Origin of the sequence: Stappia indica, assembly GCF_009789575.1 — a bacterium.
GTDB classification, from domain to species: Bacteria; Pseudomonadota; Alphaproteobacteria; order Rhizobiales; family Stappiaceae; genus Stappia; species Stappia indica_A.
On record NZ_CP046908.1, the window covers coordinates 1,521,280 to 1,633,809 of the forward strand.

Consider the following 112,530-nt stretch of genomic DNA (forward strand, 5'->3'; position numbering starts at 1 on the left):
CGGCGAACAGCGCCTTGCCCTGCCGCCGTTCGCCCTGGTTGACGTCATGGGCGATGTCGTCGGTGACCAGCTCCAGCATCGCGGCCGTGTCGCCGGCGTTGAAGGCAGCGTAATAGTCCTGGAGGAGCTTCAGGGTCGCAGCGTGCGGCATGTCTGGTTCCGGTGTTTTCGGGGGAGAGGAATGGAGACGATCTCGTCCCATTCTGGCCTCCCCGTCCCGGCCTTGGCAAGCCGCGCCCGCCGCTCTTGCTCACACTGTCCCCGCCGTACTCACGCACCCGGAACGGCGTCCTCCGCATATTGCGCCAGGAACGCCGCGCTCGGCGGGATCGGCTTGATCATGTCGATCAGCACGCCATTGGGGTCACGCGTGATGAAATGCCGCTGGCCGAAATCCTCGTCGCGGATGTCCAGCAGGATCGGCAGGCCTGCCGCCTTCAGCCGCTCGTATTCGGCATCGACATCCTCCACCTCGAAGTTGAGCAGCAACCCGCAGACCCTCTGCCCGCGCGCCGCCGCCGGGATCGTCTCATGGCTGCCGTCCAGCACGGCAAGGTTCACGGACGGATCGCTTTCCGACTGCAGATGCACGTACCAGTCGGCGCTGAAGGCGCGGCGAAAGCCGAAATGCGTCTCGTAGAACCGCGCCGTTGCCTCCACCTCGTCCGTCATCAGCACCGGGTAATAGCTCGTCACCTTCATGGCCTGTCCTTCCGTGGTTTGCTTGGGGCGGCTCCCACCGCCCCTGCGGCCCGGCCGTCTCGTCTGTCGTTCGGCGACAGCAGCAAACCCTTGCCTGCCGGCGCCGCCCCATGTCACATACATGCAGCCTGTATCCATATACATACAGACAGACTGTATGTAAAGAGACGAACCGATGACCGACACGACGACCAACAAACCCGACCGGAGGCGCGGCAAGGGCCGGGGCAATTCCGAGCGCTCCGCCGAAATGCGCGGCGAGCTGATCGCCGCCGGCCGGCGCCTCTTTGCGCAGAAGGGCTTCGCCGACACCTCGACGCCGGAGATCGTTGCCGCCGCCGGCGTGACGCGCGGCGCGCTCTATCACCATTTCGCCGACAAGACCGCGCTCTTCGCCGCCGTCCTCGAGGCGGAAAGCCGGGCGGTCGCGCAGGAGATCGAAGCGGGCTCGGCCGAGGCGCCGTCCGCGCGCGAGGCACTGCTTTCCGGCGCGCGCGCCTATTTCGCGGCGATGCGCGCGCCCGGCCGCTGCCGCATCCTGCTGGTCGACGGCCCGGCCGCGCTCGGCCCCGGTGAGGCCTCGCGGCTCGATGCCCTCCATGCCGGCCGCACCCTGCGCGAGGGGCTGGCGGAAGCCCTTGGGCAGGGCGACTTGCGCCCCCTGCCCCTCGATGCGCTGACTGGCGTGCTTTCCGCCGCCTTCGACCGCGCCGCGCTCGACATCGCCTCGGGCGCCGAGGAGGCCGGCTTCCTCGCCGTCTTCGCGGCGCTCATTGACGGGTTGCTGTCCCCAGCCTCCGCAAGGTGACCGGTGAGGCCGGCGAGAAGCGCCAAACACAAACAAAAGGGCCCGGCATTGCCGCCGGGCCCTTTGAAACACGCGTTCGATAGCGCCTCGGCGCGCCTTTAGCTGTCGAGGAACGAGCGCAGCTTGCGCGAGCGCGAGGGGTGCTTCAGCTTGCGCAGCGCCTTCGCCTCGATCTGGCGGATACGCTCGCGCGTCACCGAGAACTGCTGGCCGACTTCTTCCAGCGTGTGGTCGGTGTTCATGCCGATGCCGAAGCGCATGCGCAGCACGCGCTCCTCACGCGGGGTGAGCGAGGCCAGAACCCGCGTCGTCGTCTCGCGCAGGTTCGACTGGATCGCCGCGTCGATCGGCAGCACCGCGTTCTTGTCCTCGATGAAGTCGCCCAGGTGGCTGTCTTCCTCGTCGCCGATCGGCGTCTCGAGGGAGATCGGCTCCTTGGCGATCTTCAGCACCTTGCGGACCTTCTCCAGCGGCATCTGCAGCTTTTCGGCCAGCTCCTCCGGGGTCGGCTCGCGGCCGATCTCGTGCAGCATCTGGCGCGAGGTGCGCACGATCTTGTTGATCGTCTCGATCATGTGCACCGGGATGCGGATCGTGCGGGCCTGGTCGGCGATCGAACGGGTGATCGCCTGCCGGATCCACCAGGTCGCATAGGTGGAGAACTTGTAGCCGCGCCGGTACTCGAACTTGTCCACCGCCTTCATCAGGCCGATATTGCCCTCCTGGATCAGGTCCAGGAACTGCAGGCCGCGGTTCGTGTACTTCTTGGCGATGGAGATGACGAGGCGCAGGTTGGCCTCCACCATCTCTTTCTTGGCGATGCGTGCTTCGCGCTCGCCCTTCTGCACCATCGAGACGATGCGGCGGAACTCGGCCGTCTCCAGGCCGGTCTCCGAGGCAAGGCTCTGGATCTCCTGGCGCAGCTCGCGGATCGTTTCCTTCTCCTGGGCGACGAAGTTCTTCCAGCCCTTGGAGGCAAGGTTCGCGACCTTGCGGATCCAGTTCGGGTCGAGCTCGTTGCCCTGGTACTGCTTCAGGAAGTCGCCGCGGTCGACGCCGTGGCTGTCGGCCAGGCGCAGCAACCGGCCCTCGTAGCCCATCAGCCGCTTGTTGATGTCGTAGAGCTGCAGGACCAGCGCGTCGATGCGCTGCTGGTTCAGCGACAGGCTCTTCACATCGACGACGATGTCTTCCTTGAGCTTCTTGTAGCGGCGCTCCTGCGACGGCGACAGGGTCTTGTTGGCGAGCTTGTTCTCGACCAGCTGGTCCTGCAGGCGGCGCAGCTTCTTGTAGTCGTCGGCGATGCGATCGAAGGTCTCCAGAACCTTCGGCTTCAGCTCGGCCTCCATCGCGGAGAGCGAGATGTTCGCCTCGAACTCGTCGTCCTCCTCGCCGTCGCCCTCGCCTTCAGTCTCGCCGGAAGCCTCGCCGTCGCCCGCCGGGCGGGCCGAGCCCTCGCCGCGGGCCGTCGTCTCGTCGCGGGTCGCACCGGCAGCGCCGGTGCCGGCATTGGCCGTTCCGCCCTCGGAGGCGCCCTCCTCCTCGCTCTCCTCGGCGTCGTCGCCGCGGAAATCGGGGCCGGCATAGGTCGCCTCGAGATCGATGATGTCGCGCAGCAGGACCTTGCCTTCGTTGAGCTCGTCCCGCCAGATGATGATGGCCTGGAAGGTCAGCGGGCTCTCGCAAAGCCCGGCGATCATCGCCTCGCGGCCGGCCTCGATGCGCTTGGCGATGGCGATTTCGCCCTCGCGCGACAGAAGCTCGACCGAGCCCATCTCGCGCAGATACATGCGCACGGGGTCGTCGGTGCGGTCCGTCGGCTCCTTGGCCGTGGTCTTGGCGACCGTGGTCGGCCCGGCCTCGACGATCTCGCCGCCCTGGTCGTCCGCCTGGGCCTCCTCGGCCTCTTCTTCCTCGATGACGTTGATGCCCATGTCGGACAGCATCGCCATCGTGTCCTCGATCTGCTCGGACGTGACCTCCTCGGACGGGAGCACTTCGTTGAGCTCCTCATAGGTCACGTAGCCGCGCTTCTTGGCGAGCTTGATCATCCGCTTTACAGCGGCATCGGAAAGATCCAGAAGCGGACCGTCGGAGGTCTCCGTTGCGGGTTCCTGGGTCTCTTCCGCCTGGGTCGATTTGGCTGCCATGGTTGTCTCCGGCCCCGCCGGCCCCGCGGGCCTGGCGCTGTCGTTCGTGTCACGCTGGTTGCCCGCCTGGCGGGCCCGGTTCCGCTTTCCGCGCCTTATTGCGCCCGGAAAGCCGGAGGACCGGCTGATTCATTTCGCGGCGGAATACCGGATCCCTTGCCGGCCACGGCCTTTCGGCCATGCAGATCCCCTCCCCGCGACGCGCCGCCACGCCAGCCGGGACAGAATGTCAGTCTTAGTCGCTGTCCGTTAAGTGCCACTTAACCCTGCAACCCGGTTCGACAAGACTCGACACCGGAAACAGCCGGCATGCACAAGGCTCCGGCCATCCGGTTCCGCACGGGATATCGGCAGGCAAGGTGATTTCGTGCCGCCATGTCGGCTCCTGTCATGGCTTGCGACCCCGTGTCTCCTGGACCGGGTCTGCATGACGGGCCTGTCGCGGCTCTGGATGCTGCCTGAATTGCTTATGTAGCGCAAAGGTCCGGATTCGCAAGAGTGATTCGTTGGCCGTCAACCAAAGAGGCGGCGCGATCCACAGCCGCGCGCCCCTCGCCCTTCAGCCGCCGGCGCCGGCAACCGCACCTTGCGCTATCGCTGCGCGTGCACGCGCCGCGGCCCCCGCCGGGGTGGAGGCGACCGGCCGCGCCGAGCGGAAGACCTTGCCCCGTTCGGCGATCTCCTGCTCGATGCGGGCGCATTCCTCGCGCCGGCGGGCAAGGTCCTGCGAATGGGCGCGGATGCGCTCCCAGTCCGCCTCGTCCAGCCCGTCGCCGAGCGCGGCGAGCTCCGCCTCCAGGTCCTGCTCCAGCGCGCGCAACTCCAGCACGTCGAGCGTGTGGCAGAACAGGTCGTCGATGAAATCCGCCGGCGGTTCGTGCCGCAGGATCGGCAGGCGCTGCAAGAGGTCGTGGAAGCGGGCGACCATGCGCTGGCCCCCGCCTGCGCCCCCACTCGCGCCCCCACTCGCGCCACTCGCCGCCTCCTCCGGCCCGTCCAGCGCCTCGGACAGGATCTGGAAGAAACGCGTATCCAGCGTCTCGAAGAAGCCGCTCACCGGCACGTCCTGCAGCTCGGTGGCGATGCGGCACAGCTCGTCGCGGAAGCGCGCATGCAGCACGTCGCCGAACTGCGCCTGCGCCAGCCGCTCCACATGCCGCTCCAGCAGCTCGGGATATTTCAGGCACAGCCCGCACAGCATCCGCTCGTGGCCGAACATCGAGCTGCCCGGCAGGTCGGAGCCGCGCGCCGGGCCGGACGGTGCCTGCCCGAAAGCCTGCCCGCCGCCTTGTCCGAAATTCTGGCCGCCCTGCCTGCCGCCCTGGCCGCCGCCTTGCCCGAAACTCTGGCCGCGTGCGGCCCGTGCCTGCTGGTAGAACAGGTTGGACAGCCGCAGCCGGATGTCGAGCTGGTAGCCGCGGCGCACCCGCTCGTCGGCGATGGTGCGCACCAGCTCCTCGAGGCTCTTTTCCAGCGCCGCCCGCCGCTCCGGCGTGTCGATGCGCGCGGCCTCCACCTCCCGCGACCACAAGACGTCGATCAGCGGCTGCGAGCCCGCCAGCGCCTTGGTGAAGGCGGCAAGTCCCCCGTCCGCGATCAGGTCGTCCGGATCCTTGCCGTCGGGCAGGAAGACGAAGCCGAAGGAATGGCCGCTGCGCAGGCCCGGCAGGATGCGGTCGACCGCCCGGTGCGCGGCCGAGGTGCCGGCGGCATCGCCGTCGAAACAGATCACCGGCTCCGCCGCCAGCCGCCACAGTCGGCCGACCTGCTCCTCGGTGAACGCGGTGCCGAGCGCGGCGACCACATTGCCCATGCCCGCCTGGGCGATGGCGATGGCGTCCATATAGCCTTCCACCACCACCGCCTGGCCGCTGCGATGGGCGGGCTCGCGCGCCCGGTGGAAGTTGAAGACCATCGCGCCCTTGTGGAAGAGCGGCGTCTCGGGCGAGTTGAGATATTTCGGCTGGCCGTCGGGGTCGAGCGTGCGCCCGCCGAAGGCGATCACCCGGCCGCGCTCGTCCTGGATCGGGATCATCAGCCGGTTGCGGAAGCGGTCGTAGGTCGGCCGCCCGTCGTCCGGGCGGATCACCAGCCCGGCCTCCACCATCGAGGCCTCGTCGACACCCTTGCCGACAAGGTGGCGCTTCAAGGCGTCGCGCCCGTTCGGGGCAAAGCCGATGCGGAATTCGCGCACCGTGTCCGGGCGCAGCCGCCGGCGGGAAATATACTCGCGCGCCTGCTCGCCGCCGCTCATCGCCAGCGCGTCCTGGAAGAAGCGCGCGGCCATCTCGCAGATTTCCGCAAGGCTCGCGCGCTCGGCCGCGCGGGCCGCCGCCTGCGGATCGGGGGCCGGCAGCGCAACGCCCGCCTGCTCGGCCAGCCGCTCCACCGCCTCGGGAAACGACAGGCCCTCCGTCTCGGTCAGGAAGCGGAAATGGTCGCCCGAGGCGCCGCAGCCGAAGCACTTGTAGCGGTTGCGCCGGTCGTCGACATGGAAGCTCGGGGACTTTTCCTGGTGGAACGGGCAGCAGGCCCAGAAGTCGCCGCGCGCCGGCTGCGACTTGCGCCGGTCCCAGCTCACCCGCCGCGCGACCACCTCCGACAAAGGCACTCGGGCACGAATCTCATCGAGGAGACCGGGTGAAAAACGCATGGGCTTGCAGGCCTTCGAGACAGGAAAAGGTGCCGGCACGCGGCCCCTTGCGGGGCGGCGAAAACCGGCTTCGATATCAAGGTAGGACAGACCGGGAAAAAATTCCACCGGCGCGGCGCTTGCCCCGCCTATTCGCTGCGCAGCAGGTCCTTCACCACGCAGCTGGCGCGCACGAAATCCATCTGGCCCGGATAGCGCTCCTTGAGCGCGCTCATGCAGCGGCCCATGTCGCGCAGGCCCCGCGCATTGATGTCGCGCACCACGTCCTCGCAGGCGTCCTGCATCGCCCGCTCGTCGAACTGGCGCGGCAGGAACTCGTGGATGACGGCCATTTCCTCGCGCTCCTGGGCGGCAAGGTCCAGCTGGCCGGCTTCCTCGAAATCGCGCACGGAGCTTTCGCGCTGGCGCAGCATCTTGTTGAGAATCTCGCGGATCTCCGCATCCGGGACGACGTCGTGACCCAGTTCGCGGGAGCGCGCGTCGCGGTCCTTGATCGCCGCCAGCATCAGCCGCAGCGTCGCCGCCCGGCGCTTGTCGTCGCTCTCAACGGCGTCTTGCAACGCCGCATCGATACGTTCACGCATGATCTGCCCTGCCGTTTGCCCGGGACGGAAGCGCGGAAACTTTCCTCAAAGCTTCGGCTCCACTGCCGGACACCTCGTTCATCATGTTGATTTACAAGGATTATTTTTGTAAAGTCTGTCGGTTGACCCCCACGCGCGCATCCCCTAGAGTGCCGCGCGACACGCACCGTTGACAGCCGAGCCCCGCTCCGTCAAGGCGCGTTCAGCGAAATCATGTCATCGAACCGATCGAGAAAGCAAGATATGACGACCGCCGACGTCTGGTCCGCGCCGCCGACCACGGCCGTTCTCGTCCTGGCCGACGGAACAGTGATCGAGGGCAACGGCTTTGGTGCCACTGGCCAGGCCTGTGCCGAAGTCTGCTTCAACACTGCCCTCACCGGCTATGAGGAGATCCTCACCGATCCGTCCTATGCCGGGCAGATCGTCACTTTCACCTTCCCGCATATCGGGAATGTGGGGACGAACGAGGAGGATGTCGAGACCGTCAACATGGCCTCGTCCTCCGGCGTGCGCGGCGCCATCGTCCGCGCCGACGTGACCGATCCTGCCAACTACCGCGCTTCCCGGCATTTCGATGCCTGGTTGAAGGCGCGCGGCATCATCGGCCTGTCGGGCATCGACACCCGCGCCCTCACCGCCCTGATCCGCGAGACCGGCGCCGCCAATGCGGTGATCGCCCACGATCCGGACGGCAATTTCGACATCGAGGCGCTGAAGCTTGCCGCCCGCAACTGGCCGGGCCTCGTCGGCATGGACCTGGCCAAGGACGTCACCTCCTCGCAGAGCTATGGCTGGACGCAGACCCCCTGGGTCTGGGACCAGGGCTACGGGGAGCGCGAGGACGGCGAGTTCAACGTCGTCGCCCTCGACTACGGCATCAAGCGCAACATCCTGCGCCTTCTGACCGATGCCGGCTGCAAGGTGACGGTGCTTCCCGCCGATGCGAGCGCTGAGGACGTCCTCTCGCGCAAGCCCGACGGCATCTTCCTGTCCAACGGCCCCGGCGACCCCGCCGCGACCGGCGAGTATGCCGTGCCGGTGATCCGCGATCTGGTCGACAGCGGCCTGCCGGTCTTCGGCATCTGCCTTGGCCACCAGATGCTGGCGCTCGCCCTTGGCGGCGAGACCGAGAAGATGCACCAGGGCCATCACGGCGCCAATCATCCGGTCTTCGACCGCACCACCGGCAAGGTCGAGATCACCTCGATGAACCATGGCTTCGCGGTCAACGCCAAGAGCCTGCCGGAGGCGGTCGAGGAGACCCATGTCTCGCTGTTCGACGGCTCCAATTGCGGGCTGCGGCTCAAGGACAAGCCGGTCTTCTCGGTGCAGTACCACCCGGAAGCCTCGCCCGGCCCGCGCGACAGCCACTACCTGTTCCGCCGCTTCACCAACCTGATGCGCGCCCGCGCCGGCACCCCGGCGCTCCCGGAAAAGGACGCCGCCGCCTGATCGGCGCATCGCGGTCCCTCATGTGACGCACCGAACGCCGCCCGCCTCGCGGGCGGCGTTTTCTTTTGCCGGGAAGACGCAGAAGAGAGGAAGAAACGCTCTCACATCCTCTCAGCCGTCACCCCGGCCGCGCGCAAGCGCAGAGCCGGGGCCTATTCATTCCCAGAGCGGCAGCGAAAAAACGCCCGCGCGAACCCCACGCTCAGCGTGTCATCCCGGTTTCGGCGCAGCCGAAGACCGGGATCCAGTAACCCCGAACGGTGCAACCCGAGCCCCGGCGGTGCCGCGAGAGCCCCTCGCCGAAGCTGTGGTGCCGCCGTCACGCCACCATCCGCCCGGCGGATACTGGATACCTGCCTTCGCAGGTATGACAGCCGTGGGGGTGGCCGCGCCCATCCGCCTTACGCCCGCTGAGGGTGCCAATGGTTCCCGGCTCTCCGGCTTCGCCTGCGGCCGGGATGACGTCCGAGGGGGAGGAAAGGCCTCACATCCTTTCTGTCGTCACGCCGGGCAAGGCGCAGCCGCGACCCGGTGCCCATTGGCTGCCAGAGCGGCAGCGAAACACGCCGGCCATGCCCCACGCACTCTTCTCCCCCCTTGAGGGGGAGATGTCGGCGCAGCCGACAGAGGGGGGTGAGCAGCGCCCGCGACGGGGTGCCCTCCCCGCGTCCTCCCGGACGGCGCGTAGCGCCGAGCCGGAACCGGGGAGCGGCCCATCGGCGCATACGACCGACCGTCCCCACACCCGCTGCGGCTCGCCGGTCCCGGATCGTCGGCCTCCGGCCTCGTCCGGAATGACGAAGGGAGAGGTTGGAGCGAAGACCCACACGCCCGGCGGATACTGGATACCTGCCTTCGCAGGTATGACAGCCGTGGGAGTGGCCGCGCCCATCCGCCTTACGCCCGCTGAGGGTGCCAATGGATCCCGGCTCTCCGGCTTCGCCTGCGGCCGGGATGACCTCGGAGAGGGAGGAGCGGCCGGGATGACACGTCCGACCGCAACACCCGCCCCAAACGAAAAACGCCGCCCGGCATCCCGGGCGGCGTTGGCATTCTTGCTCGGCCGGGGCTCTGTGCCCGCCCGCTCAAGCCTGAGGATTGGCCTCGATCAGCGCGTCCAGCGCGGCGACCACTTCGGCGGTTTCCTTCGCCTGCTCCTTGAGCTGGGCCAGCTGTTCGCTCAGCAGCTCATCCTGGCGAGCGCACATCTCGCGCAGCGAGCGCAGCTGCGACATGCGGCTCGTCTTGCCCTCGAGCAGGGCAATCACGTCCCTGATCTCGACCAGGGTCAGGCCGATCCGCTTTGCCTGCAGGATCACCTTCATCCGGCCGATCTCGCGGGCGCCGTAGAACCGGCGCGCGCCCTTTCGCTCCGGGCGCAGCAGCGCCTTTTCCTCGTAGAAACGCAGCGCACGCAGAGTGACCCCGAAAGTCTCGGCCATCTCGGCGATGGAGAGCCGCGCCTCGTTCTTGCCGTCGATCTGGATCGGTCCCGCAAGGTCCGGTCCGAACGCAGAAGTTCTGGAGAGTTCCGTCATTTCACTATCCGTAATTCCCGATCGAAAGGCGCGGCCCGGAACGCGCACAAGCGGAACTATGCCATCGGCTTCACGTTTCGGCCTTCTCTTCCGGTGCCATTTTTTTATCCCTGCACTCGTTTCGGAAAAAAAATTCCAGAAAAACCGCCTCCCGCAAAGAAGCGGGCAGGATGCCGCCCGGCGCCTTTGCGTCGGGAAGTGCGTTATCTCTCTTCGACACCTTGCGGATGAATGAAATTTTCTTTGGAAAAACACAGCCTACGCAAAGTCAGTCGAGCCTCTGCGGCCAGATGAACCCGATGGCATACAAAATACAAGAACGGCATCTTCGGAAGAAAGATTGTCTAACACTAAAGTATATACGTGGTTAGACGGCCGGAAGCCCGCCGGCAGCGCGCAAGGCGGCAAAGTTGCTGGACGCAACCATCTCGGGATGAGGAATATCGCGAAGCTCACACTTTGAGTTCGCCGCCGTTGCGGCATTCGCTCGGCGGACGCCCGAACCAGCGCCGCGCCGCCCGCGAGAAATTGCCCACCGCGGAAAAGCCGAGCCGGAAGGCGATCTCCGAGATCGGCAGGTCGGTCTGCACCAGATAGTCGGCCGCCATGCGCCGGCGCACCCCGTCATGCAGGGCGTGGAACGTCGTCTCGCGCTCGGCCAGCTTGCGCTGCAGCGCCCGCACGCTGATCGCCATGCCGCGGGCCACCTCGGAAATCGTCAGCATCGGATCGGCGACCCGCTCGGCGATCGCATCGTTGACCATCGCCACGAAGTCCTCCGCCCGGCGCCGGTCGTCGAGGCGGCGGCGGTTGAGCTCGCACAGGGCGGCGAACAGGTCGTCGTCGCGCAACGGGTTGGTTCCCCCCTGCGGATCGATGCGGAAATGCAGGCTGTTGCGCGGCGCACCGAAGCGCACCGGCACGCCGTAGAACATGTCGTGCAGCGTCAGGCTGAGCGGGCGCGCCCGCGCAAGCCGCACCTCCAGCGGCTGCACGCTGCCGCCGCTGATCCGCATCAAGCGGCTGAACACCTTGCTCGTCACCCGGTCGTGCAGCTGGTCGCGGCAGACGAGCTCGGGCGAGAAGCCGAAGGCCAGCTCCGCCGTGTCGCCGTCGAACTCGGCGCGCACCTCGGCAACGTCGGCGACGATCCGCATGAAGCGCGCGCTCACCTCCAGCGCGGTGCGGAAGTTCGGCGCGTGACGGATCGCCAGCGACACCGTGTCCTCCGGCCCCGGCCCCAGCGAGCGGGTCCAGCCGAGGCCGAACGTGTCGTCGTCCGCCAGCCGGCTCGCGGCCTCCAGCGCGCTGGAATGGGCGCGCAGGCTGATATGGCCGCCGAGCGATGCGCTCACCGTCTCCGCGTCCAGCCCGCTTTCGCGCAGCACCGCATCGAACGGCACGCCGCGCAGCCGGCAATAGTCGGCCAGTCCGATCTGGGCGCGGGAGTGAATGAGAAGCGTATCCGCCGGCGCGGCCGCATCGAATCTCATCAGCATTGCAGACACGATCCGTCCAAGGGGCCCGGCGGACTGCGCCGGAAGGGCAGGATCCGGAAGCGAATCCGCCGCGCACATTATAAGAAAGCCTCGGCATTATGTAAGTTCGCGTCGGCCGCGACCCAAACACGGTAAACGCACCGATTGCCGTTTGACTTTTGCGCGCGCGCGTTGGATCAAGTCGGGCGCAAAGGTTGCGCTTCCGGTGCGGCGGTTCACGCCCGAAACACCAGAGCCGGCGCCGAAGCGGACGCCAACGCGAACGTCAGACCAGACCCGAACGCAAGACCAAAACGCAAGACCCGACGAGACGGCCCATGGCGCCCCCTGCAACGACCGCCACGATGACGCCCGAGCTGTTCCGCAAGTGGCGAAAGTCGCTCGGCCTGAAGCAGAAGGATGCCGCCGAGGTGCTCGGCCTCAAGAAGCGGATGATCCAGTATTACGAGAAGGGCGACCGCAACGGCCGTCCCGTCGAGATCCCCAAGGCCGTGCGCCTCGCCTGCTATGCGCTGAGCGCCGGCATTGCCGATTTCGACGGCGTGACGCCGGTTCCGGGCCCCGTGCCGGCGCCGGTCCCGGCCTCCGGCACCGCGCCCGTCCCGCCCCCGTCCGATCCGGCCGCCGGCGCATGACCGCATTCCCCTGCAGCGCAGCCCGAAACATGGCGAGGATGGGGTTTCACCTTTCGCGCTTTTTGCCTATAAGGCGCGCTCAGCCGTAGATTTCACCCAGTAAGACGCCGACGACCGGTTCCCGCCCGTGCGGAAGGATCCGGCGAAGGCCAGCCGCGAGCCCAGTATGCCCAGACGCACAGACATCTCCTCGATCCTGATCATCGGCGCCGGGCCGATCATCATCGGCCAGGCCTGCGAGTTCGATTACTCCGGAACCCAGGCCTGCAAGGCGCTGCGAGAGGAAGGCTATCGGGTCATCCTGGTGAATTCGAATCCGGCGACGATCATGACCGATCCGGACCTGGCCGATGCCACCTACATCGAGCCGATCACCCCCGAGATCGTCGCGATGATCATCGAGAAGGAGCGCCCGGACGCGCTGCTGCCGACCATGGGCGGCCAGACGGCGCTGAACTGCGCCCTGTCGCTGAAGAAGATGGGCGTGCTGGAGAAATACGGCGTCGAGATGATCGGCGCCACCGCCGAGGCCATCGACAAGGCCGAGGACCGCGAGCTGTTCCGCCTGGCGATGGACAAGATCGGCCTGGAGACGCCGCGCTCGCGTCTCGCCCATTCGCTCGGCGAGGCGCTCGACGCGCTCGACGACATCGGCCTGCCGGCGATCATCCGCCCCTCCTTCACGCTGGGCGGCACGGGCGGCGGCATCGCCTACAACCGCGAGGAATATCTCGACATCATCGAGCGCGGCCTCGACGCCTCCCCGACCACCGAGGTCTTGGTCGAGGAATCGGTGATCGGCTGGAAAGAATACGAGATGGAGGTGGTCCGCGACCGCGCGGACAACTGCATCATCATCTGCTCCATCGAGAACATCGACCCGATGGGCGTGCATACCGGTGATTCCATCACCGTCGCGCCGGCGCTGACGCTGACCGACAAGGAATACCAGATCATGCGCGACGCCAGCCTCGCGGTGCTGCGCGAGATCGGCGTCGAGACCGGCGGTTCCAACGTCCAGTTCGCGGTCAATCCGGAGAACGGCCGCCTCATCGTCATCGAGATGAACCCGCGCGTGTCGCGCTCCTCCGCGCTCGCCTCCAAGGCGACCGGCTTCCCGATCGCCAAGGTCGCGGCGAAGCTGGCCATCGGCTACACGCTGGACGAGCTGGAGAACGACATCACCGGCGGCGCCACCCCGGCCTCGTTCGAGCCGTCGATCGACTATGTCGTCACCAAGATCCCGCGCTTCGCCTTCGAGAAGTTCCCCGGCGCCGAGCCGACCCTGACCACCGCCATGAAGTCGGTCGGCGAGGTCATGGCCATCGGCCGCACCTTCGCCGAGAGCCTGCAGAAGGCGCTGCGCGGCCTCGAGACCGGCCTCACCGGCCTCGACGAGGTCGAGATCCCCGGCCTTGGCCAGAACGACGACAAGAACGCCATCCGCGCCGCGCTCGCCTCGCCGACGCCGGACCGCCTGCTCAAGTGCGCCCAGGCCTTCCGCCTCGGCACCGACATCGAGCAGGTCTACCGCTCCTGCCACATCGATCCGTGGTTCCTGCGCCAGCTCAAGGCCATCGTCGACACCGAGGAGAAGGTGCGCGCCCACGGCCTGCCGGACAACGCGGTCGCCATGCGCGGTCTCAAGGCGATGGGCTTCTCGGACGCCCGCCTCGCCTCGCTCGCCGGTCTCGACGAGGCCGACGTCAAGGCGCTGCGCGGCAAGCTCGACGTGCACCCGGTCTACAAGCGCATCGACACGTGCGCTGCCGAATTCGCCTCGCCGACCGCCTACATGTACTCCACCTACGAGACGCCGTTTGCCGGCAAGCTCGCCGACGAGGCGCGCCCGAGCGACAAGAAGAAGGTGGTGATCCTCGGCGGCGGTCCGAACCGGATCGGCCAGGGCATCGAGTTCGACTACTGCTGCTGCCATGCCGCCTTCGCGCTGCAGGATGCCGGCTTCGAGACCATCATGGTCAACTGCAACCCGGAGACCGTCTCCACCGACTACGACACCTCGGACCGGCTCTATTTCGAGCCGCTGACCGCCGAGGACGTGCTGGAGATCATCCGCACCGAGCAGACCAACGGCACGCTGCACGGCGTCATCGTCCAGTTCGGCGGCCAGACGCCGCTGAAGCTCGCCCAGGCGCTGGTCGAGGCCGACGTGCCGATCCTCGGCACCGCGCCGGACATGATCGACCTTGCCGAGGACCGCGACCGCTTCCAGAAGCTGCTGCACCGCCAGGGCCTGAAGCAGCCGCAGAACGGCATCGCCTACTCCGTCGAGCAGAGCCGGCTGATCGTCGCCGAGCTCGGCCTGCCGCTGGTCGTGCGCCCGTCCTATGTGCTCGGCGGCCGCGCCATGCAGATCATCCGCGACGAGGAGGCGCTCAACGCCTACTTGCTCGGCACCCTGCCCGAGCTGGTGCCGGCCGACGTGCGAGCCAAGTACCCGAACGACAAGACCGGCCAGATCAACACGGTGCTCGGCAAGAACCCGCTGCTGTTCGACCGCTATCTCGACGGCGCCATCGAGGTCGATGTCGACGCGCTGGCCGACGGCAAGGACGTCTTCGTCTGCGGCATCATGGAGCATATCGAGGAGGCCGGCATCCATTCGGGCGACAGCGCCTGCTCGCTGCCGCCCTATTCGCTCTCCGACGAGATGGTGGCCGAGCTCACCCGCCAAACCGAGGTTCTCGCCAAGGCGCTGGCCGTCGGCGGCCTGATGAACGTCCAGTACGCCATCAGGGAAGGCGAGATCTTCGTGCTGGAGGTCAACCCGCGCGCCTCGCGCACCGTGCCCTTCGTCGCCAAGACCGTCGGCGTGCCGATCGCCAAGATCGCCGCGCGGGTGATGGCCGGCGAGCCGCTCGCCTCCTTCGGCCTCAAGAGCGAGAAGCTCGATCATGTCGCGGTGAAGGAGGCGGTGTTCCCCTTCGCCCGCTTCCCCGGCGTCGACACGGTGCTCGGCCCGGAGATGCGCTCCACCGGCGAGGTGATGGGCCTCAACGGCACGTTCGAGGTGGCCTTCGCCAAGTCGCAGCTGGGCTCGGGCACGCGCGTGCCGACCAGCGGCACCGTCTTCGTTTCGGTGCGCGACCAGGACAAGGAGCGGGTGCTCGATCCGATCCGCCGCCTGGCGAAGATCGGCTTCCGGATCATCGCCACGCACGGCACCCAGGCCTTCCTGGAGAAGCAGGGAATTTCCTGCGACAAGGTCAACAAGGTGCTTGAAGGCCGGCCGCACATCGTTGATGCTATCAAGAATGGAGAGGTCCAGCTCGTCTTCAACACGACCGAAGGCGCCCAGGCTCTCTCCGACAGCAGGTCGCTGCGCCGCGCGGCCCTGTTGCACAAGGTTCCGTATTACACGACCTTGGCTGGTGCCATCGCGGCCGCAAAGGGGATCGAGGCCTACGCTTCGGGCAACCTTGAAGTGGTTCCGTTGCAGGCCTACTTCACCAAGGCCTGAGAATTGTGAGCGTTCCGGCCGGGCCCTGCCCTGCCGGACGTCATTTTTTTTGACGCGCGACGCCCTTTGGCGGCGCGAAGAAGAAGGGTCGAAGACCTATGGAAAAGGTTCCGATGACAGGCGCTGGTTACGCCATGCTCGAGAAGGAGCTGAAGCAGCGTACGTCGGAAGAGCGGCCGCGCATCATCCAGGCGATCGCCGAGGCGCGCGCCCATGGCGACCTGTCGGAAAATGCCGAGTATCACGCCGCCAAGGAACAGCAGAGCCTGAACGAAGGTCGCATCAGCGAGCTTGAGGACAAGCTCGGCCGCGCCGAGGTGATCGACGTCAGCAAGCTGTCGGGCGACACCGTCAAGTTCGGCGCCACGGTGACCCTCATCGACGAGGACACCGAGGAAGAGAAGAAGTACATGATCGTCGGCGATGTCGAGGCCGACGTGAAGCTCGGCCGCATCTCGATCTCCTCGCCCATCGCCCGCGCGCTGATCGGCAAGGCCGTCGGCGACAGCGTCGAGGTGACCGCTCCCGGCGGCGCCCGCGCCTACGAGATCATCAACGTCACCTTCGGCTGATCTCCTTCCGATCGTCGCTCCGACGCTCGCCCTTCCCGATCGCATTCCTGATCGCTCATCCCACGGCTTCGCCGGGTCGCCGCCCTGCGAAGCCGTTTTGCCGTCCGGGCGCGGTGCGGACTGTCGGGCGGCTCGCCTGGCGCTTGCGATGGCCGGGCCGGCAACCGGCGAGCCACGACGCCGCCCCCCTCGCAAAAAGCGCCTCCGCAGTCGCCCTCGGCTCTCCGGCACGACCTCTCCTTTCGTCATTCCGGGCAAGGCGCGGCCGCGACCCGGAACCGGCGAGCCATGGCGCCTGCCGCTCTTGCCGAGAGGGTGGCTCGGCCCCTCCTCTCCCTCGGTGGTCGTCCCGGGCAAGGCGAAGCCGCGACCCGGGATCCATTGGCACCCTGAGCAGCAGCGACGACACGCCAACGCACGCGCCGCCAACCGCGTGTCGTCCCGGTTTCGGCAAAGCCGAAGACCGGGAACCAGTACCCCCGAACGGTTCGGCTCAGGCCTCAGCGCCGCCGCCAGAAGACCGGAGGCTGCTGCCTTTGCAACCCGCGCACGCCCCGGCGGATACTGGACGCCTGCCTGCGCAGGCGTGACAGCCGAGGGGGTGGCGACACTGTCCTGCCTCGAGCCCGCCTCATGGCCCACGCCTCTCCCGGCACGCCCCCTCCTTTCGTCATTCCGGGCAAGGCGCAGCCGCGACCCGGAACCGGCGAGCCCAGACGCCGGCTTCTTCGCGGAAGCGCCACCGCAGCCGCCTCCGGTCCCGTTGTCCTCTACCCTCGAAGAACCGCATGGGGGGATAGATCCGGGACCCGCACCGTTGCAGCCGGCCCCCGGTGGAGCGAACCGAGCCGAAAAAGAAAGCGCCTTCGCCGCCCGCTCCCGCCCCTGCGGACGGCTGGCCTCACAGCCGGCGGCCAGTCCGGGAACCGGTGGCGCCACAGGCGCGTCGATTGTCCGACACGTCGACCCAATCGGCCTGTTCGGGGCCGCCGTCTCAATTTTCGCGGATTTCGAGAGCGATTTTTGCAAAATCCTTATCGAAATTTGCGACGCCAGATCAGGCCTATTAATTCAATTATTTCAATGTGATAAGATCATTAAATCACACGCCTGCGCGAAATTTTCGAGACTCTCTTCTCAATCTCTACGCGCCGCTTATCCCCGCCGCAAAAATCGCCTATCCCCGTTTTCAGGACCCTCCAACGGGCTGCCTCCCAGAGCCGTTTCCGAGCACTTGTCCCCGCTTGCCCCCGGCCTGTGCCGCCCCGCCGCATCTCCTCGCACCGCCCCCTCCTTTCGTCATTCCGGGCAAGGCGCAGCCGCGACCCGGAACCGGCGAGCCACGGCGCGTGCGCCCCTGCCGAGCCCACCCACCCACGCCGCGGCTCCCCGATCAGCGCTGTGTGGGACGAAGGTGGCTAACTATAAAACTTCTTGCAGGCACCATGGGAGCTCAGTTGAGCAGGGCGGTAAGCCTTCATTTCTCCCAGATGAGAGACCGAATCAGCCTCAAGGCGCTCCAGGACCGATGGATGAACAGGAATGTTTTCGGCAACAACACGCAATTGAAACGGCCACTTCTTCACGAAGGGGCCAAATTTGAACATGTACTCTTCAGCGTGCTGCATCCCAAGAGGATCAGGAAAAACATACAGCATGTCATCATTTATAAAAATACCTGGAACGCAATCTCTTAGTTCCTGCAACATCCAGTCAAGAGCTATGTCGCTAAGCCGAGATTCAGATTCAGGGTAACTGCCTCCGATATCACTATGGCAACCTGCGAACCATACTTGCTTCAACCAAACAGGATTTCTGCCTTCAGTTTTCTTCTCTTCAGCAGGCATCGCCCATTTAACGCGAGGAAAATTCCGCCTACTTTCGTCGATCGCGAGCGCATGACGCGCGAAGCAGACATCAGAATCAAGCCATCTATCATAATTTTCGAGATTCCATTTTGCGTAGTGCCCATTTTTGAAGATTTTCCACCAATCAAGAGGATTGCTAATTCGCAACTCTCTCTCAGGAGAAGGAGAAAAATACTTCCATTGGGAAAATTTCAGCCTTCCATAAGCAAATAAAATAAAAAGAATTAAACCAAGCCCAACTCCCCACCAGAGCCAATGCCAGCCGGTAAACATCATCGCGAAGACAGCAACAACGAGAGCAGAAGCGAGCGCCCACAGCACCACTCCAACCTGCCCATTCCCCAATGCCGCTACTGTGTCGAACACACCGATGAAATGCGGCTGGACATTACCTTGTACATCTACATCCGACTGCGGAACAAAACTACCGTATTTTTGCCGAAACCTACGCCCTAACTCCTCGCGATTACTATAAAATGGCTCCTCACCACGTGGCTTTCCGCTTCCATAATTGTAAACATATCTGACAGCATCGGAGGCAATCTTCCGAAGTCTCGGCCCATGTCGAGGAACCGCAGTCCCATCGGGCATTTTAGTTGGGACACCACAGAGGTTCATCACGTTAGCGACAACACGCACCGTGTACGCCCCGCGAGAGAAACCAATTAAAATAATCTTATCGCCTGGCTCGTAGTATGAAATTATCTTTTCATAACAATCTATTACATTCTCATCTATACCTAACCCCAGCGCCGAAGCTAAAATATTTCTAATGGACGAAATAGAGATACTTCCAATACTCCCAGACCCGATACCTGGATCGTAGAAACACACTTGCTTTTGCGGGCTGATAGGCGACGCAGGCCCCGGACGCATAGCGCGATACATTTTATAGACATTTGACAGATTCTGATCTGGAGAAACACCGCCTACCTGACCGGTGCCGTCTGAAAAAATTACTATATTCTTCGACATAATGCACCATCCAATAAAATACCTACGCGAAATCGAAGTATTCAAACAAATCCTGAACCTCATCATCGCGACGGCGACTAAGCCCTTCCCCGCGATGCGCACAAGGATGCTTTACTCGGCTAAGCCCAGGAGCAGCTTCGAAGGTAGCAGAACCTCCGTTCGCCATAGACACTCTAATAATTTCTGCGCCGCACTCCCGGCACCGTTGGCGCGTTTTCTTCTTTTCATCAGGGGCAGATGCCCAGTACGCATTCACATACGACATTCGCCCGTTTCTCGAGCGTCTCGAGTAACCACTCCGTTTCAACAAACCACGTGCCATCGGGCCAGCCTCAGGAATGTTGTTACTCTACGTTAACCCCTATAGAATGAGAACAAAAGAAGAAAATCCTCAATCCTTCACCGGCACCACGGGTTCGTTCTTGGTCTGGCGGATGGTGAGGGCCGTGCGCACGCTGTCGACATTGGGCGTGGCGGTGAGTTCGCGGATGATGAAGTTCTGGAAGGACTGCAGGTCCGGCACCACGCATTTCAGGAGGAAATCTACCTCGCCGGACAGCATGTAGCTCTCCCGTACCTCGGGCCAGCTCTTGACCTTGTCCTCGAAGGCGTTGAGGTCGCTTTCGGTCTGCGAATGCAGCCCGACCATGGCGAAGGCGGTGACTTCGTAGCCGAGCTGCTTTTCGTCCAGCAGCGTGCGGTAGCCGGTGATAAGTCCGGCCTCCTCGAGCGCGCGCACGCGGCGCAGGCAGGGCGGCGCGGAAATGCCGACGCGGCGCGCCAGCTCCACATTGGTGATGCGGCCATCCGCCTGCAGCTCTTTCAGAATGTGCCAATCAATCGCGTCGAGGCGAATTTTCACGCTGGTCTCCTTCACAAATCGCTGGCACAGACATGTCGTCGCCCATTCGCCGAATGCAGCGGCCGTGCAAGCCGCGCCGCCCGAGATCCGGCAGGCGGGAGGACCGGCCGGACGGGCAAGGGACGCGGTGCCAGGCGCACAATGGGGCCGACAGATCGTGCCTCCTGTTCATCCGGGCACTTATGATTCTTTGCCGAAACCTGCAATACTATATCAACACAGGTCATGACGAAGAAATATCCGGAAAGCGAAACCTCACAGGAACCGGCGACCGCCTGGGTGCTGACCGACGGCAAGGCCGGCGACGAGACCCAGTGCCTTGCCGTCGCCGAAGCGCTGGGGCTGGCGGCCGAGTGCCGGCGCGTGGCGCCGCGCGCGCCCTGGTCCTGGATCATGCCCCGCCTCGGCCTGATCGACCCGCGCGAGGCGCCCTCGCGCCCCGGCAGCCCCACCGCCCCGCCCTTTCCCGATCTCGTCATCGCTTCGGGCCGGCGCGCGGTCTCCTATCTTGCCCGCATCAAGCGCGAAAGCTTTGGGCGCACCTTCACCGTGTTCCTGAAGGATCCGCGCACCGGCGCGGGGGCGGCGGACCTGATCTGGGTGCCCGAACACGACACTTTGCGTGGCGACAACGTGATCGCGACGCCGAGCGGCCCGCACCGGTTCTCGCAAGACCGCCTTGCCGCCGCGCGCGCCGCGCCCCGTCCCGAGATCGCCGCCCTGCCCCGTCCGCGCGTTGCCGTGCTGGTCGGCGGCGACAGCCGCAACCACCGTTTCTCCGACGGCGACATGGCGGAGCTTGCGCAGGGGCTGGCGCGGATCGCCGCGGAAGGCGCCGCGCTGATGGTCACCGCCTCCCGCCGCACGCCGCCGGCGCTGGCGCGCGCGTTGCGCAAGCTCGCGGCAAGCGGGCCGCACATCATGTGGGACGGAAGCGGGGACAACCCGATGCTCGACTATCTCGCCAATGCCGATGCGGTGGTGGTGACGGCGGACAGCGCCAACATGGTCGGCGAGGCTCTGGCGAGCGGGCGGGCAGTGCATGTTTTCCACCCCAGCGGCGGACACCGCAAATTCGATGCGTTTCTGGGGGCAGTTTCGGCAAGGAACGCCGTGCACCCCTTTCCCGGACCGCTTAAAGTGACTACCTGTGAGCCGATCGATTCAACCCCGGTGATCGCCGAGGCGATCCGGCAGCGCCTTGCGGCGCATCGCGCCAGGCTCGCGCAAGCGGCGACCGGCGAACGGACATGACAGGCAAGGACGACGAGGCGATGGCCGAACAGCACCACAAACTCCTGATCATCGGCTCCGGCCCGGCCGGCTATACCGCAGCCGTCTATGCGGCGCGCGCCATGCTGGAGCCGGTGCTGATCACCGGCATCCAGCCGGGCGGCCAGCTGACCATCACCACCGAGGTGGAGAACTATCCGGGCTTCGCCGACCCGATCCAGGGTCCCTGGCTGATGGAAGAGATGCGCAAGCAGGCGGAAAACGTCGGCACGACAATCGTTTACGACACGATCCTGTCGGCCGACCTGTCGGTGCGCCCGTTCCGCCTGACCGGGGACAGCGGCACCACCTACACCTGCGATGCGCTGGTGATCGCCACCGGTGCCCAGGCCAAGTGGCTGGGCATTGCGACCGAGCAGGAGTTCATGGGCGCGGGCGTCTCGGCCTGCGCCACCTGCGACGGCTTCTTCTATCGCGGCAAGGAAGTGATCGTGGTCGGCGGCGGCAACACCGCCGTCGAGGAGGCGCTGTATCTCGCCAACCTCGCCTCCAAGGTGACCGTGGTGCACAGGCGCGATTCCTTCCGCGCCGAGAAGATCCTGCAGGACCGGCTTGCCCGCAACGACAAGATCGAGGTGATCTGGGACAGCGTCGTCGACGAGGTGCTGGGCGGCGGCATGCCGAAGACGGTGACCGGCGCGCGCATCCGCAATGTCCATACGGGCGAGACCCGCGACATTTCCGCCGACGGCTTCTTCGTCGCCATCGGCCATGCGCCGGCGACGGAGCTGTTCAAGGAGCAGCTGAAGATGAAGCCGTCCGGCTACATCTGGACCGCGCCGGACAGCTCGGCAACCTCGATTCCCGGCGTTTTCGCCGCCGGCGACGTCACCGACGAGATCTACCGCCAGGCGGTGACCGCGGCCGGCATGGGCTGCATGGCGGCGCTCGAGAGCGAGCGATACCTCGCCGAACTGGACATTGCGGAAGTGCAGGCCGCCGAATAGGCTGTCTTCCGGGAGGCTTCGGCCGAAATCGCTGGAACTGACGCGAACAGACAGAGGGTGTCGTGCCGCTTGACTGGGACAAGCTGAGGATTTTCCACGCGGCCGCGCAGGCCGGCAGCTTCACGCATGCCGGCGACATGCTCAACATGAGCCAGTCGGCGGTCAGCCGGCAGGTCAGCGCGCTGGAGCACGACCTGAAGGTCCCGCTGTTCCACCGGCATGCGCGCGGGCTGCTGCTGACCGAGCAGGGCGAGGTGCTCTATCGCACCGCGCGCGAGGTGTTCATGAAGCTTGAGGCCGCGCAGGCCCGGCTGACCGACAGCCGCGAGAAGCCGACCGGCGCCCTGCGGATCACCACCACCGTCGGCCTCGGCTCGACCTGGCTGACCGAGCGGCTCAACGAGTTCATCGACCTCTACCCGGAGATGGACCTCAGGCTGATCTTCGACGACGACGAGCTCGATCTCGGCATGCGCGAGGCGGACGTGGCTATCCGTCTGCGCCAGCCGACGCAGCCGGACCTGATCCAGCGCAAGCTGTTCACGGTGCACTTCCACGTCTATGCCGCGCCGGGCTACATCCAGCGCTTCGGCGCCCCGAAGTCCGTCGCCGCCCTCGACGGCCACCGGATCGTCACCTTCGGCGAGCATGCCCCGCCCTATCTGCGGGACATGAACTGGCTGGAAACTGCGGGTTTGCCGCCGGGCGAGCAGCGTCGTTCGGTGCTGCGCGTCAACAATGTGGTGGCCATCAAGCGCGCCGTCCAGCGCGGCATCGGCATCGCAATGCTGCCCGACTACATCAACGAAGACAGCTCGGGCCTGGTGCAGTTGCTCCCGGAAGCGGAGGTGCCGAGCTTCGACACCTATTTCGTCTACCCTTCCGAGCTGAAGAACACCGCGCGCATCGCCGTGTTCCGCGACTTCCTGCTGGCCAAGGCCGAGCGCTGGACCTACTGACGGCAGGCCGCCGAGCCCTGCCTCTTGTTGCACTGCAAATTTCGAAACAAGCCGCAGCGTGACGGCGGGCGCCCTTGCGCGGCGTGCCGAGGGAGCAGGCAGGAGCTGCGCAGCCTGCCTCGCCCGGCGGCACCGCACACGTGCGACAGGCTGCCGCAGTGACGTGAAATCAGGCACTTCGCCCACCAACAAAGCAAGGATCCCGGCCAAACTGCCCAGCCGTGCAGGCCTCGATGCAGCGCCTTGCGAAATACGCATAGCAGACCTGCAAGAGTGCTTCTTGCATAGGCGCGTTGTGCACTGCATATAAGCAACAGGCTGTTGGTCTGCTTCGTCGCTACCTCCTCCCAGCGACGTGTGATGCGACCAGCTGTTCCCCTCTGGAAGGTGATTTCGCCACGCATGTGGCAAAATCGAATAACTGCCGGGCCCTATGGCCCGGCATTTTTTTTGCCCGTATCACAGACAGCCGCTTGTTATGCTGAAGATCGGGCCTGCCGCTTTCGACCGCCCTCCCATTATGCCATCGGCCCCAGGCGGTGGATTAGATTCCCGGCATGATGGCGCTTTGCCCTGGATGCTGTGCAAAGCAAAAGGCCCGGCGCAATGCACCGGGCCTCGATGTCGTTCGGCGGGAGACGCCGATCACATGTAGAGGTTCTCGCCTTCGAGCCCCTTGTAGAGGCCGGCGACCTGCTCGGCATAGCCGTTGAAAAGCTGGGTCGGCACCTGCTCGCCGGTCGGCAGAAGCTGTTCGCGCGCCTGGCTCCAGCGCGGATGCGAGACCTCCGGATTGACGTTGGCCCAGAAGCCGTATTCCGCCGACTGGATCTCTTCCCAGAAGCTCACCGGGCGCTCCTCCACGAAGGAGAAGCGGACGATCGACTTGATCGACTTGAAGCCGTACTTCCACGGCACGGCAAGACGCAGCGGCGCGCCGTATTGCTTGGCAAGCGGCTTGCCGTAAACACCGGTGACCATGAAGGCGAGCTCGTTGGTCGCCTCAGCCAGGGTCAGCCCCTCGACATAGGGCCACGGATACCAGGATGCCCGCTGGCCGCTGGCCGTGTCGGGATCCATGAAGGTCTCCATGCGCAGATACTTCGCCTCCGGCTTCGGCGAGGCAAGGCGCACCAGCTCGGCAAGCGGGAAGCCGGTCCACGGCACCGCCATCGCCCACGCCTCGACGCAGCGGAAGCGATAGAGCCGCTCCTCCAGCGAGACCTTCTTCATCAGGTCGTCGAAATCGAGCACCTGCGGATTGTCGCAGAGCCCGTCGATCTTCACCTCCCACGGGCGGATCTTCAGCGCCTGCGCGGCGGAAGCGATCTGCTTGTGCGAGCCGAACTCGTAGAAATTGTTGTAGACGGAGGTGACGCCTTCCGGCGTGATCTCGCGGTCGAGCGTATAGGCCTCGTTGCGCGTCGCCGGATAGAGCCCCGCGTTGGGATCCTCCTCGGCGAAGGCGGCACGCGGAAGCCCCGCGCCACCGGCAATCGAAGCGCCGGCGATGCCGAGCCCTGCAAGAACCGAGCGGCGGTTGAAGAAGACAGCCTCGGGCGTCGCCTCGCGCTCGGGCAGGTCCCAGCTGCGTTTGCGGATGATGTTCATCGTGATGCGTCCTCTTCCAGTCCCTTCAGGACGCCTCTGCGGACGCCCGATGCCTCTTGACCTAGCGCGCACGCCCCATCGCGGCAAATCAAGTGCGGTTGAACACCCGTGCCGGGCCCGTGAGCCATGCCCTCGCCCGCCGGCTCACGGCAGCTCGCGCAGCCGGTGGCCGGAGGACTCCTGCCCGGCCGAAGCCGGCAGGAAGGCGAAGATCGGCACGGAGACCAGCGCCAGTACCGCCGTCACCGCAAAGGCGATGTGGAAGTTGACGAGGCCCAGCGTGTCGCCGGTGACCCAGCCCGTCGCCTCCAGCACGAAGCCGGCCAGCGCCACGCCCAGCGCCAGCGAGACCTGTTGGAACACCGAGCTGAGCGCGGTCGCCTGGCTGGCCTCGTTGTCGCCGATGCTGGTGAACATCAGCCCGTTCGACGAGGTGAAAAGGAAGGAGCGGGTGAGACCGGCACCGTAGAGCACCAGCACGAAGATCCAGACCGGCGTGCCGGGCACGAAGCCGACCATGGCGAAGGTGAGCAGCGCCCCGCCCAGCGAGGCGATCACCAGCGCCATCCGGAAGCCGACGGCCGCGAGCGCCCGCTTGACGATGAACTTCATCGAGATGGCGCCGAACGCGCCGGTGAAGGTGATGAGGCCGGACTGGAAGGCGTTGTAGCCGAAGCCCGTCTGCAGCATCAGCGGCATCAGGAACGGCATCGAGCCGGACGAGATGCGGAAGATGTTGGTGCCCAGCAACGTCAGGCCGAAGGCCCGGTTGCGCAGCAGGGCCGGATCGAGGATCGGGTTCGCCCGCCGCTTTGCATGGACGAGATAGGCAAGAAGCGCGCCGAAACCGACAAGCGTCGTCACCAGCCCGACAGCCGGCGGCAGGGCCGGCAGGCTGATCACCGACAGGCCGAAGACGATGCCGGCCGCCGCAGTGCCCGTCAGCAGGAAGCCGGTCCAGTCGAGTCTGGAGGTCTCGCGCCTCGGGATCTCGGGCAGGTAGATGCCGCAAAGCCAGATGCCGGCGAGCCCGATCGGCACGTTGATGATGAAGATCCAGTGCCAGGACAGATAGGTGGTCAGGAACCCGCCGAGCGGCGGCCCTGCCATCGGCCCGATCAGGCCGGGAATGGTCATCAGGGTCATCGCATGGACCAGGTCCTTCTTCTGGAAGGTCCTGACGAGAATGAGACGGCCGACCGGCACCATCATCGAGCCGCCCATGCCCTGCAGGAAGCGCGAGAGCACGAAGGTGAGCAGCGAGTTGGAAAAGGCACAGGCGACCGAGCCGATGACGAAGACGACGATGGCCCATCTGAAGATGCGCTTGGCGCCGAACTTGTCCGCCATCCAGCCGCTGACGGGGATGAAGATGCCCAGCGCCACTAGGTAGGAGGTCAGCGCCAGCTTCAGCGCGATCGGGCTGGTGCCAAGGTCCTCCGCAATCACCGGCAGCGAGGTGGCGATGACGGTGGAATCCATCATCTCCATGAAGAACGCAAAGGCGATGATGAGCGGAATGCTGTTCATGATGTCCGGGGGCACGGCGCGGCAGGAGAGAGAAGCGGACCGCGCCTCTTTTCAATAGCCCGAAAGCGATTGTCTGCAAATGCATGAAACGGCAAAAGAGATTGGGCTGGACCACGGCCCAGCCCCATCTTGCCATGGCAGGCTTGCGCGATCCGCGCGATCAGGGCGCGCCGGAAATCCGGTAGATCGCGCCCTCTCCCTCGTCGGTCGAGAACCACAGCGCCCCGTCCGGCCCGTTGCGCAGGGTGCGGATGCGCCCGTACTCGCCGGCGATCAGCTGCTCTTCGGAGACGACCTTGCCGCCCGCGACCTCCAGCCGCGAGATCAACTGGTCCTTGAGCGCCCCGACGAACAGGTCGCCGCGCCACTGCGGCACCGCATCGCCGGTGTAGAAGGCCATGCCCGACGGCGCGATGGACGGATCCCAGTAATGCACCGGCTGCTCGTAGCCCTCCGCCTTGGTGCCGACGCCGATGCTGAGGCCCGAATAGTGCCGGCCGTAGGAGATCACCGGCCAGCCGTAGTTCTTGCCGGCTTGCGGGATGTTGATCTCGTCGCCGCCGCGCGCACCGTGCTCCACGGTCCACAAGACGCCAGTCTCCGGCTCGATGGCCGCGCCCTGGATGTTGCGATGGCCGGTCGACCAGATCTCGGGCAGCGCCTGCCCGCCATCCGCAAACGGATTGTCCGACGGGATAGAGCCGTCGGCAGCGATCCTGAGCACCGAACCCGCATGGTCCTGCGGATCCTGCGCCCGGTCCTCTTCGCCGCGATCTCCCAGCGTGACGAAAAGCGTACCGTCGGGCGCCGGGACGATGCGGGAGCCGAAATGCCGTCCGCCGGACGTCTTGCGGTTCATGCTCGCAAGGACCTTCACGTCCTCCAGCCGCGCAGCACCGTCGGCGACCACCAGCCGGGCGCGCGCGGCGGCCGTGCCTGCCCCGCCCTGCCCCGGCTCGGAAAACGTGAAATAGACCGTGCCGGTGTCGCCGTAGTCCGGGGCGACGACGAGATCGAGCAAGCCGCCCTGCCCGGAGGCACGAACCTCCGGCACGCCGGCGACCTCGATGCGGCTGTCGCCATCCGGCGAGACGAGCAGCATCCGCCCGTCGACCTCGTTCACCAGCAGCGAGCCGTCGGGAAGGAAGTCGAAGCCCCAGGGATAGGAAAGATCACCGACGACCTGTTCGACCGAGAAACGGACATCGCCGGCCGTGTGGACGGACTGGGCGGAAACGCTGACGCAGGCGGCGGCAAGAACTGCGCTGCCCGCAAGGACGGTGGTGGCCAATCGCAAAGACATTCTCCCTCGGCATGATCCCGAACCCCGTTACGGATAGCTAGGGTGCGGACAAGCGAAGACAATCAGTCCTTGCGATGGAACGGCACGGGGCGCACCGCAAGCGCCCCGTGCACGCGTCGTCTTACGCGGCCTGACGGCCGTGCCGTGCAAGCACCAGGTCGGCGGCCTTGCCCGTCAGCTCCGCCAGATGGTCGAAGCGGCTGGAATAGGTCGCGACGCCCGCAGTCGCCGAGCGCAGTTCGACGATGAGCCCGGACAGCTCGGTCGCCGGTATCAGGGCCTGCACCTCGTCCCAGCCGCTCCAGCCGGATCTTGCATCGAAGCCGAGAAGCTGCCCGCGCCGGGCCGAGACGATGGCGTTGATCCGCGCCGTCGCCTCGCTCGGGCAGGCGATGGTGACCTGATGGACAGGCTCCAGCAGCACCGGCCGGCAGTCCGGCAACCCCTCGCGCATCGCCTGGATCGCCGCCATGCGGAATGCCTGATCCGAGGAATCGACGCTGTGATAGGACCCGTCGGTGAGCGTCACCGCGATGTCGACGGTCGGAAAGCCGAGCGTACCGGTCTTCAGGGCCTCCTCGACGCCCGCACGCACCGACGGGATGTATTGCTTGGGAATGACGCCGCCGGTGATCGTGTCATTGAAGACGAAGCCCTCGCCGCGCCCGAGCGGACGGATGTCGATGGCAACGTCGCCGAACTGGCCGTGGCCGCCCGACTGCTTCTTGTGGCGGGCGCGTACCGAGGCCCCCGCGCGGATCGTCTCGCGATAGGGGATCGCGGGGTCGCCGGTTTCCACCGCAAGGCCGTATTTGCCGGTCAGCCGCTCCAGCGCGACGCGCAGATGCATCTCGCCCTGGCCGTCGAGACGGGTCTCGCCCGTGTCCTGGGCCTGGGTGACGACCAGCGCCGGATCCTCCTCGCAGAGTTTCGCAAGGGCCGCGGAGAGCTTCACCTCGTCGCGGCGCTCGCGCGGCGAGATCGCGAGGCCGAGCACCGGCTGCGGCATCTCCAGCGGCGCCAGCTGCGGCGCCGGGGCCGATCCGCCCAATGTGTCGCCGGTGTTGACGCCGTCGAGCTTGCCGAGCCCTACCGTATCACCGGCCTCGGCCTGCGGGCGCTTCGACGCCTGCTGTCCGTTCACCCGGTAGAAGCCGGAAATGCGCACCTGTTCGCCGTCGGGCCGGGTCAGCGTGTCGGCGTCTGAAAGCCGGCCGCAGAGGAGCCGCCCGACCGACAGCTTGCCGGCATGCAGCGTGTGCACCGTCTTGAGGATCTGCACCACGGGTCCGTCCGTCTCCTCGAGACCGAGGCGCGCACGGGTGGCGGCGACGCCCGGCGCGTCGTGACGCAGCGCCTTGAGCAGCCGGCCGACGCCGTTGCCATGCTCGGCCGAGCCGAACAGCACCGGGCAGATCAGTCCCTCGCGCATTTCCCCGCCGATATCGGCGAAGATCCGTTCGCGCTCAGGGGCGATGTCCTCCAGCAGCGATTCCATCAACACGTCGTCATGGTCGGCCAGCGTCTCCAGCATGGAGAAGCGCGCCTCGACCTCGCGTGCCATCGCCTCGTTCGGAATGTTGATGACCTGGCTCTCGGCGAGCTCGCGGTAGACATAGGCCCGCTCCAGCGCGAGATCGATGAAACCGGTGGCGATGCCCTCGTTCCAGATCGGGATCTGGCGCAGCACCAGCGGCACGGCCGAGGCCGGCTGCAGCATGGCCAGCACGTCGCGCAGCCGCGAGGACGTACGGTCGATCTTGTTGAGGAAGAGCAGGCGCGGGATGCCGCGATCCTCCAGCTGCTTGAGGATCACCTGCAGCGCCGGAACCTTCTTCTCGTCGGCTTCCGCGACGACGACGGCCAGGTCGATGCCGGGCATGACACCGACCATGTCGCCGAGAAAGTCGACAGCCCCCGGACAGTCGAGAAAGGTGAACCGCTCGCCCAGATGTTCCGCCTCGGCCACGTTGACCTCGACGCTCATGGCATGGGCGCGTGCTTCCGGCGCACCGTCGCCCACCGTGTTGCCGGCTCCCACCGTTCCCTGTCTTGCTATGGCCCCTGTGCGGGCGAGCACCGCTTCCAGCAGCGTGGTCTTGCCGCTGCCGAACGGCCCGAAGATCCCGATGCACCGGGGCCCCGTTTCCCTGCCGCCGGCTGCACCGCCATTCACCCTGTCTGCGCCCATGTCGCGTCTCCTTCTCCCGTCGGCCCCGCAGGGCCGCGTGTTGTCAGGAGGAGCCGGGCGCGGCTGACCTAGTGTGGTGAACTTGAAATACGCCTCACTTTGGCAGCACACCCAGAGCGTATTTCAAATTCGAAAACCACACTGGAAACATAAACTTGCCAGTCACTTCTTTGAATCCGAAGTTCGTTCAGAGCATGCCGCCGAATGCGACGAACTTCAGATTCGGGTGACTGGCGGCACCGCGCACCGGCGCCGCCGCCCGCCAACAGCGGGCGGACGCTCATCGTCGCGCCGATACCGCAGCGAACGCAAGGGAAACATGTGCCGCACTGCGGCACGGACGGGCCGACGGGCCGCGAAACGAAACCGGCCGGCGACATTGCTGCCGCCGGCCGGAGGAAAGGCTCGAAAGCGCCTTGCGCGACTTACTTCAGATTGCCGCAGAAGCGCTGGATACGGGTGCAGGCCTCCTCCAGCGCCTCGGTCGAGGTCGCGTAGGAGATGCGGAAGTTGGGGCCGAGGCCGAAGGCCGATCCCTGGACGACGGCAACGCCCTCGCTCTCGAGCAGTTCGGTGACGAAGTCCTCGTCGGTCTCGATCACCTTGCCGGACGGTGCGGTCTTGCCGAGCGTGCCAGCGCAGGACGGGAAGACGTAGAACGCGCCTTCCGGCATCGGGCAGGTCAAGCCCTTGGCCTGGTTCAGCATCGACACGACGAGATCGCGGCGGGCCTTGAACACCTCGTTGTTGGCCGGGATGAAGTCCTGCGGACCGTTCAGCGCCTCGACCGCCGCCCACTGGGCGATGGAGCTCGGGTTGGACGTCGACTGGGACTGCACCTTGGCCATCGCCTTGATCAGCTCGACCGGGCCGCCGGCATAGCCGATGCGCCAGCCGGTCATGGCATAGGCCTTGGAGACGCCGTTCACCGTCAGCGTGCGGTCGTAGAGCTTCGGCTCGACCTGCGCCGGGGTGGTGAACTCGAAGCCGTCATAGACGAGGTGCTCGTACATGTCGTCCGACATCACCCACACCTGCGGGTGGCGCAGCAGCACGTCGGTCAGCGCCTTCAGCTCCTCGCGCGTATAGGCGGCGCCCGACGGGTTCGACGGCGAGTTGAAGATGAACCACTTGGTCTTCGGCGTGATCGCCGCTTCCAGCGCCTCGGCGGTGATCTTGAAGGTCGACTTGTCGGCCTCGACGATCACCGGCTCGCCGCCGGCCAGCAGCACCATGTCCGGATAGCTGACCCAGTAAGGGGTCGGCACGATGACCTCGTCGCCCGGATTGATGGTGGCGATCAGCGCGTTGTACAGCACCTGCTTGCCGCCCGTTCCGACGGTGATCTGCGACGGCTCGTAGGTCAGGCCGTTCTCGCGCTGGAACTTGGCGCAGATCGCCGCCTTGAGCTCGGGGATGCCGTCGACGGCCGTGTATTTCGTCTTGCCCTCGGTGATCGCGGCAATCGCGGCGGCCTTGATGTTCTCCGGCGTGTCGAAATCGGGCTCGCCCGCGCCCAGACCGATGACGTCGCGCCCGGCGGCCTTGAGTTCGCGAGCCTTGTTGGTCACGGCGATGGTAGCGGACGGTTTGACGCGCGAAAGTGCGTCGGCGATGAAGCCCATGTTGCTCTCCCGATGAGGCAGGTGCCCGATGAGGCAGGTGGTTGAAGGCGCGCGGGAGACTACTTCCCGCGCTCCTGCCATGCAAGGGAGGATGGCCGCAATCTCGCGGATTTCCGCGGAAGCCGGCTCATCGCCGGCTCCCCGCTTCAGCCGGCCAGCATGCCGCCGCCGCAATGGGCGCCGTGCACGCGGATATCCGCCTCGCCCAGATGCAGGCCCAGCGTCGTCAGCGTGCCGTGGACGATCGCATCCAGCGGCTCGGCGATGGTGCCGAGCAGATCGCCCACCGCCGTGAGCAGCGGCCCGGGCAGGATGAGGCCCAGCGTCAGGACCTGCACTTCCAGATCGAGATTGCCGACCAGCGTGCTGACCAGCGACCCGGCGATGGAACTGGTGCCGACCCGCTTGACGGTGCCGCGCTCCACATCGAGGCCGGTGAAGCTCACCTGCGTGTCCGACAGGTTGCCGATGTTCACCTGGGCGCGCCCGTTCACCCGGATCAGCGCGGCATCGATGATCTTTGCCCGCGACAGCTGCGGCGTGCGCGAGAAGTCGTTGAAGTCCGCATCGCGCATATGGCCGATCCAGGCTTCCGCGATGCCCGGCCGGGCGGCCACGGTCACCCGGGACGGCCCGCTCGACGTGCAGGCCATGGAGGCGAGCTGCGCCTGCGCATGGGCAAGGTCGATCATCAGCGGCAGGTTGACGCTGAGGTTCTTCAACAGCCCCTGCCCGCCGACGGACGCGAGCAGCCGAAGCCGCGCCTGCGCCGTCCGCACGCGGGTCGAGTTGGGTCCGATGGCGATCATCGCCGTGTGCTGCGGCATCTCTCCGATGGCAAGGTCGAGCTTGAGGGAGAGCAGGCCCGGCACCTCGGCGCCGAGATCGACCTGCACCTGCCGCTTGCCGTTGGCGAGGATCGCCGAGGACGACAGGATCTGCATGGCCGAGACCCGCGCATCGAAGCCGGGCGCCGGATCGCCGATGGCCACGCTCGAGAACGGCCCGAGATCGACCAGCGAGGACAGCGGCACCTTTGCCCCGAGGCCGCCGCCGAGCAGCAGCCGCCTCAGCGCAAGGTTGGCGGCGGCATCGCCGTTCTCGCCCGTCACCTTGGCCATCGCCGCGACGATGTCCCCGGCGGTCACCGAGGCATCCACAACGTCCTGGAACGTGCCCGCCTTGAGATTGATCTCGGAGGCGACCGCATCTATCACCTGCGCCACCTGCACATCGGCCGAGGCCAGGCCCTGATAATCCATGACCGTCAGCTCGACCCGGGTTCCCAGCATGTTGCCAAGCAGCTGGTTCGCAACCCCGTCGCGCAAGGCGAGCAGGCGCGTTCCCACGGAAAAGGCGGCAAGCTCGGCATTGGCCGCCATGGACCGCACGCCAAGGGTCGCCGACTGGGCACTGAACACCTTGGCGAAGTAGAGCCGTCCGGCCTTTTCCAGCGACACCTGCACCGCGTTGTAGGGCGTGGCGTTGGCGGCAAAGCGCCGGGTGTGGTCGACCTGCGGATCCGCCGTATAGCGGCCGCGCACGACGGTGTAGCGGGCATCGACGTCATTGGCGGCGAGGGTCGCGGCAACCGCAGCCTCAGCCCGCGGAATGTCCGATGCGCCGGCGACGGCGGCGATATCGGCGACGCCCTGCAAGGTGCGCCGCTCCAGGTAGAGGGAGGCCATGTCGATGGCAATGGCCAGCAACCCCATCATCACGAAGAAGAAGAAGCCGGTCATGATGGCGATCGAGCCGTCGCGATTGCGCGAAAACCCGCTAATGCCGCGCCAGCGCGACGGCCGCCGACGGGCTTTCGCACGTGACAGGGAGGACGAGCAGGACGGAGGGGGGAAAGACATGGTCGGTCTCCTGCTCAATAGCCGCCGCGCTTGATCACGGCGACACGCCGGATCGTCTGGCTCGGCAGCGGAAGAATGGGCCCCAGCGTCCAGATCGGCAGGCGGCTGGCGTCGTAGACCACCGCCACCTTGAACTGGGTGACGTCGCCTGCGATCGGGCCTGCATCGACCGTGACACTGCCGGCATCGATCAACGCGTACTGGCCGGCGTTGCGCTGTACGTGCTCGGTGACGATGCGCACCCGCTCCTGATCGGACAGGCCGGCAATCGAGGCTCGCGCCGCATCGGCAGCAAGCTGGGCGACACTGTGGGTCGCCCCGAAATAGATGCCGTACGCGATGATCCCGAGCATCACCAGAATGAACACGGGAAGCACCAGGGCGAACTCGACCGCCGACGCGCCCGATCTTGCACGCAGAAAGTGTTTCAGAACCGCAAGCATCTCTGCCTCCATTCGCTCAGAATGGTGGTGCTGCACGTTATCGGCCTGCAAACTGTCGTTGCCGCGATGAATAATGACCGCCGCACAACGCACATTCCGAGGACTTCAAATCGATCCTCAGCAGATACTGGATTCACAGGTCGCAACAAATGTGCCTGAAGCACCGTACATATAAGTATAGTACCGAATGCCCTCTAAAATTGTGTAAACGTTTCTGTGCGTTAATAATTTCACCGTGCAACAATTTAGCAATTCCGAATGACCACAAGAGAACAGGCCAATTCTCCCGCAGAGGAAAGCAAGGCTATCCATCTGATGCAACTGACGGTTTTACGCCTCGCATCCAGAAAATCGAGGTGATTTCTCGCCTTGCAGGCGAAAATGAAATTGCTGTCCAATCCGGTGAACGCGGCTCGAAACAGAGCAGCGATCACGTTCGCGGCCGGCTCCGTGCGCCGGGCAACAACCCGACGCGCGACCACAGGCCACGGCACCCGGCAGCCCGCCCACACAGGGCACCACGAAGGGCACCACGATATGGCTTGAGGCTAACAAGCGAGGAGGACGGCAGAGCCGAGCGCTCATGTCGTCATGTCGCAGCCAGAATGACCCAGGCCACGACGCAAAACACGCGCCGGGCTGGGCCGCGGCGCGTGTGAGAGGACGTTCGGATTTGAAGGCAGAGCCCGCTGTCGCGGATGGGCTCCTAGGTCGTGGACTCATAATTGTGCCGGAAACGGCGTCTGGCCCGGCAATGATATGCCAGGAGGAGCGTGATGGCCGGGGCAGCCCCCCCGGCCGAGCGGTCCGACGCCGCAGATCGCAGCTCGCCCGACGCCCTTCGGGTATGCCGGTACCCGCCGGCAACAGCGTCGCAAGACCTTGAAAACCGGACGGTTTCCTGCGGACTTGCTCCTTGTATCCAGACAGGCTCGCGCAGACCGTTTCTCGCCAGAATTATGAGTTCACGACCTAGTGCTTGCTTTCGATCAGGAGATAGTGCGTCGGGCCGCTCTCGATCAGCGTCACCCGCATGCGCTTGCTCCGCGTCACGCCGTCGAAGCCGCTCACGGTCGCCTGCAGCGGGGTGTTGCCGCCCTTGCGCGCATGTTCGATCAGGCTGACGAAGGTCTTGGGATGCAGCATCGTCTCGGTGATCGGAGCCGATTCCATCAGCTGCTCGGTCACCGCGAAGGTCTTGCGCGCCGCGGTGTTGGCCGAGACCAGCATGCGCGTGCGCACATCGATCACGAGCATCGGCGCATGCACGCAGTTGAAGATCTGCTGGAAGTCGACCCCGCGCTCCTTGACCTTCGACGCGGAAAACACCACGCCACCGAGCCCTGCCGACACCCGGAACGGGATCACGTCGAAGGTCAGCGTGAAGGAATCGCCGCTGGCCAGGAAGAAGCGCTTGCTGCCGTCCATCGGCGCTCGACGCGCCAGTGCGGTCAGCACCACCGAGGCAAGCGTCTTGCCCACGCGATTTGGGATATGCGCGATATTGCGGCCGATGCACAGCGACGTGTCGCCGATCTCGAACAGCTTGTTGAAGGCATCGTTGGCGTAGCGCAGGTAGCCGAAACTGTCGACGACCAGCACCGACTTCTCGCTGTCCTCCACCAGATGGCGAATGAGCGGCGCGACACCGCGCACCGCCGTGCCGTTCGCCTCGTCCTCGACCTCCGCGCCGGACACGGCGATGACGAAGGTTCGCCCGCCCTCGACCTGGTAGCGCATCGCCACCAGCGACAGGCCGGCGCCCAGATCGTCGCCGCCAAGCTCGATCGGGCCGGCCGTGCCGGTCTTCACCGCCTGCTGGATGAGCCCCAGGATCTGCTTCTGGTCGTTCTGCGCCATATGGCGCAACGCCGTCGAGAGCGAGGCCTCGTTCAGCCCCGAGCGATGCTCGAAGTCGAGCGAGCGCGGCTCCAGCCAGATGACGCGCTTCGCCTGGATATCGACCGTGAAGAAGGACAGGCCGGCAACCGACATTGCCGGCGCCCCGCTGCCCGCACCTGCCGTAACGGTCGCAGCCTCGCCATCCGCCTCGGTCGCGGTCACAGCCGCCGGCCGGGCAGTCTTCTCCATTGCATCCATCTGGCTTTTCCGGTTGCTGTCGAGCGGGCCGGAATCGGCACGCGCATGACCTTGATCTGTCTTGAAACCGATCCTGTCAAAAAAGCTCCTGATATTCGGTAAAGGGGCCGCGCCAAATTTACAGGATCTGTTAACCGGACCGCCACGGTTCTGCCGCGAAATGACACCGGAAGCGCCCGATTGGCGGCTTTGGGAAGTCCAACTCGCCGGTCACTTTCTCCCCATCAGGCAAGTCCGATTGGACGGAGAAAAGTCATGCGTTCCACATCCCGATCGTCCCGCACCCGTTCCGGCTCCCGTTTCGGCAAGACGTTCAGCGCCCTTGCCATCGCCATCCTCGGAGCTTTGCCCGCCCTGCTGATCGCCTCCAGCGCCCGCGCCTCCGGCAGTCTCGTTGTCGAGGACTGGACGATGGGCGCCCTGCTCGCCGCCTTCGGCAGCATGCTGGTGCTGGTGACCGTGCTCGGCAAGCGCCTGTCGCACGGTCTTCTGGCCAGCATCCGCACCCGTTCGCACGACCACAGGAATTCGTGATGCGTACCCTTTCCCTCGGCACAGCCACGGGCCGCAGCGCCCGTGCCTCCACCCGCAGCCGGAGCGATGAGGAGCGGGCCGCGATGCTGCTCGCCACTGCGGTCGGCGTCGGTCTGCTCTTCGCCGCCTCCCTGACCCTGTTCGGCGGGCCGCTGACCCATTCGCTCAAGGATCTCGCTCCGCCCCAGGCCGCCGCTGGTCAGGACCGCTGACCGGCGCGGGGCGCCTTGCCCTGCCTCGCTGATTGTCGCTCCCGGCCCGGCCCCGCATGTCGCCACTGGCAAAGCGTTCCGCCAACGCGTAGGCTCGGTTCGGCATGCCGCCCGCAGCCTTGGCGGGGATAACCCGCCGGCACGTGGCACACCCTTGCGATGGATCAAGGTGCCGACTGCGGCCTTGCGGCAAGTGTCTGGACAGGGACGGACTTTCGGCACGCGACTGCACGGCGCAATCCCCGCGCCAGCCAGGCCGACACCGCCCCGCGCAAGACGGGAGCTGAATGCAAGCCATGGCGGTCAATCTGACACTTTCTCCGGCAACAATGCGCATGCTGGTCCAGAAGGCCCGCGCAGCCTCGGCCTCGGATCTCGACGGCGGCTACGAAGACGGCCGCGACCGGGAAATCGAGTTCGACGCGGACACGCTCCAGGACAGCCATGCCCACGACGGGCTCGCCGAAGAAGAGACCGACGACCTGTCGGCCGAGGAACTGGCCGAACTGATCGCGGATCTTAACGTCGATGAAGCTGCCGAACTCGTCGCCACCGTATGGATCGGCCGCGGCGACTACGAGCCCGACGATTTCGACCAGGCGGTCGACGATGCCCGCGACAGGGCGTTCCGCTCCACGGCCAAGTATCTGATCGGTATGCCGCTTTTCGCCGATCACCTGGAAGCCGGCCTCGACGCGCTGGATCTTTGACGGACGTAGCGTCACCCACAGGCACAGGCGAATTCTCTGGATATCCCTCTTTCTGCGCCCCAACGGGATTTACACATTGTTAACCATGACGGTTAACTCTTCGTTGGCGAGAGAAGAGGTCGGAGACACCGCATGAGCTTCACGGACCGTATGCAGGCAGACGAGAAGGCCGGCCTTCAGGCCGATACGCTGAGCGTACAAAAACCCTCGCCCTGGCCGATCGCCCTTCGCGTCACCAGCGCCGCTCTCCTCGTCACCCTGGTCTTCTGCTACGCCTTCCCCAACGGCTGATTTCCGCCGCTCGATCAAGCCGCTTGCGGCCGCTTCGCCTTTCCGGTAGCGCAAGCTGATGAGCCGCACCCTCGCCAATACGCTTCTGCTTCTGACTGCCCTGATCTGGGGCTCCGCGTTCGTGGCGCAGGCCACGGCGATGCAGCATGTCGGCCCCCTCACCTTCACCGGCATCCGCTTCCTGATGGCGGCGCTTGCGGTCCTTCCCTTCGCCATCGCCGAAACGCGCCTGCGCCGCGACCGGCCGCTCGACCTGCGGACCGCCGGCGCCTTCACCGCGCTCGGACTGGTGTTCTTCGCGGCGATCTCGCTGCAGCAGATCGGCCTGCTCACCACCACCGTGACCAATGCCGGCTTTCTCACCGGCATCTATGTGGTGTTGACGCCGCTGGTCGCGCTGCTGGCCTTTCGCGAAAAGCCGCATCCGGTCGTTTGGCCCGCCTCGCTGGTCACGCTTAGCGGCATCTACCTGCTCGGCGGCGGCGCCTTGTCCGCGCTGACCACGGGCGATGTGCTGATGCTCGTCTGCGCGGTCTTCTGCGCGCTGCATGTCGGCATGATCGGCAGCGTCGTGCGCCACTGCGCCCGCCCTCTGCTTCTTTCGGTCTGGCAGTTCGCGGTGGTGGGAACGGCGGCGATCATTCCCGGCCTGCTGCTCGAGCCGGTCAGCATCGACGCGGTGCTGGCAGCCGGTCCCGAACTGCTCTACACCGGTCTCGTCTCCGGAGGCCTCGCCTTCACGCTGCAGGCCATCGGCCAGCGCTGGACACGGGCGGCGGACGCCGCGATCCTGCTGTCCTCCGAGGCACTGTTCGCCGCTCTGTTCGGCGCGCTGTTGCTGGGCGAGCGGCTCGGCCCGGCAGGCCTTGTCGGCTGCGTGCTGATCTTCGCCTCGATCCTCGCCGTCCAGCTGGTGCCGATGCTGGTGCGGCGCCCGCGCGAGATCGTGGCCGCCCCTGCCATCGTGCCGCCCGTCCCGGCCGAGACCGAGCCGGCCAGCCCGGCCTGACCGCACGGGAGACGAGACAATCGTGACAAAGACCGCTTCCGCACCCGCCCTTCCCTATTCCGGCAGGATCGATGCGCTCGACGTGGCGCGCGGGCTCGCGCTCGCCACCATGGCCGTCTACCACTTTTCCTGGGACCTGAAATGGTTCGGCGCGGTCGACTGGCCCGTCGATTCCGGCCTCGGCTGGCGGATCTTCGCCATGGCCATCGCGGCGAGCTTTCTCTTTCTCGTCGGCGTCGGGCAGGTCCTCGCCCATCGCAGCGCCTTGCGGCTGGACCGCGCCCTGCTGCGGGCGGGCAAGATCGCCCTTGCCGCCGCGGCCATCAGCCTTGCCACCTATTTCGCACTCGCCGAGCAATATGTCCGCTTCGGCATCCTGCATGCGATCGCGGCCGGTTCGCTGCTGGCGCTGCCGGCGCTGCGCGCGCCTCTCTGGCTGGTGGGCGGGCTGGCGCTGGCCGCGCTCGCCCTGCCGAGCGTCGTATCGCTCAGCTTTCCCGGCGATGCCTGGCTCGTGTGGACGGGCCTCATCGCCGATCCGCCGCTTTCGGTCGATTACGTGCCGCTGCTGCCCTGGATGGCGGCGATCCTGGCGGGCATCGTCGCAGGCAGGCTGGCGCTCGCCTCCGGGCTCTTTGCGCACCTCGCGGCCTGGACGGCACAGGGACCGGCGACACGCCTTGCCGCACTTGCCGGCCGCCACTCGCTGCTCGTCTATCTCGTCCACCAGCCGATCCTGTTCGGCCTGGTCTGGACGGCAGCGACCCTCGGCCTGACGCCGGACCGCACGGCGGAGACCTTCGTCGAACAATGCGTGCAAAGCTGCACCATCACCGGGGAGGAGGCCGCCTGCCGCGCTACCTGCAGCTGCACGGTGGAGGCCCTTCGCGCCGACGGCACATGGCAGGCCCTGCTCGCCCGCCCCGAGGACCCCGGCCTCAACGACCTGCTGGCCGAGCGCTATCGCATGTGCCGCTTGCAGGCGAACTGAAGCCGCTTTCACCGGAACGTGACACAGGTCACTTCGCCGACCGCCTCAACCCGGCATTCTCGTGCTACACTTATGAGGCGATTGGGGAATATCGCGAGTGACGACGGCGATGGCACATACCGGCCGGCTGACCAGCCGGACCGGCAAGAGCCGGGACGACCGGATGGGAGCCCTTGAATGATCCGGCAGGAATGGACCGTCGGCCTGATGACCGGCACGGTGCTGGACGGCAATATCGACGTGGCGCTGCTGCGCAGCGACGGCGAGACCATTGCCGAGTTCGGCCCCTGGACGCTTGCCCCCTACCCTTCCGACCTTCGCCCGCTGCTGGTCGAGACCCTCGCCCAAGCAGCCGACTGGGGCTTTTCCGGCGACGAGCCGGAGATCTTCGCCAGGGCCGAAGCCCGCATCACCGAAGCCCAGTCCGAGGCCGTCGCGACCTTCCTGGAGGATGTCGGCCTGCCGCGCTCGGATGTCGCCGCCGTCGGCTTCCACGGCCAGACGGTGCTGCACCGCGCGCCCGCGCCGCAGCGGGCCGGCCGGACGCGCCAGCTCGGCGACGGCGCGGCGATGGCCCGCCGGCTCGGCATCACCGTCGTCAACGATTTCCGCAGCGCCGACATGGCCGCCGGCGGCCAGGGCGCACCGCTCGCCGGCATCTATCACGCTGCGCTGCTGAAGCGCGCGGATGCCGGTCCGGAGACCGCGGTGCTGAACCTCGGCGGCGTTGCCAACATCACCTGGGTCGATGCCTCCGGCGTGCCGCACGCCTTCGACACCGGGCCGGCCAATGCCCCGCTCAACGACTGGATTGGCCGCAAGGGGCGCGGCAGCATGGACCGGGACGGCCGCCTCGCCGCCGCCGGCGCGGTCGACGAGGCTCGCCTCGCCCGCCTGCTCGAGCACCCCTATCTCGTCGCGCCCTACCCCAAGTCGCTCGACCGCAACGACTTCACCTCCGCCATGGCCGACGGCCTGTCGGATGAGGACGGCGCGGCGACGCTGACCGCCTTCACCGCCGGCGCCGTCGCCAAGGCGCTCGACCGGCTGCCCGCCCGCCCGCAGCGGCTGGTGCTGTGCGGCGGCGGCCGCCACAATCCGGTCATGCGCAACGAGATCGCGGCGCGCGCCGGGGTCGAGGTGCTGATGTCGGAGGATTTCGGTTGGCGGGGCGATGCGGTCGAGGCCGAGTGTTTCGCGCTGCTCGCCACCCGCACCTTGCGCGCCCTGCCGATCAGCTTTCCCACCACGACCGGCGTCGCGAGAGCCCAGGGCGGCGGGGTGATCCACGCAGCAACGGCGCAGGCAAAGGCAGGCAGCCCATGACGCTGCGCCTTCCCGAAAGCCTGCGACGGCGCCAGCCCGACGATCCGCTCGGCGAGATCTTCCGCGAAGAGGCCGAGGCCGAGCGCATCGCGACGCTCGTGCGCCTCAACAAGGCTCTCGCAAGCTCGCTTCAGCGCCTGCAGGCGAGTGCGCGCCGGTTCCACGAGGCGGGCCCCGAGACACGCGAGGAGGCCCGCAGGCGCTGGCGCCGCCGCCATGCGGAAGCCTGCGAGGCGCTGTGGAACGTGCTGATCCAGCGCGAGATATGCGGCCTGCGCCTGCATGACGCCTTCCTGCGCGAATTCGAAGTGCCCCGCTCGGTCCATCTGCTGATGGGGCCGGTGGCGACCGCCATCGACCCTCCGGATCCGCTGCCACCTGCCGAAGCCGCCCTTACCGCAAACGACCGGATGCAGCCCCCCGCATGATCCCCTCTTTCCCCCTCGCCAAGCTCAGGTCGTGGACCCGGCGCAACACCTCGAGAAATGTTCGCCTGCGCGAAAGCAGGGGCATGCAACAAGCCTTCCCACGGATCGGCTCGCCGGTATATGGACAGGGTATCTCACACGCTCAGCGCCGGACAGCCGTGGCAACCATGACCAGACTTCTTGCCCGCAGCCGGAAAACGGCTGTCAACGCGGCGCTCGCCACCCTGCTGCTCGCCTTCATGCCCGCGCCGGACGGGCCGGACGGCTTTCCCGCGCTGACCAGCGAGGCGAAGGCGGCGACCACCGTGCCGCCCGGCAACCGTCATGCCTCGCAGCCGCGCATCCCCTTCGCCTCGGCCCGCCGCACCGCGGCCGGGAACTCCGGCTACGACGCCAAGTTCGACCGCATCGTCGGTGTCCTGCGCCGCGACAGCCGCCTGATCCGCGACATCAAGCGTGTCGCCGGGCTCTACGGCATCGACCCGGTTCACATGCTGGGCGCCATCGTCGGCGAGCACACCTATAACTACGACAGCCTCGACAGCGCTCAGTCCTACTATGTCAAGGCGCTGAGCTATGCGGGCATCCGCATGGAATTCTCGCTCGGCGGGGAGCATGTCGAGGACTTCGTCAAGCGCCCGCAGTTCGAGCGCTGCAATGCCGGGCGCAAGGACACCAACACGCTCTGGAACTGCTATCAGCGGGTGTGGAACAGCACCTTCCGCGGCAAGCGCGTCGACGGCACCCGCTATCCCGAAAAGACCTTCAACGAGGCGTTTTTCCAGCCGCTTTTCGCCGGCCAGAGCTTCGGGCTGGGACAGTTGTCGCCGCTGACCGTGCTGATGATGAGCGACAAGGTCGCCAGGACCAGCGGACTGGACAAGCTTTCGCCCGGCAACGAGCAGGAAATCTATCGCGCGGCGATGGATCCGGGCCGCTCGCTCCACTACATGGCCGCGATCCTGCGGGATGCCATCGACGCCTACAAGGTGGTGGCGAATGTCGACATCTCGAAGAATCCGGGCCTGACCGCAACGCTCTACAATCTCGGCGATCCCTGGGCGCGTGCGTCCGATTTCCGGCGCCGGCGGGCGGCGGGGACGCAGACCTGGCCGGTCGAAAACTACTATGGCTGGCTGGTCAACGACAAGATCGAGGTGTTGCGCGGCCTGCTGTAACCAGGCCGCGCCGAACGCCGGGCAGCGTCCTCGATCTGCGGGGCGGGCCGCCGCCGGTCACGCCCGGCGGCAGAGCACTCTCACCTCAGATACGGATTGGTCCGCCGCTCATGGCCGATGGTCGAGGCCGGGCCGTGGCCGGGCAGGAAAGTGACGTCGTCGCCGAGCGGCAGCATCTTGTCGCGGATCGACGCGATCAGCGTTTCGTGGTTGCCGCCCGGCAGGTCGGTGCGCCCGACCGAGCCCGCGAACAGCACGTCGCCCGAGATGGCGAAGCGCAATTCCGGATCGAAGAACACCAGATGGCCCGGCGCATGGCCGGGGCAGTGCAGGATCTGGAAACTGCGGCCGGCCATGGTGAGGTCGTCGCCTTCCGACAGCCAGGTATCCGGTTCGACCGAGCGCACGTCGCCGACGCCGAATTCGCGCGCCTGCTGCTCCACCCGCTCCAGCAGCGGCCGGTCGGCCTCATGCGGGCCGAGCACCGGCACGGACAGGCGTTCGGCCAGCTCGGCTGCTCCGCCCACGTGGTCGATATGGCCGTGGGTCAGGACGATCTTCTCGACCTTGACCCCATGCTCCTCCAGCGCACCCAGAATGCGGTCGACATCGCCGCCCGGATCGATCACCGCACCGGCCTTGGTTTCGCGGTCGAAGATGACGGAGCAGTTTTGCTGGAAAGCGGTGACCGGGATGACGATGATCTGGATGGGGGGCTCCTGGCCCTGCTGTTCCGACATGACGGCTCCCGTCGACTGAATGGGATGGATGGGCCGGCGGCTGGGCTGCGGCGGCCTGGGTTGCGGTCGCTGCGACGCCTGCCCCCCTCTGCAGAGGGCCGTCGCAGGCACAGGCGCTCAGGTAACCCGCCGGCGGTCGGTCTGGCAACCACCGGGCGCGGAAATGACCGGCTGCGGGCACGGCACCTGTCATTTCGATCAGGGCAAATGCCGCGCTGCCCCTCCCCGCTTTCGGAAAAACCCGCCAGAGACACGGCCTGCAAGGGTTTTCCTTGCCCGGATGGCTTCCAAGACCGTATGATATACGCGCGGTTGGCAAGGCTGGGAGCGGTGCGCGGGTGTCGAAAGCGTGAGTTCGGGCGGTTCGGCAAGACACAAGTCATCGAAATTGGTCACGCTGCACGGTCGCAACTGGCTTCCTCTGGGTAAGTCGTGCGACGGAGTGTGGCTGACAGCCGCATGTGGAACCCGACGTGGCAAGGACTGAGAAGGCAGCCCTGCGTCGGACGATGAAGATCTGCGAGTCTGCCGGAGCAGCAGGCTCTTACAAGGTGATGTGAACATGGAAGACTGGCGTTCGGACAATCGTCGGCAGGGAAAGCGGCGCGGCGGTTCGAAGGACTATGGTGGGGACGCGGACGAATTCGGCGCTGGTTTCGACCACGGCAAGCGCAACAAGCCCGAACGGGGCGGACGGCGCGACAGTTTCGGCGAAGCCGGCTGGACCGCCCCGGAGCCGGGCTTCGTTCCGGAAGAGCCCTTTGCGTCCGGTGATCGCTTCGGTGGCGGTGGCGACCGCGGCCCGCGCGGCGGCGGCGACCGTTTCGGCGGTCCCCCGCGTGAAGGCGGCGGCGACCGTTTCGGCGGCGGTGATCGTGGTCCGCGTGGCGGCGGTGACCGCTTCGGCGGCGGCGGCGATCGTGGTCCGCGCCCCGGTGGTGGCGACCGCTTCGGCGGCGGCGGCGATCGTGGCCCGCGCCCCGGTGGTGGCGACCGCTTCGGCGGTGGCGGCGATCGCTTCGGCGGCGGTGGCGACCGTGGCCCGCGCGGCGGCGGCGACCGCTTCGGCGCTCCGCGTGAGGGCGGTGACCGCTTCGGCGGCCCGCGCGAGGGCGGAGACCGCGGCCCGCGTCGCGGACCTCCGGTGGAGCGTGGCCCCCGTCAGACGGGTGTCGTGAAGTTCTTCAAGTCCGACAAGGGCTTCGGCTTCATCATGCCGGACAACGGCGATGCCGACGTCTTCGTGCACATCTCGGCGGTCGAGCGCTCCGGCCTCACCAGCCTGGACAGCGGCCAGCGCGTCTCGTTCGAGACCGAGCCGGACCGGCACGGCAAGGGCCCGAAGGCCGTCGAACTGAAGATCGAGGAAGGCGGCGACGAGGAGGCATAAGCCGCCTTGCAAGTCCGCTCCTCGCCGGGTTGCCGCGCCTTTGGGCCTGCGGCACCCCTGCGAACAGAGATGACGGCGGCCAGCGATGGCCGCCGTCTTTCGTTTCTCCCCGCGGCACTGTCGCCCGGCCCGTTCGCGGGAACGGCCGGTACCGGTCCCCTCTTCAGCCGCGTTCACAGCCGAGCCTCAGCGACACCGGAAGACTTGCAAGGCGGGCGGCAAGCAGCCATAGACCGGACATGATCGACATTCGCCCCTTCACCCCCGCCGATATCGACGGAGCGCTCGCCGCCAACGAGGCCAGCCTGCCGGCCGTCAACAGTCTCACGCCGGACGAACTGCGCGCGCTCGCCGCCCAGAGCCGCCATACGCTGGTTGCCGTGGGGCCTGACGGCGTCATCGGACTGATGGTCTGCCTCGACGAGACCGCCGACTACGACAGCCGCAACTTCGCCTGGCTGAAGGAAAATCTCGGCAGCTTTTCCTATGTGGACCGGATCGCCCTAGCGCCCGCCGCGCGCGGGTCCGGGACCGGAGAGCGGCTCTACCGCGAGCTGCTCGCCCTGCTCGCCGCCGATCCGGACAGGGTTGGCCTGCCGCTGGCCTGCGAGGTCAATACGCGGCCGGCCAATCCGGGCTCCCTGCGCTTCCACCAGCGGCTCGGCTTCGCGGAGATCGGCGCCAACGACCACGGCGACAAGGCGGTCGTCTACCTGGCCCGGGCGGTGATGCCTGCGGAACAGCAAGGAGTTTCAGCGTGAACTATCGGCACGCCTTTCATGCAGGCAATATCGGCGACGTGCTCAAGCACGCGGTCCTGGCCCGCATCCTCACCTATCTCAAGACCAAGGACACGCCGTTCCGGGTCATCGACACCCATGCCGGCCTCGGCCTCTACGACCTGACCAAGGGCGATGCCCAGCGCACCGGCGAGTGGAAGCAGGGCATCGCCCGCGTGCTGGAGACCCCGCAGCCGCCCAAGGTGGCCGAGCTGCTGGCCCCCTGGCTCGACGTGGTGCGCGAGGTCAATGGCGGAAGCGGCAAGCTGACGCTCTATCCCGGCTCGCCGCTGCTCGCCCGCAAGCTGATGCGCGACCAGGACCGGCTGACCGCGACCGAGCTGCACCCGCTCGACGCGGCCAAGCTCGCCGAACTCTTTGCCGGCGATTACCACACCAAGGTGATCGAGCTCGACGGCTGGCATGCGATCAAGAGTTTCGTCCCGCCGAAGGAAACGCGCGCCCTCGTCGTCGTCGATCCCCCCTTCGAGGAGCAGAACGAGTTCGAGCACCTCGCCTCCGGCCTCTACAAGGCCTGGCGCCGCTTCGGCACGGGCGTCTACATGGCCTGGTATCCGATCAAGGACCGCAAGCTGGTCAAGCGCTTCTACGACGCCATGTCGGTGTCCGGCATCCCCCGGATCTCCGTCGCCGAGCACTTCGCCGGCCGCCCGGGCGCCGACAAGCCGATGGCCGGCAGCGGCCTGATCATGATCAACGCCCCGTGGGTGCTGCGCAGCGAGTTGCAGACGCTGCTGCCCTGGCTGACCGAAACCCTGCAGCAGGGGCGCGGCGCCGAGTGGAAGGTCTTCGACCTGACCGGAGAATAAGCGCGGGGCGTGCGCATGAAGCCTCCCGGTCATGCGCACGCTTGACCGGGACAGCCCGCTGACGCATCGTCCACGGGTCCAGATCTGGCCGCCGAGGAGACCCCCGCATGACCGATTTTGCCCGCCCGCTTCTGCGCAGCCTGTCCGGCGCCGTTCTGGCCGTCGCGCTGGCCCTGCCGGCGGCCGCCGGCGAGCGGCCCTATTTCTCCTGGAACGGCGAGCCGCGCGTGCCCGACTGCGAGGCCATGTCCGTGCAGGGCGCTGTCATGGGCCATATCGCCGGCGCCGACCCGGTCTATAGCGGAGGCGTCAAGATCCGCGAGATGCACCGCATCACCGAGACCGCCTACAAGGTGAACCAGCCGAGCCCCTATGCCCGCCGCTACTGCGAGGCGCGGGCGCAGATGAGCGACGGCCGCGAGCGGCGCGTCTATTACGCGATCATGGAGCATAGCGGCTTCGTCGGCGTCTCCTGGAACCTCCAGGCCTGCGTCGCCGGCGTCGACCCCTGGCGGGTCTATGACGCGAACTGCCGGACGGTTCGCCCCTACTGAGCAGCCCTCAACACGGCAGGACCGGCATGATGCGGCAGACCGCCCGTTCGCTGCTCCGGCAGTGCATGGCCTGCGTGAGGACGGCAGTGCTTGCGATAGCGGCGTTTGCCCTCCCCGGCGCCGCGCCTGGCAGGGCGGGCGAGGCGGGCCGCTTCGACTACTACGTGCTGTCGCTGTCCTGGTCCCCGTCCTATTGCGCCCGCGCCGGACGCTCTGCCGATCCGATGCAGTGCCGCGCCGTGCGTCCCTTCCGCTTCGTCCTGCACGGGCTGTGGCCGCAATACGAGCGCGGCTATCCGGAGTTCTGCGGGACCGCCCAGGGCCGCGACCTCTCCCGCCGCACCGTCGACGGCATGCTCGACATCATGCCGAGCCGGGGGCTCGTCCGGCATCAGTGGCGCAAGCATGGCAGCTGCAGCGGGCTGAGCCCGGAGGCCTATTTCGATCTCTCCCGCAAGGCGCTGCAGAAGCTGCGGATCCCGGCTGCCTTCGATAGCCTGGAGGCCGGCGGCCGTGTTGCGCCGGACGCGGTGGAGACCGCCTTCCGCCTCGCCAATCCGGGCCTGCGCGACAATGCCATCGCCGTCACCTGCGAGGCCGGACGGCTGAGCGAGGTGCGTGTATGCTTCACGCGAGACCTCCAGTTCCGCTCCTGCCGCTGGGTCGACCGGCGCGGCTGCACGCAAAGGCAGATCAATGTCCCCGCACCCGGCCGCTGAACGACGCAAGCCGCCCGCCCGCCTTTCCGCCCTGGCAACGGCCGCCGCCGTCTGTATGCTGGCAGTGCTTTCCTCCGCTCCCGCCGGCGCCGAGCCCTTCGGCGACTGGCAGCTGGACTGCGCAACGCGCGAGGCCTGCCGGCTGGCGACGCAAGGGCGCGAGGAACTGACCGGCGAGCCGCTCTTCGCCCTCGCCCTGTCGCCGAGCGGCGAGGCACTGGCGCTGGAACTTGCCGTCGGTGGCCCGCGCCCGGACGACAACCGCGCCATGCAATGGGAGGTCGACGGCAACCTCGTCCATGTGCTGCGGCCCGGCGAGTTCGCTCTCCATGGCGACGCCCGCCGTTTCTTCGTCACCGATGCCGGGGCCGGGCGCAAGCTGCTGGACGCGCTGCGCGGCGGCACTCGCCTGCGCATCTCCTACCTCGATGCCGTCGCCGAGGCGCATGACGCGGTCTTCTCGCTGGACGGGTTGACGGCCGGGCTGGAGGCGATGGCCGGACAGCTGAAACTGCCCGCCGCGCCGAAAGTCGCCGCACCCGCGCTTCCCGTTGTTGCCGCCCCCTCTCGCAGCGAGGCGGTCGCCGCGCTCGGCATTCCCTACGCGGTGCTGGAGCGCCATGCCCGCAGCAGCGACTGCGAGGCAACCGACAGCGATGCCTTTCGCAACGTCGGCATTCCCATCGGCGCATTGGGGCAGACCGCGGTGCTCTACGCCATTCCCTGCACGGTGTCGGGCAAGACGGTGACCTATCGCCTCTACATGCGCGACACCGGCGAGATCGGCGGCATCGAGACGCTGTATTTCGCCCTGCATGATCCGCGCTTCGGCTGGACCGGCACCGACCTGCTGTCGAATGTCCGCTTCGACCACGCCGCCGGTGTGCTGGCGGCCGAATATGTCGGCCCGGGCGACCGCGTGTGCGGCTATCGTGCCAGCTGGATCTGGCAGGACCATGCCTTCAGGATGGAACAGTTCGAGGGTCCGGACGATTGCCGCGACGCCTCCAGGCCGGGGAGCTGGGCGCGCCAGCATCCCCGCTGACGCGAAAACGCCTCAGCGGCGCAGCATCCCGTCGATCTTCTGACGCACGATGTGGGGCGATGCCTTCAACGGGTCCGTCACCATGGCCAGCATCGGTGTCTGGTCGGAGATCAGCTCGTTGACCGCCTGATGGTAGCGGCTGAGCGGCAGGTCGACGATGTCCGGACGATAGGGGGCGAGCGAGGGGCCGGAAACCGCGTAGATCGCGGCCGACAGGCAAAGCGCCTTGCAAAACGCTCCGAACGGAGAGTGAAGCGCGAGCCGCATGTCGGATCCTTGGCGAGTGGCGGGCAAGGGACGAAAAGGGCCGTACAGCCCCGGTTGTCGCCACGCTAGGAACCCGCCTTTAACGAGACCTTACCGCCGCCCCGACAATTCGTATCAACAACGCGCTGAAACCTCTGTTGTTTTTCAACCCGTGGACAGACAACGCAAAACCGCGTTAACCAGAGATCGTTGCCGGCAAGAAAGTTCGCTCGGCAACACCGCACCCCTCCGCCCTGCCGCAGGCGCGTCCTGCGACCGGGCTTCCCGCTCCGCAGCACCGTTCCCGCGCCACAGCAACACCGGAGGCTCCCCCGTGCTCGTGCTTCGCTCTTCCCCGCCCTCTCCCTTCGGCCGCAAGATCAAGATCGCAGCGGCAAGCCTCGGCCTGAAGGACCGTCTCAAGGTCGAGATGACCGACACGCTCGATCCGCAGGATTCGATCCGCGGCCAGAACCCGCTCGGCAAGATCCCCGCCTTGGTGCTGGAAGGCGGCAAGGTGCTGTTCGACAGCCGGGTGATCCTGGAATATCTCGACCATCTCGCCGGCGGCGGGCGGATCATTCCGAACGGCGAGACCCGCTTCGACGTGCTGTGCCTCGCAGCTCTTGCCGACGGGCTGATGGATGCCGCCCTGCTGCAGGTCTACGAGGCGCGCTTCCGGCCCGAGGAACGCCGCCATGCCGACTGGCTGGCCTATCAGGGCGAGAAGGTCACCCGTGCGCTCGCCGTTCTGGAGGCGGCCCCGCCGGCAGCGGTGCCGGCCGGCGGCATCCCCGATGTCGGCCAGATCGGCGTTGCCTGCGCGCTGGGGTATCTCGACCTGCGCTTTGCCGGCAGCTGGCGTACCGACCATCCCAAGCTCGTCGCCTGGCTCGATGCCTTCGAGGCAGCCGTACCTTCCTTCGCCGAGACGCGCATCGCAGCCTGACGCAGTGCCTCAGGCGAGAACAGGATATCCGAGCGCGGCCGCCCGTCGGTCGCGCTCGGCGATGATGCGGTAATCCTCCGCAGCGAAGGCCGCAAAGCCGTGCAACGACAGCGCCGTGCGCAGGTCCTGCGGCGCGGCCGCAATTGCCGCCGCCACTGCCCGACGCAACAGCGGCACGCGGCCGCGATTGGCCAGCGCCGTGATCATCGGCAGGCCCGGCGTCGGCGGCGTGGACAGCAGCACCCGCACCCTGGATGCCGAGGGCTCATGGGCCTGCGCCAGCCGGTAGCTCATCGCATCGAGCGTTGCCGCATCCGCCTCTCCTGCGGCCACGGCCTTGAGTGCGGCCCGGTGAGATCCACTCTCCGTCACCGACGAGAAGACGGCTCTCCCCCCGGCGACGGGCGCGAGCAGGTGGCGCAGCGCGCCCTCCCCCGATTGCGAGCCGGGATGGTTGTAGGCAAACCGGCGCCCACGGAGGTCATCGAGCGACGCCGCCGTGTCCCCCTCGCGCACCACGACGACCGAACAGTAATGGCCGGGCGGGCAATCGGGCAGGCCGTAGTCGGGCGACCCGAGCACGCAAACGCTGTCCATGAGATGGCGCACCAGGGGCAAGCCGCAGGTCTGGCCGAGCAGCAGGGAGGGATCGCGCCAGCCGTCCATCAGCGCGCGGCCGCGCTCCAGGCGCGCAGGCGCATCGAACCCGAGATCCGCCAGCGCCTCGCGCAGGAGCGACCACAATCGGTCGGTCTGCGCGCGGACCTCCGGCCAATCGTACATCGGCAGGAAGGCGAAGGGGGCGGAACTGTCGGGGAATGGGATGCGGGGCAAAGGGAACCTCTCTGGCGCGGTTCCTCCAAGGCTAGAAAGCCTTCACGCGCCTGGCAAGGCGCGTAAAACCGTCCGGCATCGACCGGACGGCCCTTCAAATGCGACAAGGGGAGCCGCGATGCGGCTCCCCCTGGCGTCAGTTCTATCCGGGAGGGGATCAGAACTTGTAGCTGAGACCGAACCGGACCTGGTTGCTGTCCAGCTTGTTCTTGTAGGTCTGGCCACCGAGACCGAAGTTCGTGTCGCCGTAGTCCTGATACTGGTACTCCAGGCGAGCCGTCACGTTCTGGGTGACAGCACCCTCGACACCGGCACCCGCCGTCCAGCCGATACGGGCCACGCTCTCGGACGCGCCGTTGGCCGAGGCATCGACGTCGGCGATCGCAAGACCACCGGTACCGTAGACCAGGAAGCGGTCGAAGGCCCAACCGGCGCGTGCGCGCACCGTGCTGTTCCAGCTGCTCGAGGTCTTGTAGTTGACGCCGGCGACGGTGCGGGAGTTCTCGATGTCGCTGAGGCTGAAGTCGGCTTCAGCGCCCAGCAGGAAGTTCGGCGTGACCATGTAGTTGTAGCCGGCATGGACACCGCCGGTGACGCCATTGTCATTGTTGTTGAACCGGCCGGTTACCGCGTTGGAGACACGATAATCGGACCAGTTCCAACCGAGATGCCCACCGAAATAGAACCCCGACCAGTCGAACCGCTCGGCCGGAACCGGATCCGAGTAGGTGTAGGGCTGTTCGGGCTGCGGAAGGTCGGCCGCGAGAGCCGGGGCACTCGCCGCAAATGCGGCGGCCGCAGCAAGGCCGGCAGCAGCTAGACGCTTCATGTGAATACTCCAGTTACCACGTGGAACAAGCGGACATGCGGGATTGCATCCCAGACACGCCCGGCCCCCCAGACAGTGACCTATGACGGACGAATGTGGCACCGCCCCAGACGAAATGGGGAGATCCCGTGGCAACAAACGATTTTTCGGTGACATGGTAACCGGTTGGTTACCATGGTGCATGGGCAGTTTCGACAGGGGTCACTGCGACCGGACGCGGAACAACGTCCCGAAGACCGGGCTTTTCATCTCCGGGCAAATGCATATATAGGGCAGGTCTTCAGCCGGTGGCGCGGGCACCGGAGCTGTGCTCCGCGCAAGGCCCATCGCCTTCGCTGGCCGCACGCTCGACAATCCGTCCACCTATCAGCCGGGTGCCACAGCTTCATGCTCATCGACTATGTCAGCCTCGTGGGAGGCCTCGTCGTCCTGATCGTCGCCGGTGACGTTCTGGTTCGCGGGTCGGTAAGCATCGCCGAGCGGCTTGGCATTCCAACCCTCGTCATCGGACTGACCATCGTCGCCTTCGGCACCAGCGCACCCGAGCTTGTGATCTCCCTGGGCGCAGCGCTCGATGGCCTGTCCGGCATCGCCATCGGCAATGTGGTCGGCTCCAACATCGCCAACGTGCTTGCGGTTCTCGGCCTGCCGGCGCTGTTCGCCGCAACGTCCTGCAACGAGAACGGCGCGGTCAGGAACTCGGTGTTCATGGTGGCGATCACCGCCATCTTCATCGGCATGGCGTTCCACAGCCCGCTTTCGCGCTTCGATGGCACGATCCTGCTGATGCTGCTGGCGCTGTTCCTGTGGGAATCGGTGCGCGCCACCCGCAAGCATCGCGCCCAGAATGGCGGCGCTGCAGCGGTCGCCGACGGGGATGGCGACGAGGAGCTTCCTTTCGACGAAGTCGAGGGTGTGCCGGAGAATGTCGGCCTCGCCATCCTGTTCATCGTGCTCGGCCTGATCGGCCTGCCGCTGGGCGCGCATTTCACCATCGAGGGCGCCTCGGCGCTGGCCCGCAACTGGGGCGTTTCCGACGCGGTGATCGGCCTCACCGTGGTCGCTCTCGGGACGTCGCTGCCGGAGCTCATGACCTCGCTGATGGCCGCCATTCGCGGTCACGCGGCCGTCGCGCTCGGCAATGTCATCGGCTCCAACATCTTCAATCTGGTCGCCATCATGGGCATCACCTCGATGGTCGTGCCCCTGCAGGTGCCGCCGGAGGTCCTGCGCCTCGACCTGTGGGCCATGCTCGCCTGCGCATTGCTGGTGCTCGCCTTCGCCGCGTTCAAGGTGACCATTCGCTGGCCGTCCGGTATCATTCTTTGCGCGTTGTACGCCCTGTACATTTTCGTCGTGTTCCAGACGGGCAAGGTCGCCTGATCGGGCTGTCCCGAATTCGCGTAAGACCCGCTGACATCTCGTCCATTTCGACAACCAGCGAGTCGCCATGTCCGTTTCCCAGATGCCTGCCAGCAACGCGCAGTCCCCCGTGGCCCTGGTGACGGGCGCCGCCCTGCGCATCGGCCGGTCCATTGCCGAGGATCTCGCGGCCAATGGCTTCCAGGTGGCGATCCACGCCCACCGCTCGCTGTCGGAGGCAGAAGCGCTGGCAACCGACATCGCCGCGGGCGGCGGCCGTGCCTGCATCGTCGCCGGCGACCTGACCCAGCCCGAGACGCCGGGGCGGATCATGGCGGCCGCACGCACGCAGCTCGGCCCCGTCCGCCTGCTTGTCAACAGCGCCTCGATCTTCGAGAAGGACGAGATCGGCGAGCTGGAGCTGGAGCGCTACGAGAAGCACATGGCGATCCACACCCGTGCGCCGATCTTCCTGACCCAGGAAATGGCGAACGCCCTGCCGGAGGGGATGACCGGGCTGGTGGTCAACATCATCGACCAGCGCGTGTGGAAGCTGACGCCGCAGTTCTTCTCCTACACCCTGTCCAAGGCCGCGCTGTGGGCGGCGACGCAGACACTGGCGCAAGGGCTCGCCCCGCGCATCCGCGTCAACGGCATCGGTCCGGGCCCGACCCTTGCCAACACGCGTCAGCAGGCCTCCGATTTCGCCCGCCAGGCGGAGGCGGTGCTCCTTCGGCGCGGACCTGCGCTGGAGGAGTTCGGCCGCACCATCCGCTATCTGTGGGAGACGCCGTCGATCACCGGCCAGATGATCGCCCTCGATGGCGGCCAGCATCTTGCCTGGGAGACCCCGGACGTCGTAGGCATCGCGGAATGAACGGACGCAACAACGACCTTCCTCCCGACGACGACCTGCCCGACGACCTCGACGCCGACGAGGCCGCCGAGACCGGGGATGCGGGCGCGGGCGAAAGCGCCGGGGACGGCGACGGGCGGGTGCCCATGCCCGTCTTCGAGGCGGAGCCCTCGCCGCTCGGGCCGGACGCACGCGGCGTCGACGTCATCGCGCATGCCGTGCGAAGGCTGCCCCTGGGGCCGGGCGTCTACCGCATGCTCGACGAGGACGGCACGGTTCTCTATGTCGGCAAGGCGCGCTCGCTGAAGAAGCGGGTGACCAGCTACACGCGCCTGCAGGGCCAGTCCAACCGCATCATGCGGATGATCATGGCCACCGCCTCGATGGAGTTCGTGACCACGGGCACGGAAACCGAGGCGCTGCTGCTCGAGGCCAACCTGATCAAGCGCCTGCGTCCGCGCTTCAACGTGCTGCTGCGCGACGACAAGTCGTTTCCCTACATCCTCGTCACCGGCGACCACGAGGCCCCTGCCCTCGTCAAGCATCGCGGCGCCCGCCGGCGCAAGGGCAGCTACTTCGGCCCCTTCGCCTCCGCCGGCGCGGTCAACCGGACGATCACTGCGCTGCAGAAGGCGTTCCTGATCCGCAACTGCACCGACAGCTACTACGCCAACCGCAGCCGCCCCTGCCTGCTCTACCAGATCAAGCGTTGCGCGGGCCCGTGCACCGGCGAAATCGACCAGGAGGACTATGCCGGCCTCGTCGCGGAGGCGAAGTCCTTCCTGTCGGGCCGCAGCCAGATGGTGAAGAAGGATCTCGCGCACCAGATGGAGGCGGCCTCCGAAACGCTCGATTTCGAGCGCGCGGCGGTCTATCGCGACCGCCTCGCGGCCCTCTCCCACATCCAGTCGCACCAGGGCATCAACCCGCAGAGCGTGGAGGAGGCGGACGTCTTCGCCATCCACGAGGAAGGCGGGCAGTACTGCATCCAGGTGTTCTTCTTCCGCACCGGCCAGAACTGGGGCAACCATGCCCTGTTCCCGCGCGCCGACAGCTCGCTCGGCGTTGCCGAGGTGCTGGAGAGTTTCCTCGCCCAGTTCTACGACGACAAGCCGGTGCCGCGGCTGGTGTTGCTGTCGCACGAGATCGAGGAGCGGGCGCTGCTCGCCGCCGCCCTGACGGAGCGCGCCGGCCACAAGGTCGAGGTGGCGGTGCCGCAGCGCGGCGAGAAGCGGGAGCTCGTGGAGCACGCCCACAAGAACGCGCGCGAGGCGCTCGGCCGCCGGCTGGCGGAGACCAGCAGCCATGCCCGCCTGCTCAAGGGCGTCGGCGAGGCTTTCGGCCTGGGCGCAACGCCGCGCCGCATCGAGGTCTACGACAACTCCCACATCATGGGCACCAACGCGGTCGGCGGCATGATCGTCGCCGGCCCGGAAGGCTTCGCCAAGGGCCAGTACCGCAAGTTCAACATCCGCTCGGAGGAGCTGGTTCCGGGCGACGACTACGGCATGATGCGCGAGGTGCTGACGCGGCGCTTCTCGCGCCTGCTCAAGGAGCATGCCGACGAGCGCAAGGCGGCAACGCCTGCCCCCGAAACGGCGAACCCGGACGAGGAGACGGCCGAGGACACCAGCGCAATTCCGGCCTGGCCGGATCTCGTCTTCATCGACGGCGGCCTCGGACAGCTCAACGCGGCGCGCGAGACGCTGACTGCGCTCGGCATCGAGGACGTACCGCTGGTCGGCATCGCCAAGGGGCCGGACCGCGACGCCGGGCGCGAGAAATTCTTCGTCCCCGGCAAGCCGTCCTTCATGCTGCCGGAGCGCGACCCGGTGCTCTACTTCGTGCAGCGCCTGCGCGACGAGGCCCACCGTTTTGCCATCGGCACGCACCGGGCGCGGCGCAAGAAGGACATCGCCCGCAGCCCGCTCGACGAGATCGCCGGCATCGGCCCTGCCCGCAAGCGCGCGCTGCTGCGCCACTTCGGCACGGCGAAGGCCGTCTCCAAGGCCGGCATCGACGACCTGATGGCGGTCGACGGCGTGTCGGAAACGGTCGCGCGCACGATCTACGACCACTTCCACGAATAACGCGCGCGCCGCCCTAATCTGTGCAAAACCGCCCGGAAAGGTCGGGCGTCAGTCGGCAAGCCGCCATGATGCGGAAGGCCCCGTGGCCGATTCCCTTGTGACCACCAGCCTTGTTCGGACCCATGGCGAAGCTCTATTTCAGCTATTCCTCGATGAATGCCGGCAAGTCGACCATCCTGTTGCAGGCGGCCTACAACTACCGCGAACGCGGCATGGCGACCTTGCTGCTGACGGCGGCGATCGACGACCGCGCCGGACGCGGGCGCATCGCCTCGCGCATCGGTCTTGCGGCGGAAGCGGACCTTTTCGAGGCCTCGACGGATCTTGCCGCCCATATCGCGGACCGCCGCGCGACGGCCCCTGTCGACTGCGTCTTCGTCGACGAGGCCCAGTTCCTCACCGAAGAACAGGTCTGGCAGCTTGCCCGCGTTGCCGACGACATGGGCATCCCGGTGATGTGCTACGGGTTGCGCACCGACTTCCAGGGACGCCTGTTCCCCGGCAGCGCGGCCCTGCTGGCGCTTGCCGACACCTTGCGCGAGGTCAAGACGATCTGCTGGTGCGGGCGCAAGGCAACCATGGTCGCCCGGCTCGACGGCTCCGGACGGATCGTCGAACAGGGCGAGCAGGTGGTCATCGGCGGCGAGGACCGCTATGTCTCCCTGTGCCGGCGCCACTGGTCGCGCCGGCAGCTGTCGCATGACGGCAGACGCGAGGCTGAAGCGGATGGAGGCGCAGCCGACGCTTGAGCCGGCTGCGCGGCGGACACACAGGGAAGGACGGGCAATGGTTTTCGGCAAGATCTTCGGCGGGTTGTTCGGCGGCGGCGGCGACAAGGCCCCGGCGGCCTCGCGCCACCAGACGCAGGAATACAAGGGCTACCTCATCACCCCGGCGCCGACCGCGCGCGACGGCCAGTGGCAGGTGGCCGGCTCCATTTCCCGCACCTTCGACGACGGCACCACCCGCACCCACGACTTCATCCGCGCCGACCTGATGCCGAGCGAGGAACAGGCCGCGGAGTTCGCCGCGCGCAAGGCCCGCCAGATCATCGAAGAACAGGGCGACCGGGTCTTCGACTGAACCGCTCTCACCGCGCCTGCGAGCGGATATCCTCCAGCCGCTGGATCTGCCGGCCTTGCAGGTCGAAATTCTCCGGCGACAGCCAGGCCTCGAACGCCGCGCGCAAGTGCGGCCACTCGCTGTCGAGGATCGAGAACCACGCCGTGTCGCGGTTGCGCCCCTTGTAGACCATCGCCTGGCGGAACGTGCCCTCGTAGGAAAAGCCGAGCCGTCCGGCGGCCCGCCGCGAGGGGCCGTTCAACGCATCGCATTTCCACTCGTAGCGGCGATAGCCGAGCTCGTCGAACACCCGCCGCATCATCAGATACATCGCCTCGGTGGACTGCACGCTGCCCTGCATCAGCGGCGAGAAGTTGATGTGCCCGACCTCAATCACGCCGTTGCCCGGATCGATCCGCAGGTAGCTGGCAATGCCAAGTTCGCGCCCGCTCGCCGCGTCCACCACCACATGGAACAGCGGATCCTCGCCCCGATAGGTCGCCTCCGCGAAGTTCAGGAACTCGGCCTCGGTCTCGACAGGGCCGTAGCCGAGATAGGTCCAGTTGCGGCCTTCCCGGTCTTCCCGATAGGCGGCGAAAAGCCCGGCGGCATGGCGCGGCTCGTACGGCTCGAGGCGGCAGGTCCTGCCCTGCATGACATCACGCGGCGGCCGGGGGCGCGCCCTCCAGCCTGCGACATCCGGCCCGATGGCCTGCCCGAATCCGTTCCGCCTCTCGATCATTTCCCACCCTCGCCGACTGCCGGGACTGCCTGTAACTGTCCCCAGATATACCCGTCTTCGGGCAGGAGGGGAGCACCGGCCGGCCGCAGTTTCAGGGCACCGGTGGCGCGCCCGCAACGGCCTGCGGCACGGAGGCCCGATTGACGCGATGGGGCCCGCATGCTTCAAGGGCGATACCTATCCCCGCCACTCATGCAGTGCGAGACCCTGAAGCGACATGTCTCAATCCCATGTCTGGAGCCTTCCCAACATCCTGACCTACGGGCGCATCCTTGCGGTTCCCGCGGTCATGATCTGCTTCTATTTCCCCGGCCACGGCCCGCGCTGGGTCGCACTCGGCATCTTCATCGTCGCCGCCATCACCGACTTCTTCGACGGCTATCTTGCCCGCGCCTGGCAGCAGCAGTCGCGTCTCGGCCAGATGCTCGACCCCATCGCCGACAAGCTGCTGGTGGCCGTCTGCCTGTTGCTGCTGGCCGGACGGGGCGATATCGGCGGCTGGTCGATGATTGCCGCGGCGATCATCCTGTGCCGCGAGATCCTGGTCTCGGGCCTGCGCGAGTTCCTTGCCGACCTTCGCGTCAGCGTGCCGGTAACCAAGCTCGCCAAGTGGAAGACCACCGTGCAGCTCGTTGCCATGGCCTTCCTGCTGGCCGGACCGGCCGGCGAGACCGTGCTTCCCGGCACGCAGATCCTCGGGCTGATCTCCCTTTGGATCGCGGCCCTGCTGACGCTATATACCGGCTACGACTATTTCCGGGCCGGCATCGGCCACCTGGTGCGGGACTGACCGACCTGGGGTCGGGACCGCCGCAAGGACGGAGCACGAGAATGCAGCTGCGCTATTTCGCCTGGGTCCGCGAGCGGATCGGCCAGGACGCCGAGACCGTGGATCTGCCGGGCAGCATCACCACGGTCGCCGACCTGCTCGACTGGCTGGCCTCCCGCGACGAGGGCTATGCCAGCGCCTTCGCCGACCGCGAGATCATCCGCGTTGCCCTCGACCAGGAGCATGCCGAGCATGACGCGCCGCTGGCCGGCGTGCGCGAGGCGGCCTTCTTCCCGCCGATGACCGGCGGCTGAACCTGCCATGGCCGACATGCCGAAACCCGCCCCAGCCAGCCTGCCGCCGGTCGAGGTCCGCATCCAGAGCGGCGATTTCGACGTCGCGGCCGAGATCGAGCAGCTTCGGCGGGCCAACCCGAACATCGGCGCCGTCGTCACCTTCACGGGCCTGTGCCGCGACGAGGGCGGCCGCCTTGTCGCGCTCGAACTGGAGCACTATCCCGGCATGGCCGAGGCGGAGATCACCCGCATCGCCCGCCAGGCCTGCGAGCGCTGGCCGCTCGACGGGCTGACCGCAATCCACCGGCATGGCCGGATCGCGCCGGGCGGCAATATCGTGCTGGTGGTCGCCGCATCGCGCCACCGCCGCGCGGCCTTCGAGGCGGCCGAGTTCCTGATGGACTATCTCAAGACCCGTGCGCCCTTCTGGAAGAAGGAGCACCTCAAGGACGGCAGCAGCGGCAACTGGGTGGACGCCCGCGACAGCGACACGCGCGACGCAGACCGCTGGAAGGCTTGACCTGCCGCCGATAAGGGAGGAAGTCTTGCCTATTCGTGGCAGACATGCTTCCCCCTCCCCAAACAGGCGCGCCCCCGGATTGACCGGGGGTCTGCGACCGGACCGCTCATGAACACCACAGCTACGCCCGTCGAGGTGATCGACGGCCCGCGCCATGGCCTCGGCTTCACGGAATTCGTTGCGATCGTTGCCGCGCTGATGGCGCTGAATGCCCTCGCCATCGACGTGATGCTGCCCGCGCTCGGCGATATCGGCCGGGCCTTCGCCATCTCCGATCCCAACGAACGCCAGAAGATCGTCATCGTCTACCTGATCGGCTTCGGCTCGGCGCAGCTCGTCTGCGGCCCCCTGTCGGACCGCTTCGGCCGGCGCCCCGTCCTGCTCGGCGGACTGACCCTTTATGCCCTTGCCGGGCTTCTCAGCGTCTTCGCCCCGACCATGGAGCAGATGCTGCTTGCCCGCCTGCTGCAGGGCATCGGCTGCGCCGCCCCGCGCGTGGTGGCGCTGTCGGCCGTGCGCGACTGCTATTCCGGTGCCCGCATGGGCAAGGTGATGTCGCTCGTCATGATGGTCTTCATGACCGTGCCGGTCATCGCACCGTCCATCGGCCAGCTGATCCTCTTCGTCGCGCCCTGGCGCGCCATCTTCCTGATGCTCACCTTCGGCGGCTTCGCCATGCTCGGCTGGTGCCTGCTGCGCCTGCGCGAGACGCTTCCCGTGGAGGAACGCCGGTCGCTGTCCGTCAGCACCGTGCTCGGCGCCTACCGCACCACGCTCGCCACCCGCACCACCTTCGGCTACATGCTGGCAACGACGCTGATCTTCGGCGCGCTGTTCTCCTTCATCGCCTCGGCGCAGCAGATCTATGTGGACCTGTTCGGCCTCGGCGCGGCCTTCCCGCTGGTCTTTGCCGTAATGGGCCTGGCGCTCGCCGCCTCGTCCTTCCTCAGCGCCTCGCTGGTCGAGCGCATCGGCCTGCGCCCGCTCTCGCACTGGGCGCTGGTCGCCTACGCGCTGCTCAACATCGTCCAGGTGATCGCCGCGCTGACCTTCGGCTCGAACCTTTTCGTCTTCACCGGGCTGCTGGTGCTCGGCGTCTTCTCCTTCGGGCTGATCGGCCCGAGTTTCAACGCCATCGCCATGGAGCCGCTCGGCCACATCGCCGGCGCGGCCTCCGCCATGCTCGGCTTCGTCACCACCAGCGGCGGCGCAGCGCTCGGCTTCCTCGTCTCCAGCCGCTTCGACGGATCGGTGCTGCCGCTGACTGTCGGCTTCGCCTGCTTCGCCCTGTCCGGCCTTGCCGTCGTCGCCTGGACCGAGCGCGGACGGATGTTCACCGTCTAGCCGGACCGGTTCTCAGCGAAAAAAGCAAAAGGGCGGCCAACCGGCCGCCCTTCGCATATTCGTCCGCAGAACCGCCGGGAGATCAGCCGGCAGCGGCGACCTTGGCCGCAGCCTTCGGCTGCACCTCGACGTGATAGTCTTCCATCAACGTCTTGGTGATCGCGTCGACCGTGAACGTGTACGGTCCGACCTCGGAGACCGGGGTCACTTCCGCCGCCGTGCCGGTGAGGAAGCAGGCCTCGAAGCCCTCCATCTCGTCCGGCAGGATCGCCCGCTCGATCACCTCGAAGCCACGCCGCTTGGCCAGGTCGATGACCGTGCGGCGGGTGATGCCGTCGAGGAAGCAATCCGGCGTCGGCGTATGGATCTTGCCGTCCTTCACGAAGAAGACGTTGGCACCCGTCGCCTCGGCGATCTGTCCGCGCCAGTCGAGCATCAGGGCGTCGGCATAGCCCTTGCGCTCGGCATCGTGCTTGGAGATCGTGCAGATCATGTAGAGGCCGGCCGCCTTGGAGCGCGAGGGAGCCGTCATCGGGTCCGGCCGGCGATAGGCCGCCATGTCGAGACGAATGCCCTTCAGCCGCTCTTCCGGCTTGAAGTAGCTCGGCCACTCCCAGGCGGCGATCGCCAGGTGAATGGTGTTGGACTGGGCCGACACGCCCATCATCTCGCTGCCGCGCCAGGCCACCGGACGGACGTAGGCGTCGACCAGATTGCCCTTGGCCAGCAGCTCGCGCGTCGCCTGGTTGATGGTCTCGGCACTGTAGGGGATCTCGAAGCCGAGGATGCGGGCCGACTCGTGCAGGCGCTCGGTATGCTCGTCGAGCTTGAACACCTCGCCGCCATAGGCGCGCTCGCCCTCGAAGACGCTGCTGGCATAGTGCAGGCCGTGGCTCAGTACGTGGAGCTTGGCATCGGCCCACGGCACGAATGCGCCATCATACCAGATGTGGCCTTCGCGTTGGTCAAAGGGCAGCTGCGCCATATGAACTACTCCCGAAACAGGCAACGGGCTCAATCCCGTTTGCGTTTGAATGAGATACCGGTCCGGCCGGCACCGTCACGACTGAAATGTGGTTCCGTCTCGCGGCTTTGCGCGGCCCGTCAACTGTTTGTATGGTGACGGGCCTCTCGGCGCCTGAACACGCACGACACCGGAGTCGCACGCCTAGCCCGGAAAGCCGCGTTCTGCAACGCCGACGGACAACATCTACCATGCTTGAAGGGCGATGACGTACGATCGTTTCGCTGCAGACTGGATACGTGTAACAATCGGTCGGAAATAAGTCAATATGGCTGACGTAAATTTCTCGCAAGGCGCGAAACAGGGCCAGCCGGCCACCTCGACGGAGATCCCCATCGACCTCATCGAGTTGCTGTTCTTCGCTTATCGCGACTTCACCGCGGATCCGGATGCGGCGCTCGCCGAGTTCGGTTTCGGGCGGGCCCATCACCGCGTGCTGCATTTCGTCAGCCGCAATCCGGGCCTGCGCGTCACCGACCTGCTGGCGATCCTCAAGATCACCAAGCAGAGCCTCGCCCGGGTGCTGAAGCAGCTGGTGGAGGAAGGCTATATCCTGCAGGAGCCCGGGCCGCAGGACCGCCGCGAGCGGCTGCTCTTTGCCACGGCCGAGGGCGAGCAGCTGGCGGCCCGTCTCACCGACCTCCAGTCCCGCCGCATCCGCCGGGCGCTCGGCGACATGCCGCCGGAGAGCCACGATATCGCCCGGCAGTTCCTGTATCATATGATCGATCCGGACCAGCGCGGCGACGTTGCCCGCCTGATTGACCGGCCGGCCCAGACGAGAGTGATCCCGTGACGACCGACAGCATCGAGAGCCAGGCCGCGAGCGCAGCGCCGGCAGCCAGTCTGCAGGACGATGCCCCTCACCTGCTGCTGGTGGACGACGACACCCGCATCCGTACGCTGCTGAAGCGCTTCCTGGCCGAGCACGGCTTCCGCATCACGGTCGCGGCCTCCGCCGCCGAGGCGCGCCGGCGTCTCAACGGGCTGGCCTTCGACCTCCTGGTGGTCGACGTGATGATGCCGGGCGAGAGCGGGCTGGAACTCGCCGCCGACCTGCATGCCCGCTCCGACGTGCCGATCCTGATGCTGACGGCCCGTTCCGACGCCGCCGACCGGATCGCCGGTCTGGAGGCCGGCGCCGACGACTATCTGGTCAAGCCGTTCGAGCCGCGCGAGCTGCTGCTGCGCATTCGCGCGATCCTGCGCCGACGCTCCACGCCCGAGGTCAACGAGCCGACCGATATCCGCTTCGGCCCCTATGTCTTCGACGCCGCGCGCCGCGAGCTGCGCCGCGGCGAGGAGGTGATCCGTCTTACCGACCGGGAAAAGGAGATCCTGGCGCTCTTCACCGAAAAGCCCAACGAGACCGTCCCCCGCAACGAGATCGTCGGCGACGACAGCGGGCTCGGCGAACGCACGGTCGACGTGCAGATCAACCGGCTGCGGCGCAAGATCGAGACGGACCCCGGCAACCCGCTCTATCTGCAGACCGTGCGCGGCATCGGCTACCGGCTCGTATGCGACTGAGCACTCCGTTTCGCAGCGCCCTCGCCCGCCTTCGCGCCCTCCCGATGCCAGCTAGCCTGCGCCGGCTGGGCGGGCTGTTGGCCGCGCCTTACCGGGCCCTTGCAGGCGCGCTGTACCGGCGCATGCCGAAAGGCCTTTTCACCCGCACGCTGCTGATCATCATCACCCCGCTGGTAGTCATGCAGGCCGTGCTCGCCTTCGTCTTCATGGAGCGGCACTACAATCTCGTCACGCAGCGGCTGTCGGACGCGGTCGTGCGCGACATCTCGATGATCGTGCGCCTGACCGAGGGAAGCCGCAGCGAAGAGGAATTCCAGAAGATCACCGAAATGGCACGCAGCGACCTCGGCCTTGCCATCACCCTGCTGCCGCTCGAGCCGCTGCCGCCACCGCGTCCCAAGCCCTTTTTCGATATCCTCGACCGCTATCTGTCGCAGCAGGTCGCCGCCCGGATCGGCAAGCCCTTCTGGATCGACACCGTCGGCCGCTCCAGCTTCGTGGAGCTGCGCATCAAGCTGGAAAACAACGTGCTGCGGGTCATCGCGCGCCGCAGCCAGACCTATGCGTCCAACTCGCATCTCTTCATCGTCTGGATGGTGTCGACCTCGCTCGTGCTGGTCATCCTCGCGATGCTGTTCCTGCGCAACCAGACCCGGCCGGTGGAGCGGCTGGCGAATGCCGCGGAGAGCTTCGGCAAGGGCCGGCCGATCGAGGACTTCCGCCCCAGCGGCGCGCGCGAGGTGCGCCGGGCCGCCCAGGCCTTCATCGAGATGCGCCGGCGCATCGAACGCCAGATCGAGCAGCGCACGGCGATGCTTGCGGGCGTCAGCCACGACCTCAGGACCATCCTGACGCGGTTTCGCCTGCAGCTCGCGCTCTTCCCCGACAGCGAGGAGGTGCGCGCCCTGCAGCGCGATGTCGACGAGATGAAGACGATGCTGGAGGACTATCTCGCCTTCGCCCGCGGCGAGGGCGACGAGCAGGCGCAGCCCACCGATATCGCCCTGCTGTTCGAGGAGCTGGAGGCGGAAGCCGAGATTCTCGGCGCCTCGGTGACCTCTCACCTGGACGGCCCGCCGGAGGTCACGCTGCGGCCCAGCGCCTTCAAGCGGGCCCTGACCAACCTCGTCACCAACGCGGCCCGCCACGGCAACCGGCTGGCCATCGAAGGGCGCAACGCGGACGGCTGGCTGACCATCACCATCGACGACGACGGGCCCGGCGTCCCCCCTGAGGAGCGGGAAAATGTCTTCCGCCCGTTCTATCAGCTCGATCAGGCGCGCAACCGCGACAGCGGCGGCAGCGGCCTTGGCCTTGCCATCGCCCGCGACGTCGTGCGCGCCCATGGCGGCGACATCATGCTCGGCGACAGCGACACGCTGGGCGGCCTGCGTGCCCGCGTCCGCATCCCGGTATAGGAAGACGGACGCGGGAGGACCTCAGAACAGGCGGCCGCCGAGCGGCACGTCCTGGTCCGGCGCCAGCAGCACGACCTCGCCATCGGCATCGGGCACGCCGAGCGTCAGCACTTCCGACATCATCGGCCCGATCTGGCGCGGCGGGAAGTTGACGACCGCCATCACCTGGCGGCCGACCAGCTCTTCCGGCGTGTAGTGGCGGGTGATCTGGGCACTGGATTTCTTGAAGCCGATCTCGGCGCCGAAATCGATCACCAGCTTGATCGCCGGCTTGCGGGCCTGCGGAAAGGGCGCTGCCTCGACAATACGGCCGACGCGGATGTCGACCTTGAGGAACTCGTCAAAGGAAATGGCCGGCGAAGCGGCCGCATGGTCTTTCGTCATGATGGATGGTGTCCTGGACGACGGTAGGCGGGAACGTGAAAGCCCGCGCGGGCCTTTCGGCCGGCGCGGAGGTGCGGCGCTCCCGCCACTTTAGTCGTCAGGCAGCGGTCGGGGAAGCCCCGGCTTCCTCCGGCCCGTCGGCCTGGGGCGGACTGTCGTCCTGCCGCGTGCCGCGCTCGCGGGCGCGCGCCAGGAACGGCTTCAGGAAACGGCCGACACGGTCGAGCCGGCCCATCCACACCTCGCCCTCGTCGAGCTGGCGGGCCAGCGCCGACATGGTCCGGGCAAGACCGGGATCCTCGTCGTCGAGCCAGACGTCCACGACACGGGCGAAGGCCACCACCAGCGCCTGCGACATCACCGCAGCGCGCGGCCCTCCCGCCGGAATGCCGGCTGCCGTCAGCATCCAGCGCTGCGAGGTGACAGCCTCGCGGTTGAGCTTGAGCGCCAGCTGCGGATCGCGCTGCACCGCCTTGCGCAGGGCGCGGATCGCTTCCCGGTGGGGAGACAGCGCGTCGAGACGCGTCATCAGCACGTCGAACAGCCGCTCGCGCGCCGGCTCATCGTCCATGTCGGGATCGATGGAATCGAGCACTTTCTGGTCGATGTCGGACAGGAATGCCCGCAGACACGCCGTCTTGCCGGGAAACTCTGCGCGCAGCACCGACAGCTTGACGCCCGCCTCGCGCGCGACATCCGCCATCTCGAAGCCGTGCCAGCCCTTTTCGCCGAGAAGCGAGAGGAAGCTTGCGACGATCTTCTGCCTGGTTTTCGCGGTGGCCATGGTCACCTCCGGATCGCATGTGACCGAATTTCAGCCGCCGCTGCGACAGGCCGGTCACGAACACCTGAGAAAGATGTAGGGAACCCGAGGCGATTTTTCGAGCCTTGGTGCAAGAAAGCGGGTGCGGCGCCACATCCGATGCCTCGATCCAGGCGCCGCAACGCGTTCCGTCAGCCGGCCAGTTCCTGCGAGCGCTTGCGCGCGGCCGCCACGGCCTTGTCCATCACCGGCTGGATGCCGGTTTCCGGCTCCATCAGCACGGCGAGCGCAGCAGCGGTCGTCCCGTTCGGCGAGGTGACGTTCTGGCGCAGCTCCGCCGCCGGCAGGTCCGAGCGATACAGCAGCTCGCCCGCGCCGCACACGGTCTGGCGGGCGATGCGCATCGCCAGGTCTTCCGGCAGGCCCGCCTTGACGCCGGCAGCCGCCAGCGCCTCGGTCAGGTAGAAGACATAGGCAGGGCCCGACCCGCTGACGGCGGTGACCGCATCGATCTGCTCTTCCTGCTCGACCCAGTCGGACGCGCCGATGGCCGCGAGCAACCGATCGACGGTCGCCCGCTGCTCGCCGTCCGTCCGGTCGTTGGCGTAGCCGACGCTCATGCCGCGCCCGACCTGGGACGGGGTGTTCGGCATGACGCGAACGATGGCCACGTCGCCGAACGCCTTGCGGAACGCCGCAACCGGGGTTCCGGCCGCGACCGAGATCACCAGCGTGCGGTCGTCGACGGCAGGCGCCAGGCTCGGCAGCACGCTTTCCATGATCTGCGGCTTCAGGGCCACCAGCAGCACGCCAGCCTTCAGCCCGTCGGTGACGGCCTCCGCATGGCCGATGCCGGACTTCGCCACCATGTCGAGCAGCTCGGTCGACGGCTTGGGATCGACGACGAGAACGGCTTCAGGGTCGGTTCCGGCGGCGAGCCAGCCCGACAGCATGGCGCCTCCCATCTTGCCGGCTCCGACAAGGACGAGCGGACGCTCCTTCGAAAAACTCATGCTTCCCCCGCGGTTTCGAACAAGGCGGTGTCGATTGCCTCGGAGGCGCTTTTACCCGCCCAGACCACGAACTGGAAGGCCTGGTAGTAGCGCTCGCAGGAGTCGAGCGCGTTGGTGAGCAGTCCCTCGATCTGCTTGGAGGTCGCCTCGGCACCGCCGGCGAGCAGCAGCGACTGGCGGAAAATCACCACGCCCTCGCGGTTCCAAAGGTCGAAATGCCCCATCCACAGCTGCTCGTTGACGAGCGCCAGCAGGCGCACGACCTCGGTGCGGCGCGGATCCGGCACCTTCAGGTCGAAGGCGCAGGCCAGGTGCAGCGCCTCCAGGTCCTCCATCCAGGAGAAGGAGACGTGATAGTCGCACCAGTGGCCGGCAACGGAAATCGTGATCTCTTCGTCGCAGGAGCGCTCGAAGGACCAGTCGTTGATGGCGGCGATATGCTCGATCGTGTCGACGGGGTTGGCGGGCCGTTCGAAGTCGATGTCGATGAGGCTCATGGGAGGTTCCTCTCGGCTTGCGGGCCATGCGCGGCGCTGCCGAAGCGCGTGGCCACCGTGTCGGTCCGCAGGATGCTGGCCTGCCGCAAGCGAATGTCCGCGAGCCGCGATGACGTTTCATGCCCCTCGGCATCGCCGTCCCGCGAATCTCCGCCTGACTTCAGTATATAGGGAGAACTTATTTCAAGGATATGTTCACTTTTCTTTACGCTTTTGAAGCTGTGGACGGCGAGGCGCCGCAGCGTCTTTTCCCCGCACCCGGCGAAAGACGCCGGGTGTCGATCCTGTACCGATTCGCGGAGCCGCTCGCGGCCTCAGTCTTCCGCCGCTTTCCCCTTGGCCGGGCGCGGCTTTGCCGCCGGCGTCTCCAGCGCGGCGATCCGCGCCTCGAGTTCGTCGATCCGGTCGAGCGCCCGCGCCGCCATGTCCTTCACGACATCGTGTTCTTCGCGCTTGACCAGGTCCATGTCGGCGAGAAACCGCTCGGCCTGCGCCCGGAAGGCGGTCTCCACCTCGCGCCGCGCGCCCTGGGCGACACCGGCCATATCCGTCATCAGCTTGGCGAAATCGTCGAGAACCCGGTTCGGTCCCTGTGTCATGGCCAGTCCTTCCCTGCTGCCGGCCCGTCGGGCCGCGTCGTACTTTCTCCTAGGTAGTGCGCTTTTGTGCGCGACGAAACACCCCAGTCATCCGAACCTGAAGTTCGCCACATCTTGCAGCATGCACCGCACGAACTTCAGGTTCAAAGCGGATGACCGGCAAGCGTATGTTTCCAGAGTGGTTTTCGAATTTGAAATGCGTCTGTTCGGGCAGCAACCCGGAGCGCATTTCAAATTCGCCACACTGGTGAGGAGAAATCGCCGCAGCCTTGACGCACGCTGCCCGGAGCGGCAACGTCGCGCCGCATGTCCTGCCGGTCCGCCGGCGAGCCGGAGCCCCCATGCCGATCCTTGCCCTGCCCTTCCCTGCCATCGATCCCGTGCTGATCGAACTCGGCCCCTTCGCGATCCGCTGGTACGCGCTGGCCTATATCGCCGGGCTGCTGCTCGGCTGGCGCTACATGCGCGGCCTCGTCTCCCGCGACGATCTGTGGGGCAGGACGCCGCGTCCCTCGCTGGTCGATGTCGACGATTTTATCGTCTACGCGACCATCGGCACGATCCTCGGCGGGCGCCTCGGCTACGTGCTGTTCTACGCGCCGGCCTATTACCTGCAGAACCCGATGGACATCCTGCAGGTCTGGACGGGCGGCATGTCCTTCCACGGCGGCTTCCTCGGCGTCGTTCTCGCCATGGTCGTCTTCGCCTGGCGGCGCGGCATTCCGCTGTGGACGCTGTTCGATCTGGCCGGCGCCGTCGCGCCCATCGGCCTGTTCTTCGGGCGCCTCGCCAACTTCATCAATGGCGAGCTGTGGGGCCGAGTGACCGACGTGCCGTGGGCCTTCGTCTTTCCCGGCGCCGGACCCGAACCCCGTCATCCGAGCCAGCTCTACGAGGCCGCGCTCGAGGGCCTGCTGCTGCTCGTCGTCGCCCGCATCGTGCTGTTGCGCGGCGGCTTCCGCCGCCCCGGCCTCGTCGCCGGCACCTTCGCGCTCGGCTACGGCCTGTCGCGCTCCTTCGTCGAATTCTTCCGGGTTCCGGATGCGCATATCGGCTATCTCGGCCCGGGCCTCACCATGGGCATCCTGCTGTCGCTGCCGATGATCGCGGTCGGCCTGTGGGCCATCGCGCGGGCGCTGCGCAAGCCGCCCGCGGACGACAGCACCGCGCCGGACCGGACCGCGTGACGTCCTCCGAGCCGCAGACAACGCCGCTCGGCGCGCGCATCCGTACGCTGATCGAGGCCGGCGGCCCCATGTCGGTCTTCGACTTCATGGGCCTGTGCCTCGCTGATCCCGAGCACGGCTACTACATGCAGGCCGAGCCCTTCGGCGCGGATGGCGACTTCATCACCGCGCCGGAAGTCAGCCAGTTCTTCGGCGAGCTGGTCGGCGCCTGGCTCGTCCAGGCCCATGCCGCCCTCGGTAGCCCTCAGCGCGTTCATCTGGTCGAACTCGGCCCCGGCCGCGGCACCTTGATGGCCGACATGCTGCGCGTCGCCGCCCTGCGCCCGGCCTTTCGCGAGGCGGCCGCCGTCCATCTGGTGGAGACCAGCCGCCGGCTGCGCGCCATCCAGCGCACCACGCTGGGCGAGGCCGCAGCGCACGCGCACTGGCACGAGCGCATCGCCGACCTGCCCGAAGACGCGCCGCTGCTCGTCGTCGCCAACGAGTTCTTCGACGCCCTGCCCATCCGCCAATATGTCAGGACGGCCCAGGGCTGGCGCGAGCGGGCCGTCGGACTGGGTGCGTCCGGCGCCCTCCAGTTCGTCGCCGGCACCGGCAGCCTCGACCCCGGCTCCCTGCCGGCCGATCTTGCCGGCGCTGCCGAGGGCGCGATCCTCGAGACCCAGCCGCTCGCCAATGCGCTGATGGAAGAGCTTGCCGGCCGCATCGCCCGGCAGGGCGGCGCCCTGCTCGCCATCGACTACGGCTATGCCCGCACCGCCACCGGCGAGACGCTGCAGGCCCTTCGCGCCCATCGCCATGTCGAGGTGCTCGCCGAGCCGGGCCGGGCCGACCTCACCGCCCATGTGAATTTCGAGGCGCTGGCCCGTGCCGCCCGCACCGGCGGGCTGCGCCCGCGCGCCCTGATGACGCAAGGCGACTTCCTGCTCCGCCTCGGCCTGCTGGAGCGCGCCGGCCAGGTCGGCGCGGGCCGCTCGCCGCAAGAGCAGGAGCGCATCCGCGGCGAGGTCGAGCGGCTGGCAGCGCCACAGGAAATGGGCGAGCTTTTCAAGGTGCTTGCCGTTGCACCCCATGAGGTCGTTCTGCCGCTTTTCGATGGCGTTTGACACCGGCTCCGCTTCAAACCACCATCCCGGCAAACATCGCCCCGCCACGAAACAGGTCCTCACGCCCCATGCTCACCTCCCCGGACCTTGCCGGACTTCCCGGTGTCTCGCACGGCTTCTTCACCCGGCAGGGCGGCGTCTCCAGCGGCATCTACGCCTCGCTTAACATCGGCCTCGGCTCGCGCGACGAGCGCGCCGCCGTCCTGGAAAACCGCACCCGCGTCGCCAGCCTGATGGGCGTGGCTCCAGGGGCCCTGCTGTCGCCCGACCAGCACCATTCTCCGGATGCGATCGTGGTCGATGCCCCGTGGGAGCCGGATGCCCAGCCGCGCGGCGATGCGCTGGTGACCGACCGACCCGGCATCGCCCTCGCCATCTCCACCGCCGATTGCGGCCCGGTGCTCTTCGCCGATCCGCAAGCCCGTGTCATCGGCGCCGCCCATGCCGGCTGGCGCGGCGCCTTCACGGGCGTCCTGGAGGCAACGCTTGCCGCGATGCAGCAGCTCGGCGCGCGCAACGAGCGGGTCGTCGCCGTGCTCGGCCCGACGATCTCCAGGGCGAATTACGAAGTCGGCGAAGAATTCGTCACCCGCTTTCTCGAGGCGGACACCGCAAACCAACGCTTCTTCTCTCCGTCAGAAAACGCCGGCCACGCGATGTTCGACCTGCCCGCCTATATCCTGGCGCGGCTGCAGGCGGCAGGTGTGGCGATCGCCGCCAATCTCGACCGCTGCACCTATGCGCAGGAGGAGCTGTTCTTCTCCTACCGCCGCGCCACCCATCGCGGCGAGCCGGATTACGGCCGCCTCGTCTCCGCCATCGCCTTGTCGGGAAGCTGATCCATGTCGCTCGCCTTCACGCGGGAGGAATACGCCTCCCGGCTCGACGCCCTTCGCGCCCGCATGACTGACACCGGCCACGACGCCATGCTGCTCTTCGCCCAGGAGAGCATGTTCTGGCTGACCGGCTACGACACGTTCGGCTTCTGCTTCTTCCAGTCGATGGTGGTCACCCGCGACGGCGCCATCGTCCTGCTCACCCGTTCGGCCGACCTGCGCCAGGCGCAGATCACCTCCATCCTGGAGGACATCCGCGTGTGGGAGGACCGCGACGGCGCCTCGCCGGTGCTGCAGCTGCGCGACCTGCTTGCAGAACTGGGCCTCGGCGGCGCCCGCATCGGCGTCGAATACGACACCCACGGCATGACCGGGCGCATCGCCATCGACATCGCGACGCTGATGTCCGATTTCGCGCGCCTGGAAGACGCCTCGATGGTCGTGCAGCACCTGCGCGCCGTGAAGTCGCCGGCCGAGATCGCCTATGTCCGCCGCGCGGCCAGCCTGACCGACGCCGCCTATGAGGCCGCCCTGCCGCTGGTCAGGGAGGGAGCCCGCGAGGGCGAGATCCTCGCCGCCATGCAGGGCGCGGTCTTTGCCGGCGACGGCGACTATCCGGGCAACGAGTTCATCATCGGCTCCGGGCCCGAGGCCCTGCTGTGCCGCTATCAGACCGGCCGCCGGGTGCTGGACCGCAACGACCAGCTGACGCTGGAGTGGGCCGGTGCCTTCCGCCGCTATCATGTCGCCGCCATGCGCACGGTCATCGTCGGCGAGCCGACCGGCCGGCATGTCGCCCTTTACGACGCGGCACGCGCGGCGCTCGCCGCGGTCGAGGAGTGCCTCGTTCCGGGCCGCACCTTCGGCGAGGTCTTCGAGGCCCATGCCCGCGAGGTGGACGCACGCGGGGAAGGTGCCCACCGGCTCAATGCCTGCGGCTATTCGCTGGGCGCGCGCTTTGCGCCGAGCTGGATGGACTGGCCGATGGCCTATCGCGGCAATCCGGCCCGCATCGTGCCCGGCATGGTTATCTTCACGCACATGATCCTGATGGATTCCGACAACGGCGCGGCCATGTCGCTCGGCCAGACCTACCTGACGCATGAGGGGCGCGCGGAGTGTCTTTCCAAGCTCCCCCTCGACCTGCCGGTCAAGGCGGGCTAAACGAAGAAACCTGAAACCGGTGCCGCGGACGCCAGGAGGCGCGTTCGCCCCGCAGCCGGTCCAGGACCGAAGACGGATACGGGGACCAGCAAGGCCAGATGAACGCGTTCCATTCCACCAGAAAAACCGTTCTGCGTGCCGCTGTGCCGGCGCTCGCGCTCCTGCTGGCGGCCTGTGCCGGCGATCCCACCCCGCCCGCCTATGTCTCCGGCTCGCGCTCGCAGCCTGCCGCCGTCCCGGTGCCCAGCGTCCCGGCGGACCAGGCGACCTTCGCCTTCGAGCCCTTCACCGGCGCCCCCGGCAACATCGCCGACGCCCTGTCGCGGCAGATCGGCGCCGAGGCGCGCAACCAGAACCTTCGCCTGGTGCGCCGTGTCGGGGCACCGGCCTCCTATCGCATCAACGGCTACCTCTCCGCGTCCGGCGACCAGTCCCAGACGACGCTCTTCTACGTGTTCGACGTCGTCGATGCCGGCGGCAACAGACTGCACCGCATCCTGGGGCAGGAATCGGCCCCCGGTTCCTCCGGCGACCCCTGGTCGGGCATCGACGACGATGCGCTGAACCGGGCCGCGCGCCGCTCCGTCGCCGAACTCGCTGCCTGGCTGCGCCGCTGAGCGCGCCGATATCAAGGAAAAATAGCCGACAGGCGCACTGGCCGGTTGTGCAAGGCGGGACGCGTTGTTAAAACGCCGCCGCCTGTAGGAGGAAGGCTCGCCAATGCCGGACTCCGGTCTGGCCTGCCGCGCTTCGACCTAGGCCACGAAAGAAGACCAGACAGACCACCGTGTGACCCTGTCGTGCCGGCGCTGCGTTCCCCGTGCGGCGACGGACCCAAGAAAGGACTTGCGGGCCATGAAGATCGTCGCGGGCAATTCCAATCGCGCGCTTGCAGAGGAAATCTCGTCCTATCTCGGGGCGCCCCTGGCAAAGTGTCAGGTGCGCCGTTTCGCCGACCAGGAGATTTTCGTCGAACTGCAGGAAAACGTGCGCGGCGAGGACGTTTTCGTCCTGCAGTCGACCAGCTTTCCCGCCAATGACCACCTGATGGAGCTGCTGATCGTCATCGACGCTCTGCGCCGCTCCTCCGCCAAGCGCATCACCGCGGTCGTGCCCTATTTCGGCTACGCCCGCCAGGATCGCCGCGCCTCCGGCCGCACGCCGATCTCGGCCAAGCTGGTCGCCAACCTGATCACCCATGCCGGTGCCCATCGCGTGCTGACGCTGGACCTGCATGCCGGACAGATCCAGGGCTTCTTCGACATCCCGACCGACAACCTGTTCGCCGCGCCGGTGATGACCCGCGACATCAAGGAGCGCTACTCGACGGACAACGTCATGGTCGTCTCCCCGGATGTCGGCGGCGTGGTCCGTGCCCGCGCGCTGGCCAAGCGAATCGATGCGCCGCTGGCCATCGTCGACAAGCGCCGCGACAAGCCTGGCGAGTCGGAGGTCATGAACATCATCGGCGATCCGTCGGGCCGCGACTGCATCCTGGTCGACGACATCGTCGATTCCGGCGGCACCTTGTGCAACGCCGCCGAAGCGCTGCTCGCCCAGGGCGCCAAGTCGGTCACCGCCTACATCACCCACGGCGTCCTGTCCGGCGGTGCGGTTGCGCGCGTGTCCTCGTCCAAGCTCAAGGAACTGGTGATCACCAATTCCATCGAGCCGACGGCCGCCGTGCTTGCCGCGCCGAACATCCGCACCATCTCCATCGCCCCGCTCATGGGCGAGGCGATCTCGCGCACCGCGCTCGAGCAGTCGGTGTCCAGCCTGTTCGGCTGAGCCCTGCCTGCCGCAATCCTTTCGAATGCCCGGACGCCGCAAGGCTCCGGGCATTTTCGTTTGACCTTCCCCCTGCTGGAAGCCCGACACTCGCTGCCATCGAAGCAAGGTCAGGAGACTTCCCGTGAAAGCACGTCTTGCAAGCACGCTCGTCCTTCTCGGCTCGCTGATGGCGAGCCAGCCGGCATTCGCCGACAGCAAGGACATGACCGTGTGGAAATCGCCCTGGTGCGGCTGCTGCGAGGCCTGGAGCGAGGCGATGCAAGCCGCCGGCTACACCGTGCGCATCGAGAATCGCGAGGACCTTGCCCCCATCAAGGCGAAGGCCGGCGTGCCCGCCGACATGGAAGGCTGCCACACCGCGATGATCGACGGCTATTTCCTGGAAGGCCACGTGCCGCTCTCGTCCGTGCAGCGCCTGCTGTCGGAGCGCCCCGCCATCGCAGGGCTGGCCGTGCCGGGCATGCCCTCGGGCTCGCTCGGCATGGGCGAGGACCCTGCCGCCCGCTACGACGTCCACTATGTGAACGGCAACGGCGGCACCGGCATCTTCGAGCAGGTCGGGGCGCGCTGAGCCGCCTCAGCCGCGCCAGGCCAGCAGCCAGCGCTCCAGCCGGCCGATCAGCCAGCTGACGATGAGGCCGAGCACCGACAGGATCGCGACGCCCGCCAGCAGCTGGTCGGTGGCGAACAGGCTTCCGGCCATCAGGATGTAGGCGCCGACGCCGTATTCGGCGCCGATCATCTCGGCCGCCACCAGCAGGATGATGCCGATCGAGGCGGAGATCCTGCAGCCCGACAGGATCGCCGGCATGGCGCCCGGCAGGATGATCTTGCGCACGATCGACCACCACGACAGTCCGAAGGACTGGCCCATGCGCACAAGCGTGCGGTCGACATTGTCGACGCCGCCATAGGTGGCGATGACGGTCGGGAAGAACGAGCCGAACAGGATCGTCGCGACCTTCGAGCCTTCGCCGATGCCGAACCAGATCACGAAGAGCGGCAAGAGGGCGATCTTCGGGATCGGGAACAGCGCCGAGACCAGCGGCAGCAGGCCGGCCCGCGCCAGCGAGAACAGGCCGATGCCGAGCCCGACGGCGATGCCGAGCGCGGTGCCCAGCGTCCAGCCGATCACGAGCCGCTGCAGCGAGGCCGACAGGTGCCGCCACAGCTGGCCCGATTCGACCAGGTAGCTGAAGGCCTCGAAAGCCTCGCTCGGGGCCGGCAGCACCAGGTTGCTGATGAAGCCGCTGCGCGAGCCGGTCTCCCACAGCGCGATGATCGCCAGGAAGACGAGCGGCCCGATCAGCCGGATCGGCACGGGACGAAAGCCGCCGCCGCGATAGGGAACCGGGCGCAGGTCCTCGCGCGATGCTTCGCTCTCGCCGGTCGCCCGGCCGCCGGACACCTGGTCAAGCGACGTCATCGGCGATCTCCCTGTCGGCGGCACGCGCCTCGTCGCGCAGGAGCTGCCACAGCTCGCGCTGCACGGCGTCCAGCTTCGGGTCGCCCGCCTCGCGCGCGCCGAGATCGCGGTCGATCTCCACGATGGTGCGGATCCGCCCCGGCCGGCGCGACAGCACGACGATGCGGTGGCCGAGACGCACGGCCTCGGCGAGATTGTGGGTGACGTAGCAGGCGGTGAAGCGCTCGCGCTGCCACAGGGCGACGAGATCGTCCATCAGCAGCTCGCGCGTCTGGCTGTCCAGCGCCGACAGCGGCTCGTCCATCAGCATCACCGCCGGGCGCACGCTGAGCGCCCGGGCGATGGCGACGCGCTGCTTCATGCCGCCGGAAAGCTGCCGCGGCAGCGCCTTGCGGAAGTCGGACAGCCCCGTGCGCTCCAGCACGTCGGCGACGATCTCCTCGCGCTCCGCCGCGGACAGCGGATGGTCTTCCAGAACCAGCGAGACATTCGCCTCGACGCTGCGCCAGGGCAGCAGCGCGAAGTCCTGGAAGACATAGGTCAGCGGATTGAGCGAATCGGAGGGCACCGGACCGGAGAGCAGCACCTCGCCCTCGTCCGGCCGCTCCAGCCCGCCGATGAAGCGCAGCAGGGTCGACTTGCCGCAGCCCGACGGACCGATGATGCACACGATCTCGCCCTCGCTGACCGCAAGGTCGATCCCGCTCAGCACCTCGGTCGCGCCATAGCGATGCGTAATCCCGCGCAGCAGGAGATCCATCGGCTGCGTTCCTTGCCTGCTCTTCGCCTGCCCGTTCCGGCTCAGTTCGTCTCGACGAAGCTCGGATCGACGAGGAGCTCCATCGTCACGGTCTCGGGCACCAGCTTCTCGGACTTGAACCAGTCGAGCTGGTCGGCGATCGAGGTCATGTTGAGCTTCGCGCCCTCGTTGACCCGCATCGCGCCGTTGCGGATGGAGGGAGCTGCCTTCTCGTAGGGCTGGTCGTTGTAGACATACTTGTGCAGCAGCTGCACCAGCGCCTCGGCGTCCTCGTCCGTGGTGGTCTTGTCGATCAAGGCCGCGTTGAAGTCGGCCGCCCCCTTGGAGAAGGCCGCGAGGAAGCGCTTGACCAGGTCCGGCTTGTCCTTGGTGTTGGCGGTCGAGGTGAAGACCGTCGTCACCTGGTAGTCGGGGATATAGTCCGCGACCATGCCGATGGACTCGATCTCCGGCCCGGCGGCCAGCGGCTTGGCGATGTGCGGGACGATGGCCCAGGCGTCGATCTGGGCGGTCTTCAGCGCGCCGATGATCGCGCCGACCTTCTGCAGCGGCCGCAGGGTGATCTCCGAGCGGTCGAAGCCTTCCTTGTCGGCGATCTTGTGGGCGATGTAGTGGAACGACGAGCCCGTCTGGGTGATGCCGAAGCTCTTGCCCTTCAGCCCGGCCGGCGAGGTCAGGCCGGCGTCGAAGGCCGCCTTGGACACGAGGATCATCTGCCCGTCGACGCCCGGCTCTTCCTGCAGCGCACCGCCGACGACCTTGATGGCGCCCTTTTCGGCCAGGTTGATCAGGCCGCCGGAAATCGCGGTGATGCCGAAGTCGACGTCGCCGGAGGCGATGGCCACCGCCATCGGCTGCGCCGCCTGGAAGAACTCGAAATTGACCTCCAGCCCCTCGTCGGCGAAATAGCCGCGCTCGAAGGCGATGAAGCTCGGCGCATGCGAGGTGAAGCGCAGCGCCCCGACCGTGATCTTGTCGGCGGCGAATGCCGTGGCGAGCGGAGCGATGCTCACGCCGGCGGCAATGCCGGCCGCTGCCGCCAGTTTCACGAATCCGCGTTTGGTCATAGCCTTCATGGCACCCTCCCCATATGGCCGGAAGTCCGCTCCGGTCCTGTCCAGTCCGTCATGCGGACATCTTGCTGATATGTCGGCGCATCCCGCCCGCAGCGATGCAGGCGCAAACGTGCCGGGCGGGCAGGTGACCGCAGCAGGTCGGCCTTGTCAATCTGTGCAGGGTCGTTTCCGGGGCGGTTGCCGCACCTTCACAGCTCTTCCACATCGATGCCGAAGGTCAGCGCGCCGATCACCTCGCCCGTATCCGGGTCGACGACCGGCAGGCTCACCTGGCTCTGCACCGTGCGAGTCGAGAGGTCTTCCTCCAAAGCGCCGATATGCAGGCTGTGCGGACCGGCGAGGAACGTCTTCTGCCACTTGTCCTCGTCGCCCTGCCAGTAGTCGGAGGTGACCTCGCTGATGCCGACATTCAGCCCGCGGGCATCCATCAGGATGATCTCGGTGAACAGGCCCTCGCTGCGCTCCTGAACCTGGCGCAGGTAGAGCGACACGGGCCGGCCCATCGTCTCGGCGATCAGCGGTCCCGTTTCCCCGCCCGTTTCCCCGCCCGTTTCCCGGCCGGCGGCCTCGGCCGCCCATTCGCCGTCCAGTTCGGCGATCCTGGCATCGCTGAGTTCGGCGGTCGTCCGGTTCTGTTCGCGCACGGCATCGACCACCGCGTCCGAGCGGGCGATCTCCAGCAGCCGCGTCCTGGCCAGCTGGCCGAGTTCCGTTTCGAAGACGTTGAGGCCGACTGCAGCGTTCGGTCCCGTCAGCCCCAACACCAGGGTGCCCGCTACCACCAGCCTTGCAAACCAGGTCCTCATGCTTCCCGTTCCCCCCAGCCGCGCTCCGGCAAGCCCTCTGTCGGCAGGGCTTGGTACGGACGCCGCAGACATAAAAATCGGTATTGATGAAAACATGCAAGATCGGAACGTCCCGCAGCGTCATCGGGATACGCGAAACCCCGCCGCGCGCTTGCCCTTTTCCGCGGCTTCCGCTATAGCACCGGCGCGCACCTGCACCCCTGGAGGCGGCGCAATCGGGTCGGCATTGAGGCCAGAGCACTGGCAGCCGCCCGCTTTCACGAAACATCAAGGAGAACTACCATGGCTGAAGGCTATGTGCTGAAGGCTTCGGTGAGGGACCGGGTTGGCAAGGGGGCCGCTCGTGCACTTCGCCGTGAAGGCCTCGTCCCCGCCGTGATCTACGGTGAGAAGAAAGCTGCCCTGCCGATCGCGATTCCGCTCAAGGAGTCGACGCTCGCCCTGCACCGCGGCGGCTTCATGACCAACCTCGGCACCATCGAGGTCGACGGCGTCGCTCACCGCGTCATCGCCAAGGACTACCAGCTCGATCCGGTTCGCGACGACCTGATCCATGTCGACTTCCTGCGCGTGTCCAAGGGCGCGACGCTGACCGTCGACGTGCCGGTCCACTTCATCAACGAAGAGAAGTGCCCGGGCATCAAGGCAGGCGGCGTGCTCAACGTGGTTCGCCACACGGTCGAGATGACCGTGCCGGCCGACGCCATTCCGGATGCGCTCGTCATCGACCTGGCCAAGGCCAAGGTCGGCGACTCGATCCACATTTCGGCCGTGGACATCCCCGCCGGTTCCGTCCCGACCATCACCGATCGCGACTTCACCCTCGCGACGATCGCTGCCCCGGGCGGCGGCGCCGGTGCGTCGGACGATGACGAGGCTGCCGAGGACGAGAGCGAGGGCTGAGGCCCCGCTCGGGCACCGGCGAGGGGAAGTGACGGGGAGTACCCATGCGCCTCATCGTCGGTCTCGGCAATCCGGGCGAGAAATACGCCCGCAATCGCCACAATATCGGTTTTCTGGCCGTGGACGCGATCCACGGCCGGAATTCCTCCTTCGCCCCTTGGCGAAGCCGCTTCAAGGCGGAAGTCAGCGAAGGCCTTCTCGACGGCGAGAAGGTGATGCTGATGAAACCCCAGACCTACATGAACGACTCCGGCCGCTCGGTCGGCGAGGCCGCCCGCTTCTACAAGCTCGCGCCCGCCGACGTCATCGTGCTCTACGACGAGCTCGACCTGCCGCCGGGCAAGGTTCGCACCAAGGTCGGGGGCGGCAGCGGCGGCCATAACGGCATCCGCTCCATCGACGCCCATCTGGGCAAGGAATACTCGCGCGTGCGCCTCGGCATCGGGCACCCGGGCCACAAGGACCGCGTCACCGCGCATGTGCTGGGCGATTTCGCCAAGGTCGATGCCGAATGGCTCGACCCGATGCTCGACGCCATCGCTGCCGAAGCCGGCCTTCTGGTCGGCGGGCACCATTCGGAATTCTGCAACCGGCTGCATCTGGCGCTGGCCCCGGCAAAGCCGCAAAAGCCCCGCAAGGAGCAAGGCGCGGCCTCGGGCGGCACCTCCCGCAACCCGAACCCGCCGCTGCCGCGGCGCGGCAAGGACAGCGCGCCCAAGACGGGGCTCGCGGAGCAGCTCGCACGCATGTTTGGAAAGAAGGACTGAGACGAGATGGGATTCCAGTGCGGCATTGTCGGCCTGCCGAATGTGGGCAAGTCCACGCTGTTCAACGCGTTGACCAAGACCGCGGCTGCCCAGGCGGCGAACTATCCGTTCTGCACCATCGAGCCGAACACCGGCGAGGTCGCGGTGCCGGATCCGCGCCTGAAGGACATCGCCCGCATCGCCAAGTCGGCCAGCATCGTCCCCACGCGCCTCACCTTCGTCGACATTGCCGGCCTGGTGCGCGGCGCCTCCAAGGGCGAGGGCCTCGGCAACCAGTTCCTCGCCAACATCCGCGAGGTCGACGCCATCGCCCATGTGCTGCGCTGCTTCGAGGATGACGACATCACCCATGTCGACGGGCGCATCGACCCCATCGCCGATGCCCAGACCGTCGACACCGAGCTGATGATCTCCGACATGGAGAGCCTCGAGCGTCGCCTGGCGCCGCTGAAGAAGAAGGCGACCGGCGGCGACAAGGATGCCAAGGCGGTGATCCCGATCATGGAAGGCGCTCTGGAGCTGCTGCGCGAGGGCAAGCCGGCGCGCCTGCTCGACGTCTCCACCCCGGAGGAGCGCAAGATCCTGGCCGGTCTCAACCTGCTGACCACCAAGCCGATCCTCTATGTCTGCAATGTCGAGGAGTCCTGCTCGGCCACCGGCAACGCCCAGTCCGAGCGCGTGCGCGAGATGGCGGAGGCGGAAGGCGCGGCCTGCGTCGTGATCTCCGCCGCCATCGAGGCCGAGATCGCCCAGCTCGACGATGCCGAACAGGCCGAATACCTGGAGACCATGAGTCTCGAGGAGCCCGGCCTCGACCGCCTCATCCGCGCCGGCTACGACCTGCTCGACCTGATCACCTATTTCACCGCGGGTCCGAAGGAAGCGCGCGCCTGGACGATCCGCAAGGGCACCAAGGCCCCGCAGGCGGCCGGCGTCATCCACAGCGACTTCGAGCGCGGCTTCATCCGCGCCCAGACCATCGCCTTCGACGACTACGTCACCCTCGGCGGCGAGGCTCCGGCCAAGGAAGCCGGCAAGGCCCGCGACGAAGGCAAGGAATACGTTGTCAAGGACGGCGACGTCCTGCTGTTCAAGTTCAACACCTGACCATCAGCCTGTTGATCGCACTCGCACTTTCCCGAAAGCCGGTCTAATGTGGGGACCGCCGCCATCGTGGCGGTCTTCTCCTGAGGGAAACCGCATGGTTCACCGCATGCTCGCGACCGCTTCGGCGGCGCTGGTCCTTTGTGCGTCCGCTGCCCTGGCAGGCACGGGCGCCGAAGGCTATTTCCAGATCTACAACAACACGGACGACAACACCGTCGTCGGTTTCTACACCAACGACGGCAGCGGCTGGTCGAGCAACTGGCTCGGCAGCAGGATCGGCCCGGACGAGTCGGCCCGCGCCGAATTCACGGACGATACCGGTTCCTGCGCCCAGACCTTCCGCGTCGGCTGGCTCGGCACCGATGGCGGCGAAGTGCTCGACGAGCCGATCGACATCGACATCTGCGAGGCGAGCAACGTCTATCTCGACGACAACGAGATCTATTACGACTGAGTGTCGGCGCGCGGCCGGAGGCTCTCGACAGCGGCCTCCGGCTGCGTATAGATCGATACCATGAGCACGTTCAGAAGCTTCGAGGATTTCGAGCCCGGCGAAACCATCGCCCTCGGCTCCAAGACCGTCACCCGCGACGAGATCGTCGCCTTCGCGGCCGAGTTCGATCCCCAGCCGTTCCACCTCGACGAGGCGGCCGGCGAGGCCTCCCTTCTCGGCGGGTTGGCGGCCTCCGGCTGGCACACCATCTCCATGCTGATGCGGCTGATGTGCGACAACCTGCTGCTGAATTCGAGCGGCAAGGGCTCGCCGGGCGTCGAGGAAGTCCGCTGGATGCGCCCGGTGCGGCCGGGCGACGTGCTCACCGCCAGCGCCGAGGTGATCTCCGCCCGCGTGCTGAACTCCCGTCCCGAGCTCGGCATGGTCGACTTCCTGTTCACCGTCGCCGACCAGACCGGCGCCACCGTCATGACCCAGCGCAACAAGATCCTGTTCGCCCGGCGGGAGGCAGTGCAATGATCTGGTTCGAGGACATGGTCGTCGGCGAGCGCCGCGAGCTCGGCAGCTATCATTTCACGCCGGAAGAGATCGTCCGCTACGCGCGCGCCTTCGATCCCCAGCCCTTCCACCTGTCGGACGAGGGGGCGGCGCAGACCCATTTCGGGCGCCTGTGCGCCTCCGGCTGGCATACCGGCTCGGTGTGGATGAAGCTGATGGTCGCCCATATCCAGGCCGAATGCGAAAGGCTGGGCACGCCCTCGCGCCTCGGCCCCTCCCCCGGCTTCACCGACCTGAAGTGGATCCGCCCGGTCTTTGCCGGCGACACGATCACCTACAGCTCCACCCTGCTGGAAAAGCGCGAGATGCGCACGCGGCCCCAATGGGGCCTCGCGATCCACGGCAACGAGGGCGTCAACCAGGACGGTGTCACGGTCTTCTCCTTCACCGGCAAGGTGCTGGTCGCCCGCCACCCCGAGACGGACGACACGGGCGGCTGAACCCACCGCAAGTGCGGACCTGCGAGCACATCCCTGGCCGGGACCGCGGCCTGGGCCCGGGCAGGTGTGGTGCCGTTAACGCCTTGTTCACCATTAACTCTTTTTTAACAGGTGCCGGCCGATACCAAGTGCATCTGATGGTTGCAAGACCTTCCATGCCCCTGTGCCGACGGTCCGGTGCCATGCGGGCGATGATGTCGGCCTCCATCCCGGGGCGGAGGACGTCGCAGTGTCGGTGCTATCCCTTCTCAAGACGGCCTCAAGCCTCGCAGGGCTTCCCTCCCGCTCCAACGCCAGTCTCTCCAACCCGTTCGCGAGCCAGACCAATGCGACACTGGGACGGCTTGCCGATAGCGGCATCACGTTGAGCGAGGACACGGTCAAGGAGATCGAGGACACCGTCGAGATCAGCCAGCAGCTGCAGCGCGCGGCCGATCAGATGAAGGACGATTCACGCTCGAACAAGGCCTCCGAGATCAAGCAGAAGATCGAGGAGCTGAAGCAGCGCCTGCAATTTGCAACGCCCAAGCAGGCCAAGGCGATGCTTCGCGAGCTCAAGGCGCTTGCGCAGGACTTCAAGGGCGCGGCCTCGCAGCTGGGCACGGATGCAGCCGAGCTGTCATCGGGCACCTCGGGTGCCGGTATTGTCGATGTGCAAGGCACTGGAGCCGTCGGCGAGGCGCAAGACGCCGTGGCAGCGGGCGCGGCAACCAACGAGGCGAACGCCGGCGCGGATGCGCAGACCGGAGCTGCCGCGCCGGTCACGGCCGCAGCCACAGCCACAGCCACAGCCGAGGCGAAGCCGTCCGGCCAGCCCGGCGAAGAGAGCGACGCGAACTCCGCGAGCAAGCCCGGCGACGAACCGAGCCAGGAAGAGCTGAAGTCCGCCCTGCAGGCCTATATCGGCGCGCAGCAAAAGGAAGAGGAGGCGGCGAACCGCTCCCGGGCCGTGGGGATGGAGAAAGAGCGCGACGATCTGAAGAAGCTCGGCGAGGAACTGAAGCAACTGGCGAAGAGGATTGCGGATCTCGCCCGCCGCGACCGGACCGACGAAACGGAAAGCCAGCGCGACAAGTCGGCGATCGATCAGGCCATCAACGATGGCAAGCAAGCCCTCGACAGCCTGGGGCTTACCCGGTCGCTCAACCAGGCGCTTTCCGGAGGGTCGGTGAGCGTCAGGGGTCAGCTCTCGGGAGAGGCCACCGCCGCCCCCGCGCAGGCAAGCCTTGCCTATACCGCCGGCCTCACCTCCGCCGGCCTCACCCCTGCCGGCCTCACCCCTGCCGGGATGAACGTGCCGGCCGTGACCTCCCCCCAGATGCTGATCCTTTAGAGCGCCCTTGCGAAGACGACCTCGTCGCGGATCGGGATGCCGTATTCACCGAGCATCGGGATCTCCGGCTTCAGCTTGCGCTCTTCGTCGATCGCGCCGGGGACGATCTTCTCCAGCCGGAAGTCGCGGCGCTGGTAGAAGCGGAAGGCATCGAGATTGTCGTTCGAGGTGCGCACCAGCAGCCGGCGGATCCCGTTTTCGACGGCAGCGCCGGCCACCGCCTTGAGCAGCAGCGTGCCCACCCCGCCCCAGCGATTGAGCGAATCGAGCGTCAGGATCTCCCACTCGCTCTCGCGCTGGATCAGCGTGACGAGGCCGACCATCTCGCCGTCCTCGTCCACGGCGATGAAGCCGGGCAGGCGCGAGGCGTCGATCATCTCGCCCTCGATCAGGATGTCCGGGCTGGTCCATCGTCGGGTCAGCAGCTCGACCACCGCCGCGTGGTCGTCCTCCGTCTTGGCGCGAATGGTTACGGTCATGACAGTGTCCTCGTGATGGGCGGGCGCCGCGCCCGCCATGCTTGAGAGAAAGATTAGCGCCGGAACAGCCGTTCGCCGAGCCCCTGCCGCGCCTGCCAGCCGGCGCGCTCCAGTTCCGGGTCGTTGTGCTCTTCCTGCGGATAGCCGATGCACAGATAGGCGATCAGCCGCCAGCTGTCCGGCACGTCCAGCGCTTGCGCGACCTCCTGCGGGTCGATGATCGACACCCAGCCGAGGCCGATGCCCTGCGCCCGCGTCGCCAGCCACAGCGTGTTGACCGCACAGACGCAGGAATAGGCCAGCATTTCCGGCATGGTCCGCCGGCCAAGGCCCTCGCCCTGGGCGGTGCCCTCGTCGCAGAAGACGGCCATTTGCACGGGCGCCACCGTGAGCCCCTCCAGCTTCAGCCGGGCATAGAGCTCGGCCCGCTCGCCGTCATAGGCGGCGAGCGCATCGGCATTGGCCTTCAGGAAGCTTGCCCGCACCATTTCGCGCCGGGCGGGATCGTCCACCAGCACGAAGCGCCAGGGCTGGCTGTTGCCGACCGACGGCGACATGTGCGCCTGCGCCAGAAGGACTTCCAGCAGCCCTTCTGGCAGGGGACGCGGGTCGAACCGCCGCACGTCGCGCCGCCATGCCAGCAGCGTCTCGAAGCCTTTCAGGAAGGCATCGCCGAACGCCGGCACCCCGCCGTCCTGCCCGTCGCTGCGGGCCGGGTCGCGGGTCCCCTCCCCGGTCAATGGCCCGGAAAGTCCACCAGCGTGCGCACGGGAACGCCGAGGGCTTCCAGGCGCGCGCGCCCGCCGAGATCCGGCAGGTCGATGATGAAGCAGGCCGAGACCACCTCGGCGCCCATCTGCTGCAGCAGCTTGGTCGCCGCCTCCGCCGTACCGCCGGTGGCGATCAGGTCGTCGACCAGGATCACCTTCTCGCCCGGACGGATCGCATCCTTGTGCACCTCCATCTCGTCGAGGCCGTATTCCAGCGAATAGGCGATGCGCACCGTCTCGTGCGGCAGCTTGCCCTTCTTGCGGATCGGCACGAAGCCGGCGGAGAGCTGATGCGCCACCGCACCGCCGAGAATGAAGCCGCGCGCCTCGATGCCCGCGACCTGGTCGACCTTGGCGCCCGCCCAGGGCTGCACCAAGGCATCGACCGCCCGGCGGAACGCCCGCGCATTCCCCAGCAGCGTGGTGATGTCGCGGAACAGGATGCCCTTCTTGGGATAGTCCGGAATGGTCCGGATTGCTGCCATCAGCTCCTGCGAGACCGTTTCAGTCGTCATTGCTCGTCCGTCTTGCTGCTTGGGGCGCGCGTGCCCACCGGGCGTTCGCGCAACCCATTGGTGAGAGAGTTTGCCACATTCGCCGGTCCGGCAAAGCGGTTTCGTTCGCCGTGCGTTGGTCGCCTCAGCGGGAGAGCACGCGGCCGGCGACCGCGTCGAGCTTCGCCACCAGCTCGGGATCGCGCGCCTCCGGCGCCGTCATCAGCGCGTATTCCAGCGCCGTGTCGGAGCCGATCGGGCACGGCTCGTGGTCACGCGGCAGGTCCTGCGCCAGCCGTGCGACCAGGCTGCGGGCATTGTCCGCATTGTCGTGCAGCACCTTGATGATCGACTGGATGTCGACCGACCCGTGGTCGGGATGCCAGCTGTCGTAGTCGGTGACCATGGCAACCGTCGCGTAGCAGATCTCCGCCTCGCGGGCGAGCTTGGCCTCCGGCATGTTGGTCATGCCGATCACGTCGCAGGACCAGCTGCGATAGAGGTTGCTCTCCGCCAGCGAGGAGAATTGCGGGCCTTCCATGGCGAGATACGTGCCGCCCTGGTGAAATGTCAGCGCCTCCGCCTCTGCCGCCGCCGCGATATGGCCGACAAGGCCGGGCGAGACCGGCTCGGCCATCGACACATGGGCGACGCAGCCCTTGCCGAAGAAGCTCTTGGCCCGCGCGAAGGTCCGGTCGATGAACTGGTCGACCAGCACGAAATGCCCCGGCGCCATCGCCTCGTTGAGCGACCCCACAGCGGAGACCGAAACCAGCGAGGTCACACCGCAGCGCTTCATCACGTCGATATTGGCGCGGTAGTTGATGTCGGACGGCGCGTAGCGGTGGCCGCGGCCGTGGCGCGGCAGGAAGACGACCTTCAGCCCGTCGATCTCGCCGATCCGTACCGCATCCGACGCCTCGCCCCAGGGGCTAGCGACCTCGACCCATTCCGCGCCTTCCAGCGCCGGCAGGTCGTAAAGCCCCGATCCGCCGATCACACCCAGTACAGCCTTGACCATCCGTGCAACTCCTTTGCCTGCCCGTTGCGATAGCATTCGCGCCCCGCGCCTCCAACAGGGCCGCGGACATGAAAAGGCCGCCGGATTGCTCCGGCGGCCGGTTGTTCAGGACTTTCGCCGTGGCCGGCTCAGTGCTCGACGTTGCGCCAGACCGACTTCTTGGTGAAGTAGAGGAGCGAGGCGAAGACGATCAGGAAGATCATCACGCGGAAGCCCATGCTCTTGCGCTGCTCGAGCTTCGGCTCGGCAACCCACATCATGAAGGCGGCGACGTCGTGCGAGTACTGGTCCACGGTCATCGGCGTACCGTCGGTGTACTCGACCTGCTCGTCGGACAGCGGCGGCGCCATGGCCAGCGTCTGGCCGGCGATGAACTTCGGATTGTAGTACTGGCCGACCGGCACCTCGAACCCGTCCGGCGCCTCTTCGTAGCCCGTCAGCAGGTTGTAGATGTAGTCCGGGCCGTGCTCCTGGTACTGCGTGAACATGTCGAACACGAAGCCCGGGAAGCCGCTGGCGACGGCGCGGGCCTTGGCCAGCGTCGAGAAGTCCGGCGGATAGGCGCCGCCATTGGCGGCACGGGCCGCCTGCTGGTTCGGGAACGGCGAGGGCCAGCGGTCGGAGGGGATCGCAGCGACCTCCTCCATCTCGCCGTCGTCGTTCGGGCCCTTCATCACCAGGTACTCGGCTGCGATCACCTTGACCTGGTCGTCGGTGAAGCCCGGGCCACCCTCTTCCGCAAGGTTGCGGAAGGAGAGGAACCGCGCGCCGTGACAGGCGGCGCAGACTTCCTTGTACACCTTGAAGCCGCGCTGCAGCTGCGCCTTGTCGTACTGGCCGAAGGGGCCGGAGAACGACCACTGCTGGCGCTCGATATGCGGGCCTTCGCCCGCGGCCATTGCCGGCGCAGCGACCGCCATTGCGGCCACGGCCAGCAAGGCGCCACGCACGGATTTGATCATCGTCTTCATTGAGGAGAACTCCCAATCCCGTCCGTGGTTCACTTCGTTTCCGGCGCTGCGACCGCACCGGCCGGCTTGCCGCCGCCGCTGAGCACAGCGTCCGAGATCGAGGCCGGCAGCTCCTTCGGCTTCTCAAGGAAGCCCAGCAGCGGCAGGATGATCAGGAAGTGAGCGAAATAGTAGGCCGTCAGGATCCGGGCCGCGATCACGTAGCGGCCTTCCGCCGGCATGGCGCCGAGGTAGCCGAGACCGACGCAGACAATGGCGAAGATCCAGAAGAACTGCTTGAACAGCGGACGGTAGGTGCCCGAGCGGACCTTCGAGGTGTCGAGCCACGGCAGGATGAACAGCACCGCGATCGAGCCGAACATCAGGATGACGCCGCCGAGCTTGTCCGGAACCGCGCGCAGGATCGCGTAGAACGGCAGGAAGTACCACTCGGGAACGATGTGCGCCGGGGTGACCAGCGGATCGGCCTCGATGTAGTTGTCGGCGTGGCCCAGGAAGTTCGGGATGTAGAACACGAAGTAGGCGAACAGGATCATGAACACCACGATCGCGAACAGATCCTTGATCGTGTAATACGGGTGGAACGGGATCGTGTCCTGCTTGGTCTTCGGGTTGATGCCCGTCGGGTTGTTGTTGCCGGTGGTGTGGAACGCCCACACGTGCAGCAGAACGACGCCGAAGATCATGAACGGCAGCAGGTAGTGCAGCGAGAAGAAGCGGTTCAGCGTCGGATTGTCGACGGCGAAGCCACCCCACAGCCAGTTCACGATCGGCTCGCCGACCAGCGGCAGCGCCGAGAACAGGTTGGTGATCACGGTGGCGCCCCAGAAGGACATCTGCCCCCAGGGCAGCACGTAGCCCATGAACGCGGTCGCCATCATGATCAGGAAGATCACGACGCCGAGGATCCACGAGATTTCGCGCGGCGCCTTGTAGGAGCCGTAATACATGCCGCGGAACATGTGGATGAACACGGCGATGAAGAACATCGACGCGCCGTTGGCATGCAGGTAGCGCAGCAGCCAGCCGAAGTTCACGTCGCGCATGATGTGCTCGACGGACGCGAAGGCCATCGCGGTGTTCGGCGTGTAGTGCATCACCAGCACGATGCCGGTGATGATCTGCGCGATCAGCACGAAGAACAGGATACCGCCGAAGGTCCACCAGTAGTTGAGGTTCTTCGGGGTGGGGAAATCGACGAAGGAACCGCGAACGAGCGAGATGACCGGCAGGCGGCTCTCGAGCCACTTAGCCGCCGCGCTCTGCGGCACGTAGTTGGAATGTCCAGCCATGGCTGCCTCTCCTATGGATTGCCGCTATCAACCGATCTGAATCACGTTGTCCGAGATGAACTCGAACGGCGGGATCAGGAGATTCTCGGGCGCGGGTCCCTTGCGGATGCGGCCGGCCGTATCGTAGTGCGAGCCGTGGCACGGGCAGAACCAGCCGCCGAAATCGCCGGACTGCCCGAGCGGAATGCAGCCAAGATGGGTGCACACGCCGACCATGACGATCAGCGCTTCCCGGCCCTCGACGCCGCGGTTGGCATCGGTCGCTTCCGCGTCGGCGGCCAGGTTGGCATTGCGCGCGTTGGTGTCGGGAAGGTCGGAGATCGCGACTGCGTTCGCCTCCTCGACTTCCCTGGCGCTGCGGTTGCGGATGAACACCGGCTTGCCGCGCCACATCACCTTGATTTCCTGCCCCTCCTCGATGGCCGAGATGTCGACCTCGATGGAGGCCAGCGACAGGGCCGACGCATCCGGGTTCATCTGGTCGATGAAAGGCCATGCGAGCGCGGCTGCGCCAACCGCCCCCATCGCACCGGTCGCGATATAGAGGAAATCGCGGCGAGTGGGTTCGACCGTATCCTGCTGTGCCAAGGTCGCGTCCTCTTTAACCTATATGCCCGACGAGAACGGCAAACGCCGCCGTCCCTGGCCCGGCCGAAACGGGGACGAAGGTCGGCGGAGTGCGTCGTCTGGGCGGCAGATGCGGCTTTCCGCATCTTTCCAAGCGGGGCAGTTATTGGCACCCTTGCCCGCGCTTGTCCAGATGATCATGGGTGGAGACGACTCTTTGTCGCGGTTTTTTGCCCAACGATTGCAGCAATGACGCCAGATTTTGGCCACGCGGACGCCGCGACGGACATCGCTCGTTTCCGCCGCACGCAAGGCGCAGCGGCCCTCTCCGGTTTCTGCCCCACACGCCGCGCGCACGGCGGGGCGTGTGGGGCGGCGTGTGGGGCAGCAAGGGGGGAGGTGTTACACCGCCTCGCGGCCGCTGTCGATGAAGCCTCCCGACTGCCGGCTCCACAGGCTGGCATAGAGCCCGCCGCCGGCCAGCAGCTCCTCGTGCGTGCCGTCCTCGACGATCCGCCCGCGATCCATGACGATCAGCCGGTCCATCGCCGCGATGGTCGACAGCCGGTGGGCGATGGCGATCACCGTCTTGCCGGCCATCAGATCGTTGAGGCTTTCCTGGATCGCCGCCTCGACTTCGGAATCGAGCGCCGAGGTCGCCTCGTCCAGCACCAGGATCGGCGCGTTCTTCAAGAGCACCCGGGCAATGGCGATACGCTGCCGCTGGCCGCCGGACAGCTTCACGCCCCGCTCGCCGACATGCGCCATCAGGCCCTTGCGCCCTTCCAGGTCCTCGAGCCCGTCGATGAAGCCGGCCGCATGGGCCCGCCGCGCCGCTTCCATCGCCTCGGCCTCGCCGGCTCCCGGCTTGCCGTAGACGATGTTGTCGAGCACCGAGCGGTGCAGCAGCGAGGTGTCCTGCGTCACCATGCCGATCTGCGCGCGCAGGCTCGCCTGCGTCACCGTGGAGATGTCCTGCCCGTCGATCAGGATGCGCCCGCTCTCCACGTCGTAGAAACGCAGCAGCAGGTTCACCAGCGTCGACTTGCCCGCGCCCGAACGCCCGACGACGCCGACCTTCTCGCCGGGGCGAATCGTCAGGTCGAGCCGGTCGATGACGCCCGCCTCCTTGCCGTAGTGGAAGCGCACGCCCTCAAACGCGATCTCGCCCTTCGACACGGCCAGCGCCGGTGCCTGCGGCAGGTCGGTCACCTCCCGCTCGCGCGAGATCGTGGTGATACCGTCCTGCACCGTGCCGATATTCTCGAACAGGCCCGACACTTCCCACAGGATCCACTGCGACATGCCGTGCAGGCGCAGCACCAGGGCGACCGCCACGGCGACATCGCCGGTGGTCACCGCATCGGCCCGCCACAGGTAGATCGACATGGCGCCGATGCCGAACAGCAGCAGCACGTTGATCGTGTGCAGCAGCGTGTTGAGCACCGTCACCAGCCGCATCTGCCGGTGCACCGTCTTCAGGAAGTCCCGCATGGACGAGCGGGCATAGTCTTCCTCCCGGTCCGTATGGGAGAACAGCTTGACGGTGGAGATGTTGGTATAGGCATCCACCACGCGGCCGGTCATCAGCGAGCGCGAATCGGCCTGCACCTGCGACAGGGTCTTCAGGCGCGGCACGAAGAACACCAGCACCGCCAGATAGGCGAAGAACCACAGCACCAGGGGCAGGGCGAGCCGGACGTTCGCCTCGCCGATGAGCAGCACCGCCGAGACGAAATAGACCGACACATAGACCAGCACGTCGAGCACGCGGGTCACGACCTCGCGCACCGCCAGCGCCGTCTGCATCACCTTGGTGGCGATGCGGCCGGCGAAGTCGTTCTGGTAGAAGCCGATGCTCTGGCGCAGCAGGTAGCGGTGCACCTGCCAGCGGATCGCCATCGGGTAGTTGCCGAGCAGCGTCTGGTGGAACAGCAGCTCCCACGCCAGCGACAGCGCCGGCATGATCACCAGGATCACCACGCCCATCCAGACGAGCCGCCCGGCATTGTCGTCGAAGAAGGTCTCGCGATCCGCCGTCGACAGCCAGTTCACCAGGTCGCCGAGGAAGGAAAAGACCATGACCTCGAAGATGGCGACCGCCGTTCCCAGCAGGCACACGGCCACCAGGATCGGCCAGATCGGCCGCGTGTAATGCCAGCAGAAGGCGAAAAGCCCGGCCGGGGGCGCCGTGATCGGCTGCTCCCGGAACGGGTCGATGAGTTTTTCAAACCGGTCGAACATGACGAAGATCCTCGTGAGACCTGCGGGTGCGATCCGACCGCCGCATCACCGCGTGCCGTCCGGCGGGAAACACCGGACGCGGCGCTGCCGGTGTCATCAGCACCGACAGGATGAACGCGGAAACGGCGGCGGCAAGCACCGTCAGTCCCAGAAACAGGGTGAACAGCCTTTCGGCGAACTCGGTTGCAGGCACGCTGGTGCCGGCGGAGACGACCGCGTCCAGGCGGTCGAACTCCTGCAAGGCCTGCGGCACGAACAGGACCAGCGCCAGCGACAGGGTCAGCCCGACGGCGGCACCGGCGACCAGCGCGGCATCGGTCAGGCGTCCCTTGCCAAAACCGGACCCGGAACCGGAATCGGGGCTGCGATCGGAGGGACCGCCGACTTGCGGCAGCGGTGCTTGCGGCCGCGCGAACGGATCGAGCGGAAAACGGGAGTCCATGGGTAAGCTCCTGCGGAACTCGGCATCGGACAGTCGCGCAACGGACACGGACGGAAAGACCAGTGCATTCGCCGCGGATCGGCGAATTGCGTGCGGGACGGGACAGGCAGGGAACCGGCCAGGGCCGGATCGAAGGGGAAAACTAGACGGGCTGGAAAGGCTGGCGGCCTAAGCGCCGCGCACCGCAGATCCGGTCATTGGTGCCCCGGCAAGCGGAGCGAGGACGCACATGGAGGTGCGGATATTGATTGCGCCAAATGCCATCATGCACTCCCTCCTTAGCTGCTGCGACCTGGTATGACCTGCGGGTTCAAAGGCGGACGGGCGTCCGCCGGCCGGGTATCAGGCATCCGCGTTGCTGACGCTGGCGATGCCGGGACCCCGACACCCGGGACCATACACGATGACCGTCGGTTGCAAAGCGACAATTCGAACCCGAATGATTGAAGCCATGCGACTGTTGCGTTCATGCAACGTTCTCGCGCCGGCCCTGCCTGCGCGGGGCAACGTTCTCGCGCCGGCCCTGCCAGCGCGGGGCAACGTTCTCGCGCCGGCCCTGCCAGCGCGGGGCAACGTTCTCGCGCCGGCCCTGCCTGCGCGGGGCAACGTTCTCGCGCTGGTCCTGCCAGCGCGGGGCAACGTTCTCGCGCTGGTCCTGCAGCTGCGCAGCCTACACCACCTCTTGCGTGTCCTCGACGTCGACGGTCAGAAAACCGCCGGACTGGCGCGCCCACAGCTCGGCATAAAGCCCGCCGCGGGCCAGCAGTTCCTCATGCGTGCCGTCCTCGACGATCCGCCCCTCGTCCAGCACGATCAACCGGTCCATCGCCGCGATGGTCGACAGCCTGTGGGCGATGGCGATCACCGTCTTGCCGGCCATCAGGTCGTTGAGGCTCTCCTGGATCGCCGCCTCCACTTCCGAATCGAGCGCCGAGGTCGCCTCGTCCAGCACCAGGATCGGCGCATTCTTCAAGAGCACCCGCGCAATGGCGATGCGCTGGCGCTGGCCGCCGGACAGTTTCACGCCCCGCTCGCCGACCCGCGCGTCGAAGCCGGTGCGGCCGCGGCTGTCGGCCAGCGCCTCGATGAACTCGAGCGCATGCGCCCGCCGCGCTGCCTCGCGGATTGCCGTCTCGTCCGCGTCCCTCGCCCCGAGGGCGATATTGTCGCGGATCGAGCGGTGCAGCAGCGAGGTGTCCTGTGTCACCATGCCGATCTGCGCGCGCAGGCTCGCCTGCGTCACGCCCGAAATGTCCTGCCCGTCGATCAGGATGCGCCCGCTCTCCACGTCGTAAAAGCGCAGCAGCAGGTTCACCAGCGTCGACTTGCCCGCGCCCGAACGGCCGACAAGGCCCACCCGTTCGCCCGGCCTGATCGTCGTTGTCAGGTCCTCGATCACCCCGCCCGTCTTGCCGTAGTGGAACCGCACGCCCTCGAAATCGATCTCGCCCTTGGACACGGCGAGCGACGGCGCGTTCGGCCGGTCGGTCACGGTCACCGGCCGGGTGATCGTCTCGGCGCTGTCCTGCAGCGTGCCCAGCGCCCGGAACAGCCCGTTGAGCTGGCCGAGCAGCCGGCCCAGCAGCACGTTGAGCCGCAGCACCAGGCCGAGCACCAGCGCCACGTCGCCGGTCGTCACTCGCCCCGCCTCCCAGGCGAAGACCGCCAGCACGCCGATGGCAGCGATCATCACGCCCGACAGCACGCTCATCACGCTGCGCACCGCCGTCAGCGTGCGGGTGAAGCGCCGGATCGCGGCAAGAAACGTCTCGTAGCTCTCGCGGGTGCCGATCCCCTCGCGCTGCGTGTCGCTGAACAGCTTGATCGTCTGGATGTTGCCGTAGGTGTCGACGAAGCGGCCCGTCACGCCGGACGAGGCATGGGCGCTTTCCTTCGCGGTCCGGCGAATGCGCGGCACATAGATGACCGCAAGCCCGGCAAAAATCGCGAGCCACAGAGCCACGACGAGGCCGAACCACGGATCGAGCGCGCTCACCAGCGCCAGCGTCGACACCGCGAAGACGACGATGAACCAGATCACCTGCAGCAGGCTGACCATGAAGTCGCCGGCCGCCTGTCCCGACTGCCAGACCTTCTGCGAGATGCGCCCCGCGAACTCGTCCTGGAAATAGGCCAGCGACTTGCCCACCACCTGCGCGTGGCCCTGCATGCGCACCAGGTTGAAGAAGCCAGGCACCACGACCTGCTCCTCCACCAGCGCGGTCAGCGCGGCGATGACCGGGCGCACCACCAGCACGGTCAGGCCCATCAGGATCAGGATCGTTGCGTTCTGCGCAAGGAAATCGGCCCGCGTGCCGGCCTGCATCATGTCGACCAGGTCGCCGACGAAGACGTAGAGCGCCGCCTCGATCAGGGCGGTGATGCCGCCGAGCACCAGCATGACGAGGAAGGTCACCCGCGCCTGCGAGACGAAGAACCACAGATAGCCGAAGCCCGTGCCCGGCACCGGGCGGTCGGGCAGCGGGGTCAGCGGATCGAGACGCCCTTCGAACCAGGCGAACAGTCTTTCGAGCACGGGAAGCCGGGTCCTTTGCTGTTGCCGGAAGGGCGGGGCGCGGGCAAGAAGGGCGCCGAGGGGAATGCGGGCGCCGCCCGCACCTGCATATGGGACACCCCGCCCCCCTTTTCCAAGCCCGGACCTCGCGCGCATGCCCGACCTTGTGCTCTTCCAGCCCGACATTCCGCAGAACACCGGCACCATCCTGCGGCTCAGTGCCTGCCTCGGCGTGACCGTGCATATGATCGAGCCGGCCGGCTTTCCCCTGTCCGATCACGCGCTGCGCCGCGCCGGCATGGACTATCTGGAGCGCGCCGCCCTGGTCCGCCATGTCGACTTTGCCGCCTTCGAGGCCTGGCGCGCAGGGGAAGGCCGTCGCCTGGTGCTGCTGACCACCTCCGGAGCGGTCTCGCATCTCGATCACGGCTTCGCAGCGTCGGACCTGCTGATGTTGGGGCGCGAATCCTCCGGCGTCCCGCAGGATGTCCACGCCCTTGCCGATGCCCGGATCACCGTGCCGATGGTTGCCGGCATGCGCTCGCTGAACGTTGCGGTCACCGCCGCCATCGTGCTCGGCGAAGCGCTGCGTCAAACCGGCGCCTTTCCCGCCCTTGCGCCCGCCTCCTCTTCCGCCGAGGGCTGAGTTCTGCCATGAAGCGGGAACGGGACGCCCCATCACGGACGAGGAATGCAGGAATGAGCGCAGCAACGACGGACACCAGCGGCGAGACGCGCGGGGGCGCCATTCCGGACGGGATCGACGACAAGAAGGTCCAGGCCGAGACCTGGTTCCGCAGCCTGCGCGACCGCATCTGCGCCGCCTTCGAAGCGATCGAGGACGACGCCGCCGAACATGCCGCCCTGCCGGGCGAGCTTGCAGACCAGCCGGCCGGCCGCTTCGAGCGCACGCCCTGGGAGCGCACCGATTCGACCGGGGCCAAGGGCGGCGGCGGCATCATGTCGATGATGAAGGGCCGGGTCTTCGAGAAGGTCGGCGTCCACATCTCCACCGTCCACGGCGAGTTCTCGCCCGAGTTCCGCGGCCAGATCCCCGGCGCCTCGGAGGATCCGCGCTTCTGGGCCTCCGGCATCTCGCTGATCGCCCACATGCACAATCCGCATGTGCCGGCGGTGCACATGAACACCCGCATGGTGGTCACCACCCGCCAGTGGTTCGGCGGCGGCGCCGACCTGACGCCGGTGCTGGATGCCCGCCGCACCCAGGAAGACGCCGACACGCTCGCCTTCCACGCCGCGATGCAGGGCGCCTGCGAGGCCCATGCGGTCGCCGATTATCCCCGCTACAAAAAGTGGTGCGACGAGTATTTCTTCCTCAAGCACCGCAACGAGGCGCGCGGCATCGGCGGCATCTTCTACGACTATCTGAACTCCGGCGACTGGGACGCGGATTTCGCCTTCACCCAGGAGGTCGGCCTCGCCTTCCTCGACATCTACCCCAAGCTCGTGCGCGCCAACTACCACAAGCCCTGGGGCGAGGCAGAGCGCGAGGAACAGCTGATCCGCCGCGGGCGCTACGTGGAGTACAACCTGCTCTACGACCGCGGCACGATCTTCGGCCTGAAGACCGGCGGAAATGTCGCCTCGATCCTGTCGTCCATGCCGCCCTTGGTGAAATGGCCGTGAGGCGGGGCTGATCCCAGGACGAGGCTGATCCCATGTCGATGCCGCCGCTGACATCCCTGTCCGTCACCGGCTACCGCTCCTTGCGCGCGCTGCACATGCCGGTCGGCGCGCTCAATGTCTTCGTCGGCCGCAACGGCACCGGCAAGACCAACCTCTACCGCGCCCTCTCGCTGCTGCAGCAGGCGGCCCTCGGCCGCATCACCCGCGCCATCGCCGAGGAAGGGGGCGTGGAGAGCGTGCTGTGGGCCGGCACCCGCAAGCGCGGCGCCCCGGTGCGGCTGATCCTCAAGGCCCGGCTCGGCGACATGACCTATTCCATCGAGGTCGGCCTGCCGAACAAGATCTCCGACGCGGCGCTGCCGCTGGAACCGCTGGTCAAGGAAGAGAGCCTGACGCTCGCCGCCGCCGGGCGCGAGGTGACGTTGATGCAGCGCGGCGGCCCCACCGCCTGGCTGCGCGCCGCCGACGGCACGAGGCTGACCTACGACAACGAGTTGCTCGGCTCGGAGACGGCGCTCGGCGCCTTTCGCGACGGCGCCCGCTTTCCCGAACTCGACATCGTCCGCCGGACCTTCGCCGACTGGCGCTTCTACCATGGCTTTCGCACCGACGAGGCCTCGCCGCTGCGCCAGCCGGCGCTTGCGCTGACCACCCCGACCCTTTCGTCCGACGGGTCGGACCTTGCCGCCGTCCTTGCGACGCTGACCATGGTGCGGGGCGATGCCCGCGACATGGAGGCCGCCATCGACGATGCCTTTCCCGGCGCCCGTCTCGGGGTCGAGGTCGTCGACGGCACGGCGCGCCTGTCGCTGCGCTTTGCCGACATGCCGCGCGACTTCTCGGCCCGCGAGCTCTCCGACGGCACGCTCAACTATCTGGCGCTTGCCGGGGCGCTGCTCGCCTACCGGCTGCCGGCCTTCGTCGCGCTGAACGAGCCGGAGGCGAGCCTGCATCCGGAGCTTCTGGCCCCGCTCGCCCGGGTCGTGGCGCGGGCCTGCGAGCGCACCCAGGTCTGGATCGTCACCCACTCGCAGGACTTCGCCGACGCGCTGGCGCGCGAGGCCGGCGCCGTGCCGCGCACGATCCTGAAGACCGAAGGCGCCACCGGCATCGAAGGGTTGAAGATCACGGGCGAATTCGCCGACGACGGGTAGGTCGTGGACTCATAATTGTGCCGGAAACGGCGTTCGTTCGGGCAATGATATGCCAGGAGGAGCGCGATGGCCGGGGCAGGTCCCCCGGCCGAGCGATCCGACGCCGCAGATCGAAGCTCGAACGGCGCCCTTCGGGTATGCCGGAACCCGCCGGCAACAGCGTCGCAAGTCCTTGAAAACCTGACGGGTTTCCTGCGGCCTTGCTCCTTGTATCCGATCGGGTTCGGGCATACCGTTTCTCGCCAGAATTATGAGTTCACGACCTAAACCGTCTCAGTTCCGGCCGAGCACCGCCGAGACCAGCGCCGCCCGATCCAGCGAAAAGCCGCTCTCGATCCAGCGCGTCTCGGCGAGCCGCAATCCCTCGCCGACCTTCGGCCCCGGCGCGACGCCGGCCTTGGTCAGCTCGCCGCCCGAAAGCGGAAGCCGGGGAATGTCGAGTGTCGCCACCGCCGCCAGCAGCGCGCGCAAGGCCGCATCCTCCGCGGTCAGTCCCGCCTCGGCGGCGGCCAGCAGCACGCCGTCCGTCGCCGCCTCGCGGCCATGGCGATAGAGCAGTTCCAGCGCGGCAAGGTCCACGGCCTGGGGACCGGCGTCCCACGACTTCATGCGCGCCGCGTCGGCAGCAAGCCGCGCCGCCTTCATCCGCCGCCGTTCCGCATTGGAGAGGCGCAGCCGGTCGGCCAGCGCGTCGAGCTCCGCCTCGCCCCCCTCGCTGAGCGCGGCTAGCGCCAGCGCCGGCGCGCGCGTGTTGGGGCAAAGCGCATCGAGCGCCCGCAGGGCCGCGAACGGCGCCAGCCCGACGCGCGGCACCAAGACCTGCGGCATCACGCCGCTTGCCGCCATCGCCTCCAGCGTGGCGACCGCGCCGCGCGCGGCAACGAGCTTGCGCATTTCCGCGCCGATGCGCTCGGCCGAAAGCCCCGTAAGGCCATCCTTCAGCCGGGTCACGGCGGCAAGTCCCTCGGCGTCGGGTTCGCCCTCGCCGTATTGGGCATGGAAGCGGAAGAAACGCAGGATGCGCAGGTAGTCCTCGCGGATGCGCCGGTCCGCCTCGCCGATGAAGCGCACCCGCCGGGCGTGAAGGTCCGGCAGCCCGCCGACAGGATCGAACAGGGTCCCGTCGCGTGCCGCATAGAGCGCGTTCATGGTGAAGTCGCGCCGGGCCGCATCGTGCTGCCAGTCGCGGCCGAAGCGCACGGTCGCATGCCGCCCATGCGTCTCCACGTCCTCGCGCAGGGTGGTCACTTCGAAGGCCCGGCCCTCGCTGACCACCGTCACCGTGCCGTGGTCGACGCCGGTCGGCACCGCCTTCAGCCCCGCCGCCTCGACACGCCGGATGACGGTTGCGGGCTCCGCCGTGGTGGCGATGTCGATATCGCTGACGGCAACGCCGAGCAGCGTGTTGCGCACCGCCCCGCCGACCACCCGTGCCGCATCGCCCTCCTGCTCGAGCGCGTCGAACACGGCCTGCAGGGCAGGCTCGCCCAGCCAGTCGGCCTTGATCGGATCGTGCATGCGCCCCTCCCGGCGACTGCTGCCGGCTATTCGTAGCGGCCGGGGATGAACTGGCCGTCGCGCAGTTCCGCCGGCCGGTAGGTCATTCCCTCGGGCAGCCCGCCATGCGTCGTCAGCATCACCAGCCCGCCGACGACCAATAGGCCGCCGGCAATGATCAGCCACAGCATCGGCCCCTTGCGCCAGTTCTCCGAGGTCTGGGCCTTCTTGTTGATGAACAGCCAGATCGCGAAGCCGATGAAGGGCAGCGAGAACAGCAGGAGTTGGGTGAGAATGATACGCAGCATCAGCGGCACACCGTGTCATGGAGGAGACGGAGGATACCGGCGGTAACCCCCCAGATGTACCGTTCGCCATAGGGCATGGCGTAGAAATAACGGGGCTTTCCGGCGAAGATCCGGGACTGCCGGTGGTGGTTGACGTCGTTCATGAGGAAGCGCAGCGGAACCTCGAAGATCTCCGCCACCTCGTCCGGATTGGCGGAGATCGGCGCCTGCGGCGACACCAGGCCCAGCACCGGGGCGACCCGGTAGCCCGATCCGGTCAGATAGGTCGGCAACACGCCGATGGGGCGCACGGCCCTCGGTTCGAGGCCGATTTCCTCGTTCGCCTCGCGCAGCGCCGCGCCGATCGGGCCATCGTCCTCGGGGTCGATCTTGCCGCCCGGCAGCGAGATCTGGCCCGCATGGCTGGTCAGGTGGTCGGTGCGCCGGGTGAGGATGATCGAGGCCCCCGCCGGCCGGTCCACCACAGGGATCAGCACGGCCGCATCGCGCGGCGGACGCTTGGCGAAGGCGAAGGGGCCCATGTCGGGATTGAGGATGTGGTCGCCCACCTCGTCCATCGCCGCCAGCGCAAGGCGCAGCCGCGCCTGCTCGACAAAGGCTTCCGCGCTGTCCAGCACAGCTGCCATGTCCGACGACAGCTCCGGCGTTGTCCGCGCCTCGCGTTCCCGCTCGATCTCCAGGCTCACCCTGCCCCGCCTGTTTCCGTATCCGTCTCGCCGGCCGCAACCGCCGGAAAGAAGACGCCGCCGCTCCATACGCCGAGCATGGCGCGTCCCCCGCTCTCGTGGTCGACGTCGTGTTCCTCGAAAAGCTCGGCCAGCTGATAGAGCAGCGGCCGCGCCAGCAGCGCATCGAGTGCGCCGCGTACCCTGATATAGGGTTTCAGCCCGTCTGTGCCAGTTTCCCGCTCGAAGCGGAGCGGATGGTCTGCATCCGCCTTTACCACATCGCCGACATTGGTGCGCAGGGTCAGCAGCTGCTCGCGGCCCTCGCCTTGCGCATGCATCTCGACCGCGAGGAAGGGCGCATCCTCGACGGTGATGCCCACCCGCTCGACCGGCGTCACCAGATAATGCCGCCCGTCCTCGTCGCGCCGCAGCACCGAGGCGAACAGCCGCACCAATGCCTCGCGCCCGATGGGCGAGCCCATGTAGTACCAGCGGCCGTCGCTGGCGATCCGCATGTCGATGTCGCCGCAGAAAGGCGGGTTCCAGCGCTCCACCGGCGGCGTTCCGCGCGTCTTGCCGGCCCGGGCGACGAGATCGGCCAGCCCGGCGGGCATCTCGCCGGCGTCCTCGGCCTGCCTTTGCGTCATCCCTGTCGCATCTCCCATTGTCGCCGCCATCATTTGGCCCATACCCTATCGTGACATGGGTTACCATCGCCGGATGGCAAACTGAGTCCCGGGCCGTTTCCCGCCGCAAGACTGCAACGGCGAGACGGCGGATGGCAACCGCGGGCCGAGCCTGGCAGAACGAGCGATCTCGCAGCTGCCGCGTGATCAGGAGGTATGAAACGACCATGAGCGCCGTCACTTCACCGGAAGTTGATCACGAGCAGGTCGCCCGCGATGCGGAAACGGCGATGGACAGGATCACCGCCGCCCGCACCGAAATCGCCCGCATCATCTTCGGCCAGGAAAGCGTCGTCGAGCGCGCGCTGGTCACCTTGCTCGCCGGCGGCCACGGCCTGCTGGTCGGCGTGCCCGGCCTTGCCAAGACCAAGCTGGTGGAAACGCTCGGCACGGTGCTCGGCCTCGATGCCCGCCGTATCCAGTTCACGCCAGACCTGATGCCCTCCGACATTCTCGGCGCCGAGGTGATGGACCAGGCCCGCGACGGCAGCCGCGCCTTCCGCTTCATCAAGGGGCCGATCTTCTCGCAGGTCCTGATGGCCGACGAGATCAACCGCGCCAGCCCGCGCACCCAGTCGGCGCTGCTGCAGGCGATGCAGGAATATCACGTCACCGTCGCCGGCCAGAGCTACGACCTGCCGCGTCCCTTCCATGTGCTCGCGACCCAGAACCCGCTGGAGCAGGAGGGCACCTATCCCCTGCCCGAGGCGCAGCTCGACCGCTTCCTGATGCAGATCGACGTGCATTATCCCGACCGCGAGGCGGAACGGCGCATCCTCATGGAGACGACCGGCGCCCTGGACGCGAAGGCGACCGCCGTCATGTCGGCAGAGGATCTCGTCACCTGCCAGCAGCTCGTGCGCCGCATGCCGGTCGGCGAGAGCGTCGTCGAGGCGATCCTGGAACTCGTCCGCTCCGCCCGTCCCGGCGAGAGCGACGACGAGATCACCAGCCAGATCGCCTGGGGTCCGGGCCCGCGCGCCAGCCAGGCATTGATGCTCACCGTGCGCGCCCGCGCGCTGGTCGACGGCCGTCTTGCGCCGTCGGTGGACGACGTGCTGGCGCTGGCCGAGCCGGTGTTGCAGCACCGCATGGCGCTGACCTTCGGCGCGCGCGCCGACGGGCAGACGATCCGCGGGGTGATCGGCCGCATCAAGAGCCGGATCGGATAACGGCTCATGAGCAGCCTGGGGCGCTTTTCTCTCTCCTCGCCGGGCTCCGCCGCGCAGGACGACCCCCAGGGGGCCCCCTGGCCGCAGGTTGTTGCCGGAGCGCGCTCGCTCGCCGAGGCCCTGCCCGATCTGCTGGTCGAAGCCCGCCAGGTGGCCATGACGATCAATGCCGGCTGGCACGGCCGCCGCCGCTCCGGCACCGGCGAGAATTTCTGGCAGTTCCGCCCCTTCATCGCCGGCGAGCCGGTGCGCCGCATCGACTGGCGCCGCTCGGCCCGCGACGACCATCTCTATGTCCGCGAGCGCGAGTGGGAGGCCGCCCATACCGTCTGGCTCTGGGCGGACCTGTCGCCCTCCATGGGCTTTCGCTCGCATCTGTCGCAGGCGCTGAAGCGCGACCGCGCCCTCGTGCTGCTGCTGGCGCTTGCCGATCTTCTCGCCGACACCGGCGAGCGCATCGGCCTGCCCGGCCTGCGCCGGCCCGCCGCCGACCGTCACGCGGCCGAGCGCATTGCCGATGCGCTGGGGCATCTCGCCGATCCGCTCAGCCTGCCGCCGACGGAGGATATCCGCCGCTTTTCGGAAGTGGTGCTGATCGGCGACCTGCTCGATCCGGTCGAGGAGACGCTGGCCTGGATGCGCAAGGTCGCCGCCACCGGCGCCCGCGCCCATGTGGTGATGGTCCTCGATCCCATCGAGGAGACCTTCCCCTTCACCGGCCGCACCGAGTTCCGCGACCCCGAGACCGGCTTCAAGCTCACCAGCGGCAAGGCCGAGCAGTGGCGGCGCGCCTATCGCGACCGGCTGGAGGCGCACCGGCAGGCGCTGTCGGATGCCGCCCGCCGCGCCGGCTGGACCTTCGTCGTGCACCATACCGACCGGCCCGCATCCGAGCCGATGCTGGTCCTGCACAGCCGCCTCAGCGGCATTCCGCTCCATGGACCGGGAGGCGCCGGACGATGACCTCCTTCCTGCCGCTCGGCTTCACCGCGCCGCTGGTGCTCACCGCCCTGCTGCTGCTTCCGGTGATCTGGTGGCTGCTGCGCCTGATCCCGCCGAGCCCGCGCCGCGTCGCCTTTCCGCCGGCCCGCCTCCTCGCCGATATCGACAAGCGCGAGGAGACGCCGGACAACAGCCCGTGGTGGCTGACCCTTCTGCGCCTGCTGCTGGCCGCCGCGATCATCCTCGCCCTTGCCGGGCCGATCTGGCGCCCGCTGGCCGATGCCCCCGCCGGCTCCGGCCCCCTGTGGATCGTCCTCGACAACGGCTGGGCCTCTTCCTCGGGCTGGGAAACCCGCCGCCGCACCGCCGAGCAGCTGGTCGAGACCGCCGCCGACAGCGGCCGGCCGGTCCTGCTTGCGGCCACCGCAGAAGGTGCCGACCAGCCCCTCGTGCCGCAGAACGCCCGCCTCGCGCTGGAGCGGCTGCGCGTGCTGGAGCCGCGCGCCTGGCCGGCCAACCGGGGCGAGCTGACCCTCGGCCTGCGCAAGGCCGCGCAGGAGACCCGTCCCGGCTCCATCGTCTGGCTCGCCGAGGATGCGGCGGCGGCCGGAACGCCGCGCTTCGTGGAAGACCTGCGCGCCCTTGCCGGCGAGAGCGAGCTGACCGTCATGACTGGTCTCGGCCGCCCCGCCGTCCTCGCCGATGCCCGCAACGACATCGAGGCGTTGACCGTCTCCGTGCTCGACGACGCCCCCTCGACCGCCCCGCGCACCATCCGCGCACTCGACATGCGCGGCCTCACCCTCGGCGAGGCGGACGCCACCTTCGAGGAGGACGGCGTCACCGGCGCGGCCCGGTTCGACTTCCCCGTCGAGCTGCGCAACGACGTCGCCCGGCTGGAGCTGGTCGGCCAGGACAGCGCCGCCGGCGTGCAGCTTCTCGACGACCGCTGGCAGCGCCGCACCGTCGGCATCGTCTCCGGCGCCTCCGCCGACCAGGCGCAGCCGCTGCTGTCGCCGCTCTACTATCTGGAGCGCGCGCTCTCGCCCTTTGCGGAGCTGCGCCGCCCGCGCGAGGAGAACCTCGCCGAAGCCCTGCCGGACCTCATCGAGCAGGGCGTCTCCGTCATCGTGCTGGCCGATGTCGGCCGCCTGCCGGAAGGCGCAATGGAGGCCGTCGCCGCCTGGGTCGAGCAGGGCGGCGTGCTGCTGCGCTTCGCCGGCCCGCGCATGGCCGGCGGCACCGACGACCTGGTGCCCGCCGCCCTTCGCGCCGGCGACCGGACGCTGGGCGGCAGCCTGTCCTGGGAGCAGCCGCAGCCGCTGGCAAGCTTTGCGGACGCCTCCCCCTTCGCCCGCCTCGACGTGCCGGCCGACGTCACCGTCAACCGGCAGGTGCTGGCCGAGCCGGGACCCGATCTTGCCGACCGCACCTGGGCCTCGCTCGCCGACGGCACGCCGCTCGTCACGGCCTCGCTCCGCGGACGCGGAACGCTGGTCCTCTTCCATGTCACCGCCGACACCGGCTGGTCGAACCTGCCGATCTCCGGCACCTTCGTCTCCATGCTGCGGCGGATCGTGGCGCTCTCCTCCGCGTCCGGCGCAAGGGGCGAGGGCACCGGGGCCGCCGCTGCCGCCGGCACCGTGCAGGAGCCGGCCGAGGTGCTGCTGCCCCCCGTGCGTGTCCTCGACGGGCGCGGCCGGCTCGGTCCGCCGCCGGCCTCCGCCCTGCCCGTTTCGGCGCGCCAGGGCGATGTCGCGGCCAGCCGCCGCCATCCGCCCGGCCTTTACGGCAGCGACGATGCCTTCCGCGCCATAAACCTCTTCGCCTCGCTCGACGAGGTCATGCCGCTCGATCTAGGCCCGCTCGACGGCGCTGCGACGGTCGCGACCTACCCCACCACGGAGGCAAGCGATCTGAGGCCGCTGCTCTTCCTCGCCGCCCTCTTGCTGCTCTTTGCCGATGCGATCGCGATGATGTGGCTGCGCGGCGATGCGCAAGGGCTGCGCGGCCGGCTTGCCCGCGGCACGGCCGTGCTGCTTCTCGCCGGCATTGCCGCGGCGCTCGCCCTGCCGCAGACGGCACGGGCGCAGGAGACGTCCGACGATCTTGCAGCGCTGGAGGCGACGCTCGACACCCGCCTTGCCTATGTGCTCACCGGCCAGCCGGACCGCGATGCCACCAGCCGCCAGGGCCTTCTCGGCCTCACCCGCTATCTCTCCACCCGCACGGCGCTGGAGCCGGAAGCCCCCGTCGGCGTCGACATTGCGACCGACGAGCTCGCCTTCTACCCCGTGCTTTACTGGCCGATCTCGGAGACGACGCCGGTTCCTTCCGCCGAGGCGCTCGCGCGCATCGACACCTATATGCGCAACGGCGGCACCATCCTGTTCGACACCGCCGACCAGCTCTCGGCCGGGATTTCCGGCTTCGGCACGTCGCCGGCGGTGCTGCGGCTGCGCCAGGTGCTCGACGGGCTCGACATCCCGCCGCTGGAGCCGGTGCCGGCCGACCACGTCCTGACCAAGGCCTTCTACCTGCTGGAGACCTTCCCCGGCCGCTATGCGGACGGCCCGCTCTGGGTCGAGGCGACGGAGACGCGGAACACCGGCGAACGCCCGGTGCGCGCCGGCGACGGCGTCTCGCCGCTGCTGATCACCGGCAACGATTTCGCCGCCGCCTGGGCGGTGGACGAGGCCGGCAACCCGCTGTTCCCGACCGTTCCCAACGATGCCGTGCAGCGCGAATATGCCTACCGCTCCGGCGTCAACATCGTCATGTACGCCCTGACCGGCAACTACAAGGCCGACCAGGTGCACGTTCCGGCGCTGCTGGAACGGCTCGGCCAATAGGAGCGATCCATTGATCTGGTCCCTCTCCTTCGCCCCTCTCGTGCCGCTCTGGGCGCTCATTGCCGCCGCGGTGGTCGCCCTGTTGCTGGCCGTCGGCGCGCTTGTCCTGCGCCTGCCGGCCTGGCCCTTGCGGGCGCTCGCCATGGCGCTTCTGTTGCTCGCCCTGACCGGCCCGGCGCTGGAGCGCGAGGACCGCGAGCCGCTGTCCAGCGTCGTTTCCGTCATCGTCGACGAAAGCCAGAGCCAGCGCCTTGCCGACCGCACCAGCGCCGCCGCTGAGGCCTTGAGCGCGCTGGAGCAGCGCTTTGCCGGCCTGCCCGGCTACGAGGTCCGGGTGACGCGCGCCGGACGCGGCGACGGCGCCACCGCCGACGGCACCGCCCTGTTCTCCGCGCTCGCCGACAGCCTGTCCGACGTGCCGCCGGACCGCATCGGCGGCGCCGTGATGATCACCGACGGCCAGGTCCACGACATTCCCGCCCGCGCCGCCGACCTTGGCTTCAACGCCCCGCTGCATGCGCTGATCACCGGGCGCGAGGACGAGATCGACCGCCGCCTTGCCATCGCCCGCGCCCCGAAATTCGCGCTGGTCGGCTCCGAGCAGGTCGTGACGCTGCAGCTGCAGGACCGCGGCGTGACAGGCGCCAGCGGCCGGGTGCCCATCGTGGTGCGGCGCGACGGCGAGGTCGTCTCCCAGCAGATGGCCCAGCCCGGCGCCACCATCGACATTCCCGTCACCATCGCCCATGGCGGCAACAACATCTTCGAGTTCTCCGCCGAGGTGCTGGACGGCGAGCTGACCGACATCAACAACCGCGTCGTCGTCACCATCGAGGGCATTCGCGAGAACCTGCGCGTCCTGCTGGTCTCCGGCAGCCCGCATGCGGGCGAGCGCACCTGGCGCAACCTGCTGAAGTCCGACGCCTCCGTCGATCTCGTCCACTTCACCATCCTGCGCCCGCCCGACAAGCAGGACGGCACGCCGATCCACCAGCTGTCGCTGATCGCCTTCCCGACGCGCGAACTGTTCTCGGTGAAGATCGACGAGTTCGACCTGATCATCTTCGACCGCTACGAGCGGCGCGGCGTGCTGCCCCTGCTCTATTTCGACAACATCGCCCGCTATGTGCGCGAGGGCGGCGCCGTGCTCGTGGCCGGTGGCCCCGACTACGCGGAAGGCGGCAGCATCTACCGCACGCCGCTGTCGCCGGTCCTGCCGGCCGAGCCCAGCGGCATGATCTACGAGGAGCCGTTCCGCGCCGGCATCTCCGAGGTCGGCAACCGCCATCCGGTGACGCGCGACCTGCCCGGCTCGGCCTCTGAGCCGCCGGCCTGGAGCCGCTGGTTCCGCCTGGTCGACGCGGCCGTGCGCAACGGCGAAACCTTGATGACGGGCGCCGAGGACAAGCCGCTCCTGGTGCTCAGCCGCGAGGGCGAGGGCCGCGTCGCCGTGCTCCTGTCCGATCACGTCTGGCTGTGGGCCCGCGGCTACGAGGGCGGCGGCCCGCATGTCGACCTGCTGCGCCGTCTCGCCCACTGGCTGATGAAGGAGCCGGATCTGGAGGAGGAGGCCCTGCGCCTCACCTCGCGCGGGGCGGAAGTCGTCGCCGAACGCCAGACCATCGGCGAGGCCGTCGGCGACATGACGCTGACCCTGCCCGGCGGCGAGACGCGCAACCTCACCCCGACCGAGGTCTCCCCCGGCCTGTGGCGCGCCACCGCGCCGGCGCCCGATCTCGGCCTTTATTCCGTCGACGACGGCACCCGCAAGGCGCTGGTCCATGTCGGCCCGCCGAACCCGCGCGAGTTCACCGACGTGCTGTCGACGGTGGAGACCCTTGCGCCGGTTGCCGGCGAAACCGGCGGCAGCGTCCGCCGCCTCGCCGGGGCGGACGACCGCATCGTCGTGCCGCGGGTGGTGCCGATGCGCCGGGCCACCAGCTTCGCCGGCGACGGCTGGATCGGCTTCCGCACGACGGAGGCCAGCATCCTGCGCGGCATCGACCGCTATCCCTTGTTCCAGAGCCTGCTCGGTCTCGCCCTGCTGCTCGGCGGCGTGTCATTCCTGTGGTATCGCGAGGGACGCTGAGCCGCTTCCCCTCGCGGGGCCTGTGGTATCGCGGGGGGCGCTGAGCCACTTCTCCTCGCAGGGCCTGTGGTATCGCGAGGGGAGTCAAGCTGCGCTATCGGGCTTGAAGGCGCCTCAGGCCGCGACCGCGTCGCGGCCGCCGCGCACCTTGCCATGCGGCATCTCGCTGCCCGGCACCAGGTTGGCGACCAGCAGCCGCGCCGGATCGACCGGCCCCGGCAGGGTGATCCGCCCCATCGGCACCGGCGCAAAGCCGAGCGGCCCGTAATAGGGCGCATCGCCGACCAGCAGCACGCTCTTCTCGCCCAGCGCCTGCGCGGTCTTCAGCGCCTGGTTGACCAGCAGCCGGCCCAGCCCCCGGTTCTTGAAGGCCGGGGCCACCGCCAGCGGGCCGAGCAGCTGCGAGGGCGCATCGCCGATGGTGATCGGCGTCAGCCACACCGAGCCTGCAAAGACGTCGCCGCTCATGCCCACGAAGCTCAGACGCCGGTCGTGCTCGATCCCCTCGCGCAGACGGAAGGCCGTCTTGGCGAAGCGGCCCGGGCCGAAGGCTTCGGCCTGCAGGTCGAGAATGGCGGGAAGGTCGGAAGGCAGTTCGTTCCGGATAAGCCAGGACAGTGCGAGCATGGATCGGATCTCGGTGGTCGGTACGGTCAGGCGGAAACTTGTGCCTTCGATCCGCTCCGCCGGTTCACCCCCAACGCTCTAGCCGGATCTCAAGGCACACGTGTGACGACGCGCGAGGGCTGGCCTCGTCGCAAGTCTCGTCGTCGCTGCCGTTCGATCCTGTTCATCGCGTCCTGCTCTTGCGGCCCGCCTTTCGGCATCCGCGGCAACCGGTTCCGGTCCGACCCGCCTCTCGCAATCGGAAAGACTGTCATGACCGGATGGGGTCGGTATCATGCAATGCCCGGACCGTAAAGCGATTTTGCGGCCCGGACCATCGTTCACTCTCCGTGAATGGTCCATTCGCGCGGTTGAAGGCGCGCGACCCGGTCCCATCTCCTATCGTGAACGACAGCGACACGAGACAAGACAAGGGAAACGCGACATGGGCATGCTGGTGGACGGAGTGTGGAAGGACGTGTGGTACGATACCAGCTCGACCGGCGGGCGGTTCGAGCGCAAGGAGTCCTCCTTCCGCAACTGGGTCACCCGCGACGGCGCGCCCGGCCCCAGCGGCCAGGGCGGCTTTGCCGCCGAGACCAGCGGCAAGGGCGGCTTTGCCGCCGAAAGCGGCCGCTACCACCTGATGGTCTCGTTCGCCTGTCCCTGGGCGCACCGCACGCTGATCTTCCGCAAGCTCAAGGGCCTGGAGGACAAGATCTCGCTCTCCGCGGTCGAGCCCCTGATGCTGGAAAACGGCTGGACCTTCGCGAAGCCCGAACCCGAGACGGGCGCGCAGACCGCCTGGCAGGTCTATGTGAAGGCCGACCCGGCCTATACCGGCCGCGCCACCGTGCCGATCCTCTGGGACCGCAAGACGCAGACCATCGTCTCCAACGAATCGGCGGAGATCATCCGCATGCTCAACTCCGCCTTCGACGACCTTCCCGGCGTCGAGAGCGGGCTGGACTTCTTCCCGCAAGGCCTGCGCCCCGAGATCGAGGAGGTCAACGCCCGCATCTACGACGAGGTCAACAACGGCGTCTACAAGGCCGGCTTCGCCACCACGCAGGAGGCCTACGAGGAGGCGGTGACCACCCTCTTCACCGCGCTCGACTGGCTGGAGGACCGCCTCTCGCGCCAGCGCTATCTCGTCGGCGGCCAGCTGACGGAGGCGGACTGGCGGCTGTTCACCACGCTTCTGCGCTTCGATCCGGTCTATGTCGGCCACTTCAAGTGCAACATCCGCCGCATTGCCGACTATCCGGCGCTCTCCGGCTACCTGCGCGAGCTCTACCAGTATCCCGGCGTTGCGGACACCTGCGACTTCGCCACCATCAAGCAGCACTATTACGGCTCGCACGACACCATCAATCCGACCGGCATCGTGCCGCTCGGCCCGGTGCTGGACCTCGATCGCCCGCATGGCCGCGACGCGCTGCCGAAGGGGTGACGTGACGCCCTACCAGAACGGCGAGGGCGGGCTTTCGCCGGAAAGTTCCGCAATGCGCCTCAGCGTCGCCGGGCTGGTGTCCGGCGGCAGCGCATCCGGCGCGAAGAAGCCCGCCTCGCGGATCTCGCGATTGGGCGCCAGCGCCCCGTCCGGCACCGCCTCCACCGCCACGCGGTAAAGCGCGACATGGTCGCGGATATGGTTGCGCCGGTTGTGATAGACGGCAAAGAGCGCCGGCTCGCCGCCGATCACGCCGGTCTCCTCGCGCAACTCGCGCAGCGCGGCCTCGGCCAGCGTCTCGCCTGCATCCACCGCCCCGCCCGGCATGTACCAGCCGGCGAGATAGGTGTGGCGCACCAGCAGCAGCCGCCCCTCCCCGTCCGTTGCCGCAACGCGCACGCCGAGCGTCATCGCCCGCTGGTAGCGGGTGAGCGAGAGGACCAGCCGTCTCAGCGCCGTCATGCCCGGCAGGCTTCGCCTCATGCCTCGCTATCCCCTTCCATGGCTCTCGTCCCCCATCCGGCCGGCTAAACCGCAAGTTTTGCTTAACCGACCATGCGCGCCCTGCATGGGAGCACTGTCCGAATCGCGCTTGTTCGCGCGCCCGATTCCGCCAATTGTGCCATCGCAGCCGAAGGAGCGGCACCCGGATGAAGAGCCCGCATCGCGCGCGCCGGGACGAAGCCCGTCTCCAAGCTGCCTTCTCGAAGGAGAGACCCATGTTGTCGGCCCTGTTCCCGGCTTTCGCTCGTCGCCGCTATGTGTGGCGCCCGGCGGTCGACCTGACCAACCCGCGCATCGCCGCGGTGCTGACCACGTTCAGCAGCAACTGACAGGACCCTCGGCAGGGCGCGCATCGCGCCGCCGAAGAGCCTTTGTGAGCACCGTCCGCATGGGACGGATGGAAGCGCCCGGACCCTCCGCGGCGCTTTTTGCTTGACCGCTCGCCTTCCTGTTCCTGATGTGGGCGCATGTTTCGTCTCGCCCACCTTTCCGATCCGCATCTGGGTCCCATGCCCGATGCCAGCTTTCGCGATCTCGTGTCCAAGCGGGTGCTCGGCTACGTCAACTGGCACCGCTCGCGCGCCCGCTCGATGACGGCCAGCTGGCTCGACCTGCTGCTCGACGACCTGAAGGCACAGGCGCCGGACCACGTCACGGTCACCGGCGACCTCGTCAACATCGCCCTCGACATGGAGATTTCGGCGGCCCGCCACTGGCTCGACGATCTCGGCCTTCCCGACGATCTCACGGTCGTGCCCGGCAATCACGACGCCTATGTGCCCGGCGCCCTGCGCCGCGCGGTGCATGCCTGGGGGCCGTACATGACCGGCGACCTGCCGCTGCAGGACGGCTTTCCCTTCATCCGCCGCCGCGGCGGCGTGGCTCTGGTCGGCACGTCCAGCGCAAGAGCCAGCGGCCCGTGGTTCGCCACCGGCCGGCTCGGCAGCGGCCAGTCCCGCCGCCTGCGCGACGATCTCGGCCGCCTCGGCGAGGAAGGCGCCTTCCGCGTGCTGCTGATCCACCATCCCCCGCAGCGCGGCGCCACCGCGTGGAACAAGCGGCTGACGGATGCCTCCCGCGTGCGCGCCGCCGTCAAGCGCGCCGGCTGCGAGCTGGTGCTGCACGGCCATACGCATCTCGCCACCCGCACCGAGATCGAGGGGCCGAACGGCCCCGTCCCGGTGATCGGCGTGCCCTCCGCCTCCAACGGTCCGGGCCGCAAGCGCCCGGCCGCCCGCTACAATCTCTTCTCGATTTCGGGAAGTCCCGGCGACTGGCACTGCGAGATGGAAGAACGCGGCATCCCCTCCTCCGCCATGCGCGACGAGCCGGCCGAGGTCGAGGTCATCGCGCGGCACAAGCTGAAGATACCCGGCTGACGCAAGGCTGCGTCCCGGGCATCGGCATTGCGCCGGAAGCTCTCACTATTGAAGAAACGTCAGTTCAGGGGATTGGCGAACCAGGCATAGCCGATCAGCGCGGCAACGCCGACCATGATGCCGATGGCGAAGGCCGCGAACGGTCCCCACAGGCCCCGCACCGCCGGCAGCGTGGTTGCCGGCGCCGCCTGCTGCGGCTGCACGGCGGCCTCGGGCTGCGTCGTGCGCGGCGGCTCGCGCAGGCGCTTGTTCAGCCAGTCGCCCTCGACCGCCCGCTCGCGCTCCAGCACCCGCTCGGCGATGTATTCGGTGATGCAGTCGGCCATGTCGTCGAGCTCGGGCGTCTCGAGGATGACCGTGCGGCCGAGCCTGGTGTCCTTGACGAAGCGATAGGTGCGCTTGTCGCGGCCCATCGCCACGTGGCTGGTGATGTCGATCCACAGCCGCGGCAGGTTGCCCGGCACGATCTGGAAGGAGAACTGGTCGTCGTCCTCCGGCACTTCCTTGAAGACGTCCTGCAGCTCCTCGGCGAGGAGTTCCAGACGGGCCCGCTCCGATTCCTGCAACTCCACCACCACATCGGTGCGCTCGACTTCGGCGAACTTGACCTTCCGGATGGCGTCCCGAAGGCTGCGCACCTTGGCATGCGGTACAACATTGTCACGCGGTCTGGTCATGCATCATTCCGATTCGAGCGAGGTAAACGAACCCTTAATAAAATTTGTACCATAGACTCGCATTAACCGCAGCATCGCGGGCAGTCGTTCGCGAGTCGTCCACGGACAAACAACGAGTTATAGTTAACGGAGATTAAGACTTCTCCATGGCAATCAGCAGTACAGACCGCGTCCGCCAGGCCGCCGCAGAAGCGGGCCTCACCATCGAGATCAGCGAGATGCCGTCGTCCACGCGCACGGCGGAGGATGCGGCCAATGCCTGCGGCTGCTCCGTCTCCGAAATCTGCAAGTCCCTCGTCTTCCTCGGCAAGTCCAGCGGCGAGATCGTCCTGCTGCTGGTCAGCGGTTCGAACCGGGTCGATGAGGCCGCCGTCGCGCAGCGCATCGGCGAGGAGCTCGGCCGGGCCGACGGACGCACCGTGCGCGAGCGCACGGGCTTTGCCATCGGCGGCGTCGCCCCGATCGGGCATCTTGCCCCGGTCAAGGTCTATCTCGACGAGGACCTTACCCGATTCGAAGGCATCTGGGCGGCTGCAGGCGCCCCCAATGCGGTGTTTGCCACAACTGCGAGCGACCTTCTCAAGGCAACCGGCGCCGCCGTCATCCGCATGACGGCCTGATCCGGGCGCCGCATCGCGCTTCGCCCCGGCCTCACTCGCCCTCGATCACCGGCACATGGCCTGCCGCATCGCGCGGCAGCACGCCGGCAAGGCGCGGGTCGTCGGCGATCTCGATGGCCCGCTTGTAGGGCGTGAAGCCGCTCGCCCGGTAAAAGCCGAGCGCCTGCGGGCTGTCGGCAGTGCAGGTATGGACGAACAGCCGCTGCGTCTGCGGCCGCGACCACACCTGCGACAGCGCCTCGTTCATCAGCCAGCGCC

The 112,530-nt window shown here is 67.4% G+C and carries 110 protein-coding genes (2 of these 110 cut by a window edge); 60 read left to right on the top strand and 50 right to left on the bottom strand.

Annotated features, from left to right (window positions below; translation table 11 throughout):
• Both GH266_RS07180 and GH266_RS07185 read right to left on the bottom strand, forming a co-directional pair.
• Nucleotides 1-151: the beginning of a ketosteroid isomerase-related protein gene (locus GH266_RS07180; protein WP_158193285.1), read on the bottom strand. It extends 260 nt beyond the left edge of the window; the window shows 151 of its 411 coding nt (coding positions 1-151); its start codon is at nt 149-151; the stop codon falls past the left edge of the window.
• Nucleotides 152-270: 119 nt separating this feature from the next.
• Nucleotides 271-702: a VOC family protein gene (locus tag GH266_RS07185; RefSeq protein WP_158193286.1), complete on the bottom strand. Its 432-nt coding sequence runs from the start codon at nt 700-702 to the stop codon at nt 271-273.
• Nucleotides 703-877: 175 nt separating this feature from the next.
• Here GH266_RS07185 and GH266_RS07190 point away from each other — a divergent pair, with 175 nt between their 5' ends.
• Complete coding sequence (locus GH266_RS07190; RefSeq protein WP_158193287.1) at nt 878-1,510, top strand: TetR/AcrR family transcriptional regulator; 633 nt, start codon at nt 878-880, stop codon at nt 1,508-1,510.
• A 98-nt stretch (nt 1,511-1,608) separates the two neighbouring features.
• On the opposite strand, the gene rpoD is transcribed toward GH266_RS07190, so the two are convergent.
• The 3 genes from rpoD to GH266_RS07205 all read right to left on the bottom strand — a co-directional run bounded on the left by rpoD (nt 1,609) and on the right by GH266_RS07205 (nt 6,897).
• Nucleotides 1,609-3,660, bottom strand: a complete 2,052-nt coding sequence (rpoD, locus tag GH266_RS07195) for an RNA polymerase sigma factor RpoD (protein ID WP_158193288.1) — start codon at nt 3,658-3,660, stop codon at nt 1,609-1,611.
• 559 nt (nt 3,661-4,219) lie between these two features.
• Nucleotides 4,220-6,313, bottom strand: coding sequence for a DNA primase (dnaG, locus tag GH266_RS07200; RefSeq protein WP_158193289.1), 2,094 nt, complete (start codon nt 6,311-6,313; stop codon nt 4,220-4,222).
• Between the two features lie 128 nt (nt 6,314-6,441).
• On the bottom strand, nt 6,442-6,897 hold the full coding sequence (locus tag GH266_RS07205) for a GatB/YqeY domain-containing protein (protein ID WP_158193290.1): 456 nt from the start codon (nt 6,895-6,897) through the stop codon (nt 6,442-6,444).
• A gap of 243 nt (nt 6,898-7,140) precedes the next feature.
• Here GH266_RS07205 and carA point away from each other — a divergent pair, with 243 nt between their 5' ends.
• Nucleotides 7,141-8,352, top strand: a complete 1,212-nt coding sequence (gene carA / locus GH266_RS07210) for a glutamine-hydrolyzing carbamoyl-phosphate synthase small subunit (protein WP_158193291.1) — start codon at nt 7,141-7,143, stop codon at nt 8,350-8,352.
• Between the two features lie 1,085 nt (nt 8,353-9,437).
• Here the strand turns inward: carA and GH266_RS07215 are convergent.
• Nucleotides 9,438-9,890 carry a MerR family transcriptional regulator gene (locus tag GH266_RS07215; RefSeq protein WP_067217643.1) on the bottom strand — a complete coding sequence of 151 codons (453 nt, stop codon included), beginning with the start codon at nt 9,888-9,890 and terminating at the stop codon, nt 9,438-9,440.
• Between the two features lie 452 nt (nt 9,891-10,342).
• Nucleotides 10,343-11,389 (bottom strand): AraC family transcriptional regulator, encoded by a 1,047-nt coding sequence (locus GH266_RS07220; protein ID WP_158193292.1) that lies wholly within the window; start codon nt 11,387-11,389, stop codon nt 10,343-10,345.
• A 317-nt stretch (nt 11,390-11,706) separates the two neighbouring features.
• Here GH266_RS07220 and GH266_RS07225 point away from each other — a divergent pair, with 317 nt between their 5' ends.
• From GH266_RS07225 to greA, 3 genes are all read left to right on the top strand, one after another.
• Nucleotides 11,707-12,024, top strand: a complete 318-nt coding sequence (locus GH266_RS07225) for a helix-turn-helix domain-containing protein (RefSeq protein ID WP_244953785.1) — start codon at nt 11,707-11,709, stop codon at nt 12,022-12,024.
• A 166-nt stretch (nt 12,025-12,190) separates the two neighbouring features.
• The gene (gene carB / locus GH266_RS07230) at nt 12,191-15,505 is read left to right on the top strand and encodes a carbamoyl-phosphate synthase large subunit (protein WP_158193293.1); all 3,315 of its coding nucleotides are present in this window, start codon (nt 12,191-12,193) and stop codon (nt 15,503-15,505) included.
• A 98-nt stretch (nt 15,506-15,603) separates the two neighbouring features.
• The gene (gene greA, locus GH266_RS07235; protein WP_120267065.1) at nt 15,604-16,077 is read left to right on the top strand and encodes a transcription elongation factor GreA; all 474 of its coding nucleotides are present in this window, start codon (nt 15,604-15,606) and stop codon (nt 16,075-16,077) included.
• 1,418 nt (nt 16,078-17,495) lie between these two features.
• Here the strand turns inward: greA and GH266_RS07240 are convergent.
• Both GH266_RS07240 and GH266_RS07245 read right to left on the bottom strand, forming a co-directional pair.
• Complete coding sequence (locus GH266_RS07240; protein ID WP_158193294.1) at nt 17,496-18,920, bottom strand: T6SS phospholipase effector Tle1-like catalytic domain-containing protein; 1,425 nt, start codon at nt 18,918-18,920, stop codon at nt 17,496-17,498.
• Between the two features lie 391 nt (nt 18,921-19,311).
• On the bottom strand, nt 19,312-19,782 hold the full coding sequence (locus GH266_RS07245) for an Lrp/AsnC family transcriptional regulator (protein ID WP_158193295.1): 471 nt from the start codon (nt 19,780-19,782) through the stop codon (nt 19,312-19,314).
• A 225-nt stretch (nt 19,783-20,007) separates the two neighbouring features.
• On the opposite strand from GH266_RS07245, the gene GH266_RS07250 reads away from it, so the two are divergent.
• The 3 genes from GH266_RS07250 (at nt 20,008) to GH266_RS07260 (ending at nt 22,981) form a co-directional block, all read left to right on the top strand.
• Entirely contained in the window at nt 20,008-21,036 is a 1,029-nt protein-coding gene (locus tag GH266_RS07250) for a mitochondrial fission ELM1 family protein (RefSeq protein WP_158193296.1), read from the top strand.
• Between the two features lie 20 nt (nt 21,037-21,056).
• Nucleotides 21,057-22,022, top strand: a complete 966-nt coding sequence (trxB, locus tag GH266_RS07255) for a thioredoxin-disulfide reductase (protein ID WP_158196090.1) — start codon at nt 21,057-21,059, stop codon at nt 22,020-22,022.
• Between the two features lie 62 nt (nt 22,023-22,084).
• Nucleotides 22,085-22,981: a LysR family transcriptional regulator gene (locus GH266_RS07260; protein ID WP_067217662.1), complete on the top strand. Its 897-nt coding sequence runs from the start codon at nt 22,085-22,087 to the stop codon at nt 22,979-22,981.
• A 645-nt stretch (nt 22,982-23,626) separates the two neighbouring features.
• Here the strand turns inward: GH266_RS07260 and msrP are convergent.
• The 8 genes from msrP to GH266_RS07300 form a co-directional block, all read right to left on the bottom strand.
• Complete coding sequence (msrP, locus tag GH266_RS07265) at nt 23,627-24,592, bottom strand: protein-methionine-sulfoxide reductase catalytic subunit MsrP (RefSeq protein ID WP_158193297.1); 966 nt, start codon at nt 24,590-24,592, stop codon at nt 23,627-23,629.
• Nucleotides 24,593-24,736: 144 nt separating this feature from the next.
• Nucleotides 24,737-26,122, bottom strand: coding sequence for a DHA2 family efflux MFS transporter permease subunit (locus GH266_RS07270; protein ID WP_158193298.1), 1,386 nt, complete (start codon nt 26,120-26,122; stop codon nt 24,737-24,739).
• Nucleotides 26,123-26,282: 160 nt separating this feature from the next.
• Complete coding sequence (locus GH266_RS07275; protein ID WP_244953786.1) at nt 26,283-27,413, bottom strand: PQQ-dependent sugar dehydrogenase; 1,131 nt, start codon at nt 27,411-27,413, stop codon at nt 26,283-26,285.
• Nucleotides 27,414-27,546: 133 nt separating this feature from the next.
• Entirely contained in the window at nt 27,547-29,616 is a 2,070-nt protein-coding gene (locus GH266_RS07280; protein ID WP_158193300.1) for an elongation factor G, read from the bottom strand.
• Nucleotides 29,617-30,041: 425 nt separating this feature from the next.
• On the bottom strand, nt 30,042-31,241 hold the full coding sequence (locus GH266_RS07285; protein ID WP_158193301.1) for a pyridoxal phosphate-dependent aminotransferase: 1,200 nt from the start codon (nt 31,239-31,241) through the stop codon (nt 30,042-30,044).
• 146 nt (nt 31,242-31,387) lie between these two features.
• Nucleotides 31,388-33,103: a TadG family pilus assembly protein gene (locus GH266_RS07290; protein ID WP_158193302.1), complete on the bottom strand. Its 1,716-nt coding sequence runs from the start codon at nt 33,101-33,103 to the stop codon at nt 31,388-31,390.
• A 14-nt stretch (nt 33,104-33,117) separates the two neighbouring features.
• On the bottom strand, nt 33,118-33,546 hold the full coding sequence (locus tag GH266_RS07295) for a TadE/TadG family type IV pilus assembly protein (protein WP_158193303.1): 429 nt from the start codon (nt 33,544-33,546) through the stop codon (nt 33,118-33,120).
• A 972-nt stretch (nt 33,547-34,518) separates the two neighbouring features.
• Nucleotides 34,519-35,646 (bottom strand): PAS domain-containing protein, encoded by a 1,128-nt coding sequence (locus GH266_RS07300; protein WP_158193304.1) that lies wholly within the window; start codon nt 35,644-35,646, stop codon nt 34,519-34,521.
• A 255-nt stretch (nt 35,647-35,901) separates the two neighbouring features.
• Between GH266_RS07300 and GH266_RS07305 the strand changes: the two genes are divergently transcribed.
• The 9 genes from GH266_RS07305 (at nt 35,902) to GH266_RS07345 (ending at nt 42,325) form a co-directional block, all read left to right on the top strand.
• Complete coding sequence (locus GH266_RS07305; protein ID WP_158193305.1) at nt 35,902-36,180, top strand: hypothetical protein; 279 nt, start codon at nt 35,902-35,904, stop codon at nt 36,178-36,180.
• Nucleotides 36,180-36,392, top strand: a complete 213-nt coding sequence (locus GH266_RS07310) for a hypothetical protein (protein ID WP_158193306.1) — start codon at nt 36,180-36,182, stop codon at nt 36,390-36,392. Before GH266_RS07305 ends, GH266_RS07310 begins: the two co-directional genes overlap by 1 nt.
• 296 nt (nt 36,393-36,688) lie before the next feature.
• Complete coding sequence (locus GH266_RS07315; RefSeq protein WP_158193307.1) at nt 36,689-37,102, top strand: DUF3775 domain-containing protein; 414 nt, start codon at nt 36,689-36,691, stop codon at nt 37,100-37,102.
• A 132-nt stretch (nt 37,103-37,234) separates the two neighbouring features.
• Entirely contained in the window at nt 37,235-37,393 is a 159-nt protein-coding gene (locus tag GH266_RS07320; RefSeq protein ID WP_158193308.1) for a hypothetical protein, read from the top strand.
• A gap of 58 nt (nt 37,394-37,451) precedes the next feature.
• Nucleotides 37,452-38,402: a DMT family transporter gene (locus GH266_RS07325; protein WP_158193309.1), complete on the top strand. Its 951-nt coding sequence runs from the start codon at nt 37,452-37,454 to the stop codon at nt 38,400-38,402.
• 22 nt (nt 38,403-38,424) lie between these two features.
• Nucleotides 38,425-39,393 (top strand): heparan-alpha-glucosaminide N-acetyltransferase, encoded by a 969-nt coding sequence (locus GH266_RS07330; RefSeq protein WP_199270469.1) that lies wholly within the window; start codon nt 38,425-38,427, stop codon nt 39,391-39,393.
• Between the two features lie 177 nt (nt 39,394-39,570).
• Complete coding sequence (locus GH266_RS07335) at nt 39,571-40,719, top strand: anhydro-N-acetylmuramic acid kinase (protein ID WP_209001562.1); 1,149 nt, start codon at nt 39,571-39,573, stop codon at nt 40,717-40,719.
• Complete coding sequence (locus tag GH266_RS07340) at nt 40,716-41,147, top strand: hypothetical protein (RefSeq protein ID WP_199270470.1); 432 nt, start codon at nt 40,716-40,718, stop codon at nt 41,145-41,147. The genes GH266_RS07335 and GH266_RS07340 overlap by 4 nt, the downstream gene beginning before the upstream one ends.
• A gap of 167 nt (nt 41,148-41,314) precedes the next feature.
• Entirely contained in the window at nt 41,315-42,325 is a 1,011-nt protein-coding gene (locus GH266_RS07345; RefSeq protein ID WP_342354292.1) for a DUF1402 family protein, read from the top strand.
• An 80-nt stretch (nt 42,326-42,405) separates the two neighbouring features.
• On the opposite strand, the gene GH266_RS07350 is transcribed toward GH266_RS07345, so the two are convergent.
• On the bottom strand, nt 42,406-43,065 hold the full coding sequence (locus tag GH266_RS07350) for an MBL fold metallo-hydrolase (protein WP_158193310.1): 660 nt from the start codon (nt 43,063-43,065) through the stop codon (nt 42,406-42,408).
• Between the two features lie 562 nt (nt 43,066-43,627).
• Between GH266_RS07350 and GH266_RS23595 the strand changes: the two genes are divergently transcribed.
• From GH266_RS23595 to GH266_RS07380, 6 genes are all read left to right on the top strand, one after another.
• Nucleotides 43,628-44,455 carry a cold-shock protein gene (locus GH266_RS23595; RefSeq protein ID WP_158193311.1) on the top strand — a complete coding sequence of 276 codons (828 nt, stop codon included), beginning with the start codon at nt 43,628-43,630 and terminating at the stop codon, nt 44,453-44,455.
• A 239-nt stretch (nt 44,456-44,694) separates the two neighbouring features.
• Entirely contained in the window at nt 44,695-45,216 is a 522-nt protein-coding gene (locus GH266_RS07360; protein ID WP_158193312.1) for a GNAT family N-acetyltransferase, read from the top strand.
• Complete coding sequence (locus tag GH266_RS07365) at nt 45,213-46,064, top strand: 23S rRNA (adenine(2030)-N(6))-methyltransferase RlmJ (protein WP_158193313.1); 852 nt, start codon at nt 45,213-45,215, stop codon at nt 46,062-46,064. Before GH266_RS07360 ends, GH266_RS07365 begins: the two co-directional genes overlap by 4 nt.
• A 107-nt stretch (nt 46,065-46,171) precedes the next feature.
• Nucleotides 46,172-46,618 (top strand): cytoplasmic protein, encoded by a 447-nt coding sequence (locus GH266_RS07370; RefSeq protein WP_158193314.1) that lies wholly within the window; start codon nt 46,172-46,174, stop codon nt 46,616-46,618.
• Between the two features lie 86 nt (nt 46,619-46,704).
• Nucleotides 46,705-47,337, top strand: a complete 633-nt coding sequence (locus tag GH266_RS07375) for a ribonuclease T2 family protein (RefSeq protein ID WP_244953787.1) — start codon at nt 46,705-46,707, stop codon at nt 47,335-47,337.
• Between the two features lie 55 nt (nt 47,338-47,392).
• A complete protein-coding gene (locus GH266_RS07380; RefSeq protein WP_158193316.1) occupies nt 47,393-48,382 on the top strand; it encodes a DUF1176 domain-containing protein in 990 nt (329 codons plus the stop codon).
• Nucleotides 48,383-48,394: 12 nt separating this feature from the next.
• Here GH266_RS07380 and GH266_RS07385 read toward each other — a convergent pair whose 3' ends face one another.
• Nucleotides 48,395-48,649, bottom strand: a complete 255-nt coding sequence (locus GH266_RS07385) for a hypothetical protein (protein ID WP_158193317.1) — start codon at nt 48,647-48,649, stop codon at nt 48,395-48,397.
• 313 nt (nt 48,650-48,962) lie between these two features.
• On the opposite strand from GH266_RS07385, the gene GH266_RS07390 reads away from it, so the two are divergent.
• Nucleotides 48,963-49,577, top strand: a complete 615-nt coding sequence (locus GH266_RS07390) for a glutathione S-transferase family protein (RefSeq protein ID WP_158193318.1) — start codon at nt 48,963-48,965, stop codon at nt 49,575-49,577.
• Between the two features lie 9 nt (nt 49,578-49,586).
• Here the strand turns inward: GH266_RS07390 and GH266_RS07395 are convergent, their stop codons facing one another.
• Both GH266_RS07395 and GH266_RS07400 read right to left on the bottom strand, forming a co-directional pair.
• Nucleotides 49,587-50,411 carry a phosphate/phosphite/phosphonate ABC transporter substrate-binding protein gene (locus GH266_RS07395; RefSeq protein WP_158193319.1) on the bottom strand — a complete coding sequence of 275 codons (825 nt, stop codon included), beginning with the start codon at nt 50,409-50,411 and terminating at the stop codon, nt 49,587-49,589.
• Between the two features lie 157 nt (nt 50,412-50,568).
• Nucleotides 50,569-51,240: an outer membrane protein gene (locus GH266_RS07400; protein WP_158193320.1), complete on the bottom strand. Its 672-nt coding sequence runs from the start codon at nt 51,238-51,240 to the stop codon at nt 50,569-50,571.
• A gap of 387 nt (nt 51,241-51,627) precedes the next feature.
• Here GH266_RS07400 and GH266_RS07405 point away from each other — a divergent pair, with 387 nt between their 5' ends.
• From GH266_RS07405 to GH266_RS07425, 5 genes are all read left to right on the top strand, one after another.
• Nucleotides 51,628-52,623 (top strand): calcium/sodium antiporter, encoded by a 996-nt coding sequence (locus GH266_RS07405; protein WP_158193321.1) that lies wholly within the window; start codon nt 51,628-51,630, stop codon nt 52,621-52,623.
• Between the two features lie 67 nt (nt 52,624-52,690).
• Nucleotides 52,691-53,479, top strand: a complete 789-nt coding sequence (locus tag GH266_RS07410; protein WP_158193322.1) for an SDR family oxidoreductase — start codon at nt 52,691-52,693, stop codon at nt 53,477-53,479.
• Nucleotides 53,476-55,548, top strand: coding sequence for an excinuclease ABC subunit UvrC (uvrC, locus tag GH266_RS07415; RefSeq protein ID WP_158193323.1), 2,073 nt, complete (start codon nt 53,476-53,478; stop codon nt 55,546-55,548). Before GH266_RS07410 ends, uvrC begins: the two co-directional genes overlap by 4 nt.
• A gap of 122 nt (nt 55,549-55,670) precedes the next feature.
• Nucleotides 55,671-56,297, top strand: coding sequence for a thymidine kinase (locus GH266_RS07420; RefSeq protein WP_158193324.1), 627 nt, complete (start codon nt 55,671-55,673; stop codon nt 56,295-56,297).
• Nucleotides 56,298-56,334: 37 nt separating this feature from the next.
• Nucleotides 56,335-56,631: an HlyU family transcriptional regulator gene (locus tag GH266_RS07425; RefSeq protein WP_158193325.1), complete on the top strand. Its 297-nt coding sequence runs from the start codon at nt 56,335-56,337 to the stop codon at nt 56,629-56,631.
• A 7-nt stretch (nt 56,632-56,638) separates the two neighbouring features.
• On the opposite strand, the gene GH266_RS07430 is transcribed toward GH266_RS07425, so the two are convergent.
• Nucleotides 56,639-57,265: a GNAT family N-acetyltransferase gene (locus tag GH266_RS07430; RefSeq protein WP_342354293.1), complete on the bottom strand. Its 627-nt coding sequence runs from the start codon at nt 57,263-57,265 to the stop codon at nt 56,639-56,641.
• 304 nt (nt 57,266-57,569) lie between these two features.
• Here GH266_RS07430 and pgsA point away from each other — a divergent pair, with 304 nt between their 5' ends.
• The 4 genes from pgsA to GH266_RS07450 all read left to right on the top strand — a co-directional run bounded on the left by pgsA (nt 57,570) and on the right by GH266_RS07450 (nt 60,281).
• On the top strand, nt 57,570-58,142 hold the full coding sequence (pgsA, locus tag GH266_RS07435; RefSeq protein ID WP_158193327.1) for a CDP-diacylglycerol--glycerol-3-phosphate 3-phosphatidyltransferase: 573 nt from the start codon (nt 57,570-57,572) through the stop codon (nt 58,140-58,142).
• Between the two features lie 41 nt (nt 58,143-58,183).
• Nucleotides 58,184-58,435, top strand: a complete 252-nt coding sequence (moaD, locus tag GH266_RS07440; RefSeq protein WP_158193328.1) for a molybdopterin converting factor subunit 1 — start codon at nt 58,184-58,186, stop codon at nt 58,433-58,435.
• 16 nt (nt 58,436-58,451) lie between these two features.
• Nucleotides 58,452-58,937 (top strand): molybdenum cofactor biosynthesis protein MoaE, encoded by a 486-nt coding sequence (locus GH266_RS07445; protein WP_158196094.1) that lies wholly within the window; start codon nt 58,452-58,454, stop codon nt 58,935-58,937.
• Nucleotides 58,938-59,045: 108 nt separating this feature from the next.
• Nucleotides 59,046-60,281 (top strand): multidrug effflux MFS transporter, encoded by a 1,236-nt coding sequence (locus GH266_RS07450; RefSeq protein ID WP_158193329.1) that lies wholly within the window; start codon nt 59,046-59,048, stop codon nt 60,279-60,281.
• An 82-nt stretch (nt 60,282-60,363) separates the two neighbouring features.
• Here GH266_RS07450 and GH266_RS07455 read toward each other — a convergent pair whose 3' ends face one another.
• On the bottom strand, nt 60,364-61,266 hold the full coding sequence (locus GH266_RS07455; protein WP_158193330.1) for a branched-chain amino acid aminotransferase: 903 nt from the start codon (nt 61,264-61,266) through the stop codon (nt 60,364-60,366).
• Between the two features lie 307 nt (nt 61,267-61,573).
• Here GH266_RS07455 and GH266_RS07460 point away from each other — a divergent pair, with 307 nt between their 5' ends.
• The 3 genes from GH266_RS07460 to GH266_RS07470 are packed head-to-tail and all read left to right on the top strand — an operon-like array spanning nt 61,574 to nt 64,253.
• Nucleotides 61,574-62,101, top strand: a complete 528-nt coding sequence (locus tag GH266_RS07460; RefSeq protein ID WP_158193331.1) for a MarR family winged helix-turn-helix transcriptional regulator — start codon at nt 61,574-61,576, stop codon at nt 62,099-62,101.
• The gene (locus GH266_RS07465) at nt 62,098-62,835 is read left to right on the top strand and encodes a response regulator (RefSeq protein ID WP_244953788.1); all 738 of its coding nucleotides are present in this window, start codon (nt 62,098-62,100) and stop codon (nt 62,833-62,835) included. Before GH266_RS07460 ends, GH266_RS07465 begins: the two co-directional genes overlap by 4 nt.
• Before the next feature lie 44 nt (nt 62,836-62,879).
• Complete coding sequence (locus GH266_RS07470; protein WP_158196096.1) at nt 62,880-64,253, top strand: ATP-binding protein; 1,374 nt, start codon at nt 62,880-62,882, stop codon at nt 64,251-64,253.
• Nucleotides 64,254-64,274: 21 nt separating this feature from the next.
• Here GH266_RS07470 and GH266_RS07475 read toward each other — a convergent pair whose 3' ends face one another.
• The 5 genes from GH266_RS07475 to GH266_RS07495 form a co-directional block, all read right to left on the bottom strand.
• The gene (locus GH266_RS07475) at nt 64,275-64,637 is read right to left on the bottom strand and encodes a tRNA-binding protein (protein WP_158193332.1); all 363 of its coding nucleotides are present in this window, start codon (nt 64,635-64,637) and stop codon (nt 64,275-64,277) included.
• A gap of 97 nt (nt 64,638-64,734) precedes the next feature.
• Complete coding sequence (locus tag GH266_RS07480; protein ID WP_158193333.1) at nt 64,735-65,421, bottom strand: TetR/AcrR family transcriptional regulator; 687 nt, start codon at nt 65,419-65,421, stop codon at nt 64,735-64,737.
• Between the two features lie 170 nt (nt 65,422-65,591).
• Nucleotides 65,592-66,413 carry a pyrroline-5-carboxylate reductase gene (proC, locus tag GH266_RS07485; RefSeq protein ID WP_158193334.1) on the bottom strand — a complete coding sequence of 274 codons (822 nt, stop codon included), beginning with the start codon at nt 66,411-66,413 and terminating at the stop codon, nt 65,592-65,594.
• Nucleotides 66,410-66,910 carry a type III secretion system chaperone family protein gene (locus GH266_RS07490; RefSeq protein WP_120267025.1) on the bottom strand — a complete coding sequence of 167 codons (501 nt, stop codon included), beginning with the start codon at nt 66,908-66,910 and terminating at the stop codon, nt 66,410-66,412. The genes proC and GH266_RS07490 overlap by 4 nt, the downstream gene beginning before the upstream one ends.
• Before the next feature lie 314 nt (nt 66,911-67,224).
• Nucleotides 67,225-67,509: an accessory factor UbiK family protein gene (locus tag GH266_RS07495; protein WP_158193335.1), complete on the bottom strand. Its 285-nt coding sequence runs from the start codon at nt 67,507-67,509 to the stop codon at nt 67,225-67,227.
• A 341-nt stretch (nt 67,510-67,850) separates the two neighbouring features.
• Here GH266_RS07495 and lgt point away from each other — a divergent pair, with 341 nt between their 5' ends.
• From lgt to GH266_RS07530, 7 genes are all read left to right on the top strand, one after another.
• Nucleotides 67,851-68,696: a prolipoprotein diacylglyceryl transferase gene (gene lgt, locus GH266_RS07500; RefSeq protein ID WP_158193336.1), complete on the top strand. Its 846-nt coding sequence runs from the start codon at nt 67,851-67,853 to the stop codon at nt 68,694-68,696.
• Nucleotides 68,693-69,802 (top strand): class I SAM-dependent methyltransferase, encoded by a 1,110-nt coding sequence (locus GH266_RS07505; RefSeq protein ID WP_244953790.1) that lies wholly within the window; start codon nt 68,693-68,695, stop codon nt 69,800-69,802. Before lgt ends, GH266_RS07505 begins: the two co-directional genes overlap by 4 nt.
• A 68-nt stretch (nt 69,803-69,870) precedes the next feature.
• Nucleotides 69,871-70,641, top strand: a complete 771-nt coding sequence (gene pgeF, locus GH266_RS07510; protein ID WP_158193337.1) for a peptidoglycan editing factor PgeF — start codon at nt 69,871-69,873, stop codon at nt 70,639-70,641.
• Between the two features lie 3 nt (nt 70,642-70,644).
• The gene (locus tag GH266_RS07515; protein WP_158193338.1) at nt 70,645-71,802 is read left to right on the top strand and encodes a M24 family metallopeptidase; all 1,158 of its coding nucleotides are present in this window, start codon (nt 70,645-70,647) and stop codon (nt 71,800-71,802) included.
• A gap of 98 nt (nt 71,803-71,900) precedes the next feature.
• Nucleotides 71,901-72,419: a hypothetical protein gene (locus tag GH266_RS07520; RefSeq protein WP_158193339.1), complete on the top strand. Its 519-nt coding sequence runs from the start codon at nt 71,901-71,903 to the stop codon at nt 72,417-72,419.
• Nucleotides 72,420-72,657: 238 nt separating this feature from the next.
• Nucleotides 72,658-73,590 carry a ribose-phosphate pyrophosphokinase gene (locus tag GH266_RS07525; protein ID WP_120267020.1) on the top strand — a complete coding sequence of 311 codons (933 nt, stop codon included), beginning with the start codon at nt 72,658-72,660 and terminating at the stop codon, nt 73,588-73,590.
• Between the two features lie 169 nt (nt 73,591-73,759).
• Entirely contained in the window at nt 73,760-74,164 is a 405-nt protein-coding gene (locus GH266_RS07530; RefSeq protein ID WP_158196098.1) for a DUF411 domain-containing protein, read from the top strand.
• 6 nt (nt 74,165-74,170) lie between these two features.
• Here GH266_RS07530 and GH266_RS07535 read toward each other — a convergent pair whose 3' ends face one another.
• The 4 genes from GH266_RS07535 to GH266_RS07550 all read right to left on the bottom strand — a co-directional run bounded on the left by GH266_RS07535 (nt 74,171) and on the right by GH266_RS07550 (nt 77,661).
• The gene (locus GH266_RS07535) at nt 74,171-75,019 is read right to left on the bottom strand and encodes an ABC transporter permease (protein ID WP_158193340.1); all 849 of its coding nucleotides are present in this window, start codon (nt 75,017-75,019) and stop codon (nt 74,171-74,173) included.
• The gene (locus tag GH266_RS07540) at nt 75,006-75,779 is read right to left on the bottom strand and encodes an ABC transporter ATP-binding protein (RefSeq protein WP_158193341.1); all 774 of its coding nucleotides are present in this window, start codon (nt 75,777-75,779) and stop codon (nt 75,006-75,008) included. Before GH266_RS07540 ends, GH266_RS07535 begins: the two co-directional genes overlap by 14 nt.
• 41 nt (nt 75,780-75,820) lie before the next feature.
• On the bottom strand, nt 75,821-76,855 hold the full coding sequence (locus GH266_RS07545; RefSeq protein WP_158193342.1) for an ABC transporter substrate-binding protein: 1,035 nt from the start codon (nt 76,853-76,855) through the stop codon (nt 75,821-75,823).
• 188 nt (nt 76,856-77,043) lie between these two features.
• Nucleotides 77,044-77,661, bottom strand: a complete 618-nt coding sequence (locus GH266_RS07550) for a hypothetical protein (RefSeq protein ID WP_158193343.1) — start codon at nt 77,659-77,661, stop codon at nt 77,044-77,046.
• Between the two features lie 282 nt (nt 77,662-77,943).
• Here GH266_RS07550 and GH266_RS07555 point away from each other — a divergent pair, with 282 nt between their 5' ends.
• The 7 genes from GH266_RS07555 to GH266_RS07585 all read left to right on the top strand — a co-directional run bounded on the left by GH266_RS07555 (nt 77,944) and on the right by GH266_RS07585 (nt 83,223).
• Entirely contained in the window at nt 77,944-78,564 is a 621-nt protein-coding gene (locus GH266_RS07555) for a 50S ribosomal protein L25/general stress protein Ctc (RefSeq protein ID WP_158193344.1), read from the top strand.
• A 44-nt stretch (nt 78,565-78,608) separates the two neighbouring features.
• Complete coding sequence (pth, locus tag GH266_RS07560; protein WP_158193345.1) at nt 78,609-79,331, top strand: aminoacyl-tRNA hydrolase; 723 nt, start codon at nt 78,609-78,611, stop codon at nt 79,329-79,331.
• A gap of 6 nt (nt 79,332-79,337) precedes the next feature.
• Nucleotides 79,338-80,438, top strand: a complete 1,101-nt coding sequence (gene ychF, locus GH266_RS07565) for a redox-regulated ATPase YchF (RefSeq protein WP_158193346.1) — start codon at nt 79,338-79,340, stop codon at nt 80,436-80,438.
• Nucleotides 80,439-80,532: 94 nt separating this feature from the next.
• Nucleotides 80,533-80,892, top strand: coding sequence for a hypothetical protein (locus tag GH266_RS07570; RefSeq protein ID WP_158193347.1), 360 nt, complete (start codon nt 80,533-80,535; stop codon nt 80,890-80,892).
• A gap of 60 nt (nt 80,893-80,952) precedes the next feature.
• On the top strand, nt 80,953-81,411 hold the full coding sequence (locus tag GH266_RS07575; RefSeq protein ID WP_158193348.1) for a MaoC family dehydratase: 459 nt from the start codon (nt 80,953-80,955) through the stop codon (nt 81,409-81,411).
• A complete protein-coding gene (locus tag GH266_RS07580; RefSeq protein WP_158193349.1) occupies nt 81,408-81,890 on the top strand; it encodes a MaoC family dehydratase in 483 nt (160 codons plus the stop codon). The genes GH266_RS07575 and GH266_RS07580 overlap by 4 nt, the downstream gene beginning before the upstream one ends.
• A 229-nt stretch (nt 81,891-82,119) precedes the next feature.
• A complete protein-coding gene (locus tag GH266_RS07585) occupies nt 82,120-83,223 on the top strand; it encodes a hypothetical protein (RefSeq protein ID WP_158193350.1) in 1,104 nt (367 codons plus the stop codon).
• Here GH266_RS07585 and GH266_RS07590 read toward each other — a convergent pair.
• The 10 genes from GH266_RS07590 to GH266_RS07635 form a co-directional block, all read right to left on the bottom strand.
• Nucleotides 83,220-83,702: a GNAT family N-acetyltransferase gene (locus GH266_RS07590; protein ID WP_158193351.1), complete on the bottom strand. Its 483-nt coding sequence runs from the start codon at nt 83,700-83,702 to the stop codon at nt 83,220-83,222. The genes GH266_RS07585 and GH266_RS07590 overlap by 4 nt on opposite strands.
• Before the next feature lie 53 nt (nt 83,703-83,755).
• Nucleotides 83,756-84,442 (bottom strand): 5,6-dimethylbenzimidazole synthase, encoded by a 687-nt coding sequence (gene bluB, locus GH266_RS07595; protein ID WP_158193352.1) that lies wholly within the window; start codon nt 84,440-84,442, stop codon nt 83,756-83,758.
• Nucleotides 84,439-84,987, bottom strand: a complete 549-nt coding sequence (locus tag GH266_RS07600) for an adenine phosphoribosyltransferase (RefSeq protein ID WP_158193353.1) — start codon at nt 84,985-84,987, stop codon at nt 84,439-84,441. The genes bluB and GH266_RS07600 overlap by 4 nt, the downstream gene beginning before the upstream one ends.
• 124 nt (nt 84,988-85,111) lie before the next feature.
• The gene (locus GH266_RS07605) at nt 85,112-85,987 is read right to left on the bottom strand and encodes an S-methyl-5'-thioadenosine phosphorylase (protein WP_158193354.1); all 876 of its coding nucleotides are present in this window, start codon (nt 85,985-85,987) and stop codon (nt 85,112-85,114) included.
• A gap of 128 nt (nt 85,988-86,115) precedes the next feature.
• Nucleotides 86,116-86,958, bottom strand: coding sequence for a cytochrome c1 (locus GH266_RS07610; RefSeq protein WP_158193355.1), 843 nt, complete (start codon nt 86,956-86,958; stop codon nt 86,116-86,118).
• Between the two features lie 29 nt (nt 86,959-86,987).
• Nucleotides 86,988-88,250, bottom strand: coding sequence for a cytochrome b (locus GH266_RS07615; protein WP_158193356.1), 1,263 nt, complete (start codon nt 88,248-88,250; stop codon nt 86,988-86,990).
• 27 nt (nt 88,251-88,277) lie between these two features.
• Complete coding sequence (petA, locus tag GH266_RS07620) at nt 88,278-88,838, bottom strand: ubiquinol-cytochrome c reductase iron-sulfur subunit (protein ID WP_158193357.1); 561 nt, start codon at nt 88,836-88,838, stop codon at nt 88,278-88,280.
• A 381-nt stretch (nt 88,839-89,219) separates the two neighbouring features.
• Nucleotides 89,220-91,061 carry an ABC transporter ATP-binding protein gene (locus tag GH266_RS07625; RefSeq protein ID WP_158193358.1) on the bottom strand — a complete coding sequence of 614 codons (1,842 nt, stop codon included), beginning with the start codon at nt 91,059-91,061 and terminating at the stop codon, nt 89,220-89,222.
• Entirely contained in the window at nt 91,045-91,503 is a 459-nt protein-coding gene (locus GH266_RS07630) for a hypothetical protein (RefSeq protein ID WP_158193359.1), read from the bottom strand. Before GH266_RS07630 ends, GH266_RS07625 begins: the two co-directional genes overlap by 17 nt.
• A 670-nt stretch (nt 91,504-92,173) precedes the next feature.
• Nucleotides 92,174-94,174 carry an ABC transporter ATP-binding protein gene (locus GH266_RS07635; RefSeq protein ID WP_158193360.1) on the bottom strand — a complete coding sequence of 667 codons (2,001 nt, stop codon included), beginning with the start codon at nt 94,172-94,174 and terminating at the stop codon, nt 92,174-92,176.
• Between GH266_RS07635 and GH266_RS07640 the strand changes: the two genes are divergently transcribed.
• From GH266_RS07640 to GH266_RS07650, 3 genes are read left to right on the top strand one after another with little or no spacing between them, the layout of a single operon-like run.
• Nucleotides 94,173-94,664, top strand: a complete 492-nt coding sequence (locus GH266_RS07640) for a tRNA (cytidine(34)-2'-O)-methyltransferase (protein WP_158193361.1) — start codon at nt 94,173-94,175, stop codon at nt 94,662-94,664. The genes GH266_RS07635 and GH266_RS07640 overlap by 2 nt on opposite strands.
• Nucleotides 94,665-94,717: 53 nt before the next feature.
• Complete coding sequence (gene hemF / locus GH266_RS07645) at nt 94,718-95,665, top strand: oxygen-dependent coproporphyrinogen oxidase (protein WP_158193362.1); 948 nt, start codon at nt 94,718-94,720, stop codon at nt 95,663-95,665.
• A gap of 38 nt (nt 95,666-95,703) precedes the next feature.
• Nucleotides 95,704-96,819, top strand: a complete 1,116-nt coding sequence (locus GH266_RS07650) for an AAA family ATPase (protein ID WP_209001625.1) — start codon at nt 95,704-95,706, stop codon at nt 96,817-96,819.
• A 273-nt stretch (nt 96,820-97,092) separates the two neighbouring features.
• Here the strand turns inward: GH266_RS07650 and GH266_RS07655 are convergent, their stop codons facing one another.
• From GH266_RS07655 to GH266_RS07670, 4 genes are read right to left on the bottom strand one after another with little or no spacing between them, the layout of a single operon-like run.
• Entirely contained in the window at nt 97,093-98,337 is a 1,245-nt protein-coding gene (locus tag GH266_RS07655) for a CCA tRNA nucleotidyltransferase (RefSeq protein ID WP_158193364.1), read from the bottom strand.
• 26 nt (nt 98,338-98,363) lie between these two features.
• On the bottom strand, nt 98,364-98,624 hold the full coding sequence (locus tag GH266_RS07660) for a DUF6111 family protein (RefSeq protein WP_158193365.1): 261 nt from the start codon (nt 98,622-98,624) through the stop codon (nt 98,364-98,366).
• A complete protein-coding gene (locus GH266_RS07665) occupies nt 98,624-99,250 on the bottom strand; it encodes a CoA pyrophosphatase (protein ID WP_158196099.1) in 627 nt (208 codons plus the stop codon). The genes GH266_RS07660 and GH266_RS07665 overlap by 1 nt, the downstream gene beginning before the upstream one ends.
• Nucleotides 99,251-99,306: 56 nt before the next feature.
• On the bottom strand, nt 99,307-99,972 hold the full coding sequence (locus GH266_RS07670; RefSeq protein ID WP_425329565.1) for a DUF1285 domain-containing protein: 666 nt from the start codon (nt 99,970-99,972) through the stop codon (nt 99,307-99,309).
• A gap of 173 nt (nt 99,973-100,145) precedes the next feature.
• On the opposite strand from GH266_RS07670, the gene GH266_RS07675 reads away from it, so the two are divergent.
• From GH266_RS07675 to GH266_RS07690, 4 genes are read left to right on the top strand one after another with little or no spacing between them, the layout of a single operon-like run.
• Nucleotides 100,146-101,150, top strand: a complete 1,005-nt coding sequence (locus GH266_RS07675; RefSeq protein ID WP_158193367.1) for an AAA family ATPase — start codon at nt 100,146-100,148, stop codon at nt 101,148-101,150.
• Nucleotides 101,151-101,156: 6 nt separating this feature from the next.
• Nucleotides 101,157-102,113, top strand: coding sequence for a DUF58 domain-containing protein (locus GH266_RS07680; protein WP_158193368.1), 957 nt, complete (start codon nt 101,157-101,159; stop codon nt 102,111-102,113).
• Nucleotides 102,110-104,944, top strand: coding sequence for a DUF4159 domain-containing protein (locus tag GH266_RS07685; RefSeq protein WP_158193369.1), 2,835 nt, complete (start codon nt 102,110-102,112; stop codon nt 104,942-104,944). The genes GH266_RS07680 and GH266_RS07685 overlap by 4 nt, the downstream gene beginning before the upstream one ends.
• Nucleotides 104,945-104,954: 10 nt before the next feature.
• Complete coding sequence (locus GH266_RS07690) at nt 104,955-107,033, top strand: hypothetical protein (RefSeq protein WP_158193370.1); 2,079 nt, start codon at nt 104,955-104,957, stop codon at nt 107,031-107,033.
• A gap of 114 nt (nt 107,034-107,147) precedes the next feature.
• Here GH266_RS07690 and GH266_RS07695 read toward each other — a convergent pair whose 3' ends face one another.
• A complete protein-coding gene (locus tag GH266_RS07695; protein WP_158193371.1) occupies nt 107,148-107,660 on the bottom strand; it encodes a GNAT family N-acetyltransferase in 513 nt (170 codons plus the stop codon).
• A gap of 424 nt (nt 107,661-108,084) precedes the next feature.
• Between GH266_RS07695 and GH266_RS07700 the strand changes: the two genes are divergently transcribed.
• On the top strand, nt 108,085-109,092 hold the full coding sequence (locus GH266_RS07700; RefSeq protein ID WP_158193372.1) for a glutathione S-transferase family protein: 1,008 nt from the start codon (nt 108,085-108,087) through the stop codon (nt 109,090-109,092).
• Nucleotides 109,093-109,101: 9 nt separating this feature from the next.
• On the opposite strand, the gene GH266_RS07705 is transcribed toward GH266_RS07700, so the two are convergent.
• Nucleotides 109,102-109,575, bottom strand: coding sequence for an NUDIX domain-containing protein (locus GH266_RS07705; protein ID WP_209001563.1), 474 nt, complete (start codon nt 109,573-109,575; stop codon nt 109,102-109,104).
• A 488-nt stretch (nt 109,576-110,063) separates the two neighbouring features.
• On the opposite strand from GH266_RS07705, the gene GH266_RS07710 reads away from it, so the two are divergent.
• Nucleotides 110,064-110,975 carry a metallophosphoesterase family protein gene (locus GH266_RS07710; RefSeq protein WP_158193373.1) on the top strand — a complete coding sequence of 304 codons (912 nt, stop codon included), beginning with the start codon at nt 110,064-110,066 and terminating at the stop codon, nt 110,973-110,975.
• A gap of 59 nt (nt 110,976-111,034) precedes the next feature.
• Here the strand turns inward: GH266_RS07710 and GH266_RS07715 are convergent, their stop codons facing one another.
• A complete protein-coding gene (locus tag GH266_RS07715) occupies nt 111,035-111,652 on the bottom strand; it encodes a hypothetical protein (protein WP_158193374.1) in 618 nt (205 codons plus the stop codon).
• A 146-nt stretch (nt 111,653-111,798) separates the two neighbouring features.
• On the opposite strand from GH266_RS07715, the gene GH266_RS07720 reads away from it, so the two are divergent.
• Nucleotides 111,799-112,272 (top strand): YbaK/EbsC family protein, encoded by a 474-nt coding sequence (locus tag GH266_RS07720; RefSeq protein ID WP_158193375.1) that lies wholly within the window; start codon nt 111,799-111,801, stop codon nt 112,270-112,272.
• 31 nt (nt 112,273-112,303) lie between these two features.
• Here the strand turns inward: GH266_RS07720 and GH266_RS07725 are convergent, their stop codons facing one another.
• Nucleotides 112,304-112,530, bottom strand: the 3' portion of a protein-coding gene (locus tag GH266_RS07725) for a GNAT family N-acetyltransferase (protein WP_158193376.1). Its footprint extends 397 nt past the window's final position; the window shows 227 of its 624 coding nt (coding positions 398-624); its start codon lies beyond the right edge, outside the window — the gene reads right to left on this strand; it ends in the stop codon at nt 112,304-112,306.

Bases quoted from the DNA above. Each gene is read 5' to 3' on its own strand.
- GH266_RS07185 (WP_158193286.1), bottom strand. From the start codon at position 702: ATGAAGGTGACGAGCTATTACCCGGTGCTGATGACGGACGAGGTGGAG.
- GH266_RS07190 (WP_158193287.1), top strand. From the start codon at position 878: ATGACCGACACGACGACCAACAAACCCGACCGGAGGCGCGGCAAGGGC.
- rpoD (WP_158193288.1), bottom strand. From the start codon at position 3,660: ATGGCAGCCAAATCGACCCAGGCGGAAGAGACCCAGGAACCCGCAACG.
- dnaG (WP_158193289.1), bottom strand. From the start codon at position 6,313: ATGCGTTTTTCACCCGGTCTCCTCGATGAGATTCGTGCCCGAGTGCCT.
- GH266_RS07205 (WP_158193290.1), bottom strand. From the start codon at position 6,897: ATGCGTGAACGTATCGATGCGGCGTTGCAAGACGCCGTTGAGAGCGAC.
- carA (WP_158193291.1), top strand. From the start codon at position 7,141: ATGACGACCGCCGACGTCTGGTCCGCGCCGCCGACCACGGCCGTTCTC.
- GH266_RS07215 (WP_067217643.1), bottom strand. From the start codon at position 9,890: ATGACGGAACTCTCCAGAACTTCTGCGTTCGGACCGGACCTTGCGGGA.
- GH266_RS07220 (WP_158193292.1), bottom strand. From the start codon at position 11,389: ATGCTGATGAGATTCGATGCGGCCGCGCCGGCGGATACGCTTCTCATT.
- GH266_RS07225 (WP_244953785.1), top strand. From the start codon at position 11,707: ATGGCGCCCCCTGCAACGACCGCCACGATGACGCCCGAGCTGTTCCGC.
- carB (WP_158193293.1), top strand. From the start codon at position 12,191: ATGCCCAGACGCACAGACATCTCCTCGATCCTGATCATCGGCGCCGGG.
- greA (WP_120267065.1), top strand. From the start codon at position 15,604: ATGGAAAAGGTTCCGATGACAGGCGCTGGTTACGCCATGCTCGAGAAG.
- GH266_RS07240 (WP_158193294.1), bottom strand. From the start codon at position 18,920: ATGTCGAAGAATATAGTAATTTTTTCAGACGGCACCGGTCAGGTAGGC.
- GH266_RS07250 (WP_158193296.1), top strand. From the start codon at position 20,008: ATGACGAAGAAATATCCGGAAAGCGAAACCTCACAGGAACCGGCGACC.
- trxB (WP_158196090.1), top strand. From the start codon at position 21,057: ATGGCCGAACAGCACCACAAACTCCTGATCATCGGCTCCGGCCCGGCC.
- msrP (WP_158193297.1), bottom strand. From the start codon at position 24,592: ATGAACATCATCCGCAAACGCAGCTGGGACCTGCCCGAGCGCGAGGCG.
- GH266_RS07270 (WP_158193298.1), bottom strand. From the start codon at position 26,122: ATGAACAGCATTCCGCTCATCATCGCCTTTGCGTTCTTCATGGAGATG.
- GH266_RS07280 (WP_158193300.1), bottom strand. From the start codon at position 29,616: ATGGGCGCAGACAGGGTGAATGGCGGTGCAGCCGGCGGCAGGGAAACG.
- GH266_RS07285 (WP_158193301.1), bottom strand. From the start codon at position 31,241: ATGGGCTTCATCGCCGACGCACTTTCGCGCGTCAAACCGTCCGCTACC.
- GH266_RS07290 (WP_158193302.1), bottom strand. From the start codon at position 33,103: ATGTCTTTCCCCCCTCCGTCCTGCTCGTCCTCCCTGTCACGTGCGAAA.
- GH266_RS07295 (WP_158193303.1), bottom strand. From the start codon at position 33,546: ATGCTTGCGGTTCTGAAACACTTTCTGCGTGCAAGATCGGGCGCGTCG.
- GH266_RS07300 (WP_158193304.1), bottom strand. From the start codon at position 35,646: ATGGATGCAATGGAGAAGACTGCCCGGCCGGCGGCTGTGACCGCGACC.
- GH266_RS07305 (WP_158193305.1), top strand. From the start codon at position 35,902: ATGCGTTCCACATCCCGATCGTCCCGCACCCGTTCCGGCTCCCGTTTC.
- GH266_RS07310 (WP_158193306.1), top strand. From the start codon at position 36,180: ATGCGTACCCTTTCCCTCGGCACAGCCACGGGCCGCAGCGCCCGTGCC.
- GH266_RS07315 (WP_158193307.1), top strand. From the start codon at position 36,689: ATGGCGGTCAATCTGACACTTTCTCCGGCAACAATGCGCATGCTGGTC.
- GH266_RS07320 (WP_158193308.1), top strand. From the start codon at position 37,235: ATGAGCTTCACGGACCGTATGCAGGCAGACGAGAAGGCCGGCCTTCAG.
- GH266_RS07325 (WP_158193309.1), top strand. From the start codon at position 37,452: ATGAGCCGCACCCTCGCCAATACGCTTCTGCTTCTGACTGCCCTGATC.
- GH266_RS07335 (WP_209001562.1), top strand. From the start codon at position 39,571: ATGATCCGGCAGGAATGGACCGTCGGCCTGATGACCGGCACGGTGCTG.
- GH266_RS07340 (WP_199270470.1), top strand. From the start codon at position 40,716: ATGACGCTGCGCCTTCCCGAAAGCCTGCGACGGCGCCAGCCCGACGAT.
- GH266_RS07345 (WP_342354292.1), top strand. From the start codon at position 41,315: ATGACCAGACTTCTTGCCCGCAGCCGGAAAACGGCTGTCAACGCGGCG.
- GH266_RS07350 (WP_158193310.1), bottom strand. From the start codon at position 43,065: ATGTCGGAACAGCAGGGCCAGGAGCCCCCCATCCAGATCATCGTCATC.
- GH266_RS23595 (WP_158193311.1), top strand. From the start codon at position 43,628: ATGGAAGACTGGCGTTCGGACAATCGTCGGCAGGGAAAGCGGCGCGGC.
- GH266_RS07360 (WP_158193312.1), top strand. From the start codon at position 44,695: ATGATCGACATTCGCCCCTTCACCCCCGCCGATATCGACGGAGCGCTC.
- GH266_RS07370 (WP_158193314.1), top strand. From the start codon at position 46,172: ATGACCGATTTTGCCCGCCCGCTTCTGCGCAGCCTGTCCGGCGCCGTT.
- GH266_RS07380 (WP_158193316.1), top strand. From the start codon at position 47,393: ATGCTGGCAGTGCTTTCCTCCGCTCCCGCCGGCGCCGAGCCCTTCGGC.
- GH266_RS07385 (WP_158193317.1), bottom strand. From the start codon at position 48,649: ATGCGGCTCGCGCTTCACTCTCCGTTCGGAGCGTTTTGCAAGGCGCTT.
- GH266_RS07400 (WP_158193320.1), bottom strand. From the start codon at position 51,240: ATGAAGCGTCTAGCTGCTGCCGGCCTTGCTGCGGCCGCCGCATTTGCG.
- GH266_RS07405 (WP_158193321.1), top strand. From the start codon at position 51,628: ATGCTCATCGACTATGTCAGCCTCGTGGGAGGCCTCGTCGTCCTGATC.
- GH266_RS07410 (WP_158193322.1), top strand. From the start codon at position 52,691: ATGTCCGTTTCCCAGATGCCTGCCAGCAACGCGCAGTCCCCCGTGGCC.
- uvrC (WP_158193323.1), top strand. From the start codon at position 53,476: ATGAACGGACGCAACAACGACCTTCCTCCCGACGACGACCTGCCCGAC.
- GH266_RS07420 (WP_158193324.1), top strand. From the start codon at position 55,671: ATGGCGAAGCTCTATTTCAGCTATTCCTCGATGAATGCCGGCAAGTCG.
- GH266_RS07425 (WP_158193325.1), top strand. From the start codon at position 56,335: ATGGTTTTCGGCAAGATCTTCGGCGGGTTGTTCGGCGGCGGCGGCGAC.
- GH266_RS07430 (WP_342354293.1), bottom strand. From the start codon at position 57,265: ATGCAGGGCAGGACCTGCCGCCTCGAGCCGTACGAGCCGCGCCATGCC.
- pgsA (WP_158193327.1), top strand. From the start codon at position 57,570: ATGTCTCAATCCCATGTCTGGAGCCTTCCCAACATCCTGACCTACGGG.
- moaD (WP_158193328.1), top strand. From the start codon at position 58,184: ATGCAGCTGCGCTATTTCGCCTGGGTCCGCGAGCGGATCGGCCAGGAC.
- GH266_RS07445 (WP_158196094.1), top strand. From the start codon at position 58,452: ATGCCGAAACCCGCCCCAGCCAGCCTGCCGCCGGTCGAGGTCCGCATC.
- GH266_RS07450 (WP_158193329.1), top strand. From the start codon at position 59,046: ATGAACACCACAGCTACGCCCGTCGAGGTGATCGACGGCCCGCGCCAT.
- GH266_RS07455 (WP_158193330.1), bottom strand. From the start codon at position 61,266: ATGGCGCAGCTGCCCTTTGACCAACGCGAAGGCCACATCTGGTATGAT.
- GH266_RS07460 (WP_158193331.1), top strand. From the start codon at position 61,574: ATGGCTGACGTAAATTTCTCGCAAGGCGCGAAACAGGGCCAGCCGGCC.
- GH266_RS07470 (WP_158196096.1), top strand. From the start codon at position 62,880: ATGCCAGCTAGCCTGCGCCGGCTGGGCGGGCTGTTGGCCGCGCCTTAC.
- GH266_RS07475 (WP_158193332.1), bottom strand. From the start codon at position 64,637: ATGACGAAAGACCATGCGGCCGCTTCGCCGGCCATTTCCTTTGACGAG.
- GH266_RS07480 (WP_158193333.1), bottom strand. From the start codon at position 65,421: ATGGCCACCGCGAAAACCAGGCAGAAGATCGTCGCAAGCTTCCTCTCG.
- proC (WP_158193334.1), bottom strand. From the start codon at position 66,413: ATGAGTTTTTCGAAGGAGCGTCCGCTCGTCCTTGTCGGAGCCGGCAAG.
- GH266_RS07490 (WP_120267025.1), bottom strand. From the start codon at position 66,910: ATGAGCCTCATCGACATCGACTTCGAACGGCCCGCCAACCCCGTCGAC.
- GH266_RS07495 (WP_158193335.1), bottom strand. From the start codon at position 67,509: ATGACACAGGGACCGAACCGGGTTCTCGACGATTTCGCCAAGCTGATG.
- lgt (WP_158193336.1), top strand. From the start codon at position 67,851: ATGCCGATCCTTGCCCTGCCCTTCCCTGCCATCGATCCCGTGCTGATC.
- pgeF (WP_158193337.1), top strand. From the start codon at position 69,871: ATGCTCACCTCCCCGGACCTTGCCGGACTTCCCGGTGTCTCGCACGGC.
- GH266_RS07515 (WP_158193338.1), top strand. From the start codon at position 70,645: ATGTCGCTCGCCTTCACGCGGGAGGAATACGCCTCCCGGCTCGACGCC.
- GH266_RS07520 (WP_158193339.1), top strand. From the start codon at position 71,901: ATGAACGCGTTCCATTCCACCAGAAAAACCGTTCTGCGTGCCGCTGTG.
- GH266_RS07525 (WP_120267020.1), top strand. From the start codon at position 72,658: ATGAAGATCGTCGCGGGCAATTCCAATCGCGCGCTTGCAGAGGAAATC.
- GH266_RS07530 (WP_158196098.1), top strand. From the start codon at position 73,760: ATGGCGAGCCAGCCGGCATTCGCCGACAGCAAGGACATGACCGTGTGG.
- GH266_RS07535 (WP_158193340.1), bottom strand. From the start codon at position 75,019: ATGACGTCGCTTGACCAGGTGTCCGGCGGCCGGGCGACCGGCGAGAGC.
- GH266_RS07540 (WP_158193341.1), bottom strand. From the start codon at position 75,779: ATGGATCTCCTGCTGCGCGGGATTACGCATCGCTATGGCGCGACCGAG.
- GH266_RS07545 (WP_158193342.1), bottom strand. From the start codon at position 76,855: ATGAAGGCTATGACCAAACGCGGATTCGTGAAACTGGCGGCAGCGGCC.
- GH266_RS07550 (WP_158193343.1), bottom strand. From the start codon at position 77,661: ATGAGGACCTGGTTTGCAAGGCTGGTGGTAGCGGGCACCCTGGTGTTG.
- GH266_RS07555 (WP_158193344.1), top strand. From the start codon at position 77,944: ATGGCTGAAGGCTATGTGCTGAAGGCTTCGGTGAGGGACCGGGTTGGC.
- pth (WP_158193345.1), top strand. From the start codon at position 78,609: ATGCGCCTCATCGTCGGTCTCGGCAATCCGGGCGAGAAATACGCCCGC.
- ychF (WP_158193346.1), top strand. From the start codon at position 79,338: ATGGGATTCCAGTGCGGCATTGTCGGCCTGCCGAATGTGGGCAAGTCC.
- GH266_RS07570 (WP_158193347.1), top strand. From the start codon at position 80,533: ATGGTTCACCGCATGCTCGCGACCGCTTCGGCGGCGCTGGTCCTTTGT.
- GH266_RS07575 (WP_158193348.1), top strand. From the start codon at position 80,953: ATGAGCACGTTCAGAAGCTTCGAGGATTTCGAGCCCGGCGAAACCATC.
- GH266_RS07580 (WP_158193349.1), top strand. From the start codon at position 81,408: ATGATCTGGTTCGAGGACATGGTCGTCGGCGAGCGCCGCGAGCTCGGC.
- GH266_RS07590 (WP_158193351.1), bottom strand. From the start codon at position 83,702: ATGACCGTAACCATTCGCGCCAAGACGGAGGACGACCACGCGGCGGTG.
- GH266_RS07600 (WP_158193353.1), bottom strand. From the start codon at position 84,987: ATGACGACTGAAACGGTCTCGCAGGAGCTGATGGCAGCAATCCGGACC.
- GH266_RS07605 (WP_158193354.1), bottom strand. From the start codon at position 85,987: ATGGTCAAGGCTGTACTGGGTGTGATCGGCGGATCGGGGCTTTACGAC.
- GH266_RS07610 (WP_158193355.1), bottom strand. From the start codon at position 86,958: ATGAAGACGATGATCAAATCCGTGCGTGGCGCCTTGCTGGCCGTGGCC.
- GH266_RS07615 (WP_158193356.1), bottom strand. From the start codon at position 88,250: ATGGCTGGACATTCCAACTACGTGCCGCAGAGCGCGGCGGCTAAGTGG.
- GH266_RS07625 (WP_158193358.1), bottom strand. From the start codon at position 91,061: ATGTTCGACCGGTTTGAAAAACTCATCGACCCGTTCCGGGAGCAGCCG.
- GH266_RS07630 (WP_158193359.1), bottom strand. From the start codon at position 91,503: ATGGACTCCCGTTTTCCGCTCGATCCGTTCGCGCGGCCGCAAGCACCG.
- GH266_RS07640 (WP_158193361.1), top strand. From the start codon at position 94,173: ATGCCCGACCTTGTGCTCTTCCAGCCCGACATTCCGCAGAACACCGGC.
- GH266_RS07635 (WP_158193360.1), bottom strand. From the start codon at position 94,174: ATGCGCGCGAGGTCCGGGCTTGGAAAAGGGGGGCGGGGTGTCCCATAT.
- hemF (WP_158193362.1), top strand. From the start codon at position 94,718: ATGAGCGCAGCAACGACGGACACCAGCGGCGAGACGCGCGGGGGCGCC.
- GH266_RS07650 (WP_209001625.1), top strand. From the start codon at position 95,704: ATGCCGCCGCTGACATCCCTGTCCGTCACCGGCTACCGCTCCTTGCGC.
- GH266_RS07655 (WP_158193364.1), bottom strand. From the start codon at position 98,337: ATGCACGATCCGATCAAGGCCGACTGGCTGGGCGAGCCTGCCCTGCAG.
- GH266_RS07660 (WP_158193365.1), bottom strand. From the start codon at position 98,624: ATGCTGCGTATCATTCTCACCCAACTCCTGCTGTTCTCGCTGCCCTTC.
- GH266_RS07665 (WP_158196099.1), bottom strand. From the start codon at position 99,250: ATGGCAGCTGTGCTGGACAGCGCGGAAGCCTTTGTCGAGCAGGCGCGG.
- GH266_RS07670 (WP_425329565.1), bottom strand. From the start codon at position 99,972: ATGATGGCGGCGACAATGGGAGATGCGACAGGGATGACGCAAAGGCAG.
- GH266_RS07675 (WP_158193367.1), top strand. From the start codon at position 100,146: ATGAGCGCCGTCACTTCACCGGAAGTTGATCACGAGCAGGTCGCCCGC.
- GH266_RS07680 (WP_158193368.1), top strand. From the start codon at position 101,157: ATGAGCAGCCTGGGGCGCTTTTCTCTCTCCTCGCCGGGCTCCGCCGCG.
- GH266_RS07685 (WP_158193369.1), top strand. From the start codon at position 102,110: ATGACCTCCTTCCTGCCGCTCGGCTTCACCGCGCCGCTGGTGCTCACC.
- GH266_RS07695 (WP_158193371.1), bottom strand. From the start codon at position 107,660: ATGCTCGCACTGTCCTGGCTTATCCGGAACGAACTGCCTTCCGACCTT.
- GH266_RS07700 (WP_158193372.1), top strand. From the start codon at position 108,085: ATGGGCATGCTGGTGGACGGAGTGTGGAAGGACGTGTGGTACGATACC.
- GH266_RS07705 (WP_209001563.1), bottom strand. From the start codon at position 109,575: ATGAGGCGAAGCCTGCCGGGCATGACGGCGCTGAGACGGCTGGTCCTC.
- GH266_RS07710 (WP_158193373.1), top strand. From the start codon at position 110,064: ATGTTTCGTCTCGCCCACCTTTCCGATCCGCATCTGGGTCCCATGCCC.
- GH266_RS07715 (WP_158193374.1), bottom strand. From the start codon at position 111,652: ATGACCAGACCGCGTGACAATGTTGTACCGCATGCCAAGGTGCGCAGC.
- GH266_RS07720 (WP_158193375.1), top strand. From the start codon at position 111,799: ATGGCAATCAGCAGTACAGACCGCGTCCGCCAGGCCGCCGCAGAAGCG.